The 115,343-nt window shown below is 69.3% G+C and carries 103 protein-coding genes, 3 tRNA genes, 1 other RNA gene and 2 pseudogenes (2 of these 109 running past the window's edge); 35 read left to right on the top strand and 74 right to left on the bottom strand.

The window, feature by feature from the left end; genetic code table 11:
* Positions 1–341 carry the 3' portion of a peptide deformylase gene (gene def, locus HBK84_RS07690; protein ID WP_035961308.1) on the top strand. 229 nt of this gene lie to the left of the window's left edge, so the window shows 341 of its 570 coding nt (coding positions 230–570); the start codon falls outside the window, past its left edge; its stop codon occupies positions 339–341.
* Positions 342–445: 104 nt separating this feature from the next.
* Here def and HBK84_RS07695 read toward each other — a convergent pair whose 3' ends face one another.
* From HBK84_RS07695 to HBK84_RS07710, 4 genes are all read right to left on the bottom strand, one after another.
* Positions 446–1,222: a YaaA family protein gene (locus HBK84_RS07695; protein WP_167318582.1), complete on the bottom strand. Its 777-nt coding sequence runs from the start codon at positions 1,220–1,222 to the stop codon at positions 446–448.
* Positions 1,223–1,236: 14 nt separating this feature from the next.
* Positions 1,237–1,615, bottom strand: an RNA gene (gene rnpB, locus HBK84_RS07700) — RNase P RNA component class A.
* Between the two features lie 140 nt (positions 1,616–1,755).
* Complete coding sequence (locus HBK84_RS07705) at positions 1,756–2,484, bottom strand: zinc ribbon domain-containing protein (RefSeq protein ID WP_167318583.1); 729 nt, start codon at positions 2,482–2,484, stop codon at positions 1,756–1,758.
* 53 nt (positions 2,485–2,537) lie between these two features.
* Positions 2,538–3,419 carry a Nif3-like dinuclear metal center hexameric protein gene (locus HBK84_RS07710; protein ID WP_144932382.1) on the bottom strand — a complete coding sequence of 294 codons (882 nt, stop codon included), beginning with the start codon at positions 3,417–3,419 and terminating at the stop codon, positions 2,538–2,540.
* Between the two features lie 70 nt (positions 3,420–3,489).
* Here HBK84_RS07710 and msrA point away from each other — a divergent pair, with 70 nt between their 5' ends.
* From msrA to epsC, 3 genes are all read left to right on the top strand, one after another.
* Positions 3,490–4,029 (top strand): peptide-methionine (S)-S-oxide reductase MsrA, encoded by a 540-nt coding sequence (msrA, locus tag HBK84_RS07715; RefSeq protein ID WP_085105929.1) that lies wholly within the window; start codon positions 3,490–3,492, stop codon positions 4,027–4,029.
* A 95-nt stretch (positions 4,030–4,124) separates the two neighbouring features.
* The gene (gene cysK, locus HBK84_RS07720) at positions 4,125–5,060 is read left to right on the top strand and encodes a cysteine synthase A (RefSeq protein ID WP_035961305.1); all 936 of its coding nucleotides are present in this window, start codon (positions 4,125–4,127) and stop codon (positions 5,058–5,060) included.
* 118 nt (positions 5,061–5,178) lie between these two features.
* Positions 5,179–5,763, top strand: a complete 585-nt coding sequence (gene epsC, locus HBK84_RS07725) for a serine O-acetyltransferase EpsC (protein WP_035961303.1) — start codon at positions 5,179–5,181, stop codon at positions 5,761–5,763.
* A gap of 108 nt (positions 5,764–5,871) precedes the next feature.
* Here epsC and gndA read toward each other — a convergent pair whose 3' ends face one another.
* Both gndA and HBK84_RS07735 read right to left on the bottom strand, forming a co-directional pair.
* Positions 5,872–7,329, bottom strand: coding sequence for an NADP-dependent phosphogluconate dehydrogenase (gene gndA, locus HBK84_RS07730; RefSeq protein ID WP_098054562.1), 1,458 nt, complete (start codon positions 7,327–7,329; stop codon positions 5,872–5,874).
* A 114-nt stretch (positions 7,330–7,443) separates the two neighbouring features.
* Positions 7,444–7,514 (bottom strand) — tRNA-OTHER (locus HBK84_RS07735).
* A 208-nt stretch (positions 7,515–7,722) separates the two neighbouring features.
* Between HBK84_RS07735 and HBK84_RS07740 the strand changes: the two genes are divergently transcribed.
* Positions 7,723–7,795: transfer RNA gene (locus HBK84_RS07740), tRNA-Val, on the top strand.
* A gap of 39 nt (positions 7,796–7,834) precedes the next feature.
* Here the strand turns inward: HBK84_RS07740 and HBK84_RS07745 are convergent.
* Both HBK84_RS07745 and HBK84_RS07750 read right to left on the bottom strand, forming a co-directional pair.
* On the bottom strand, positions 7,835–8,194 hold the full coding sequence (locus HBK84_RS07745; protein WP_167318584.1) for a hypothetical protein: 360 nt from the start codon (positions 8,192–8,194) through the stop codon (positions 7,835–7,837).
* Between the two features lie 144 nt (positions 8,195–8,338).
* Complete coding sequence (locus HBK84_RS07750; protein ID WP_167318585.1) at positions 8,339–9,064, bottom strand: IS3 family transposase; 726 nt, start codon at positions 9,062–9,064, stop codon at positions 8,339–8,341.
* A gap of 56 nt (positions 9,065–9,120) precedes the next feature.
* Here HBK84_RS07750 and HBK84_RS07755 point away from each other — a divergent pair.
* Positions 9,121–10,286 (top strand): IS3 family transposase gene (locus tag HBK84_RS07755; RefSeq protein ID WP_240918877.1). Its coding sequence is split into 2 segments (ribosomal slippage): positions 9,121–9,405 and positions 9,408–10,286, totalling 1,164 coding nucleotides; the frame shifts between segments, so codons are not numbered across the junction.
* 15 nt (positions 10,287–10,301) lie between these two features.
* Here the strand turns inward: HBK84_RS07755 and HBK84_RS07760 are convergent.
* The 28 genes from HBK84_RS07760 to dinB form a co-directional block, all read right to left on the bottom strand.
* Positions 10,302–12,356, bottom strand: a complete 2,055-nt coding sequence (locus HBK84_RS07760) for a DEAD/DEAH box helicase (protein WP_167318586.1) — start codon at positions 12,354–12,356, stop codon at positions 10,302–10,304.
* Positions 12,357–12,462: 106 nt separating this feature from the next.
* Positions 12,463–12,942 carry a helix-turn-helix domain-containing protein gene (locus tag HBK84_RS13135; protein WP_370520517.1) on the bottom strand — a complete coding sequence of 160 codons (480 nt, stop codon included), beginning with the start codon at positions 12,940–12,942 and terminating at the stop codon, positions 12,463–12,465.
* A 689-nt stretch (positions 12,943–13,631) separates the two neighbouring features.
* Positions 13,632–14,273, bottom strand: coding sequence for an N-acetyltransferase (locus HBK84_RS07770; protein ID WP_167318588.1), 642 nt, complete (start codon positions 14,271–14,273; stop codon positions 13,632–13,634).
* Between the two features lie 95 nt (positions 14,274–14,368).
* Entirely contained in the window at positions 14,369–15,043 is a 675-nt protein-coding gene (nrdR, locus tag HBK84_RS07775) for a transcriptional regulator NrdR (RefSeq protein ID WP_064845143.1), read from the bottom strand.
* Positions 15,044–15,046: 3 nt separating this feature from the next.
* Positions 15,047–16,432 (bottom strand): histidinol dehydrogenase, encoded by a 1,386-nt coding sequence (gene hisD / locus HBK84_RS07780; protein WP_167318589.1) that lies wholly within the window; start codon positions 16,430–16,432, stop codon positions 15,047–15,049.
* 217 nt (positions 16,433–16,649) lie between these two features.
* Positions 16,650–20,144: a DNA polymerase III subunit alpha gene (gene dnaE, locus HBK84_RS07785; protein ID WP_202931690.1), complete on the bottom strand. Its 3,495-nt coding sequence runs from the start codon at positions 20,142–20,144 to the stop codon at positions 16,650–16,652.
* A gap of 116 nt (positions 20,145–20,260) precedes the next feature.
* Complete coding sequence (locus tag HBK84_RS07790; RefSeq protein WP_085105923.1) at positions 20,261–21,238, bottom strand: RluA family pseudouridine synthase; 978 nt, start codon at positions 21,236–21,238, stop codon at positions 20,261–20,263.
* Positions 21,228–21,761, bottom strand: a complete 534-nt coding sequence (lspA, locus tag HBK84_RS07795; protein ID WP_167318590.1) for a signal peptidase II — start codon at positions 21,759–21,761, stop codon at positions 21,228–21,230. The genes HBK84_RS07790 and lspA overlap by 11 nt, the downstream gene beginning before the upstream one ends.
* 6 nt (positions 21,762–21,767) lie before the next feature.
* Positions 21,768–22,529, bottom strand: a complete 762-nt coding sequence (locus HBK84_RS07800) for a DivIVA domain-containing protein (protein WP_144996854.1) — start codon at positions 22,527–22,529, stop codon at positions 21,768–21,770.
* A 131-nt stretch (positions 22,530–22,660) separates the two neighbouring features.
* Entirely contained in the window at positions 22,661–22,957 is a 297-nt protein-coding gene (locus tag HBK84_RS07805; protein WP_167318591.1) for a YggT family protein, read from the bottom strand.
* Positions 22,958–22,959: 2 nt separating this feature from the next.
* Positions 22,960–23,484 carry a cell division protein SepF gene (locus tag HBK84_RS07810; RefSeq protein ID WP_085105919.1) on the bottom strand — a complete coding sequence of 175 codons (525 nt, stop codon included), beginning with the start codon at positions 23,482–23,484 and terminating at the stop codon, positions 22,960–22,962.
* 62 nt (positions 23,485–23,546) lie between these two features.
* On the bottom strand, positions 23,547–24,362 hold the full coding sequence (locus tag HBK84_RS07815) for a YggS family pyridoxal phosphate-dependent enzyme (RefSeq protein WP_167318592.1): 816 nt from the start codon (positions 24,360–24,362) through the stop codon (positions 23,547–23,549).
* The gene (locus HBK84_RS07820; RefSeq protein WP_167318593.1) at positions 24,359–25,093 is read right to left on the bottom strand and encodes a polyphenol oxidase family protein; all 735 of its coding nucleotides are present in this window, start codon (positions 25,091–25,093) and stop codon (positions 24,359–24,361) included. Before HBK84_RS07820 ends, HBK84_RS07815 begins: the two co-directional genes overlap by 4 nt.
* A gap of 227 nt (positions 25,094–25,320) precedes the next feature.
* On the bottom strand, positions 25,321–26,565 hold the full coding sequence (ftsZ, locus tag HBK84_RS07825) for a cell division protein FtsZ (RefSeq protein ID WP_085105916.1): 1,245 nt from the start codon (positions 26,563–26,565) through the stop codon (positions 25,321–25,323).
* Between the two features lie 244 nt (positions 26,566–26,809).
* Positions 26,810–28,024, bottom strand: a complete 1,215-nt coding sequence (locus HBK84_RS07830) for a cell division protein FtsQ/DivIB (RefSeq protein WP_240918879.1) — start codon at positions 28,022–28,024, stop codon at positions 26,810–26,812.
* The gene (gene murC / locus HBK84_RS07835; RefSeq protein WP_035961239.1) at positions 28,024–29,430 is read right to left on the bottom strand and encodes a UDP-N-acetylmuramate--L-alanine ligase; all 1,407 of its coding nucleotides are present in this window, start codon (positions 29,428–29,430) and stop codon (positions 28,024–28,026) included. Before murC ends, HBK84_RS07830 begins: the two co-directional genes overlap by 1 nt.
* A 34-nt stretch (positions 29,431–29,464) precedes the next feature.
* Complete coding sequence (gene murG / locus HBK84_RS07840) at positions 29,465–30,598, bottom strand: undecaprenyldiphospho-muramoylpentapeptide beta-N-acetylglucosaminyltransferase (protein WP_052160655.1); 1,134 nt, start codon at positions 30,596–30,598, stop codon at positions 29,465–29,467.
* Positions 30,595–31,953 carry a putative lipid II flippase FtsW gene (gene ftsW / locus HBK84_RS07845; protein ID WP_167318594.1) on the bottom strand — a complete coding sequence of 453 codons (1,359 nt, stop codon included), beginning with the start codon at positions 31,951–31,953 and terminating at the stop codon, positions 30,595–30,597. The genes murG and ftsW overlap by 4 nt, the downstream gene beginning before the upstream one ends.
* On the bottom strand, positions 31,953–33,503 hold the full coding sequence (murD, locus tag HBK84_RS07850) for a UDP-N-acetylmuramoyl-L-alanine--D-glutamate ligase (RefSeq protein WP_167318595.1): 1,551 nt from the start codon (positions 33,501–33,503) through the stop codon (positions 31,953–31,955). The genes ftsW and murD overlap by 1 nt, the downstream gene beginning before the upstream one ends.
* 94 nt (positions 33,504–33,597) lie before the next feature.
* Positions 33,598–34,731 (bottom strand): phospho-N-acetylmuramoyl-pentapeptide-transferase, encoded by a 1,134-nt coding sequence (mraY, locus tag HBK84_RS07855; protein WP_167318596.1) that lies wholly within the window; start codon positions 34,729–34,731, stop codon positions 33,598–33,600.
* A 4-nt stretch (positions 34,732–34,735) separates the two neighbouring features.
* Positions 34,736–36,214 (bottom strand): UDP-N-acetylmuramoyl-tripeptide--D-alanyl-D-alanine ligase, encoded by a 1,479-nt coding sequence (gene murF, locus HBK84_RS07860; RefSeq protein ID WP_167318597.1) that lies wholly within the window; start codon positions 36,212–36,214, stop codon positions 34,736–34,738.
* Complete coding sequence (locus HBK84_RS07865) at positions 36,211–37,899, bottom strand: UDP-N-acetylmuramoyl-L-alanyl-D-glutamate--2,6-diaminopimelate ligase (RefSeq protein WP_167318598.1); 1,689 nt, start codon at positions 37,897–37,899, stop codon at positions 36,211–36,213. Before HBK84_RS07865 ends, murF begins: the two co-directional genes overlap by 4 nt.
* Before the next feature lie 97 nt (positions 37,900–37,996).
* Positions 37,997–39,850, bottom strand: coding sequence for a penicillin-binding protein 2 (locus HBK84_RS07870; RefSeq protein WP_240918882.1), 1,854 nt, complete (start codon positions 39,848–39,850; stop codon positions 37,997–37,999).
* Between the two features lie 84 nt (positions 39,851–39,934).
* Entirely contained in the window at positions 39,935–40,555 is a 621-nt protein-coding gene (locus tag HBK84_RS07875) for a hypothetical protein (protein WP_167318599.1), read from the bottom strand.
* Entirely contained in the window at positions 40,552–41,535 is a 984-nt protein-coding gene (gene rsmH, locus HBK84_RS07880) for a 16S rRNA (cytosine(1402)-N(4))-methyltransferase RsmH (protein WP_085105908.1), read from the bottom strand. The genes HBK84_RS07875 and rsmH overlap by 4 nt, the downstream gene beginning before the upstream one ends.
* 244 nt (positions 41,536–41,779) lie before the next feature.
* Positions 41,780–42,211 (bottom strand): division/cell wall cluster transcriptional repressor MraZ, encoded by a 432-nt coding sequence (mraZ, locus tag HBK84_RS07885; protein WP_035961210.1) that lies wholly within the window; start codon positions 42,209–42,211, stop codon positions 41,780–41,782.
* A 265-nt stretch (positions 42,212–42,476) separates the two neighbouring features.
* Complete coding sequence (locus HBK84_RS07890; protein WP_144932352.1) at positions 42,477–42,878, bottom strand: DUF3040 domain-containing protein; 402 nt, start codon at positions 42,876–42,878, stop codon at positions 42,477–42,479.
* A gap of 53 nt (positions 42,879–42,931) precedes the next feature.
* A complete protein-coding gene (gene dinB, locus HBK84_RS07895) occupies positions 42,932–44,170 on the bottom strand; it encodes a DNA polymerase IV (RefSeq protein WP_167318600.1) in 1,239 nt (412 codons plus the stop codon).
* 352 nt (positions 44,171–44,522) lie between these two features.
* On the opposite strand from dinB, the gene HBK84_RS07900 reads away from it, so the two are divergent.
* Entirely contained in the window at positions 44,523–45,632 is a 1,110-nt protein-coding gene (locus HBK84_RS07900) for a polyprenyl synthetase family protein (protein WP_144996875.1), read from the top strand.
* 20 nt (positions 45,633–45,652) lie between these two features.
* Here HBK84_RS07900 and HBK84_RS07905 read toward each other — a convergent pair whose 3' ends face one another.
* Positions 45,653–46,039, bottom strand: a complete 387-nt coding sequence (locus tag HBK84_RS07905) for an Rv2175c family DNA-binding protein (protein ID WP_131333104.1) — start codon at positions 46,037–46,039, stop codon at positions 45,653–45,655.
* Positions 46,040–46,181: 142 nt separating this feature from the next.
* Here HBK84_RS07905 and HBK84_RS07910 point away from each other — a divergent pair, with 142 nt between their 5' ends.
* Complete coding sequence (locus HBK84_RS07910; protein ID WP_167318601.1) at positions 46,182–47,303, top strand: LysM peptidoglycan-binding domain-containing protein; 1,122 nt, start codon at positions 46,182–46,184, stop codon at positions 47,301–47,303.
* A gap of 4 nt (positions 47,304–47,307) precedes the next feature.
* Complete coding sequence (locus HBK84_RS07915; RefSeq protein ID WP_167318602.1) at positions 47,308–49,194, top strand: protein kinase; 1,887 nt, start codon at positions 47,308–47,310, stop codon at positions 49,192–49,194.
* Positions 49,195–49,345: 151 nt separating this feature from the next.
* On the opposite strand, the gene HBK84_RS07920 is transcribed toward HBK84_RS07915, so the two are convergent.
* A complete protein-coding gene (locus HBK84_RS07920) occupies positions 49,346–50,740 on the bottom strand; it encodes a class II 3-deoxy-7-phosphoheptulonate synthase (RefSeq protein ID WP_064845750.1) in 1,395 nt (464 codons plus the stop codon).
* A 9-nt stretch (positions 50,741–50,749) separates the two neighbouring features.
* Positions 50,750–51,595: a lysophospholipid acyltransferase family protein gene (locus HBK84_RS07925; protein WP_370520518.1), complete on the bottom strand. Its 846-nt coding sequence runs from the start codon at positions 51,593–51,595 to the stop codon at positions 50,750–50,752.
* Positions 51,596–51,745: 150 nt separating this feature from the next.
* Here HBK84_RS07925 and HBK84_RS07930 point away from each other — a divergent pair, with 150 nt between their 5' ends.
* The 3 genes from HBK84_RS07930 (at position 51,746) to HBK84_RS07940 (ending at position 54,923) form a co-directional block, all read left to right on the top strand.
* A complete protein-coding gene (locus tag HBK84_RS07930) occupies positions 51,746–52,537 on the top strand; it encodes a carboxylesterase (RefSeq protein WP_167318603.1) in 792 nt (263 codons plus the stop codon).
* Entirely contained in the window at positions 52,534–52,947 is a 414-nt protein-coding gene (locus HBK84_RS07935; protein ID WP_035961177.1) for a hypothetical protein, read from the top strand. Before HBK84_RS07930 ends, HBK84_RS07935 begins: the two co-directional genes overlap by 4 nt.
* Before the next feature lie 167 nt (positions 52,948–53,114).
* Positions 53,115–54,923, top strand: a complete 1,809-nt coding sequence (locus HBK84_RS07940; RefSeq protein ID WP_167318604.1) for a long-chain fatty acid--CoA ligase — start codon at positions 53,115–53,117, stop codon at positions 54,921–54,923.
* Positions 54,924–54,993: 70 nt separating this feature from the next.
* On the opposite strand, the gene HBK84_RS07945 is transcribed toward HBK84_RS07940, so the two are convergent.
* Together HBK84_RS07945 and HBK84_RS07950 are read right to left on the bottom strand one after the other, a co-directional pair.
* Positions 54,994–56,421 (bottom strand): mycothione reductase, encoded by a 1,428-nt coding sequence (locus tag HBK84_RS07945; protein ID WP_167318605.1) that lies wholly within the window; start codon positions 56,419–56,421, stop codon positions 54,994–54,996.
* A 59-nt stretch (positions 56,422–56,480) separates the two neighbouring features.
* On the bottom strand, positions 56,481–59,930 hold the full coding sequence (locus HBK84_RS07950; protein ID WP_167318606.1) for a pyruvate carboxylase: 3,450 nt from the start codon (positions 59,928–59,930) through the stop codon (positions 56,481–56,483).
* Positions 59,931–60,210: 280 nt separating this feature from the next.
* On the opposite strand from HBK84_RS07950, the gene HBK84_RS07955 reads away from it, so the two are divergent.
* A complete protein-coding gene (locus tag HBK84_RS07955; protein ID WP_167318607.1) occupies positions 60,211–61,050 on the top strand; it encodes a ParA family protein in 840 nt (279 codons plus the stop codon).
* Positions 61,051–61,085: 35 nt separating this feature from the next.
* On the opposite strand, the gene HBK84_RS07960 is transcribed toward HBK84_RS07955, so the two are convergent.
* From HBK84_RS07960 to gcvH, 5 genes are all read right to left on the bottom strand, one after another.
* Complete coding sequence (locus HBK84_RS07960) at positions 61,086–61,628, bottom strand: MerR family transcriptional regulator (RefSeq protein ID WP_064845778.1); 543 nt, start codon at positions 61,626–61,628, stop codon at positions 61,086–61,088.
* A gap of 237 nt (positions 61,629–61,865) precedes the next feature.
* Complete coding sequence (locus HBK84_RS07965; protein ID WP_144996895.1) at positions 61,866–62,378, bottom strand: bifunctional nuclease family protein; 513 nt, start codon at positions 62,376–62,378, stop codon at positions 61,866–61,868.
* Entirely contained in the window at positions 62,375–63,130 is a 756-nt protein-coding gene (locus HBK84_RS07970; protein WP_085105895.1) for a MerR family transcriptional regulator, read from the bottom strand. Before HBK84_RS07970 ends, HBK84_RS07965 begins: the two co-directional genes overlap by 4 nt.
* An 8-nt stretch (positions 63,131–63,138) precedes the next feature.
* Entirely contained in the window at positions 63,139–63,582 is a 444-nt protein-coding gene (locus tag HBK84_RS07975) for an FHA domain-containing protein (protein WP_064845760.1), read from the bottom strand.
* Positions 63,583–63,616: 34 nt separating this feature from the next.
* Complete coding sequence (gene gcvH, locus HBK84_RS07980) at positions 63,617–64,003, bottom strand: glycine cleavage system protein GcvH (protein ID WP_064845761.1); 387 nt, start codon at positions 64,001–64,003, stop codon at positions 63,617–63,619.
* Positions 64,004–64,152: 149 nt separating this feature from the next.
* Between gcvH and HBK84_RS07985 the strand changes: the two genes are divergently transcribed.
* A complete protein-coding gene (locus tag HBK84_RS07985; RefSeq protein WP_167318608.1) occupies positions 64,153–65,592 on the top strand; it encodes a TrkH family potassium uptake protein in 1,440 nt (479 codons plus the stop codon).
* A 67-nt stretch (positions 65,593–65,659) separates the two neighbouring features.
* Positions 65,660–66,349, top strand: a complete 690-nt coding sequence (locus HBK84_RS07990; RefSeq protein ID WP_167318609.1) for a TrkA family potassium uptake protein — start codon at positions 65,660–65,662, stop codon at positions 66,347–66,349.
* 8 nt (positions 66,350–66,357) lie between these two features.
* Here HBK84_RS07990 and HBK84_RS07995 read toward each other — a convergent pair whose 3' ends face one another.
* Both HBK84_RS07995 and HBK84_RS08000 read right to left on the bottom strand, forming a co-directional pair.
* Positions 66,358–67,377, bottom strand: a complete 1,020-nt coding sequence (locus HBK84_RS07995; RefSeq protein WP_167318610.1) for a GTP-binding protein — start codon at positions 67,375–67,377, stop codon at positions 66,358–66,360.
* A gap of 13 nt (positions 67,378–67,390) precedes the next feature.
* Complete coding sequence (locus tag HBK84_RS08000; protein ID WP_167318611.1) at positions 67,391–68,419, bottom strand: LLM class flavin-dependent oxidoreductase; 1,029 nt, start codon at positions 68,417–68,419, stop codon at positions 67,391–67,393.
* A gap of 102 nt (positions 68,420–68,521) precedes the next feature.
* Here HBK84_RS08000 and HBK84_RS08005 point away from each other — a divergent pair, with 102 nt between their 5' ends.
* The 7 genes from HBK84_RS08005 to HBK84_RS08035 all read left to right on the top strand — a co-directional run bounded on the left by HBK84_RS08005 (position 68,522) and on the right by HBK84_RS08035 (position 74,639).
* Positions 68,522–68,680, top strand: coding sequence for a hypothetical protein (locus HBK84_RS08005; protein ID WP_156523370.1), 159 nt, complete (start codon positions 68,522–68,524; stop codon positions 68,678–68,680).
* 87 nt (positions 68,681–68,767) lie between these two features.
* Entirely contained in the window at positions 68,768–71,719 is a 2,952-nt protein-coding gene (locus HBK84_RS08010; RefSeq protein ID WP_167318612.1) for a DUF4040 family protein, read from the top strand.
* Complete coding sequence (locus HBK84_RS08015) at positions 71,716–72,045, top strand: cation:proton antiporter subunit C (protein WP_098055225.1); 330 nt, start codon at positions 71,716–71,718, stop codon at positions 72,043–72,045. Before HBK84_RS08010 ends, HBK84_RS08015 begins: the two co-directional genes overlap by 4 nt.
* The gene (locus HBK84_RS08020) at positions 72,042–73,643 is read left to right on the top strand and encodes a monovalent cation/H+ antiporter subunit D family protein (protein ID WP_167318613.1); all 1,602 of its coding nucleotides are present in this window, start codon (positions 72,042–72,044) and stop codon (positions 73,641–73,643) included. Before HBK84_RS08015 ends, HBK84_RS08020 begins: the two co-directional genes overlap by 4 nt.
* The gene (locus HBK84_RS08025) at positions 73,640–74,026 is read left to right on the top strand and encodes a Na+/H+ antiporter subunit E (protein ID WP_144932325.1); all 387 of its coding nucleotides are present in this window, start codon (positions 73,640–73,642) and stop codon (positions 74,024–74,026) included. Before HBK84_RS08020 ends, HBK84_RS08025 begins: the two co-directional genes overlap by 4 nt.
* The gene (locus HBK84_RS08030) at positions 74,023–74,280 is read left to right on the top strand and encodes a monovalent cation/H+ antiporter complex subunit F (protein WP_167318614.1); all 258 of its coding nucleotides are present in this window, start codon (positions 74,023–74,025) and stop codon (positions 74,278–74,280) included. Before HBK84_RS08025 ends, HBK84_RS08030 begins: the two co-directional genes overlap by 4 nt.
* Positions 74,277–74,639 carry a monovalent cation/H(+) antiporter subunit G gene (locus HBK84_RS08035; protein ID WP_167318615.1) on the top strand — a complete coding sequence of 121 codons (363 nt, stop codon included), beginning with the start codon at positions 74,277–74,279 and terminating at the stop codon, positions 74,637–74,639. Before HBK84_RS08030 ends, HBK84_RS08035 begins: the two co-directional genes overlap by 4 nt.
* A 108-nt stretch (positions 74,640–74,747) precedes the next feature.
* Here the strand turns inward: HBK84_RS08035 and HBK84_RS08040 are convergent, their stop codons facing one another.
* Both HBK84_RS08040 and HBK84_RS08045 read right to left on the bottom strand, forming a co-directional pair.
* Entirely contained in the window at positions 74,748–75,893 is a 1,146-nt protein-coding gene (locus HBK84_RS08040; RefSeq protein ID WP_240918891.1) for a MalY/PatB family protein, read from the bottom strand.
* 27 nt (positions 75,894–75,920) lie between these two features.
* Positions 75,921–76,394 (bottom strand): hypothetical protein, encoded by a 474-nt coding sequence (locus HBK84_RS08045; protein ID WP_144996919.1) that lies wholly within the window; start codon positions 76,392–76,394, stop codon positions 75,921–75,923.
* 281 nt (positions 76,395–76,675) lie between these two features.
* Here HBK84_RS08045 and HBK84_RS08050 point away from each other — a divergent pair, with 281 nt between their 5' ends.
* The 4 genes and pseudogenes from HBK84_RS08050 (at position 76,676) to HBK84_RS08065 (ending at position 80,161) form a co-directional block, all read left to right on the top strand.
* Positions 76,676–77,443: a hypothetical protein gene (locus HBK84_RS08050; RefSeq protein ID WP_144932317.1), complete on the top strand. Its 768-nt coding sequence runs from the start codon at positions 76,676–76,678 to the stop codon at positions 77,441–77,443.
* Between the two features lie 595 nt (positions 77,444–78,038).
* Positions 78,039–78,590: pseudogene (locus HBK84_RS08055) on the top strand (type 1 glutamine amidotransferase domain-containing protein); the annotation flags it as partial.
* Positions 78,587–78,889, top strand: coding sequence for a putative quinol monooxygenase (locus HBK84_RS08060; RefSeq protein WP_012397129.1), 303 nt, complete (start codon positions 78,587–78,589; stop codon positions 78,887–78,889). The pseudogene HBK84_RS08055 and the gene HBK84_RS08060, both read left to right, overlap by 4 nt.
* 141 nt (positions 78,890–79,030) lie before the next feature.
* A complete protein-coding gene (locus HBK84_RS08065; RefSeq protein ID WP_193519378.1) occupies positions 79,031–80,161 on the top strand; it encodes an FAD-binding oxidoreductase in 1,131 nt (376 codons plus the stop codon).
* Between the two features lie 152 nt (positions 80,162–80,313).
* On the opposite strand, the pseudogene HBK84_RS08070 reads toward HBK84_RS08065, so the two are convergent.
* The 10 genes and pseudogenes from HBK84_RS08070 to HBK84_RS08115 all read right to left on the bottom strand — a co-directional run.
* Positions 80,314–80,964: pseudogene (locus tag HBK84_RS08070) on the bottom strand (transposase); the annotation flags it as partial.
* A gap of 176 nt (positions 80,965–81,140) precedes the next feature.
* Positions 81,141–81,214 (bottom strand) — tRNA-Pro (locus HBK84_RS08075).
* 135 nt (positions 81,215–81,349) lie between these two features.
* Entirely contained in the window at positions 81,350–82,894 is a 1,545-nt protein-coding gene (der, locus tag HBK84_RS08080; protein WP_098055213.1) for a ribosome biogenesis GTPase Der, read from the bottom strand.
* Positions 82,895–82,896: 2 nt separating this feature from the next.
* The gene (gene cmk, locus HBK84_RS08085; RefSeq protein ID WP_167318616.1) at positions 82,897–83,637 is read right to left on the bottom strand and encodes a (d)CMP kinase; all 741 of its coding nucleotides are present in this window, start codon (positions 83,635–83,637) and stop codon (positions 82,897–82,899) included.
* Complete coding sequence (locus HBK84_RS08090) at positions 83,637–84,746, bottom strand: prephenate dehydrogenase (protein WP_064847385.1); 1,110 nt, start codon at positions 84,744–84,746, stop codon at positions 83,637–83,639. The genes cmk and HBK84_RS08090 overlap by 1 nt, the downstream gene beginning before the upstream one ends.
* Positions 84,743–85,825 (bottom strand): pseudouridine synthase, encoded by a 1,083-nt coding sequence (locus HBK84_RS08095; protein ID WP_167318617.1) that lies wholly within the window; start codon positions 85,823–85,825, stop codon positions 84,743–84,745. The genes HBK84_RS08090 and HBK84_RS08095 overlap by 4 nt, the downstream gene beginning before the upstream one ends.
* Positions 85,826–85,832: 7 nt before the next feature.
* Positions 85,833–86,546 (bottom strand): SMC-Scp complex subunit ScpB, encoded by a 714-nt coding sequence (locus HBK84_RS08100; RefSeq protein WP_370520519.1) that lies wholly within the window; start codon positions 86,544–86,546, stop codon positions 85,833–85,835.
* A gap of 48 nt (positions 86,547–86,594) precedes the next feature.
* Entirely contained in the window at positions 86,595–87,419 is an 825-nt protein-coding gene (locus tag HBK84_RS08105; protein WP_370520636.1) for a ScpA family protein, read from the bottom strand.
* Positions 87,420–87,525: 106 nt separating this feature from the next.
* On the bottom strand, positions 87,526–88,413 hold the full coding sequence (locus tag HBK84_RS08110; protein ID WP_064847382.1) for a ParA family protein: 888 nt from the start codon (positions 88,411–88,413) through the stop codon (positions 87,526–87,528).
* 176 nt (positions 88,414–88,589) lie between these two features.
* Positions 88,590–90,020, bottom strand: a complete 1,431-nt coding sequence (locus HBK84_RS08115) for a cation:dicarboxylate symporter family transporter (protein WP_167318619.1) — start codon at positions 90,018–90,020, stop codon at positions 88,590–88,592.
* A 172-nt stretch (positions 90,021–90,192) separates the two neighbouring features.
* Between HBK84_RS08115 and HBK84_RS08120 the strand changes: the two genes are divergently transcribed.
* Together HBK84_RS08120 and HBK84_RS08125 are read left to right on the top strand one after the other, a co-directional pair.
* Entirely contained in the window at positions 90,193–91,911 is a 1,719-nt protein-coding gene (locus HBK84_RS08120; RefSeq protein WP_167318620.1) for an ATP-binding protein, read from the top strand.
* Positions 91,908–92,606: a response regulator gene (locus HBK84_RS08125; RefSeq protein WP_167318621.1), complete on the top strand. Its 699-nt coding sequence runs from the start codon at positions 91,908–91,910 to the stop codon at positions 92,604–92,606. Before HBK84_RS08120 ends, HBK84_RS08125 begins: the two co-directional genes overlap by 4 nt.
* A gap of 165 nt (positions 92,607–92,771) precedes the next feature.
* Here HBK84_RS08125 and HBK84_RS08130 read toward each other — a convergent pair whose 3' ends face one another.
* From HBK84_RS08130 to HBK84_RS08140, 3 genes are all read right to left on the bottom strand, one after another.
* Positions 92,772–93,149: a DUF418 domain-containing protein gene (locus tag HBK84_RS08130; protein WP_167318622.1), complete on the bottom strand. Its 378-nt coding sequence runs from the start codon at positions 93,147–93,149 to the stop codon at positions 92,772–92,774.
* Positions 93,150–93,188: 39 nt separating this feature from the next.
* Complete coding sequence (locus HBK84_RS08135) at positions 93,189–93,326, bottom strand: hypothetical protein (RefSeq protein ID WP_167317863.1); 138 nt, start codon at positions 93,324–93,326, stop codon at positions 93,189–93,191.
* A 188-nt stretch (positions 93,327–93,514) separates the two neighbouring features.
* Positions 93,515–95,437 (bottom strand): propionyl-CoA synthetase, encoded by a 1,923-nt coding sequence (locus HBK84_RS08140; protein ID WP_167318623.1) that lies wholly within the window; start codon positions 95,435–95,437, stop codon positions 93,515–93,517.
* 179 nt (positions 95,438–95,616) lie between these two features.
* Here HBK84_RS08140 and HBK84_RS08145 point away from each other — a divergent pair, with 179 nt between their 5' ends.
* The 4 genes from HBK84_RS08145 (at position 95,617) to HBK84_RS08160 (ending at position 100,023) form a co-directional block, all read left to right on the top strand.
* The gene (locus HBK84_RS08145; RefSeq protein ID WP_167318624.1) at positions 95,617–96,276 is read left to right on the top strand and encodes a GntR family transcriptional regulator; all 660 of its coding nucleotides are present in this window, start codon (positions 95,617–95,619) and stop codon (positions 96,274–96,276) included.
* Between the two features lie 77 nt (positions 96,277–96,353).
* A complete protein-coding gene (locus HBK84_RS08150; protein ID WP_098055189.1) occupies positions 96,354–97,886 on the top strand; it encodes an MmgE/PrpD family protein in 1,533 nt (510 codons plus the stop codon).
* A gap of 2 nt (positions 97,887–97,888) precedes the next feature.
* Positions 97,889–98,800 (top strand): methylisocitrate lyase, encoded by a 912-nt coding sequence (gene prpB, locus HBK84_RS08155; RefSeq protein WP_167318625.1) that lies wholly within the window; start codon positions 97,889–97,891, stop codon positions 98,798–98,800.
* Positions 98,801–98,883: 83 nt separating this feature from the next.
* Positions 98,884–100,023, top strand: a complete 1,140-nt coding sequence (locus HBK84_RS08160) for a bifunctional 2-methylcitrate synthase/citrate synthase (RefSeq protein WP_085105869.1) — start codon at positions 98,884–98,886, stop codon at positions 100,021–100,023.
* 58 nt (positions 100,024–100,081) lie between these two features.
* Here HBK84_RS08160 and HBK84_RS08165 read toward each other — a convergent pair whose 3' ends face one another.
* The 10 genes from HBK84_RS08165 to HBK84_RS12670 all read right to left on the bottom strand — a co-directional run bounded on the left by HBK84_RS08165 (position 100,082) and on the right by HBK84_RS12670 (position 111,270).
* Complete coding sequence (locus HBK84_RS08165) at positions 100,082–101,062, bottom strand: D-alanyl-D-alanine carboxypeptidase family protein (protein ID WP_167318626.1); 981 nt, start codon at positions 101,060–101,062, stop codon at positions 100,082–100,084.
* Between the two features lie 228 nt (positions 101,063–101,290).
* Positions 101,291–102,205: a site-specific tyrosine recombinase XerD gene (locus HBK84_RS08170; RefSeq protein ID WP_064845390.1), complete on the bottom strand. Its 915-nt coding sequence runs from the start codon at positions 102,203–102,205 to the stop codon at positions 101,291–101,293.
* 128 nt (positions 102,206–102,333) lie between these two features.
* Complete coding sequence (locus HBK84_RS08175; protein ID WP_167318627.1) at positions 102,334–102,990, bottom strand: NUDIX hydrolase; 657 nt, start codon at positions 102,988–102,990, stop codon at positions 102,334–102,336.
* A 3-nt stretch (positions 102,991–102,993) separates the two neighbouring features.
* A complete protein-coding gene (locus tag HBK84_RS08180; RefSeq protein WP_167319171.1) occupies positions 102,994–104,709 on the bottom strand; it encodes a CTP synthase in 1,716 nt (571 codons plus the stop codon).
* A gap of 32 nt (positions 104,710–104,741) precedes the next feature.
* Positions 104,742–106,454: a DNA repair protein RecN gene (gene recN, locus HBK84_RS08185; RefSeq protein ID WP_167318628.1), complete on the bottom strand. Its 1,713-nt coding sequence runs from the start codon at positions 106,452–106,454 to the stop codon at positions 104,742–104,744.
* Complete coding sequence (locus HBK84_RS08190; RefSeq protein WP_240918906.1) at positions 106,451–107,548, bottom strand: NAD kinase; 1,098 nt, start codon at positions 107,546–107,548, stop codon at positions 106,451–106,453. Before HBK84_RS08190 ends, recN begins: the two co-directional genes overlap by 4 nt.
* Before the next feature lie 78 nt (positions 107,549–107,626).
* Positions 107,627–108,370, bottom strand: a complete 744-nt coding sequence (locus tag HBK84_RS08195; protein WP_167318629.1) for a TlyA family RNA methyltransferase — start codon at positions 108,368–108,370, stop codon at positions 107,627–107,629.
* Positions 108,367–108,603 carry a hypothetical protein gene (locus HBK84_RS08200; protein ID WP_064845384.1) on the bottom strand — a complete coding sequence of 79 codons (237 nt, stop codon included), beginning with the start codon at positions 108,601–108,603 and terminating at the stop codon, positions 108,367–108,369. Before HBK84_RS08200 ends, HBK84_RS08195 begins: the two co-directional genes overlap by 4 nt.
* Positions 108,600–109,640, bottom strand: coding sequence for an HAD-IIA family hydrolase (locus HBK84_RS08205; protein ID WP_167318630.1), 1,041 nt, complete (start codon positions 109,638–109,640; stop codon positions 108,600–108,602). The genes HBK84_RS08200 and HBK84_RS08205 overlap by 4 nt, the downstream gene beginning before the upstream one ends.
* A complete protein-coding gene (locus HBK84_RS12670; protein WP_206069140.1) occupies positions 109,627–111,270 on the bottom strand; it encodes a hypothetical protein in 1,644 nt (547 codons plus the stop codon). The genes HBK84_RS08205 and HBK84_RS12670 overlap by 14 nt, the downstream gene beginning before the upstream one ends.
* 204 nt (positions 111,271–111,474) lie before the next feature.
* On the opposite strand from HBK84_RS12670, the gene HBK84_RS08215 reads away from it, so the two are divergent.
* Positions 111,475–112,686, top strand: a complete 1,212-nt coding sequence (locus HBK84_RS08215; RefSeq protein ID WP_167318631.1) for a dicarboxylate/amino acid:cation symporter — start codon at positions 111,475–111,477, stop codon at positions 112,684–112,686.
* A 129-nt stretch (positions 112,687–112,815) separates the two neighbouring features.
* Here HBK84_RS08215 and HBK84_RS08220 read toward each other — a convergent pair whose 3' ends face one another.
* Positions 112,816–113,298: a small multi-drug export protein gene (locus tag HBK84_RS08220; RefSeq protein ID WP_098055181.1), complete on the bottom strand. Its 483-nt coding sequence runs from the start codon at positions 113,296–113,298 to the stop codon at positions 112,816–112,818.
* A 199-nt stretch (positions 113,299–113,497) separates the two neighbouring features.
* On the opposite strand from HBK84_RS08220, the gene HBK84_RS08225 reads away from it, so the two are divergent.
* Together HBK84_RS08225 and HBK84_RS08230 are read left to right on the top strand one after the other, a co-directional pair.
* Positions 113,498–114,859 carry a histidine kinase gene (locus tag HBK84_RS08225; RefSeq protein ID WP_167318632.1) on the top strand — a complete coding sequence of 454 codons (1,362 nt, stop codon included), beginning with the start codon at positions 113,498–113,500 and terminating at the stop codon, positions 114,857–114,859.
* Positions 114,852–115,343, top strand: the 5' portion of a protein-coding gene (locus tag HBK84_RS08230) for a response regulator transcription factor (RefSeq protein WP_167318633.1). The gene runs 123 nt beyond the window's last position; the window shows 492 of its 615 coding nt (coding positions 1–492); its start codon is at positions 114,852–114,854; the stop codon falls past the right edge of the window. Before HBK84_RS08225 ends, HBK84_RS08230 begins: the two co-directional genes overlap by 8 nt.

Below are 115,343 nucleotides of genomic sequence, written 5' to 3' on the forward strand. Positions count from 1 at the left end.
ACCCCGTCCTGAGCACCGGGCGGATCTCCGAGACCGCCCCGGACCCGGACGACGAGGCCGAGGGATGCCTCTCGGTGCCCGGCCAGTCCTGGCCCCTCAAGCGGGCGGACTGGGTGCGGATCGCCGGGCAGGACGAGAACGGGGACCTCGTAGCGTTCGAGGCCAACGGCTGGTTCGCCCGGGTCATGCAGCACGAGTACGACCACCTGGACGGGAAGCTGTACGTGGACCGGCTCAACCGCAAGTGGTCCAAGAAGGCCCGCAAGGCCATCTCCGCGGAACAGTGGGGCACGGATTCGACGTGGCTGCCCGGTGTGGACGAGGACCCGTTCGGGCACTGACCCGCTGAGGGGATCCCGCATCACGGACGCGCCGTAGCGGCAGGCCCCGTCTCAGCGCCCTCGTCAGGCGAGCCGGTTGCTGCCCGTGGCTCAGCGCGGCTTGGTTACTGCGGATCCACCACGATCGTGAGCGTGCCCGCCTTGCGGATCGTGGGTTCGGTCAGTTCCACCGTGAACCTCTCGGCCAGCGCCGCGCTCACCTGCTCCACGGTGTCCAGCGGACGCCCCGCTCCCCCGATCTCGCACAGCGCACGGGCCACGAGTCCCCGCGTGTGTTTGGCGTGATGTGACACCACGGACCGGCTCCCGTCCGGCTTGAGCTGCTCGACCCGTACCGTAACGGTCCGCGCGGCGGGAGGTTTCCACGCCGCGGCGTAGGCCGCCGAGCGACAGTCCACGATCACGCCGTCGGCGGCGAGCGCGTTCAGCACCGGGGTCAATCGCGGTTTCCACCACGCACCGAGCTTGCCGGTGTCCGGCAGCGCGGTCCCCATACTCAGGCGGTAGGCGGGAAGGCGGTCGGTGGGTCGCACCGCGCCCCACAGTGCGGAGATCACGAGCAGCGACGCATCGGCGACCTCGCGGGCCTCGGGGGCGAGGGAGCTGACATCCAGCGCGTCGTAGAGCACCCCCGCATAGACGTCGGGGGCGGGCGCGGCAGGTGCGGTCGCGAGTTCACGGTTGCGGGCGACGTCGTCCGCGAGCGACGGCCCCACACCCAGGATCTCTAGGGCGTCCGGGCGTTCGCTGACCTCGGCGAGGTGCTCTGCCAACACTGCGCGATCACGTGAGAGCTCGGGGAAGCTGAGTTCGGCGGGCATGACGGGATTCCCGGTCGCGGGCGCGGTCTTGGACTCGGAGGGAGGCAGCAGAATCAGCACCCCACGAGTGTAGAGGGACAGGTGGGCCTGTGAGCCGGGTTCTGTGCCGCGGGCGGTTACCCGCACCGCGGTGACGACCATCCATCTAGACCGTGCGTTGCCACACGGCTCGAGCAGCCTACCCGGACGCTCGGGCGAGCAGCCCTCGAACGCGCCCTGCATGGCCTTGCTCCGGACGGGGTTTACCGAGCCGCGCCGGTCACCCGGCGCGCTGGTGGTCTCTTACACCACCTTTTCACCCTGACCCGCTCGCGGCGGGCGGTCTGTTTTCTGTGGCACTGTCCTGCGGGTTACCCCGAGTGGGTGTTACCCACCGTCCTGCTCTGCGGAGCCCGGACTTTCCTCGAGACGCCGTCGTTCACGACGACGCCGCGCGGTCGCCCGGCCCACCTGTCCGCCGTCGATCCTACCGCGCCGCCGGGCCACCCGACGCTCAGCGCCTGGCACCCTTGGCGCGGGGCACCCGAGTCAATGCGAGCGGCCGATGAGGAGCGGGCCGCGCAGTTCAGGACCGGACGCGTGCAAGCCCGGGCTCACACCAGGAGCAGCGCGGAACACTCGGGGCACTGGGGCACGGTCTGCGCCGGGGCATTCGTCAGCGCCGCGGCGTCGGCGGGGCTCAACCGGGTGCCGCACGCCCCGCACGTTCCGTTCTCGAAGCGTGCGACGGCGATCCGGCCTCCCCCGCGGGCGGTGCGCAGGCCGTCGTAGCGGTTCAGCAGGGCGGGATCAGTGAACTCCGATACACGCGTGGAGCGCTCCGCGGTCAGCCGCGCGTGCTCCTCTTTGAGCCGGGACAGCTCCGCGTCCCGCTCGGCCACCGCCGCGCGGGCCTCGGCGTCCGCGGCGCGCAGCAGGGGCAGCTTCCGGTCCCGGTCCGCGGTGACCTCCTCGGCGTGGTCCATGGCCTGCAACTGCGCGTCCTCGGCCCGTCCGCGCTGCGCGGTGAGGGTGTCGATCTCGTGCTGGATGCCCATGAGGTCCTTGGCGGAGCCGCCGTGGTTGAGCCGCTCGGTGTCCTTGTCGATCCGGTCCTGGATCCGGGTGACCTCCCGCTCCGCCTCGGCCACCGCCCGCTCGGCCTCCTGCTGGGCGGTCTCGAGGGCGCGGGCCGCCGCGATCGCTTGCGTCCGCCGGGCCATGAGGGAAGCCACCCGCTCGGAGGTCTGCAACTCCTTGGCCCGGGCCATCACGGTGAGCAACCGGGAGTCCACGGACTGGAGTTCCAACAGGGCGGGAAGGGCCGAGCGGGGCGAGGTCATGGCGTTCTCCTGGGGTGCGGCTGGTTGAGTGCGGTGGTAGGTCCGCGTGTGCTTCAGGTCCCGGGCGTGTCGATCCGGAAGTCCCACGGATCGGTGCGCAGCGAGCTGACGGAGGTCTCCACGGCGAATCCCCGCCGCTCGAGTTCGTGCCGCAGGTCCTCGGCGGCCCACGGCAACCACAGGGCCTCGCTCGCGGAGTGGGCGGCGTCGATCAGCGCAGGGGTGCCCGATCCCCCGGGGCCCAGGGCGGCTTCCCGCGCTTCGGAGGCCGGGTGGTGGCGCAGGTCCGCGGTCACGAACACATCCGCCCCGTGGGCCCGGACCTCGTCGAAGAGGGAGTCCCCGGAGCCCCCGCACACCGCCACGGTGCTCACGGGTCGCTCGGGATCGCCGGCCACGCGCAGGCCCTGCGCCGTGGGCGGGATCCGCTGCGCGAGTCGGTCCGCGAGTTCGCGCAGCGTCACCGGCGTGGTCAGGGTCCCCACCCGACCCAGCCCCACGCGGGGGTCCGTGTCGTGCGGGACGAGCGGAGCGGCGTCGTCGGGAGAGACACCGCACGCCGCGATCAGCGCGTCCGACACGCCCCGGCGCGCGGAGTCCGCGTTCGTGTGGCAACACAGCAGGGCGCAGCGGTTCTCGATGAGGTCGTGGATCGCGCGGCCCTTGAACATGTGCGCGGCCACCGACGTGACCCCGCGCAGCAACAGCGGGTGGTGGGTCAGCAACAGGTCCGCGCCCCTGGAGACGGCCTCGTCCACCACGGCGGCCACGGGATCCACCGCGAAGAGGATCCGCCGGATCGGCTGCTCCGCCCGCCCCGTGACGAGCCCGGACGCGTCCCAGTCCTCCTGCAACGGGAAGGGCCACAGAGTGTCCGCGGCGGCGAGCACGTCCTCAAGCGTGGGCGGGGCGTCGGACGGGCGTTCGGTGCTCATGGCCTCATCCTAGGAGTTCGCGCTGGGCGAGCGGCGGGAATCTTCTGGCGCGTCACGCGTTGTACTGGGCATGACTTCATCGACACCGCAGACGTTCGTGCTGGCCGGTGGCTGCTTCTGGTGCCTGGACGCCGTCTACCGCAGGGTGCGCGGCGTGCAGGGGGTGCGCAGTGTGTACACGGGAGGGCACACGGACCACCCCGACTACGAGTCCGTGTGCTCGGGCACCACGGGCCACGCCGAGGCCGTGGAGGTCACGTTCGATCCCTCCGTGGTTCCCGCCGACGTGATTCTGGACCTGTTCTTCACGGGCCACGACCCCACCACGCTCAACCGCCAGGGCTACGACGTGGGCACGCAGTACCGCTCCGCCATGTTCCCCGCCGACGACGAGCAACGGCACCTCTTCGAGGCCGCGATCTCCCGGGCGCAGACACTGTTCGACGATCCCGTGGTGACCACCATCGAGCCGCTCGGGCCCGTGTACGAGGCAGAGGACTTCCACCAGGACTTCTACGGGAACCAACCATTCAACGGCTACTGCCAGGTGATCATCAACCCCAAGCTCGCGAAGGTGCGCCAACATTACGCCGTGTGGCTGAACGACTGAGCCGCCACCCGGGCCACAGATACGCTGGGAAAGATTCTGTGCGGGGACCGGCACGTGTGCCATGCCCCGCGGACCGACTGAACAGGAGACATGTCATGGGCAAGATCTACAACGACGTCACCGAGGTCGTGGGAGGCACTCCCCTCGTCCGCCTGAACCACCTGGACAAGGACCTCCCCGGCAACGTGGCCGTGAAGCTCGAGTTCTACAACCCCGCTAACTCCGTGAAGGACCGGATCGGCAAGGCCATTGTGGATGCCGCCGAGGCCTCCGGCCAGCTCAAGCCCGGTGGGACGATTGTGGAGGGCACCTCCGGTAACACGGGCATCGCCCTGGCCATGGTGGGTGCGGCCCGCGGATACAAGGTCATCCTGACCATGCCCGAGACCATGTCCACCGAACGCCGGGTCATGCTGCGCGCCTACGGTGCGGAGATCGTGCTGACCCCGGGTGCCGACGGCATGCGCGGCGCCGTGGACAAGGCCCAGGAGATCGTGGACTCCTCGGACAACGCGATCCTCGCGAGCCAGTTCGCCAACCCGGCCAACCCCCAGGTGCATTACGAGACCACGGGCCCCGAGATCTGGAACGACTCCGACGGCGCCGTGGACGTCTTCGTGGCCGGTATCGGCACGGGCGGGACCATCTCCGGCGCCGGCAAGTACCTGCGCGAGCAGAAGCCGGACATCCGGCTCGTGGCCGTGGAGCCCTCCGACTCCCCGCTGCTGACCGAGGGCAAGGCCGGCCCCCACAAGATCCAGGGTCTCGGCGCGAACTTCGTCCCGGACGTGCTCGACCGTGAGATCTACGACGACGTCTACGACGTCACCGTGGAGAACTCCGTGAAGTACGCTCGCGAGCTCGGCACCCAGGAAGGCATCCTGGGCGGCATCTCCTCGGGCGCCATCGTGTGGGCCGCCCTGCAAGAGGCCGCCAAAGAGGAGAACCGGGACAAGCTCATCGTCGCCGTGGTGTGCGATTTCGGTGAGCGCTACATCTCCACGATCCTGTACGAAGACATCCGGGGCTGATCCACTCGGCCCGACCGTGCGGGTGTCCGGGATGCGCACCACAAGTGAGGCGCACCCCGGGCACCCGTTCTTCACGGCGGGCGGCCCACCCCGGCACACCACGGAAGAGGAAACACACGTGAGCTTCTGGCGCAGACTCAACGAGGACCTCGACACGGCTCGGACGCACGACCCCGCGGCGCGGTCCAACCTGGAGATCGCTCTGAACTACTCGGGGCTGCACGCCATCTGGGCCCACAGGTTGTCCCACCGGTTGTGGCGTAACCCGGACCGCCGGTTGCTGGCGCGCACCGTGTCCCAGCTCGCCCGCTGGGCCACGGGCGTGGAGATCCACCCGGGCGCCACGATCGGCCGGCGCTTCTTCATCGACCATGGCATGGGTGTGGTGATCGGCGAGACCGCGGAGATCGGTGACGACGTGATGATCTACCACGGCGTGACCCTCGGTGGTCGCTCCTTGGAACCCGTCAAGCGTCACCCCACGATCCAGGACCGCGTGACCATCGGTGCCGGTGCCAAGATCCTGGGTCCCCTGACCGTGGGCCATGATTCCTCTGTGGGCGCCAACGCCGTGGTGGTCAAGGACGTCCCCGAGGACTCGATCGTGACCGGCATCCCCGGCAAGGTGCGCCGGCGCACCCCGGAGAAGCAGGAACCGCTCGTGGACCCCGCAACCTACATCGATCCCGCGATGTGGATCTGAAGCTGACTACCTGACGGGTTCGACGAGAACGGGCCGGGTCCCCACGTGGGGGCCCGGCCCGTTCTCGCTACCACCCCCTGTCTCGGGAGCGGTCGACGGTTCACGTGCTCAGGACACGACCTCGGAGCGGTCCCCGCTCCACAGCACGTGGAAGCTGGAGTCCGGGTCGTCGATGCGCTTGTACGTGTGGGCACCGAAGTAGTCCCGCAGGCCCTGGGTCAGGGCGGCGTTCAGCCGCGGGCGGCGCAGAGCGTCGTAGTACGCGAGCGCGGAGGAGAACACCGGGGCGGGGATGCCACGTTCGACGGCGCGTGCCACCACGCGGCGCCACGACGGCAGTGCGTCCTCGATGGACGTGATGAATTCGGGCGCGAACAGCAGGTTCAACGGGGCCTTGTCCCCCTGGTAGGCGGCCATGATCACGTTGAGCAGTTCGGCGCGGATGATGCAGCCGTTGCGCCACAGGCTCGCGATGGTCGCGAGGTCCAGCTGCCAACCGTACTCCCGCCCGGCCATGGTGAGCATGTCCAGGCCCTGCGCGTAGGACACGAGCTTGGACGCGTACAGCGCCTTGCGCACGTCCTCCACGAACCCGGGGTCCTTCACGACGTCCTCGGTGGTGTCCCCGATGCCGGCTGGCAGCACCTCTTGGGCCTCCTTGCGCATCACGGGCTCGGAAGATGACAGGGCGCGGGCGAACACCGACTCGGCGATCGCGGTGACCGGTGAGCCCAGTTCCAGGGCTTCCTGCACGGTCCAGCGGCCGGTGCCCTTCTGACCCGCGGCGTCCGCGACGACGTCGATGAAGGGCTTGCCCGTCCGGGAGTCCACCTGACGCAGCACCTGCGCGGTGATCTCGATGAGGTAGGAGGACAGCTCGGTGGCGTTCCATTCCTCGAACACGTCCGCCTGCTCGGCGGGCTCCAGTCCGGCCACGGAACGCAGCAGCTCGTGCGCCTCACCGATGACCTGCATGTCCGCGTACTCGATGCCGTTGTGCACCATCTTCACGAAGTGACCCGCGCCGTCAGTGCCGATCCACGCGCAGCACGGAGCGCCGTCGTCCGCCTTGGCGGAGATGTCTTCGAGCATGGGGCCCAGGCTCTTGTAGGACTCCTCGGAACCACCCGGCATGATGGACGGGCCGTTGAGGGCGCCCTCCTCACCGCCGGAGACACCCACGCCCACGAAGTGCAGGCCCTTCTCTGCGCACTCGCGCTCACGACGCCGCGTGTCCTGGAAGTAGGAGTTGCCGCCGTCGATGATGATGTCGCCCTCGTCCAGCAGCGGGGTCAGCTGCTCGATCACGGAATCCACGGGCGCGCCCGCCTTGACCATGATCAGCACGCGGCGCGGCTTCTCGAGGGAATCGACGAGCTCCTCCATGGTCTCGGTGGGGATGAAGTCCCCCTCGGAACCGTGCTCCTCCATGAGGGCCGTGGTCTTGCCCTCGGAACGGTTGTGCAGGGCCACGGTGTACCCGTGGTGCGCGAAGTTGCGGGCCAGGTTGGCGCCCATCACGGCCAGGCCGGTGACGCCGATGTGAGCTTTCTTTTCTGCTGCCATGGTCCCTAGCCTACGCATCTGCCCTGTGGGGTTGCAGCGATTGCCGCCTGTTCCCCCGGACACGCTCGGACATGCAGAAATCCCCGGGACTTGAGTCCCGGGGATTTCTCGAAGTGGTGGAGACCGACGGAATCGAACCGCCGTATCTGTCACGCCCGAAAGCGATCTAGCGCACCAGCGTCCCCTCGAGCAAGACACGTCACCGAGTGCGTTTGCATCATCAGCTTAACGCATCGTGACCGCGCGGTGTCAAACGCGACGCCGAACGGGGAACCTCTGGTGGTCAACATCACACACGGACTCGTGCATCGTGTTGGGTCCCGCCGTGACCTGCGGGTAGGCTGATCCGCAATCGGGTGCTGGCAGCTGGTCCAGTCGTGCCCACCCGATCCCGGGCCTTTAGCTCAGCTGGTAGAGCGCCACGTTTACACCGTGGATGTCATCGGTTCGATCCCGGTAGGGCCCACCGTAGATTGGATGTTCAAACCCGCGACGTCAACGGGCTTTACGTCCTCTCCCGCACGCAGCCTGGCCTCGCCTGGCCTCGTAGGTCAGCGCTGCCGCGTGGAGCGGGGGGGTCGAGCAGCGTGTTGAAAGGCTCGCCTGGGTCCGCATCTACGACGTCGCCGCCGTCGTCCAGCTCGTAGACGTTGATGCGGTCGAAGAACGCCTGGTTGCAGATGCGTCGGAGCGAGTCGTCGATGCTCATGTAGATCGCGTGCATGTCCCTGGCGAGAGCCAGGCAGTCTTCCAGGTGTGCCTTGGCCTGGTCGTACTCGACCTGACCGGCGTCGATGCGCGAGTCGAGGAATGCGAGCCGGCGGGCGATTCGGTCCTGTTCCTCTTTGAGCAAATCGAGTGGCACGGCCCCGGCATGGTGAGCGTGCAGCAGGCTCCGCCGTTCGTCGCGGAGCTTGTCGCGTTCGACCGCTAGGGTGTGCCGTTCGGCCTCGCTCGCAGCGTGGAGGGGAGCCTGACCCGGTTTCTCGGACGGTTGGTGTTGGTTGAATCATGCCGCCGTGGTAGCGGTGGCGTGAAGAGTTTCGAACTCGTGGGGTGAGAGCATCCCGATCCCGCAGTGTCGCCGGCGGGGGTTGTACCAGCCCTCGATCCACTCGAACATCGCCGTCGCGAGGACCTGTTTCGACGGCCACGACCGCCGGTCCAACAGCTCGCACTGCATGGACGACCAGAACGACTCCATCGCCGCGTTGTCCTGGCTCGAGGCGACCCGGCCCATCGACCCGAGCAGCCCGGCCTCGCGGAGTCGGTGTCCGAACAGCCAGCTCGTGTACTGACTGCCCCAGTCCGCGTGAACGATCGTCCCGGGCGGTGGACGGCGCTGCCAACGGGCCATCTGCAACGCGTCGACGACGAGTTCGGTCCGGATGTGGTCCGCGATCGCCCATCCGACGATCCGCCTGCTCCAGGCATCCATCACCGAGCAGCAGTAGACCCAGCCGTCCGCGGCGCGGTGTTGCGTGATGTCTGTGAACCACAGCCGGTCCGGACCCTCGGCATGGAACTGGCGCTGCACCAGATCGTCATGCGTGGCCGGCAAGGGGATGTGACCGCCTTTGCGGCGATGGCACACGCCCTGCAGCCCGTCAGCACGCATCAACCGGGCCACGCGTTTGCGACCACACCGAACACCCAGTTCGACCCGCAGCTCGGGATGGACCCGCGGGGCTCGGTAGGTTCCACGCGAGTGGCGGTGGACCTGGGACTGCCGCATGGATAGGTGACATCTGATCTGGCTTGCCCACCGGGCGGCCTGGAAGGATGTGCACCATGCCCGCTCCCTATCCCCAGGAGTTCCGCGACGATGTCGTGCGGGTGGCCCGGACTCGTGAGAACGGCGTCACCATCGCGCAGATCGCGAAGGACTTCGGCGTCCACGAGATGACGCTCCACAAGTGGATCCGCCAAGCTGACATCGACGACGGCAGCCGCCCCGGCCGGAGCCGTGAGGAGTCGACGGAACTGCGCGATGCGAGGAAGCGGATCCGCCTGCTCGAGCAGGAGAACGAGGTCCTCCGCCGCGCAGCCGCCTATCTCTCCCAGGCGAATCTGCCGGGAAAAGGCTCTACCCGCTCGTGAGCGAGCTCGCCGACGATGGAATCCCCGTCGCGGTGTCCTTGCGGGTCCTGAAGCTCTCGCGCCAGCCCTACTACCGCTGGCGCAAACAGCAGGTCACCGAGGCCGAGCTCACCGAGGCCTACCGCGCCAACGCCCTGCTCGACGCCCACCGCGACGACCCTGCGTTCGGCTACCGATTCCTCGCAGATGAAGCCGCCATCGCTGGCGAGGTGATGAGCCAACGAACAGCGTGGAAGATCTGTCGTGACAACCAGTGGTGGTCAGCCTTCGGCAAGAAGCGCGGCAAGAACGGTAAGCGCCCCGGACCGCCGGTCCACGACGACCTGGTCCGGCGCGACTTTACTGCGGATGACGTCAACGAGCTCTGGCTCACCGACATCACTGAGCACTGGACCGACGAGGGCAAGCTCTACCTCTGCGCCATCAAGGACGCGTTCTCCGGTCGCATCGTCGGCTACTCCATAGACTCCCGGATGAAGGCTCGTCTCGCGGTGAACGCCCTGGACAGCGCAGTATCTCGGCGTGGAGACGCGGCCGGCTGCATAGTGCATTCGGACCGCGGATCCCAGTTCAGATCACGAAAATACGTCCACGCATTGAACGGTCACCACCTCATCGGATCGATGGGCCAGGTCGGTGCCGCCGGCGACAACGCCGCTATGGAATCCTTCTTCGCCCTGCTCCAGAAGAACGTCCTGGACCGAGGCCGCTGGAGGACCCGAGAAGAACTCCGAATCGCGATCGTCACCTGGATCGAACGGACCTATCATCGACGCCGCCGACAGGCTCGCCTGGGCCGATTGACCCCCATCGAATACGAGACCATCATGAACCCAGCCGTGAGCCTTGCGGCCTAACACCCCGACTGTCACCTAAACGTGCATCAGTCCCGGGCGCTCGCGGGCGGGCTCGGGAAGCAGGAACCCCGACATGACGGACTCCAGGGAGATGGACGTGTCCGTGATGGTCGGTCCGACCTGCGTCGCCCAGCGAACCCAGTCGTGGATGTCGCGAGCTTGTTCGTGGCTCCATACGCGCCCCTTGCGAGATGCTCCAAAGCTCACGGCGCGGCTTTCAGCAAAGCCGTGGGCGAAAATGTTGGTCTTCATCTTCGTGCCTCCCTCTCCGCGCCATGCATGAAGTACATCTTGGCCCACATGCATGGAAAAGCGCCGGTTGCGGCTCACTGAGTCGAGGAGGCCGACATTCGTAGGCACTCGGCGTTTGACCTTGGAGAGAATTCGGTACACCGTTTCACCTTTGACTAAGGTGACGTCGTCGCCGCCGACGGCTTTGGCGATGTCTTCATGCATCGAGTCGTTGTTCGTGCTGTTGATGTACAGGAACCCTGCGGCGTCGTCGACATGCACGACGTGAAGGTGGTGGACGAGCTCATTGAAGCTGGAGAAGTCACCCCATCTGACGGGTGTCGCCTCTCGCGAGACCCACCACGCGACCTTGTCCTTGTTGTTGATGCCGATGCGCGTTGTCAGCAATCGGTCCTCGAACAGGTCGTAGATGCTCTCAGGGTCCCAGCTCAGTGGCTTGGTGGACTGGTAGGTCACCGTGCTCATCTTCGGATGAATGCTGCGCATGGCGACTTCGCGGGGGACCGATCCGAACGAAAGCTCGAAGTCGGTTCTGTCCTTCTCCTGTCCGGCGCCGTGCTCGGTCAGATCGCGGATGACTTCGTTCCAATCGGCGTCCTCGCCGTAGAGCTTGCGGAGCCTCTCGTCGACGCCAGCAACTTGCAGGGGGACGAATGCCGAGGCCTCTCCAAGAGACTCGTTGCCCACACGGGTGAAGCGACCGACGAACTGCAGCGTGACGGCAAGGCTCTTCTGCGGGTCATGGATCGCAGCGATCTTCAGCGCCGAGAGATCGAAGCCTTCTCCAAGCATGTTGACGCACACCACGATCCGGCTCTCGCGGTTGAAGAGCCTGTTGCGGTGCTTGCTGCGGGTTGACTCGGCCATGCCGGTGTCGATGCGGATTGGAGCGAACTCTGAGCCGAGTTCCTCGTAGAGCTTGATGATCTCCTTGGCCCGTTCCACGGAGCGGACACGCGCCATCAGAAGGTGATCCAGGCCCGCTTCTACATCGGCCCGCAGTTGCTTGACAGCGGCGCTAGCTACGGCACGGTCGGGATCGGCGAGGTCGATCACTGAGTGGTAGTTGATCCTGGCAAAGTAGCCGTGTTCCTGGGCTAGACGGAGCGGGTAGGCGTAGGCGATGCGGCCGCCGAGGTGACGTCCGTCCTCGCGATACGGAGTCGCCGTGAACTGGACAACTTCCCTCCCATCGAACAGCTCGACGACTTGCCTCCACGTGCGCGCGCCCAAGTGATGCGCTTCGTCGACGAACAGACGTTGGCACGACTTCGCCAGGTACGAACGCGCCTCCTCCGAACACGCATCCAACACCTGTGCGGTCGCCACAACCACGTTGGATCGGGCCAGGACTTGCCGAACCTGGTCGATAGTTTGGAGTCCGCTCGTGAGCACGAGAACGGCGGGACACAAGAAATCTCCGACGACGGCCCGGACGCGAGGCAGCACCCCGAGGGTCACGAACTTCTCCGCGATCTGGGTGCGCAGTGCGTCCGACGGTACGACCACGAGAGTCTGGGCCGGCGAGTGACAGTACGCCGCAAGCATCGTTTCGGTCTTGCCAGTCCCTGTCGGCATCACCACTGTGATCGGTTCATGCTCTTCGGTGGAGCGGTAGGCCAAGATCGCGTGCAGGGCACCGAGTTGCGGCCGGCGGAGCCCGTCTTCTGTTTCGGTCTCTGCTGCGAACCGAAACCGCCCCCGGAGAGCGGTCTCCACGACTTTGCTGTCCTGCGGTTCGTCGGCGTGCGCGCCCGGACCTTCGCTGAGCCACCACAGCTCGTTACCGTCGATGTCGTAGTGCTCGATCGTCGCCACGCGGGTACTCCTTCGTCCCATTTTGCGAAGTACTCCGGTCCCGTGCCGACCTCGACTCCCTGGATCTCAGTATGGCCGCAAGAACAGGAACCGGCCCGCTATTCACTCAGCGCGTGGTCGCTCGCGGGCGACGCCCCCTAGGTCGAAGCTGACCGCCCTCACCCAGCACCGCCTGACGCACAGCATCGTCACCGATGCCCATCCGCCGGGCGACCTGCAAGAGCGTCATCCCGCTCTCGTAGAAGGCTGACACTTGTGCCCGTTCTTCGGCATCCAAGCCCGCGACCCGGACCTCGGCCCCTGCGCGCCGAATGAGTGCCGGGATCGTGCCGCGGTGGACGCCATACTTCGCGCTGATCGCCTTGACGGGCATCCCGGCCTCGTAGTCCGCGATCACCTCGGCTCGCCTTGCGGAGCGCAGGCGTGTTTGAGACTGCGCCCGGTTTTTCGTCACCGGACCGTGTACATCGTGCCTCTCAGACCCCCTCGCACGCGGGTGCCGCCCCTCGGATCCTCTGAGAACACGGCAAATCAACGTCTTGAGCGCCGGACTGGTATTTGAGAACTGTCCGGGAAGGCCCACCACACGTACGACGAACGGACGTCAAGTCCGCCGCGCTGGGGTCGCGGAATGGCCCCGACACCTGTGATCGGTTATCGACAGGTACTCATGCGGCCGTTCTACGGGGTCGTGCGCCCGCTTGGCCTCGGACGCATGACCCAGGTGTCCGATCCCCATAGCTAAAAGGGCGGCCCGGGTGGCGATCGCCCTTTCCTGCTCCCTCTGTGCAGCGCATCATGGCGTGGGTGGTGTGGGCGTGTGCCCTCGGAGTCCCCGTTCTCGGTCACTTATGGCCCAATGTCACGGGCGTGTACGGTTGGACTTCGATTCTCGTCCTCTTGGCCCTGCCCCTACTGTGCGCCTTCGGTGCGACAGTGACCCTACTGGTGACCATTCGTGCGGTTCTGCTCGTCCCCTTCGCGGCGGGTCCGTGGATCACTCACGTACGCTCTGTTGGTCCATTGGCTCATGCTGACCGTGACAATGGTGTGCTTCGGGGACTCCGGCCTATCTCCTAGGTCGAGCGATGCAGGTCTACTGAGACGGTGGGGACTCTCCGAGCACATCGTGGACGGCGTCGTCGACACGAGTATCAACGGCACGTTCCTGAGCCCCGTGGCCGCAGTGATCGCTGGCAGCATCGAACTCGCACAGGTGCGCAAGGCGCATCTCAGGGCGATCTTCGCGGGACCCGGAGGGAACCTTCCGGTCCCTCACGCCACGGGCGGGCGCCACATCCCGATCGCGGGGACCGTCCCGCGGGACGGCACCGGTCCCCGGGAGATGAACCCGAAACGCGAGTAGAAGGGCACGAGGTCCAGCGAGGAGGCCTCCAGGTACGCCCCAGTGTGCTCGCGGTCGATGTGGGCGAGCCGTTCGTTGAGCAGCATGCTCCCCACTCCCGTCCGCTGCAGATCGGGCAGGGTCCCCACGGCCTTGAGGTACCAGTGCGGGGTGGCTGGATGCTGGCGGTGGGCCAGGAACTCGGTCGCAAGGGCATCCGGGAGGCGATCACGGAACACCCGCGCGTAGGCCAGCAGACCCGGAAGCATCCGAGGGATCGAGACCTTGCTTCCGGGGGCCTCCCACAGGGCCACGCCCAACGGACACTCCTCACCCCGCCGCTCGGCGAGATACGCGTGGCCGCCCGCCTGCAGGGTCTCCCGCACGATGCGCTCCCACAGGACGGTCAGGGACCCGATCACGTCACCGGGCGGGAGCAGACCCCCCACGTGGGGGTCCACCGAGAACGCCCGGGCCAGGGTCGCGGCGGCGCGCTGCGTGTCCGCGGCGGCCGCGGGGAGGATGTCGATCTGCTGCGCGGCGTCGTGGTCGGCGCCCTGAGTCGTATGCACAACCAGAGAGTAACAGCACGCCCCTAAGAGCGGGCCGGGTGCCGAACCCGTCCATGACGAGCTCGTTCACCCGGCAGGCAAAGGACGTGCGACGCTCAGAGAAGTCGCGGCTGCGTGGGCGTCTCCGCCGGTTTCTTGGCCCGACGACGCCGCGTCGGAGCGGCCTTTTTCGGTGCCGTGTCGTCCTCGGGGGCCTCCGCGGCAGTGTCCTCCGACGCCGCGTCCGTGCCCTGCGCGGGGCGCCGGCCCGAGCGACGTCGTACGCCACCGTTGGTTCCCGGACCCGCAGCGGGAGGAACGAGGGTCTGCTGACCCGCGAGCTCCGCCTGCTGATCGCGCAGCACGTTGATCGCGCGCTCAAAGTCCTCGAGGTCGTCGAACGCCTGGTACACGGACGCGAACCGCAGGTAGGCCACGACGTCCAGGCGGCGCAGGGGCGGGAGGATGGACAGGCCCACGTCGTGCGCCTCGACCTCCGCACTGCCCGAGGCCCGGATGGATTCCTCGACCTCCTGGGCGAGCATCGCGAGGTCGTCCTCGCTGACGGGGCGACCCTGACATGCCTTGCGCACGCCGTTGACGATCTTCTGGCGGTCGAACGGTTCGGTCACCCCCGAGCGCTTGATCACCGAGATGGTCGTGGTCTCGAGCGTGGAGAAGCGTCGGCCGCACTCGGTGCACCGGCGGCGTCGGCGGATGGATGTGCCGTCGTCCGAGGTGCGCGAATCCACCACCTTGGAGTCGTTGTGCCGGCAGAACGGGCAGTGCACGACTCAGCCTTCCCGGCCCGGTGCGGCGGCCTCGGAGCGGATCGTGACGGCGCGACCGTGCGCGGGCAGATCCTCGGTGTCCGCGAGCGCCACGATGTCGTCCTCGAGCTGCGCGAGCGCCTTCTCGCTGTACTCGATGACCTGCACGGCCTTCATGAACGACGCCGCCTGCAGTCCCGAGTTGAACACCGCGGTCCCGCCCGTGGGCAGCACGTGGTTGGAACCGGCGGCGTAGTCCCCGAGGGGCACGGGACTGTACGGGCCCACGAAGATCGCGCCGGCGTTGCGCACCCGCGCGGCCACCGCGGCGGCGTCCCGCGTGTGGATTTCGAGGTGCTCGGCGGCGTACGCGTCCGCAACCGCCACGGACTGGTCGAGGTTGTTCGTGAGCACGACCCCGGACTGGGGTCCACCCAGTGCCGTGGCGATCCGCTCACGGTGTTTGGCGGCGGGCACCTGGACCGCGAGCTGCTCCTCGACCGCCCGGGCCAGGTCCTCGGAATCGGTGATCAGCACGGACCCCGCAGCGGGATCGTGTTCGGCCTGCGAGATGAGGTCCGCGGCCACGAACCTCGGATCCGCAGAGTCGTCGGCGAGCACCGCGATCTCGGTGGTGCCGGCCTCGGCGTCCACGCCCACCACGGAGCGCAACTGCCGCTTGGCCATGGCCACGAAGATGTTGCCCGGGCCGGTCACGGTGTTGACGGGTTCCAGGACGTCCTCACCATCGGTGATTCCGTAGGCCAAGGCGGCGAGCGACTGCGCGCCGCCTACGGCCCACACCTCGTCCACACCGAGCAGACCGGCCGCGGCCAGGATCACGGGGTGGGGCAGTCCGTCGAAGTCCTTCTGGGGCGGCGAACACAGCACCACGGATTCCACGCCCGCGGCCTGGGCCGGCACGACGTTCATGACGACCGAGGACGGGTACACGGCCAACCCACCGGGGATATAGAGCCCTGCGCGACGCACCGGGGTCCACCGGTGGCGCAGGACCGCACCGGGGGCGACCTCCACGCTCACGTCCTGCGGCCGCTGCGCCCGGGCGAAGGCGCGCGTGCGCTCGATCGCGGACTCCAGTCCGTGGCGCACCGCGGGGTCGAGTTCGGCCACCGCGCGCTCGATCTGCTCGGGCGCCACCCTGATCCGCTGCTGGTCCACGCCGTCGAACGTGAAGGCGAGATCCCGCAGCGCCTGCGCGCCACGGGAGCGGACGTCCTCAATGATCGAGCGGACGCTGTCCTCCGCCTCAGCGACCGACGACGCCGCTTGGCGCGGCACCGCCGCACGCAGCTCGTTCCAGTCCAGGTGCCGTCCCCGCAGGTCGATGACCCGCAGGTGGGAACCGATGGTCGCCGGGGATGCGGATTCAAGGCTGTACTCACTCACCCGCCCAGTCTACAATCGCGCCCCGCGCGGACCGCTCGGGCAACACCCGCACACGGCTAGAACCCACGCACCGTGCATTCCGAGGTCACGCAGCGTCAAGTCCGACGCCGCGCGGCGGCCCGGGCAGCGTCGCGCAACTACCCGTGCGGCGTCGAACCGCGGCCCGTTCGACGCCGCCCGTTCACGAGCGCCCGGTGACGCGCCCGGCGCCGCGTCGTCACGCCTCGAGGCAGGCCGGGCCCAGGAGGACCTTGAGGTCACCGAACAGGGCCGGCGACGGGTTGACCCGGTACTCGGGGCCCAGGCGCATGACCTGGACGCTGCGATGCGTGTCCAAGTGGATCCGCACTTCCGAGTCCCCCTTGTGATTGCGCAGCACCTCCCCGATCCGGCGGATCACGGCCTCCGTGGCCCGGTGCTCGGGCAGGGCCACGCACACGGGTCCCGAGGAACCATCCACGCTCAACTCGGGCACCGTGAGTTCCTGGGCGGAGATGGAGATGGAACCGTCGTCGCGGCGCTGCATACGGCCCTTGATCACGCAGATCAGGTCCTCGGCAAGGACCCCGGCGATGGGCGCATATGCCTTGCCGAAGAACATGATCTCGATGGATCCCGAGCGGTCCTCGAGCTCCACGCGCGCGTACGCGTTGCCGGACGACTTCGCGATCCTGCGGGACAGGGACGTGATCATCCCACCCACGGTAATCACCGCACCGTCGGGACGGGTGTTCTCCTCGGTGAGCAGCGAGGCGATCGCGGTGTCCGTGTACTGGCCCAGGGCGTCGTCGAGCCCGCGCAGGGGATGGTCGGAGACGTAGAGACCGAGCATCTCGCGCTCGAACGCCAGCAGGTCCTTGCGCTCCCACTCGGGGACCTCCGGGACCTCCACGGAGAACGTCTCCTGCTCGGCGTCGTCGGCGCCGCCCATCGCGAAGATGTCGAACGTGAACTCGCCGTTGTCCTCCTTCTTCTTCTGCGCGACGACGTCCTCCACGGCTTGCTCGTGGCACATCACCAGGCTGCGGCGCGTGTGACCCAGCTGGTCGAACGCACCGGCCTTGATCATGGACTCGATGGTGCGCTTGTTGCACACCACGGCCGGGACCTTGGCCAAGAAATCGGTGAAGGACGTGAACTTGCCCTGCTCGGTGCGCGCGTCCACCATGGCCTGCACCACGTTGGACCCCACGTTGCGCACCGCGCCCATGCCGAAGCGGATGTCGGTGCCCACCGGGGTGAAGTTCAGTTCGGACTCGTTGACGTCCGGGGGCAGCACCGTGATCCCCATGTGGCGGCACTCGGTCAGGTACATGGCGAGCTTGTCTTTGTCGTCACCGACCGAGGTGAGCAGCGCGGCCATGTACTCGGCCGGGTAGTGCGCCTTGAGGTACGCCGTCCAGTAGGACACGAGCCCGTAGGCCGCGGAGTGCGCCTTGTTGAACGCGTAGTCCGAGAACGGCAGCAGGATGTCCCACAGCGCCTTGATCGCGTCTTCGGAGTACCCGCGGTCGATCATCCCCTGGTGGAAGCCCTGGTACTGCTTGTCCAGCTCCGCCTTCTTCTTCTTGCCCATGGCGCGGCGTAGGATGTCCGCCTGACCCAGGGAGTAGCCGGCCACCTTCTGGGCGATCGCCATGACTTGCTCCTGGTACACGATCAACCCGTACGTGGTGCCCAGGATCTCCGACAGCGGTTCCGCGAGCTCCGGGTGGATCGGCGTGATCTCCTGCGCGCCGTTCTTGCGCAGCGCGTAGTTGGTGTGCGAGTTCGCACCCATGGGCCCGGGGCGGTACAGCGCGATGGTCGCGGAGATGTCTTCGAAGTTGTCAGGGCGCATCAGTTTGAGCAGCTGACGCATGGGCCCGCCGTCCAACTGGAACACCCCGAGGGTGTCACCGCGCGCGAGCAAGTCGTAGGAACCGGCGTCGTCGATCGGCAGGTGCTCGAGGTCCAGGACGAACCCGTCCCGGTTGAGCGTGATGTTCTCGAGGGCATCCGAGATGATCGTGAGGTTGCGCAACCCCAGGAAGTCCATCTTGATCAGCCCCAGCCCCTCGCACGTGGGGTAGTCGAACTGGGTGATGACCTGCCCGTCCTGCTCGCGGCGCATCAACGGGATGATGTCGATCAGCGGGTCCGAGGACATGATCACACCGGCCGCGTGCACACCCCACTGGCGCTTGAGCCCCTCGAGGCCCTGGGCGGTCTCGAAGACCTTCATGGACTCGGGGTCGTCCGCTAGGATCTCGCGCAGCTCCCCCGCCTCGTCGTAGCGCTTGGCGTCCTGGTCGTAGACGTCCTGCAGGGAAATGCCCTTGCCCATGACGTCCGGCGGCATGGCCTTGGTCAACCGCTCCCCCATGGAGAACGGGTAGCCCAGCACGCGGGAGGAGTCCTTGAGCGCCTGCTTGGCCTTGATGGTGCCGTACGTGACGATCATGGCCACGCGCTCGTCGCCGTACTTCTCGGTCACGTAGTGGATGACCTCGGAGCGGCGGCGATCATCGAAGTCGACGTCGAAGTCGGGCATGGACACGCGGTCCGGGTTGAGGAAGCGCTCGAAGATCAGCCCGTGCTGCAACGGGTTGAGCTCGGTGATGCGCATGGCGTACGCGACCATGGACCCCGCACCGGAACCACGGCCCGGACCCACGCGGATCCCGTTGTCCTTGGACCAGTTGATGAAGTCCGCGACCACCAGGAAGTAACCGGGAAAGCCCATCTGGATGATGATCTTCTTCTCGTACTCGGCCTGCTCGCGGACGTCGTCCGGGATGCCCCCGGGGAAGCGGTAATGCAGCCCTTTCTCGACCTCCTTGATGAACCACGAGGTCTCGTCCTCGCCCTCCGGGGTGGGGAAACGCGGCATGTAGTTCGCGGAGGTGTCGAAGTCCACCTCGCAGCGCTCGGCGATCTCCAGGGTGTTGTCGCACGCCTCCGGGAAGTCCCGGAAGAGCTCGCGCATCTGTTCCGGGGACTTGAGGTAGAACTCGTCAGCGTCGAACTTGAACCGCTTGGGGTCCTGCAACGTGGAACCGGACTGCACGCACAGCAACGCGGCATGGGATTTGGCGTCCTCCGCGTGCGTGTAGTGCAGGTCGTTGGTGGCCACGAGCGGCAGGTTGAGCTCTTTGGCGAGCTTGAGCAGGTCCTGCGTGACCCGCTTCTCGATCCCGAGCCCGTGGTCCATGAGTTCGCAGTAGAAGTTCTCTGCGCCGAAGATGTCCCGGAACTCGGCGGCCGCCTGCACGGCCTGGTCGTACTGACCCAACCGCAAGCGGGTCTGCACCTCACCGGACGGGCAGCCCGTGGTGGCGATCAGACCCTTGCCGTACTGGTTGAGCAGTTCACGGTCCATACGCGGCTTGTACAGCTGACCCTCGAGCGACGCCTTGGTGGACGCGCGGAACAGGTTCTGCATGCCCTCGCTCGTCTGCGCGAGCAGGGTCATGTGGGTGTAGGCACCGGCGCCCGAGACGTCGTCGCGCCCGCCGTCCGCGAACTTCACGCGGGAACGGTCCTGCCGCGCGGTGCCCGGGGTCAGATAGGCCTCCACACCGATGATCGGCTTAATCCCCGCGGCGCGCGCCTTGTTCCAGAAGTCGAACGCCCCGAAGACGAAGCCGTGGTCCGTGGTGGCCAGGGAGTCCATGCCCAACCGGTGGCATTCCTCGAAGAGGTCGGTCAGGCGCGCGGCACCGTCCAACATGGAGTACTCGGTGTGCACGTGGAGATGGGTGAAGCCTTTTTTGCCGGTCGCCGAAGTCACCGCCCCAGTCTAGGACCCCGCACCGACCCGCTGAGGGTGGACGCGGTGGAGATCCGTCACAGCTGCGGGCCGCCCTCCCGCAGCGTCTCCACGGCATAGGCGAGATCCGCGGGATAGGGGCTCGTGTACTCCACGTCCTCCCCCGTGTCGGGGCTCGTGAACCCGAGCCGCGTGGCGTGCAACCACTGCCGCGTGAGCCCCAGCCCCGCGGACAGCGCGGGATCCGCCCCGTACGTGAGATCCCCGCAGCACGGGTGCTGCAGGGCGTTGAAGTGCACGCGGATCTGGTGGGTGCGCCCGGTCTCCAGGTGCACCTCCACGAGGGACGCCCGCCCGAAGGCCTCGAGCACCTCGTAATGGGTCACGGAACGGCGACCGTCCTGCAGCACCGCGAAGCGCCACTCGTGTCCCGGGTGCCGCCCGATCGGGGCGTCGATGGTTCCCTTGAGCGGATCCGGGATGCCCTGGACCACCGTGTGGTAGACCTTGGTGACCGTGCGCTCCTTGAAGGCGCGCTTGAGCACCGTGTAGGCGTTCTCGTCGCGGGCGACGACCATGAGCCCGGAGGTCCCCACGTCCAGGCGGTGCACGATCCCCTGCCGCTCGGGAGCCCCCGAGGTCGCAATCGTGATCCCGGCTCCGGCCAGCGCCCCGGCCACGGTGGGTCCCTTCCACCCGGGCGAGGGGTGCGCGGCAACCCCTGCGGGTTTGTCGATCACCACGTAGCCCGGGTTCACGTGCACGAGGCGCAGATCCGGTACGTGCTGCGCGGCGATGCGGTGGGGGTCCTCGGGCACCGGGACCTGGACCGTGTAGGTCTCGGCCGCACCCACCCTGTGGGACTTGGGCGCGGGCCGCCCCCGGAAGCTCACCCGCTCCTCGGCGCACAACTGTGCCGCCGCCGAACGGGACAAACCCGTCCAGGCGGCCACGGCGGCGTCGAGCCGGGAACCTTCCTGCTCGGCCGTGGCCGTGAACCGCTCGCTTACGTACTCGGGTTCGGAACCGGTGGGGCGGGTGTGCTCAACGGCCACGGGGCACCTCCATCTGGCGATTGGTCATGATCAGCACGAGGATCAGCACCACGCCCACGACCACCCCGCAATCGGCCACGTTGAAGATCGCGAAGCGGGGCACCGCGATGAAGTCCACCACGTGTCCGTGCGCGAAGAAGGGCTCCCGGAACAACCGGTCGGTGAGATTGCCCGCGGCACCGCCCAGGACCAGTCCCAGGGCGAGCGCCCACAGCGGGTCCCGCACCCGGCGCAGGTTCCACAGGATCGCAACGATCACCACGGCCATCACGATCGTGAAGACCCACGTGACGTTGGAACCGAGGGAGAACGCCGCGCCGCTGTTGCGGATGTGTTCCCACCACAGCAGGCCGGGGATCACGGGGTACTGTCGGCCGATCGGGAGGTTCTCCACGACCCACAGCTTGCTGAGCTGGTCCGCCGCGTACCAGGCCGCGGCCACGAGCAGGGAGATGACGAGGCAGCGGCGGCCCACCCGGGAGGTCCCGGGGGCCGCCGCCGCGTCAGGGGTGTGTTCCGTCACCGGCGCTTACTTGGTGCCCGTGCGCTTGGTGGTCGCGGAGACGGGAGCGTCAGCAGGCTCGAGCGATCCGGTGTTGGCGAGATCGTTCAGCTGGGCGTTGAGGAAGCTCTTGAGGTTGCCGCGGTAGTCCTCCTCGAAGCTGCGCAGCTGCGCCACGGAGGCCTCGAGGTCCACCTTCTCGCGCTCGAGCGAGGACAGGGTCTCCTCCTTGGTGCGCTTGCCGTCCGCCACGAGCTGGTCCGCTTGGGTGCGGCCCTCGGTGATCAGGCGCTCACGCTCGGCCTGGCCCTGCGAGACGTAGTCGTCGTGCAGCTTCTGCGCCATGGCGAGCACCGCGGCCGCGGACTCGGCGGACTCGGTGGTCGGGACGTTCTGCGTCGCAGCAGGCTGGGCGGCGGCCGACGACGTCGTGCCCGCGCTCGGAGCGACCGTCGCGGCGGTGCTTGAGGACTGCTCGTCCGTCACGCGCACGGGCTCGGACACCGTGGTCGTCTCGGAGGTCTCGGTCACCGAGGCGGCCGGAGTCGCCGTGGTCTCCTGGACGTCCTCGGTGGACTGCGAGACCGCGGAGGTCTCCACGGCGGACTCCTCGGGGCGCCCACCCAGGGTCTCGACCTGCTTGCGCAGGGCGTCGTTCTCCTGGTTGAGGCGACGCAGCTCCACGACGATCTCGTCGAGGAAGTCGTCCACCTCGTCCTGGTCGTAGCCCTCACGGAACTTGGTGGGTTGGAAGCGCTTGTTGATGACGTCTTCGGGTGTCAAAGCCATGAGATGTCCTCACTCCTCTAGATGAATTGAACCGCTCGGATGGTGACCGTGCGCGGTGGTGACTGCCGCCGTTGCGCGGTGAATTCTGGCCCAGGATACAGCCGCGTGGCCGCGCCCGGGGCACGGACCGCTCAGCCGCGCAGCAGGAAACCGGCCAGGACGGTCCGCAGGATGCTGACGGCGAAGACCAGGATCAGGAACCCCAGGTCCAGCGCCACCCCGCCGAAGCGCAGCGGCGGCACGAGCCGGCGCAGCGCCTTCATGGGGGGATCGGTCAACGAGTAGATCGTGGACGCCGCCACGAGCGCCATGCCCTTGGGACGCCAGCCGCGCGCGAACATCTGTACCCAGTCCAGCACGAGACGGCCCAATAGGGCGATGTAGAGCACGTGGACCACGAGGTAGACGATCGACAGCACCAGGCCCATGCTCAGCCCTCGACCCGCTGGACCGAACCGGTATCCTCGTCGATCTCGTCCGAGTGGCCCTGGTCCAGGACCTCCACGAAGGACGGGGTCAGCAGGAACACCTTGGCGGTGACCCGTTCGATGGACCCGTGCAGGGCGAAGACCAGCCCCGCGGCGAAGTCCACGAGACGCTTGGCCTCGGCCTCACCCATGTCGGAGACGTTCATGATCACCGGTGTGCCGTCCCGGAACGCCTCACCGATGGATTTGGCGTCGTTGTACGACCGGGGGTGCACAGTGGTGATGGTGCGCAATTCGTTGTCGTCCTCTCGGGAACTGGGAGCCCGCTTGATGGGGGTCACGGGGGCTCGGTACTCGGGGGACCGGCGGGCCATGGAGGTGCTGCCGGTCTCGCTCACCGCAGTCGTGGAACCGCTCGAGGCGTGCTGGGGGGTGTCCCGAGGGCGGGGGGTTTCTTCGGAGTGGTACTCGTCGTCGCTCTCGGCCAGCCCGAGATAGACCATGGTGCGACGCAGCGCTCCGGCCATATTCTCTCCTCAATCACAGAACGGACCGACTCAGGTCGGCCCGCATGTCGTCCGTCCTTACGCTACCGCACGGCGGGCCGCGGCCCGAGAACATCCGAACCGATCCGCACGTGCGTGGCCCCCGCGGCCACGGCTGCTTCGAGGTCCGCGCTCATGCCCGCGGAGATCGCCCGCGCGTCCGGGAATTCCCGCTGCACATCCTGGGAAAGCTTCCATAGTGTCTCGAAGGCCTCACGGGGTTCGGCGCCCAACGGGGCCACCGCCATTACACCGCCCACGCGCAACCCCTCGGTCCCCTCGAGCGTCCGCGCGAGCTCCAGGACGGTGTCCGGGTGCGCTCCCCCGCGGTGGCCGTCCGGCTCGGCAACCGGGTCCAGGTTGACCTGCACGAGACACGGCAGATCGACGTCGTCGCACGGGGCGGGCCGCGCGTCCCCCGCGAGGGCCGCGTTGCGGTGCGAACGCACCGCCTTGCCGAGCGCGGTGACGAGCGAGGGTCGGTCCACGGAATGCACCCAGGACGCGTACTTGACCACGTGCTTGGCCTTGTTGGACTGCAACTGACCCACGAAGTGCCACGCGGGAGGACTCACGGGAGGCTCCTGCCGGGCGAGGGTCTCGGCGACCTCCGCGGCCTTGGGCCCGGCCTCCTGGTCCTTGTTCTCCCCCACCGCGCGCACGCCGAGTTCCCGCAGGCGCAGGACGTCCTGCGCGGGGAAGAACTTGGTCACGACCACGAGCGAGGGCAGCTCGCCCCCGTGGGCGCGCTCGGGTGCGCGGCCCTCGGCCGCGTGCAGGATCCGTTGGCGCACCGCGGACAACCGTTGTGCGAGTTCCGCGGTACGGCCCGCGTCCTGCGGATCCGTGGTGGTCGTCATTCGGTGTCCCTCCCGTTGCGGGCCCACACGAGCCCCGCCAATCGCTGCGGTGTGGTGTCCCGGCGGTACGAGTACAGCGCGCGGTGCTCGAGCGTGCACCAGGCCTTGCGATCCGTGCCTGCGGTCGCGACGCTCACGCCCCGCTCACGCAGCAGCGCGTCCGCGGCACTCGGCAGGTCCAGGCCGGGGGTGCCCCACGCCGTGGTGGTCGCGATTCCGGGCAGCGCGGCCTCGGCCGCCTCGGCCATCTCCGCGGGTACCTCGTAGCAGTCCCCGCACACCGCGGGGCCAATCCACGCGGTGATCCCGGTGGCACCGCGGTCCTCGAGCGCGCCGACGGTATGCTGCAGGACCCCGTCCAACAGACCCTTGCGGCCCGCGTGGGCCACCGCGAGGACCGGCGCCGCGGCGTCGCCGTCCGTGCGGCCCACGAAGACCACGGGAAGGCAGTCCGCCGTGAGGATCCCCAGGGGCGTGCCGTCCGTACTCACGGCCGCGTCCGCCTCGGGGGCCTGTTCGGGGGCGTCGGTGCCCGTGGCGTCGTGCACGGTGGTGCCGTGCACCTGGTGTACGAACCGCACGCCGCGCGCCCCGGTGCCCAGCTCGCACTCCACCGTACGACGCCGCTGCCGCACCACCGCGGGATCGTCGCCCGTGTGCGTGGCCAGGTTGCCCTCGGTCGCGTCCGTGAACGCGATGCCCACGCCGTGGTGTTCACTGCGGAACCACATGCCGTTCTCCTTCCACTGCCGTGCCCCGCGCGGGCGCGGGACGTCGACGGGGTGGTCACCTCAGTGGTGACCACCCCGTACTGCGCCCCGATCGGTGTTTGCGCTGCAGGGCGTTCACACTGCAGGGTGCTCGCGCGAACCCGTGCCGCCCGTGGGGGCACCGGCCCCGATATCAGTCCCCCGGAACGATGCACACCAGTGAACTCACCTGGTGCGCATCGCTGGACTCACTTCAGGAAGTCCGGGAAGTCCAGGGAGTCCTTGCGGCCCGAGGAGTTCGTGGAGGACGGCGCGTCCGACTCGGCGGGCAGGTCCACGTCGAAGCCCGCGTCATCGGGGATGTCGTCGTCCTGGTTCTGCCGGGACGCGAACCCCGCGGCGGGTGCGCCGTAGGAGGAACCGCCGCGCTGAGGAGAGCGGCCCAGACCCGAGGGCCGGGACGCGTCCCCGCCGAAGGTCGCGCGGGTGTTCTCCGCCTGGCGCTGCGCGGGCGAGGAGTTGTTGGCGTTGGTCTCCTGCGAGACCGAGTCGAACCCGGCGGCGATGACCGTCACGCGGGCCTGGTCCCCCAGGGCGTCGTCGATCACGGCACCGAAGATGATGTTGGCCTCCGGGTGGGCGACCTCCTGCACGAGGCGCGCGGCCTCGTTGATCTCGAACAGACCGAGGTCTGAACCACCCTGGATGGACAGCAGTACACCGTGGGCACCGTCAATCGAGGCCTCGAGCAGCGGGGACGCGATCGCGAGCTCCGCGGCCTTCACGGCACGGTCCTCGCCCTGGGCGGAGCCGATGCCCATGAGCGCCGAACCGGCACCCTGCATCACGGACTTGACGTCCGCGAAGTCCAGGTTGATCAGGCCCGGGGTGGTGATCAGGTCAGTGATGCCGGAGACACCGGACAGCAGTACCTGGTCCGCGGACTTGAAGGCGTCCAGCATGGACACGTTGCGGTCCGAGATGGACAGCAGGCGGTCGTTGGGGATCACGATGAGCGTGTCCACCTCGTCCCGCAGGGTCTCGATGCCGTTCTCGGCCTGGTTGGACCGGCGCCGACCCTCGAAGGTGAACGGGCGGGTGACCACACCGATGGTCAGCGCGCCGAGCGAACGGGCGATGCGGGCCACGACGGGCGCGCCACCGGTACCGGTTCCGCCACCCTCGCCGGCGGTCACGAAGACCATGTCCGCGCCCTTGAGGACCTCCTGGATCTCTTCCTCGTGGTCCTCGGCGGCCTGGCGTCCCACGTCCGGGTTGGCGCCGGCGCCGAGACCGCGGGTCAGTTCGCGGCCGACGTCCAGCTTGACGTCCGCGTCCGACATCAACAGCGCCTGGGCGTCCGTGTTGATGGCAATGAACTCGACGCCGCGCAGACCTTCTTCGATCATGCGGTTGACGGCGTTGACACCGCCGCCGCCGATGCCGACCACCTTGATGACGGCCAAGTAGTTCTGGGGGGTTGAGGAGTCCATATGCACCTAACTCGCGTGGGCTTGCGGAACAAGGGATGTTCGATTGGGGGTAAAGCTTCAACCTTGAGGTGAAACTCGTGAGGTATTGACACCCGCGGGTGCAATATTCCGATCAGGGCAAGGATAACAACCCCGCCCGGTTCTCCGTATCATGCTCCCACGTGTTACCGGAGTTTGCCATAAATCCCCTGGTCACGCCCAACTTTGAAGTTTCAGGAACTGGTTGAACGATTCCGACCCCTTCTCACCGGACCACGGGGTGCAGTGGTGCGGACACGTCGATGAGCGTGGCGTCCTTGGTGGCGTCCGAGTTCACGAGGGCGGCCACGACCTGGGATTTCAGTTCGCTCTCCCCCGCGTCCCCCCACAGGACCTTCTTGCCGCCCTTGAGGGTCAGCTCCACAGTTGAGCCGGACGGGGCGTCGGCCGCGTCCAAACGGGACAGCACATCCGCCGGCAGAGCGGCCAGGACCTCGGACACGTCGGTGAACTTCTGGGTGCTCAAGACACCCCGGCCACCCGCCACGAGGGGCACGTCCGGGCGCTGGGCGCGGGGCACCGTGCTGAGGGGTTTGCCCTCCGAATCAACGAGCACCAGGTTGGCTGCGTCCTCGACCACGGCCACCCCCACGCGTTCGTGCAGGTGCACCGTGATGGTGTGCGGGGGTCGCAACACCACGTCCACCGATTTCACTTGGGGGACGTCGCCGACCGAGTCCATGATCTCCTGCTTGGAGATCCGGGTCATGGGGACTCCCTCGTACCCGGCCAGGGCCTGCTCCACCGTGCGGGGGTCCGTGAGGGTCGCACCCTGCACGTCGATCGTGCGGGTCGCGAACAACGGCGAGAAGAAGACCACGAGCGCCAGCGCCGCGAGCACCACGAGGCTCAGCAGCAGTGCGAGCAGGCGGCGGCGCCGGGCGCGCCGATGCGGGCTCGGCGGGAACGGGACCACGGTCGTGGAGTCCTCGTCGGGCTCGACCGCGGTCTCCTCGGGTGCCTCCTCGGTGGCGCGAGCGGCCCGGCGCTGGGCCCGCCACGTCGAGAACCGTCCACCGGCACTCGGCACGGCCTCGAGTTCGTCCGTGGCCACACGCGTGACCTTGGCACCGCCGTGCACGCGGACGAGGGTCTGTTCGTCCGGGGCAACGCCCATCGCGTCCTCGGGCGCGCTGCCGCGGCCGCGCGCGGACCTCGACCCACCCGAGGACGCACCGGGCGTGCGTCCCCGCGATCCCCGGCCCACGGCCGACGACCCCATTCCGGTGGGGCTCGACGTCGGGAACGGGAGGTCCGCGTCCCACGGGGTCGAGGCGTCCGTCCCGGTCCCGGAGATGTCAGAGATGCCGGACGGGTCGGCGGTTCCGGACGGGTCGGCGGCGTCGCGCGCGGCGGCGTCGTCCGCGTCGAACGGAGCGCCGCCCACACGGGGCTGGTGCGGAGGGACGGAGCGTGCCATCAGCGCTGCGCCAACGCGGAGAGGATCCGCGGCCCGAGAGCGGTCACGTCACCGGCGCCGATCGTCATGATCACGTCCCCGGGACGCGCACGGGCCACCACGGTCTCGATCGCCTCCTCGGCGCTCGGGGTGGAGACCACCCGGTCGTCGGAGGCGTGTCCGGTGATCGCGGCGCCGGTGATCCCCGGCTGGGGTTCCTCGCGCGCGCCGAAGACGTCCGTGACGCACGCGAGGTCTGCGATCTCGAGGGCGCGGCAGAACGCCTCCGCGAACTCCCGGGTGCGCGAGTACAGGTGGGGTTGGAACACAGCGAGCACGCGGTGACCCTGGGCGACGTCGCGCGCGGCCGTGAGCGCGGCGGCGACCTCCGTGGGGTGGTGAGCGTAGTCGTCGAAGACCCGCACCCCGCCGTCCTCGCCCTTGGGGTCGAAGCGCCGTGACGAACCGTGGAACGAGCCCAGGCCCTCGGCGAGCAGGTCCGGGTCCGCGCCCGCGGCGAGGCCCGCGGTGAACGCCGCCGCGGCGTCGGCCACGTTGTGCGCTCCAGGAACGGCGAGCGTGAGCGCCACGGTGCGCCGGGCGCCGTCGCGGTCGAACGTGAGCGTGCAGGACGAGCCCGTGCCGTGCGGCGTGGCGTCCGAGACGACGACGTCCGCGGCCGGGTCCTGCCCGTACGTGAGCACGGCCTCCCCGCGGTCCCGACGACGCCGCGCGAGCCGGTCCGCGCCCGGATCGTCCGCGCACGCCACGAGGGCCCCACCGGGGCGGATGGTGTCGCAGAACGCCTCGAACGCGGCGTAGAACGCTTCCGCGCTGCCGTAGTGGTCCAGGTGGTCCGGTTCCACGTTGGTGATGATTGCGATCCGCGGGTGGTAGGTCAGGAAGGAGCCGTCCGACTCGTCGGCCTCAGCCACGAACCAGTCGCCGGAACCGAAGCCCGCATTGGCGCCGAGATCCGGGACGTGGGCGCCCACGGCCCAGGACGGGTCCATGCCCGCCGCCTGCAGGGCCACGGCGGCCATCGAACTCGTGGTCGTCTTCCCGTGCGTCCCCGCGACCGCGATCACGTTCCTGCCGTGCATCGCCGCAGCGAGTGCCTGCGAGCGGTGCAGGATCCGCGCACCCGCGGCACGTGCTGCGGCCAGTTCCAGGTTCGTCTCCTTGATTGCCGTGGAGACGACCACCGTCGCGGCGTCGGCCACGTGGGCCGCGGACTGCCCCACGAACACCGTGGCTCCCAGCGCCTCGAGCTGCCGCAACCCGGCCGAGTCCTTCGCGTCCGAACCGCTCACCGCCACACCGCGCGCGAGCAGCAACCGCGCGACCGCGGACATGCCCGCCCCGCCCATGCCGATGAAGTGCACGCGGCCCAGGCCGTGGGGATCGAGGGGTTGCTGGGTGTTCACTGGTTCTCCTGGGGACGTGGGGGGGGGAAGGTTTTCAGCGGCGGGCGTGGTCGAGGGTGAGCCGGGCCATCACCTGCGCGGCGTCGCGGACACCGTGGGCGGCAGAGGCCTGGGCCATGCGATCGAGCCGGGGAGCGTCGGTCACGAGCGGGACCACGGTCTCGCGGTAGAACGCGGCGGTGAACTCGGCGTCCCGCACGATCTCGGCACCACCCGCGGCTACGATGGAGCGGGCATTGAGTGCCTGCTCACCGTTACCGATGGGCAGGGGCACGAAAACGGCGGGCAGACCCACGGCGGCGACCTCGCACACCGTGGCCGCGCCTGCGCGGGCCACGAGCAGGTCCGCGGCCGCGTAGACCTTCTCCATCCCGTCCACGTACTCGGTCTGGACGTAGTTCGGCGCGCGCAGCAGCTCGCCGTCCGGGGTGCGCACTTCCTTGGCGCGCCCCGTCACGTGCAGCAGCTGGTACCCGTGCCGCGCGACCTCCCCCGCAATCGCGGCCACGGTCCGGTTCAGGGACTGGGCACCGGAGGAACCACCCGTGACCACCACGGTGGGCAGGTCCGGGTCCAGCCCAAGCGCCGCGCGGGCCTGCGCGCGTTCCGCGGTCCGGTCCAGCGTGGCGATCTCACGCCGCATGGGCATGCCCACGGTGCGCGCACCACGCAGCGGGGTGTCCGGGAAGGCGGTCGCCACGACGGACGCGAACCGGGCACCCACCCGGTTCGCCATCCCGGGCTTGGCGTTGGCCTCGTGGATCACCACGGGGATCCGACGCCTCGCGGCCGCGAGGTACACGGGCGTGCACACGTACCCGCCCACGCCCACGACCACCGTGGCCTGTTGCGCGTCCAAGATCCGGCCGGCCTGGCGCACCGCGGCGGACAGCCGACGCGGCAGGCGCGCGAGGTCCAGGGACGGCTTGCGGGGCAGGGGCACGCGGTCGATCAGTTCGAGGGGTACACCGGCCTGCGGGACGAGCCGCGTCTCCATGCCGGAGGCAGTGCCCACGGCGCACACCGTGGCGTCCGCGCGCAACTGCTGCACGGCGTCGGCGATGGCCAGCAGGGGGCTGATGTGCCCCGCGGTGCCGCCACCGGCGAGCACCACGCGGGCGGATCCGGCCCGCTTTTGCTGGTGGTCGATGTCGTGCGTGGTTGTCATTCTCGTCCCTTTCCGAACCGCTGGGTCACGCGCTGCGCCCACGGCGTCCGGGGGCGTTCCGGTTGCGTGGCCAGCCCGCGTTCGTAGGCCTCCTGGTCGTCCAGGATCTGGGTGCCCGATGCCGCCCCGGACCGTCCGGGACCCACACGCACCGAGCGCGGGACCCGGGCGAAGGACATGACCACGCCCACGGCCGCCATGGTCATCAGCAGCGCGGATCCACCGTAGCTGATGAAGGGCAGCGGGATACCGATCACCGGGAGCAGGCCAGTGACCATGCCCAGGTTCACGAAGGCCTGGCCCACGAGCCACGTGGCCACGCACGCGGTGGTGATCCGCACGAACGTGCTGCGGGTGCGCAACAGGATCCGGGCCATGGCCACGACCATCACGATGAACAGCGCCAGGATGATCACGGTACCCACGAGGCCGAGTTCCTCGCCGATGATCGAGAAGATGTAATCGTTGTGGGCCTCGGGCACGTAGTTGTATTTGAGCCGGGACTGGCCGAGCCCCACGCCCCACCAGCCGCCGGTGGCCAGGGCGTTGAGTCCTTGCTGTGCCTGCCAGCACGCGTCCGTGGCGCCGCACTCCCCGAACAGCCACCCGGTGATCCGGTCCAGACGGTGCGGCGCAGTGATCACGAGGAACAACCCGCCCAGGACGAGGCCGGCCGCGCCCACGAGGAAGATCTTCAGGGGTGCGCGCGCGAACCACAGTGCCGCGGCGTAGATGAGGCAGAACACGATGGCCGTACCGGCGTCCCCGCCGGCCAGCGTGAGGAGGGTGGGGACCAGGAATCCCACGACGGAGGGCCACAGGGCCGGCTTCCAGTGCTGCGCGACCGCATCTCCCTGGCGCGCGAACATCGCCGCGAGCCAGATACACAGCGCGAGCTTGGCGAACTCCGAGGGCTGGAACGACTGACCGCCCAGCACGAGCCAGTTGCGGTTGCCGTTGACCTCCCGACCCAGGGGTGTGAACACGAGCAGGGACACGAGCACGCTGAGACCCCACAGCACCCACGCGATCCGCGTGTAGAAGTGGGGTGGCACCATCGACAGCGCGAACATCGCGATCAACCCCACGACCCCGAACAGCGCCTGGCGCGCGAACAGGGCGTACGCCGAGCGACTGTCGGAGATCGATTCCACCGCGGACGCGGAGAGCACCATCATCACGCCGATGCCGGTGAGCAACACCACGCACCCGGCTAGGGCGTAGTAGGAGTGGAAGAGCGGGCCGTCGGTGAGCTGGTGCCACCAGCCGCGCATCCTGGTGCTCAGGGCGATCGATCGGGTGCCCAGCTGCGCGGGCTCGGCTGCCCGGGGACGTTCGGGGGTGCGGGTGGCCATCAGAACCCCAATTCTTCGTGCACGACGTGCATGAACGCGTTGCCGCGGTCCGCGTAGTCGGCGAACTGGTCCATGGACGCGGCCGCCGGTGCCATCAGCACGGTGTCCTTGGGCTCGGCGTGTTCACGGGCCAACCGCACGGCCCGGCGCATCACGGCGTGCCCGTCGGTCGGGTCGATGCCGGAGTCGTCCGGTGCGGTGCCGCCCTGGCCCGGGGTCGCCGCGAGGACGGGCACGTCCGGGGCCAGGCGGGAGAGCGCGTCCAACAGGGCGGCGTCGTCCGTGCCGATCACGACGACCGCGCGCAGCCGGCCCGCGTTGCGCTCCACGAGGGTGTCGTACGTGACGCCCTTGGAGAGCCCGCCGGCGATCCAGACCACGGAGTCGAACGCGGACAGGGACGCCTGCGCGGCGTGCGGGTTGGTGGCCTTGGAGTCATTAATCCAGCGCACCCCGTCCGATTCGGCCACGAGCTGGATCCTGTGTTCACCGGGGCGGTGGGCGCGCAGTCCGTCCCGCACGGCCTCGGGGCTCACCCCGGCGGCGCGCGCGAGCGCCGCGGCGGCGAGCGCGTTGGCCACGATGTGGCGCGTGGGGATGGAGCCGGTGTCCTCGATCGATCCGATCTCGGCGGCGGTCGTGGCGCGCTCTGCGACGAACGCGCGGTCCACGAGCAGGTCGTCCACCACGCCCACCATGGACAGCCCCGGGGTCTGCGTGGTGAAGCCCACCGCGCGGCAGCCCTCGAGCACGTCCGCTTCCTCCACGAGTTCCTCCGCGCCGTCCTGTTCGGCGTTGTACACGCACGCGACCCGCGTGTTCTCGTACACACGGGACTTGTCCGCGCGGTAGTTCTCGAAATTGCCGTGCCAGTCCACGTGGTCCTGGGCCACGTTGAGCACCACGGAGGCCAGGGGCGAGACGGAGTGCGTCCAGTGCAGTTGGAAGCTGGACAATTCCACAGCCAGGACGTCGTACTCCACGGGATCGCGCAGTGCGTCCAGGATGGGCGTGCCCACGTTGCCCACGGCCACGGCCTTGAGCCCGGCGGCCTGCAGGATGGAGGCGGTCATGCCCACGGTCGTCGTCTTGCCGTTCGTGCCCGTGATGCACACCCATTCGGGGGTCTTGCGCCCCGCGCGGCGGTTCACGCGCCACGCGAGCTCCACGTCACCCCAGATCTGGATGCCCTCCTCGCGCGCCGCGGCGAGCAGCGGGTGGGTGGGTGGGAAGCCCGGGGACGTGATCACGACGTCCGGGCGGGCCCCGGCCACGTCCGGGACGCTCGTCATGGCGTCCGGCCCCAGGACGACGTCGCTCGCGCCCACGATCTTCAGGGTGTCCGCGCTCTGCCGGTTGCGTTCGGTGTCCCGGGAGTCCAGGACGGTGACGAGCGCACCGAGTTCGATCAGGGTGTCCGCCGCGGCGAAACCCGAGACCCCGATCCCGGCGACCACGGCGCGCAGACCGGACCAGGGCGCGTCCCAGCTGGTCAGCTCCGCGAGGCGGGGGTTGTCCAGGACGGGGTTGTCGTTGCTCGCGTGCATCATGTCTGGTCTGTGCCTCATCCTCGTGTCGGTCGTGGGTGGTCTCGCGGGTGACCGGCGCGCTCCGCCGCCCGAGAGCGGGGTGCGCGCCGCGCGGTCAGTGCAGCGCTTCCGCGCCGGGGAACGCGCCGCCGTTGTGCAGCAACCAGTCACCGTAGAACACACCGAGCGCGGCGGCCACGAACAGACCGGCGATGATCCAGAATCGGACCACGATCGTGACCTCCTGCCAGCCCTTGAGCTCGAAGTGGTGTTGCAACGGGGCCATCTTGAAGATGCGTTTGCCGTGGGAGAGCTTGAAGTAGCCCACCTGCAGGATCACGGACAGGGTGATGATCACGAACAGGCCGGCGATCAGGATCAGCAGCAGTTCGGTGCGGGAGAGCACCGCGAACGCCGCGAGCGCGCCGCCCAGGCCGAGCGAGCCCGTGTCCCCCATGAAGATCTTCGCCGGGGACGTGTTCCACCACAGGAACCCGATGAGTGCACCCACCAGGGCCGCGGCCACGATCGAGAGGTCCATGGGATCCCGAACCTCGTAGCACGCCGCCTGTGCCACGTTCTCGCACAGGTGCCCGGCCTGCCACAGTGTGATGAGCATGTACCCGCTGAACACCAGGATGGACGCGCCCGTGGCGAGCCCGTCCAGACCGTCCGTGAGGTTCACGGCGTTGGTGGTTCCGGTGGCGATCAGATTCACCCAGATCACGAACAGGATGGCCCCCACGATCGGCCCGGCGAATGCGAGGTCCACGCCGGTGTCCCGGGTCCAGGAGATCGCCGTGGAGGCCGGGGTGTTGCCCGCCTCGTCCGGGAAGAACAACACGAGCAGGGCGAACGCGATGCCGATGGCCCCCTGCAGGGCCATCTTCCCGGCCGCGGTCAGCCCCAGGTTCTGTTTCTTGGAGATCTTCTTGAAGTCGTCCAGGAACCCCACCAGCCCCATGCCGAGCATCAGGCCGAGCGCCAGGACGCCCGAGAGGGTGATCCCACCGTTCTCAGGCCACGCGATCACGCTGATCAGGTGGGTCACCAGATAGGCGGCCACGACCGAGAGCAGGATGGCCACGCCACCCATGGTGGGGGTGCCGCGCTTGGTCTGGTGAGACGTGGGTCCGTCGTCCCGGATGTACTGGCCGTACCCGCGCCGGGCGAGCACCCGGATCAGGGCGGGCGTACCGAAGATCGAGAACACGAGGCCGAGCCCCGCTGCCACGAGCAATTGGATCACGGGCTCAACCCTCCTGGTGGTTCGTGTCGGTGGTGGCCTGGGCCACCCGGTCCCCCAGGTGCTGCAACCCCGCGGCGTTGGACGCCTTGAACAACACGATGTCCCCCGGGCGCAGCGTGTCACTCAGGTACTGCTCGGCGTGCTCGGTGTCCGGGACCCAGGCCGCTTCCTCACCCCACGAGCCCTCCAGGGTCGCAGCGGTGTAGACCGGCCGGGCGACCTCCCCCACGGCCACGACATGCGAGACGTTCAACCGCACGAGCAATTGCCCGAGGTCCGCGTGGGCGGTGATGGACTCGTCACCGAGTTCGAACATGCCACCCAGCACGGCGATCGTGCGCCGCGCGGGGTGCTCCTCGTCCCCGCGGCCCAATTGGGCGAGGGTCTGCAGGGCGGCCCGCATGGACTGCGGGTTAGCGTTGTAGGCGTCGTTGATCACGGTCACGCCGTCCGGGCGCTCCGTGCGTTCCATCCGCCACCGCGAGCGAGGGCCGCGGCCCGTCAGACCCGCTGCGATCTCGGCCGCGGGGACCCCGGCGCCGAAGGCCACGGCGGCCGCGGCCAGCAGGTTGGTCACATGGTGCGCACCGATCAGCTGCGAGTGCACCGGGTGGGCGGAGCCGTCCGGGAAGTGCAGCGTGAAGGCGGGGCACCCGTCGGTACCGACGGTCACGTCCTCGGCCCACACTCGTGGGTCCTCGTTGGCCGGGTCGTGGGCGTCGGGTCCCTGCCCGAAGGAGATGATGCGCGCGTCGGTGCGCTCGCGCATGGCACGCACGCGGGCGTCGTCGTCGTTGAGCACCGCGGTGCCGTGCGCGGAGAGGCCCTCGACCATCTCGCCCTTGGCGCGCGCGATGTTCTCCACGCCACCGAACTCGCCCGCGTGGGCCGAACCCACGCACAGTACGGCGCCCACGTCCGGGCGGACGGTGTCGCACAGGTAGCGGATGTTGCCGATGTGCGTGGCGCCCATCTCGATCATGAAGTACTCGGTGTCCTCGGTGGCCGTGAATACCGTGAGCGGGACACCCACCTCGCCGTTGTACGAGTTGCGCGGCGCGACCGTGGGGCCCTGCGCGGCGAAGATCCCGTGCAGCAGGTCCTTGGTGGTCGTCTTGCCCACCGAACCCGTCACGGCCACCACGGTGACCGGGTGCGCCGCACGCAATTGCTCGAGCACGTGGCTCGCGAGCGCGCCCATCGCGAGCACCACGTCCGCCACGACGACGCACGGGTACGGAGCCCCCGCGTCGTCGGTCACCGCGCGTTCGGTCAGGTGCAGCACCGCGCCGGAGTCCGCGGCGGCCGGCACGAAGCGGTGCCCGTCCGTGGTCTCGCCCGGCTTGGCGACGAACAACGCGCCGTCCGTGACTTCCCGGGAATCGGTCGTGACGGAGGTGACGGTCACGGACTCGGGGTCCGGGACCCCCGCGAGCTCACCGTTCACGGCCCGCGCGAGCTGCGCGGCGGACATGGCAATCATTGCTGCTCCTTCGTGTCCGCGTGCAACGCCGCCAGGGCGTCCCGCAGCTCTTCGCGGTCGTCCAGGTGCACGACCACGCCGTTGAAATCCATGGCGGTCTCGTGACCGCGGCCCGCCACGATGATGGCGTCGTCCGGGTGGGCCATGCGCACTGCGGTGCGGATCGCGGTCGCGCGCGGTTCGATGACCAGCACGTCCGTGGCGCGAGCATGGTTCGCGACGGCCTCACGAGCGCCCTGAGCGACCTGCTCCCGGATGGGCGCGGGTTCCTCGGCGTGGGGATCGTCGTCCGTGATGATCACGACGTCCGCCTCCTCCGCCGCGACCCGGCCCATGATGGGGCGCTTGGTGGTGTCGCGCTCGCCGGTGGCGCCGAAGACCACGATCACGCGACCGCGCCCGTCCTCGGGGGTCACGGCGCGCAGCGAGCGCGCGAGCGCGTCCGGGTTGTGCGCGAAGTCCACGAGGGACGTGGGCCGCGTGCCCACAAGTTCCATGCGTCCGGGCACGCCCGCGCTCAGGGGGTCGTGCTCGTCCAGGACGCGTTGCAGGGTGTCCAGTGCCACGCCGGAGTCCAGGACCATGAGCACGGCCAGCGCCGCGTTGGCCACGTTGAACTCACCGGGCAGTCCTGTGTGCATGTCCAGCGCGCGCCCGTCCGTGTGCTGCAGCGTGAACGCGTGACCGATGCCCCGGCGGGTCAGCGAGCGCAGGGTCCAGTCCGCGGCGTCCGCCCCGCCGGTCCCGACGGGGGCGGTGCCTTCCGCATCGCTCGCGTCCTGACGCGTTCCGTCCGAGCCGCGCAGGGCAACGGTCGTGACGTTCTCCACACCCAGGTTCTCGCGGGCCCGCTGCGCCATCGCGGCGCTCCACGGGTCCCCGTCCCCCAGCACGACGACGCCGCGGCTCGTGCGCTCGCGCGTGAACAACTGCGCCTTGGCCTCGAAATACTCGGCCATGGACCCGTGCAGGTCCAGGTGGTCCTGGGTGAGATTGGTGAACCCAGCGACGTCGTAGTGCACCCCGTCCACCCGGTGGAACTCGAGGGCGTGGGACGAGACCTCCATGACGGTGGCGGTGATCCCGCGTTCACGGGTCAGGGCCAGCAGGGAATGCACGTGCGGAGCCTCTGGCGTGGTCATGTGTGACGGGATGGGTGTGTCCCCCGCGAGGATCTCGATGGTGCCGATCAACCCGGTCATGTGGCCCAGGGCGCGCAGGATCGAGGTGATGAAGTAGGTCGTGGTGGTCTTGCCGTTGGTGCCGGTCACCGCGAAGAGCTCCTGGCCGGTGCCGTCCGCCGGTTGGGAATCGTAGACCGCGCGGGCCACCGGACCCACCCATGAACGGGGTTCGGGGCTCACGAGCACCGGCAGGCCCACGCCCGCCTCGACCACGGACCGCGCGCCGTCCGGATCGGTGAGGATCGCCACGGCACCGGACGCGGCGGCGTCGGCGGCGAATCGCGCCCCGTGGTCCTTGGCGCCGGGCAGCGCGGCGTAGAGATCACCCGGCTGCACCTCCCGCGAGTTCAGGACCACTCCCGTGACGGGAGCGGTGGTCCCCGTGGGGGCGGGGACCACCCGCGCGCCCGTGAGCCGCGCGAGCTCCTCGAGCGAGTGGGCCACGGGCCGGGACGGACGCAGACTCTGCGCGTCGGTCCCTTCTTGGGCAGATGCCACCATAGAAATCCTCTTCGAACCTGTCTGTGGACGTACCCCGTCCACCCGGGCCGGTGTCTCACCGGTCGTTGCTGCCGCCATGTGCTTCTGTGTGGGAAGTTTAGTCCTGGGACTCGTCCCTCCCCGGCTGCGGCCACGTTTGCTCGAGCGCGTTCGTGGGTGTCACGTCCCGGTCCACGTTCTGCGGCACCTGCATGTCGAACGTGGGCCCCGTGGTGGTGGAGGGCGCCACGTTGAAGTGGTGCAGCACCTGGGACATGATCGTGGAGAACGTGCTCGTCACGCCCAGGGTGCGCACGTCCCCCTGGGGGCGCTGCATGGTGATCGCCACGAGGTACTGAGGATCCTCCATGGGGGCCACACCCACGAAGGACGTGGTGTAGCCCTCGTACCCGCCGCTCTCGCTCGGCGCCTCGGCCGTACCCGTCTTACCACCCACGCGGTATCCCGGCACGGCCGCTTCCTTGGCGCCGCCCTGCGTGACCACGTTCTCCATGATGTCCAGCGTCTGCTGCGCGGCGGACTCGGAGAGCACCTGTTTGGGTTCAGGACGTTCGGGGTGCGTGACCGTCCCGTCCGGCGCGGTCACGGAGTCCACGAGGCGCGGTTCGATCTGACGGCCCTTGTTCGCGACCGCCTGGAAGATCGACGCCGTGCGCAACGGGGTCTGGGACACGCCCTGACCGAACAACACGGTGTACTCCTGACGCGGGTCCCACTGATCCGCGGGCGCCAGGATGCCCGTGGACTCCCCCGGCAGTTCGATGCCCGTGGCGGAACCCACCCCGAAGTTCGCGAGGTTGTCGTGGCGGGCCTGCTTGTCCATCTTGGAACCCATGATCACGGTGCCCGTGTTCATGGAGTCCGCGATGATCCCCGCGACCGTGCGGTTCTGGGTGCCGTGGTCGAACGCGTCGGTGATCTTCTCGGAACCGATCTGCAGGTACGGCGGGACCGTGATCTCCGTGGTGGGGGACACGATCCCCCGGTCCAGGGCACCGGCCACCGTGGCGATCTTCTCCGTGGAACCGGGCTCCACGGCCTGGGACACGGCGCGCGAACCGAGGTCGGCGGCGTCGGCCTTGCCCGGGACGTTGGGGTCCACCGAGGAGGTGTCCGCGAGCGCCAGGACCTTGCCGGTCTTGACGTCCATGACCACGGCCGTGCCCCATTCGGCCTTGAGCTGCTTGGCCCGTTCGCGCACGGCCTGCTCCGCGAAGAACTGGACGTCGCTGTCGAGTGAGAGCTTGACGTTCGAGCCGTTCTCGGCGGCCTTCTGTTCCTGCGGGGCCACGGGGATGCGCACGCCGTCGCCGGAGATCTCGAAGCGGCGCTCGCCGTCGGTGCCGCGTAACAGGGAGTCCTGGGTCTGTTCGATCCCGCCGAGGGCCTGGTTGTCCCCGCCCAGGAACCCGACCACGGAACCGCCCAGGGAACCGTCCGGATAGCTGCGCTGGAACGTGGGCTGGCCGTAGATGTACGGCAGGTTCAACTCCCGCAGGGCGTTGTACTGCTCGGGGGTTACGCCCCGCGCTACGTAGTTGAAGCTCTTGTCCCCGTCCAGCGCGGCCTTCACGTCCGTGTCCTTCATGCCCAGGGCGTCCGCGATCTTGTACACGGCCTGCGTGGGGGTCACGGTCTCGGTGGAACCGTCCTTGTGGGGCACGGTCACGGCGGCGACGGCGCTCTGGTCCACGGTGATGTCGTAGCGCTGCAGTGTGCGGGCCAGCACCGTGCCACGGCTGTCGGTGATCTCCCCGCGCACCGCGGGGATGGACTCCACGAGCGTGCGCTGGGCGGCCGCGGCCTCGGCCCGGCCCCCGGGGTCCAGCCCCTGGACCCAGAACAGGCGGCCCACCACGAGAAGCAACAGGACCAGCAGGAAGGCGATGCCCACGTGCATGCGCGAATAGGGCCGGAACACTCGGTTCTTGCGCGCTGACGATGCTGACACGGTCTTCCTCGATTCCTGGACTTCAGCGTGGTGGGGCCACCTCCGACGGGTTCTGCTCCCGGTCCGCGGCGCGGACCGGCGCGTTCACTGGCCAGGCGCGCGCTGCGACGGCGCGGGGATGGAGCCCCCGTTGAGATCCCGGGACTCGTCGGCCTTCTGGGCCGCTTTACGCTGGGCGGTCTTCTTGTCCGCTTCTTCCTTGGCGCGCTTCTCCGCGCGTTCCTCGGCGGCGATCCGGTTCGCCTCCGCGGCGTCGGAACCCTTCATCTGCGCGGGCGGCACGAGGATGTTCTGCGCGTCCGTCTTCTCCGCGGGGGCGCTCGGGGCCGTGACGGCACCCGTGCCGAGCTGGATGCTCCCCACGTCCTTGGCCGGGACCATGCCCAGGTCGTTGGCGCGGGCGGCCAGGTTCTGCGGCGCGGAATTGGCCTCGATGTCCTGCGTGAGCGCCTCGTTCTCCTGGGAGAGAGCGCGCTGCTGACCCGTGAGCTCGGTCAACTGGTACTGCCCCTGGGTGATCTGGATGTTGAGCAACAGGATGCCCACGAGAGCTGCGGCCAGGGCGAGGGTGCACATGACCACGGTGGAGACCCGGCTGCGGCGGGCCGTGCGGCGCGGCACCACGGAGAGCGGCCTACGCCCGTCCGCCCCCCGGCCCGAGGGGTCACCCGACGACGGGTGCGAGGCCGACGTCGCACTGCTCATCGCTCACTCCCTGGTCTCGTGGTCTCCCGGAGCCGCTCGACGGCACGCAACCTGGCCGAGGCGGCCCGGGGGTTGTCCCGGACCTCCTGCTCGCCGGCGCGTTCCGCACCGCGGGTGAGAACCTTCAGCGTGGGCTGGTGTTCCGGCAGTTCCACGGGAAAACCTCTGGGGGCCGTGGAACGTGCACCGCGAGTGAACTCCTGCTTGACAATTCTGTCCTCCAGGGAGTGGTAACTCATGGCGAGGACACGCCCTCCCACCCTGACAGTTTCCACGGCGGCGGGCACGGCACGCTCCAGGACGTCGAGTTCCTCGTTGACCTCGATCCGCAACGCCTGGAAGGTCTGCTTGGCCGGGTGGCCCTTCTTGTGCTGGGCCGCGGCGGGGACCGCGGAGCGGACCACGTCCACGAGCTGGGCGGTCGTGCGCAGCGGGGCCTCGGTACGGGCGGCGACGATGGCGCGCGCGATCCGCGGCGCGAAGCGGTCTTCACCCCAGCGGTAGATGATGTCCTTGAGCTGGGCCTCCGAGTACTCGTTGACCACGGTGTACGCGGACAGTTCCGCCCGGGAGTTCATGCGCATGTCCAGGGGGGCGTCGAACGAGTACGCGAAGCCGCGCTCGCGTTCGTCCAGCTGCAGTGAGGACACCCCGAGGTCGAACAGGATGCCGTCCACCCGGTCCACGCCGGCGGTTGCGGCGGCCTGATCGATGTGGTCGTACGTGGTGTGGATGCCCGTGAACCGCTCCCCGAAGTGCGCAAGGCGTTCCCCGGCGAGGTCGAGGGCCTGGGGGTCCCGGTCGATCCCGACCACGCGCAACCCCGGGAAGCGTTCGAGCATGGCGTGGGTGTGCCCGCCCATGCCCAGGGTCGCGTCCACGACCACGGGGTGTTCGGTGTCCAACGCCGGCGCGAGCAGGTCCAGACAGCGCTCCAGCATCACGGGGATGTGTCGTTGCTCGGCGGGGGCGTGGTCCATGCCGGGCTCCTGGTCTGTCGCGGATCGTGCGGGTACTACGGGTCGCAGGTCTCGGTGCGCACGGCACCGATGTCCTCCGGGGGCATCCTACGGTGCGCCCGGACACCAGATCCCCATCCGCCGCTCGCCCCTCGAATCCGGCCTGACTCGGGGGAAGTCGAGTCAGGACGGTGACGTGGGCGGCTGGAGATCTCATGTCCGGGGACGGCACCGGCGGGGGTCCCGCGCGGTGGTCCTCGGGTGATCAGAACAGCCCGGGTATGACCTCGTCCTCCGTGGCGGAGAAAGCCGCTTCCTTCTCCGCCAGGTACTGCTGCCACGAGGCCGCATCCCAGATCTCGGCGCGGCTGCCCGCCCCGATCACCGCCAGTTCCCGGTCCAGGCCCGCGTACGAGCGCAGGGACGCCGGAATGGTGATGCGACCTTGCTTGTCCGGGACCTCGTCCGATGCCCCGGAGAGAAAAACGCGGATGTAATCCCTGGCCTGCTTGGACGACAACGGGGCCGCCCGCATCTGTTCGTGGACCCTGGCGAACTCCTGCGCGCTGAACACGTACAGGCAGCGTTCCTGCCCTCGGGTCAGCACGAGTCCGTCCGCCAGTTCGGCCCGGAACTTGGCCGGGAGAATCAGCCTGGCCTTGTCGTCCAAACGCGGTTCGTATGTTCCGAGAAACACAGCCACCGCCTTCGAATCAGGGTCAGCCCAACCCTCGCTTCTCTACCACCCTCCACTTTACTCCACTGCCCTCCCCCGTCAACGCGCATCCCCTCCACGGCACGCCACGACGGCGCTGCCCCGGGGCGTCGTCGACACACCTTTCCCGGCGTGGTCTGCGGGCACGCCGGAGACGATGGGTCCGCACATGAAAGAACTCCCCGGCGCGGTGCCGGGGAGTTCTCAGAAGTTTTACGGGCTGGACAGCCTGCGGGGAGGCTCAGCGCTAACCCTGATTGCGTTTGTCCCACTTCTCCTCGAGGTTCTGGAGGAAAGTGGAGGACTTGCGTGGACCGGAGGGACCGCGGCCGGACGGCCCGTTCCCGGGGTTTCCGGGATTGGCGGCACCCTTGCCCGGGGTGGCCCGGCCCCGCACGGTGGCCACGTACGCGCCGGCGGCCATCACGATGAAGCCCAACACGCCCACGATGATCAGTTGCAGGGCGACCCCGGCGAGCAGGACGCCCAGGCCAACCACTGCGATCACGACCCCCAGTACGACGTTGCGCATGGACCCGCGCCCCCGAACCGCTTCGGTGTGCATGGTCGACGCGAAGCGGGGGTCGTCGTCGTGCAACTGCTTCTCGAGCTGGGCGAGAAGCTGTTGTTCGTGCTCGGAGAGAGGCACGATTCCTCCTGTGGTGTTGAGGGAGCGAGGCGGGGGCGGTACGGCTGCCTTCCTCACGTACCGTCCAGAATATCCCGTGCGGGACGGATTGGCATCGTCGTTTCCATGAGTTTGGCTGGGCGCACAATTCCGGGGCCGAATCGGTGGTGCACGCGGTCCATGGCTTCCTCCGCGGCACCCCATTCCTCCTCCCGTCCGTCCAGGCTCAACTGGAACGCGTGATCGGCCCCGGTGAGCTTCTCCGCCCTGATGCCCACGAGCCGCACGGCCTGCGCTCGCGGGCCCAGACCGTCCAGTAGCGCGCACGCTTCGGTGTAGAGATCGTGGGCCGCGGTGACGGGGTGACTCAGCGTCCTGGAGCGGGTGATGGTCGAAAAATCGGCGTAGCGCAGCTTGAGTCCCACGCGCCCGGCGCGCAGTCCGTGCCTGCGCAACCGGACCGCGGTGTCGTGGGCCAGGCCCAGCAGCACACGTTTCAGAGCCGCACTGTCGGCGACGTCGCGCTGGAACGTCCGTTCGGCCCCGATGCTCTTCTCCTCGCGCGCGGGCGTCACGGGACGGGGGTCGTGGCCGGTGGCCAATTGTTTCAAATGTGTCCCGGAAGCGGTGCCCACGAGCGCGTGCAACCGGGGCAACGGCGTGGCGGCGATGTCCCCGACCGTGGACAGCCCGGCGGACTGCAGGATCTCGGAGGTGCGCTTGCCCACCCCCCACAACTTGCCCACCGGCAGCTGTGCCAGGAACGCGAGGGTGTGCTCGGGCGTCACCACGAGCAGCCCGTCCGGCTTGCAGTACGCGGAGGCGATCTTGGCGACCGTCTTGTTCTCCGCGACCCCCACGGAGGCGGTGAGTCCCGTGCGTTCGTGGATCACGCGCCGCAGGGTCCGGGCGATCTCGACGGGCGGTCCGCTGCGCCGGATCGCCCCGGACACGTCCACGAACGCCTCGTCCACGCTCAGCTGCTCCACGCGGTCCGTGACCGAGCGGAAGATGTCCATCACGATCCGTGAGTAATGGGTGTACGCCTCGCGATGCGGTTCGAGCACCACCGCGGAGGGGCAGCGAGCGCGGGCCTGGGACACGGGCATCGCGGAGTTCACGCCGTACCGGCGGGCCTCGTAGGACGCGGAGAGCACCACCGAGCGCGGACCGGAACCGGCCACGATCACGGGGCGGCCGCGGTACTGGGGGGCGTTGAGCAGTTCCACGCCCACGTAGAACATGTCCATGTCCACGTGCAGGATGGCGCAGCGCCGGTACTCGGCCAGTTGCTGCGGACTCGGCCCGCCCATGGCGCCTCCTTCCACGACCCTCCGGCATCGGGAACCCATCGCCACGCGGGACCCGTCCGGATCGAGACCCGTTGATGACGGACATGCCACCCGCGCGGGATCTGGTTCGTCTTTCATAAGCCTAGGAAGGGGCTCCGACACGAACACGGGCCACGGCACCACGAACTTGTCCGACCCCGGGCCGCTCGACGGGGCGGCACCGCTACGCATCCGCGGCGCCGCGTCCGGTTAGGCTGGTCGGGCGCCCGCGGGGCGGCCCGGCGTCGTGGAGCCCGTGCCCGTGACGCCCGCCGCGACCCGCGGTACCGCGCAGCGCGGCCGACAGCATCCCCTCGATCAAAGGTGCCCTGGCATGACCCCTCCCGACGCGTCCGTCACCGCGACGCAACAGGACCGTGACTTCTCCGCGCTCCTGGACGAGCGGATCACCGAGTTCTTCGCGCGGGAACGCGAACGGGTCACCGGGATCTCCCCGCACGCGACCGTGCTCGTGGACGCGATCGAGGACCTCACGCGCGGCGGCAAGCGCCTGCGCGCACGGCTGTGCTACTGGGGCTGGCGCGCGGCTGGCGGGGCCGTGGCGGACGACGTCGCCGTGGCCGCCGCGGCGTCCCTCGAACTTTTCCAGACCGCGGCGCTGATCCACGACGACATCCTGGACCGCTCGGACACGCGCCGCGGCAAGCCCAGTGTGCACCGCGTTTTCGAGGCCCTGCACCGCGACGCCGGGTGGTCCGCGGACGCCGCCCACTTCGGGGTCAGCGCGGCCGTCCTCACCGGGGACATGAGCCTGTCCTTCGCGGAACAACTCTTCGCCGACGCCACCGCGCGGGTCGCCGCGGACGCGGCCGCGACCGCACGGGAGATCTTCTCCACGATGCGCACCGAGGTCATGGCCGGGCAGTACCTGGACATCCATGCGGAGGTCGCTCCCGCCGTGGGCGACCCCGAGGAACAACTCGAGCGTGCCATGACCGTGCTGCGCTACAAGTCCGCCAAGTACTCGGTAGAGCACCCCGTGGAGATCGGCGCGGCACTCGCCGGCGCGGACCGCGCGTTCCTCGCGGACTGCTCCGCGTTCGCGCTGCCGGTCGGCGAGGCTTTCCAATTGCGCGATGACGTCCTGGGGGTCTTCGGCGACCCGGAGACCACGGGCAAGCCCGCCGGGGACGACATCCGCGAGGGCAAGCGCACCGCGCTGATCGCACTGTGCGCGGCATCGAGTTCGGCCGAGGACATCGCGTGGCTCGAATCGGTGCTCGGCCGCGCGGAACTCACCGAGCAGGAGGTGCACCGCGCGCGGGACCTCATGCGGGACAGCGGCGCCCACGCGCGCTCGGAGGACCTCATCGCGTCCCTCGTGCGCACCGCGGACACGCAGCTGGCGCGCTTGCGCACCGACGACATCGCCCGGGCCGGACTGCAGGCGCTCGCCGACGCCGCCGTGCGCCGCGCCAAGTAGGCCGCCTCAGCGGGCGGGTGTCACCAGCCCAGGGCCTGGGCCCTGCGGCGCACCTCGGTCTTCTGGCCACGGCGCAGCGCGTCGATGGGCCGCCCGGGCAGGGACTCGTCCTCGGTGAACAGCCAGCGGATCGCCTGGGCGTCCGTGTAGGCGGCATCCCGCAGGACGGCCACGGTCCCCTTGAGGGAGTCCACGGGGCGGTCGCCGTCCATGAATTCGGCGGGGACCACACGCACGCGGTCTTCGGGTCGGCGCACCTCGAGCAGGGCGCCGTCGTCCACGAGCCGGTGCACCCGGGTGATCTGGATGTCCATGGCCTCGGCGATGTCGGGAAGGTAGGTCCACTCGCCCACCAACGAGTCGAGTTCGGCGAATTCCTGGGCGGAGAGATCGGTTGAGTAGTTCACGAACCCTACTGTGCCACGGCGCACCGACCGGCTCACACACCGGTCGCGACCAGGGGTCGGGTAATCTGGGGGCACCGTGCTGTACCGGAGGGTGCCGCCGGATCTTCCCCCGTTCCCCCGTCCAGAGGTAGGAATCGCGAACATGCCGGTTGACCCGCCCCACGACCGCCGGTCCCCCCGTTCCACATGGTCCCGCCGCGCCGCGCAGGGCTCCGCCGCCGCGCTGGCCGCCCTCACCGCCCTGGGCACCGTGGGTTCCGCGCACGCCGCGCCGGCGCCCGCCCCGAACGTCCACGTGGCGCAGCATGCCCAGTCCACGCACGCGACCGTGGCCCCCGGGGACTCCCTGTGGTCCCTGGCGACCGCCCACGGGGTGCGAGTCCAGGACCTGATGAGCGTCAACAAGCTCCCGGCCCACGGCATGATCCGCCCCGGCCAGCGGCTCGTGATCCCGGGATCGGACCGCGCTCCCGCCTCCTCCTCCGCGGCCGCATCGCGCGCCGACGACGCAGACCCGGCCGGCTCCGACCGCGGCGGCTCCCGGCGCCACACCGTGGCCGCCGGTGACACCCTGTGGGACCTCGCGCAGCGCTACGGCGTGAGCGTGGCCGAGCTCATGCGGGCCAACGGGGTCTCCGCTGCCTCCGTGTTGCGCCCGGGCCAGGGACTCACGATCCCGGGCGGGGCGGCGGGACCCGCCCGAGCGGCGTCGTCGTCCGAACCCGCCGCGACGGTGCGTGACGCTGGCACGGCCGCGGCCCCGAAGCACAAGGCCGCCGTGGGTGACACGTTCGCGGGCCGCACGTACCCCCGCGAGGTCGTGGAGTCCGCGAACCGACACCACGCCCAGTTGCAGCAGCGCCAACTGCCGGCCCCGGAGCAGATCCGCGAGATGGTGCGAGCGACCGCCCAGGAGTTGGGGGTGGACCCGGCGCTCGCGCTCGCCCACGCCTCGCAGGAATCCGGGTTCCGCCACGGGGTGGTCTCCCCCGCGGACGCCGTGGGCACCATGCAGGTGATCCCGTCCGCCGGTGAGTGGGCGTCCGCGATGGTGGGTCGGGACCTGGACCTGCTGGACCCCCAGGACAACATCACCGCGGGGGTCGCGCTGATCCGGGAGCTGCAGGCCAAGGCCCCCAACAGGGCCGCGGGGATCGGCGCCTACTATCAGGGACTGCACGGCGTGAAGACGCACGGTATGTACCCCGACACCAAGGCGTACGTGAAAGCCGTGAGCGCACAGGAACGAGAATTTGCCCAGTAGCAGCATGAACGACCACCGCGTGGGATCCCTGCTGGAGGGCCGGTACCAGGTCCGCCGCCTGATCGCCCGCGGTGGTACGGCCACGGTCTACGAGGGGCTCGACGAACGGCTCGAACGTCCCGTGGCCCTGAAGATCATGCACCCCCACGTCGCGGACGACCCGTCCTTCGTGGCCAGGGCACGGCGTGAGGCCAAGTCCGCCGCGCGCCTGCACCACCCCAACGTGGTGGCCGTCCTGGACCAGGGTCACACCGCGGATGGCGTGCTCTACCTGGTCCTGGAATACGTGGACGGGCCCACTCTGCGCGACGTCGTGGCCCATGAGGCGCCCATGACACCGCGCCGCACGCTCGACCTGCTGATCCCCGTGCTGCGCGGCCTCACCCAGGCGCACCGGATCGGCCTGGTCCACCGGGACGTGAAGCCCGAGAACGTCCTGCTGACCCGGGGCGGGCAGGTCAAGGTGGCCGACTTCGGACTGACCCGCGCCGTGGACGAGCACACCACGAGCACCACGGTCATGGGCACGGTGGGCTACGCCGCCCCCGAACTCGTGGGGGACGGCCCCGTGGACCAGCGCAGCGACGTCTACGCCGTGGGGATCATGGCGTACGAGATGCTCACGGGCTCACGCCCGTACACCGGTACCGCCCTGCAGGTCGCGACCGCCCACGTGAGCCGGGACGTCCCCGCCCCCGGTGGGCTCGCGCAGGGCGTCCCCGCTGCGCTCGACGAGTTCGTGCTGCGCGCGACGTCCCGCGACGCTGCCCAGCGCCCCGCCGACGCCGCGGCGCTGCTGGACCTCGCGCTGGCCATCCGACGCTCGCTGCCCGGGCAGATCGACCCGCCCTCACTGCGGGACACGGACACGGTCGTCCTGGGAGGCGGGTCCCACGCCTCGACGGCTGCGGCGGCGGTCGCCGGAGGGGCACTGGCCAGCGCTGCGGGAGGCGACGCCGCCGAGGCGCCGACGCAGGCACTCGGCGGAGTACCCACGGAGGCCCTCGGCGATACGGGAGCGGATCCCACCGGGGAGAACGCCACCACCCCGCTCGGTACTCAGCACACGCATGGAATGGGCCGTCCCGGCGAGCGCGGGGCCGGTGCGCCGATCCTGCCCGCCTTCGAGACCGACGCGACCGGGACCATCGCCATGACCCAGGTGGGCTCCACCGCCCACCGCTCCCGCGACACACCCCGGGTCCGGCTGAACCCCCAGCCCCCTGCCCTGCATCTGGCCGTGGGCGCCGTGGTCTTCGCGCTGCTGCTCTCGGTGGCCGGATTCCTGGGCTGGTGGCTCGGCTCGGCCCCCGGGACGGCGTCCGCGACCGTCCCTGCCGTCGCGGGTCAGGACACCGCAACCGCGGAACGCGCCCTCAACAGCGCGGGCATCTCCAACGTGGGCGTGCGCTCGACCACGAGCCCCGAGGTCCCGCAGGGCATCGTGATCGCCACGGATCCCGGGGCCTCCACCACCGTGCGCGGTATCGAGCAGGTCAACCTGGTGGTCTCCGAGGGTCCCGCCCGCGTGAGCGTTCCCACCGTGGTCGGTTCAGCGGGCGACGACGCCCGGGCCGCGATCACCGGCGCCGGGCTGCGCGTGGGCGAGATCTCGCGGGAGTACTCCGCGCAGGCCGTGGACACCGTGCTCGGGCAGTCCCCCGCTGCGGGGACGAGCGTGGACGAGGGCACGACCGTGGCCCTGACCCTCGCCGCGGACACCCCGCAGGGTGCACCGCCCAACGTGGTGGGCCAGGACGCGGACTCCGCCCGGCAGAGCCTCGAGGAGCAGGGGTACACGGTGGAGATCAACTCACCCGTTGGTTCCCACCTCAACCGGGTCGTGCGCCAGCGTGAGGACGGGAACACGGTGATCCTCACCGTGTTGTGACGGTCGTGCGGACACGACCGCATGAGTGGCGACCGTGCTGTCACGACCACGCCGTGACACCCGCGCCCCGAAGGCGATGACGACACGGACGCCTTACACACGAAAGATGACCCCGGCACCAACGGTGCCGGGGTCATCGCATGTCAATGGATCAGTTCTGCTGGGAGAGGTACTCCGCGACCAGGAACGCGATCTCCAGGGACTGCATGTGGTTCAACCGGGGGTCGCACAGCGTCTCGTAACGTTCGGCGAACGAGGACTCGTTGACCGGGTCGGACCCGCCCAGGCACTCCGCGACGTCGTCACCGGTCATCTCCACGTGGATGCCGCCCGGGAACGTACCCAGCGCGCGGTGCACCTCGAAGAACCCGCGAACCTCATCCACGACGTCGTCGAAGTTGCGGGTCTTGTACCCCGAGGGCAGCGAGACCGTGTTGCCGTGCATGGGGTCCGTGACCCACACGGGCTTGGCACCCGACGCCTCCACGGCCTGGATCACCGGGGGCAGCTTCTCGCGGATGTTCTTGGCACCCATGCGGGTGATGAACGTCAGGCGACCCGGCTCGCGCTCGGGGTCCAGGGCATCGATGAGCCGCAGGGCGTCGTCGCCCGTGGTGGACGGGCCGAGCTTGACGCCGATGGGATTGCGCAACCGGGAGAGTAGGTCCACGTGCGCGCCGTCGAGTTCGCGCGTGCGCTCCCCGATCCACAGGAAGTGCGCGGATGTGCCGTACGGCAGGTTCGTGCGGGAGTCGATGCGGGTCAGTGCACGCTCGTAGTCAAGCAGCAGCGCCTCGTGACCCGCGAAGAACTCGGTGGTCTTGAGAGCGTCGAAGTCGGAGCCGCACGCGGCCATGAACTTCACCGCGTGGTCGATCTCGCGCGCCATGGACTCGTAGCGGGCGTATGCCGGGTTGGCCGCGAAGCCCATGTTCCACGCGTGCACGCGGCGCAGGTCCGCGAACCCGCCCTGGGTGAAGGCGCGAATCAGGTTCAGCGTGGACGCGGACGTGTGGTAGCCGCGCACCATCCGCTTGGGATCGTGGACGCGGGACTCCTCGGTGAAGTCGAAACCGTTGACCATCTCCCCACGGAACGAGGGCAGGGTCACGCCGTCGCGGGTCTCGTCGTTGGACGAACGCGGCTTGGAGAACTGCCCCGCCATGCGCCCCATCTTGACCACGGGCAGCGACGCGCCGTACGTGAGCACCACGGCCATCTGCAGCAGCGTGCGTACCCGGGCCGAGATCTTGTCCGCGGTGGCACCGGCGAACGTCTCGGCGCAGTCGCCGCCCTGCAGGAAGAACGCCTCACCGTTGGCCACCTGGGCCAGGCGCGCGCGCAGCCGGTCGACCTCCCCCGCGAACACGAGGGGCGGGACGGCGTTGAGCTCCTGCATGCTGCTCGCGAAGTCGGGGTGCTGCGCCCACTGGGGGTGCTGACCGATTGTCTTGTCCCGCCACTCGTCCAGGCCGGGATAGTTCGCCGCGCTCGGGGAGGGGGACGACACGGTTCGGATCTGTTCAGGCAGGGTTATGGAACTCATTCGGACAGTCTAGGCGGATTCCTTGGGACCGCGCTCGTCCGTTCCGTCATGTGAACGTCCCTGCAGTTTGGCGCCCAGGTTGCTCGCCTGCTGGGACACGGCGTCCGTGACCGCGCGTCCCTTGTCCCGGGTGGCCTCGACGACGTCGCGGGCCTGGTTCTTGAGCGCTGCGGTCTTCTCCTCGGCGAGCGCGCGCTTGTGATCGGCAGCGTAGACGTCTGCCATTTCCTGGCCAGAGATCTTCTGGATCGCGGCCATGATCTCGTCCGTCACGCGGCGCATGGTCGCGTGGTCCCCGCGCCGGGACATCAGGTCCGAGAAGTCCATGGGCTCACCGAAGACCGTGGTGACCTTGGCACGGCGCGGATCCGGGAACCGTGAGCCCAGGGGCTGCATCTTGTCCGTGCCGAACATCGCCACGGGGATCACGGGGGCCCCGGTCTCCAGCGCGAGGCGGGCCACACCGATCTTCCCCTTGTAGAGCCGACCGTCCGGGGAGCGCGTGCCCTCCGGGTAGATCCCGATCAGCTTGCCCTCGGCGAGTGCCTGGCCACCGGCACTGAGCGATTTGGCGCTGGCCTTGCCACCCCTGCGGTCCATGGGGATCTGGTTGATGGCTTTGAAGAACGCGCCGATCACGCGGCCCTTGAGCCCGGGGGTCGTGAAGTACTCGGACTTAGCCAGGAAATACACCTGGCGCGGCACGGCCACGGGCATAAAGACGGCGTCCGGGACGGACAGGTGGTTGCTCGCGAGGATCGCGGGGCCGTGCTCGGGGACGTTCTCCAGACCCGCCACGGTGGGTCGGCACACCAGATTGACCACGGGGCCCACCACGTAGGTCTTCAAGAACATGTACACCATGAGCGGGAGCCCTTTCGTCATCGCGGGAGTCACCGGATGCCCGCGGTGACCCGGCCGTGCACCGGTGCGCACACGCGGCACCGTGCCTTTGTTCCGCCACATTCTCTCACGAGTTCTCGCGGCGGCTGGCACAATGGCGCCATGTTCTCCGATCAGCAACTCCACGGCCCCCTGCACCTTCCCGGCTCCTCCTCCGTGGGGGTCCTCCTACTGCACGGCTTCACGGCCACCACGGCCTCCGTGCGGGATTGGGCGCACGCCGTCCACGAGGCCACCGACGACGCCGGAGCCCACCCGGGCGTGCGCGTCCCCCTGCTGCCCGGGCACGGGACGCAGTGGGAGGAACTGGCCGAACAACCATGGCAGGCCTGGCGGGACGCCGTGGACGAACAGTACTGGGCGTTGCGCCGCGAGCACGACCGCGTGGTCGTGGGCGGGCTGTCCATGGGCGGCGCGCTGGCCCTGCACACCGCGGTCCGGCGGGAGGTCACCGGGGTGCTGCTCGTGAACCCCGCGCTGTCCCTCGTGAACCGGATGGCGCGGTTCAGTCACCTGCTGAGTCCCGTGGTCGCGTCCCTGCCCGGGATCGGTGGCGACGTCAAGAAGGAGGACGTCCTGGAGTCCACCTACGACCGCACGCCCCTCGCCGCCGTCGCGCAGCTGAACGTGCTGATGCACCGGACCGTGCGCATGCTCCCGGCGATCACCGCGCCCACCGTGGTGTTCCGTTCCGAGGTGGACCACATCGTCTCCGGGGACTCCGCGGACCTGGTGGCCGAGCACAGTTCCGGGGACGTCCGCGTGGTCGATCTGCAGAACAGCTACCACGTGGCCACCCTGGATCACGATGCCCCACTGCTCGAACGGATCTCCCGGGACGCGGTCCAGCGGTTGTCCCGGGGCGAGCAGTTCCTCCCCGAGGACCCCTCGTGAGTTCACGCCAACCACCGGAGGACCCGTTCGAGCGGATCATCCGCGGCAACTCGTGGGACGACGTCCCCCGCGACGACGAGGACCTCGAACCGTGGGCCGAGGACTTCCCGTGGGAGCCCCGCGAGCAACCGGCCGAGGAGATCCCCGTCGAACTGCGGGACACCCGGGAGGACGAACGCTACGAGCCCGATCCCGGGCCCGTTACGAGCGGGATCTCCCCCGCCATGCTGCGCGCCCTGAGCACCGTGCTCGCAGTCATCGTGATCATGGTCGGACTCGCCCTGTTGCCCGGTCCCCTGCCCCCGGTTATGTGGCTGCTGGGCCTCGTGGGTCTGGTCACGGGTCTGTACCTGGTCTTCCGCGCGCTGCCGCAGGACTCCCCCGAGGACGACGACGGCGCCGTCGTCTGACGCGTCCGCGCGGCGCGTTCCAGCGGGTCCGGCTCCCCGGACGCGGGTGTCTCCGCCACAATCCTGCCGGGGTCGCCGTCATGTGGTGGACACGTCCAGTATATGCCGGGAGTGAGGCGCGACACACAGTAGGCTGAGAGCCGTTCCCATCAGGAAGGTGCCCCTCCATGCGACGCGTCAGCGCCCCGGCCATCGTCGATCCCCTGCCGTACCCCGGCATCGCCCACATCCTTGCCGAACGCGCCGAGCAGAAGCCCGACACGGTGCTGTACACCGTGCTCGCAGAAGGGCGCGAGCGGGACGTCACGGCGCGACAGTTCCGTGACGAGGTCGTGGCCCTGGCCCGCGGGATCGCCGCGAAGGGCATCCGCCCCGGCGAGCGCGTGGGCCTGCTGAGCCGCACGCGCTATGAGTGGACGCTCGTGGACTTCGCCCTGTGGTGGGTCGGCGCAGTGCCGGTGCCCGTCTACGACACGTCCTCCCCCGATCAGATCGCCCACATCATGTCTGATTCGCAGGCCGTGGCGATCTTCGTGGAGACCGACGAACTGGCCGAACGCGTGCAGCGGGCCACCGGGATCACGGAGTTCGCGGCCGCACGGCGGATCTGCGTCTTCGACACCGCCTCCAGCGAAAACTCCCTGGAGGCCATGATCGCGGGCGGCGCGGACCGCACGGATCTGCAGACGCCCTACGACGGCGTGACCCTGGACGACGTCGCGACCCTCATCTACACCTCGGGGACCACGGGTGCGCCCAAGGGCTGCGAACTGACCCACCGCAATTTCGTGTCGTGCTCGCAGAACACCATCCCGGTGGCCGGTGCCGTCATGGCCGGGGGGTCCCGCACCCTCATGTTCCTGCCGCTCGCGCACGTGTTCGCCCGGTTCGTGGAGGTCACGTCCCTGGACGCCGGGATCACCCTGGCCCACACGCCGGATGTCTCCCACCTCATGGAGGACCTCGCCCGGTTCAAGCCCACGTTCATCCTGGCCGTGCCCCGCGTGTTCGAGAAGATTCTGGTGGGCGCGCGGTTCAAGGCCCAGGCCGGTTCGCCCGTGAAGAAGCTGATCTTCGAACGGGCCGTCGCGACCGCCGTCGCGTGGTCACGCGCCACCGTGAAGGGCCCCGTGCCGCCGCTGCTCGAAGCCCGCCACCGCCTCTACGACAAGCTCGTGTACTCCACGCTGCGCCAGGCCATGGGCGGGGACGTGCGCTATGCCGTCTCCGGGGGTGCAAGTCTGGGCGACTACCTCGCGCACTTCTTCAACGGGATCGGTGTGTACGTGGTCGAGGGCTACGGGCTCACCGAGACGACCGCCCCCATCGCGGCGAACTTCCCGAGCCTCAACCGGCTCGGCACGGTGGGCCACCCGATCCCCGGCAACGACGTCGCGATCGCCGCGGACGGGGAAATCCTCGTGCGCGGCGCCAACGTGTTCAAGGGCTACCACGGGCTGCCCGATAAGACCGCCGAGGCGTTCTTCGACGGTTGGTTCGCCACCGGGGACCTGGGCCACCTGGACGACGAGGGGCTGCTCACGGTCACGGGGCGCAAGAAGGAGATCATCGTCACCGCGGGCGGCAAGAACGTGATCCCCAACCAACTCGAGGACCCCATCCGCGCCTCCGCGACCGTGGGGCAGATCATGGTCGTCGGGGACGACCGCCCCTTCGTGGCCGCCCTGATCACCCTGGACCCCGAGACGCTGCCCAAGGTGCTGCCCGGACTCGGGCTGGATCCGCACATGAGCGTCGACCGGGCCGCACGCGAGGAGGCCGTCATCGACCACGTCCAGAAGATCGTGGACCACGCCAACGCCAAGGTCTCCCGCGCGGAGGGCATCAAGGCCTTCCGCATCCTGGACCGTGACCTCACGATCGAGGACGGCCACCTCACTCCGTCCATGAAGCTCAAGCGGGCCAAGGTCGCCCAGGACTTCGCGCGCGAGATCGAGGACATCTACGCGCGCTGACAGCCCGCCGACGCCGTGGGGTGCCCGGGCCAGGAACTGCGCTTCGCATACCGGGCTCCGGGGGCCCGGTTTAGTCCTCCGTGCGCTGCCCGGGGACGTCCAGACCCAGTAGCGCGTTCTCCACCACCTCCGCGAGCGCGGGGTGGATCCAGTACTGGCCGCGTGCCATTTCGTGGGCCCGCAGCCCGAAGGACATGCCCTGGACGAGCGGCTGGATCAGGTTGGAGGAATCGCGGCCGATGAGGTGTGCCCCCAGCAGCTCGCCGGTGCGGGCGTTCGCGATGAGTTTGCAGATCCCGTCGTGGTCCTCCATGGCCCAGCCGTAGGCCACGTCCCCGAAGTCCTGTTCCTTGATCGTGATCCGCTCGTCGTTCCGGGCGGCCCACTCGCGGGCCTGGACCTCGGTCATGCCCACGGACGCGATCTGCGGTTCAGTGAACACCGCGGACGGCACGTAGCGGTGATCGGTCGCGCGCAGATCCTGCGGGTGCACCACGTTGTGGGAGACCGTGCGGGCCTCGGCGTTGGCCACGTGCTTGAGCTGGTACGGGGAGCACACGTCCCCGAGGGCCCACACGCCGGTCACGGGTTCCCCGTCCGAGAGCACACGCTGGTACTCGTCCACGGCGAGCAGACCGCCGCCGGTGACGTCCAGGTGGGCGGCTTCCGGGCGCAGCGTGTCCGCATTGGGGACGCGCCCCGTGGCCAGCAGGACGACGTCGGCGGTGCCGTCCCAGTGCTGCCCGGAACCGTCGGAGGCCTGCGCCGACACCGTCAGGCGGCCGTCCTCGGCACGCTCGATCCCGGACAGCGTCCACCCGAGTTGCAGGTCCCACTGTTCGGCGGCCTCGCGCGTGAAGCGTTCGGCGATCGTGTCGTCGTGTTCGCGCAACAAGCGCTGCGAACGGTTGAGCTGGGTCACGGAGGCGCCCAGTCCGCGGAAAACGTGGCAGAACTCGGCGGCCACGTACCCGCCGCCCACCACGATGACGTCTCGGGGGAACTCGTCCAGGCGCATCACGGTGTCCGAGGTGTGCACCCCGGGCAGGTCGGTACCCAGCACGTCCGGGATGCTGACCCGCGAACCGTTGGCCAGCACGATCTCATCGGCGGTGATCCGCTGCCCGGACTCGGTCTCGAGGACCTTGGGTTCCACGAAGTGCACGTACTCCTGGATCACGGTGACGTTGTCGAGCGACTCGCGGTACTGCAGCCCGTTCTTGGAGATCGCGTCGATCCGGGCGAAGATGCGATCCCGCATGCCGGGCCAGTCCACACCCTCGATCACGGCATCCAGGCCCAGCCGTATGGCGTCCCGCGCTTGGTCCCCCACGGTGGCCGGGTACGCGTACATCTTGGTGGGGATGCACCCCACGTTGAGGCACGTGCCGCCGAACCGGCCGGGTTCCACTATGGCGACGTCGAGGTCCGCGTACTCGTCTGTGAGGATGGAGTTGCCGGAGCCGGAGCCCACGATGATCAGGTCGAAAGAACGCATGTGCCCCATCCTAGGCCGCCGCCCCGCGCGTCCGAGGACAGGCGGGGCGGCGGGATCCGTCACTCGGGGTCGATCACCAGCACCAGGTCCCCGCCGCTGACGTGCGCGGTGTCCGCAAGTGTCACGCGGGAGACCGTGCCCGAGACCGGCGCAGTGATGGACGCCTCCATCTTCATGGCCTCGATCGTGGCCACTGAGTCCCCCGCGGCGACCTTTGCCCCCTCGGAGACCGTGACCGTGACCGCACCTGCGAAGGGTGCCGCCACGTGCCCGGGCTTGGAGGTGTCCGCCTTCTCGGTCTCCACGGCCTGGGACTTCACCGACTCGTCGCGGATCTCGAGCAGGCGCAGCTGACCATTGAGGGTCACCATGACCGTGCGCATCCCCTTCTCGTCCGGTTCGGAGATCGCCTGCAGGGTGACCAGCAGCCGCACCCCCTTGCCGAGCGAGATGACGTGCTCGTGGTCCTGTTTCAGCCCGTACAGGAAGTCGCGGGTGTGCAGGAGGGAGATGTCCCCGTACTTGGTGCGCGAGTTCTGGTAGTCGCGCGTGGGGCCGGGGAAAAGCAGCCGGTTCAGGGCCGCGCGGCGCACCTCGCCCGGCTGGGCGAGCTCCTCGACATCCTGCTCCGAGAGCTCCTCGTCCGCCAGGTGCATGGTGCGTCCCTCCAGCGCTTTGCTGCGGAACGGTTCCGGCCAACCCGCGGGCGGGGTGCCGAGCTCGCCGGCGAGGAAGTTGATCACGGAGTCCGGGATGTCGAACTTGCGGGGATCGGCCTCGAACTCGGCGGGGTCCACGTCCATGCCCACGAGCTGCAGGGCGAGGTCGCCCACCACCTTGGACGACGGCGTGACCTTGACCAGGTGCCCCAGCATCCGGTCCGCGGCGTGGTACATGTCCTCGATCGCCTCGAACTTCTCCCCGAGCCCCAGCGCGATGGCCTGCTGGCGCAGGTTTGAGAGCTGCCCGCCCGGGATCTCGTGGCGGTACACGCGGCCGGTGGGCCCGGTCAGCCCGGACTCGAAGGGCTTGTAGATGGAGCGCACCACTTCCCAGTAGGGCTCCATGTCGCTCACGGTGTCCAGATCAAGTCCGGTGTCCCGGTCCGTGTTCTCGAGCGCGGCCACGAGCGCGGAGCCCGAGACCTGGGACGTGGTGCCGGCCATGGACGCGGATGCGGCGTCGACGGCGTCGACCCCGGCCTCCGCAGCGGCGAGCAGCGTGGCGAGCTGCCCGCCCGCGGTGTCGTGGGTGTGCAGGTGCACCGGCAGGTCGAAGCGCTCGCGCAGGGCCGCCACGAGACGCCGCGCGGCCTCCGGGCGCAGCAACCCCGCCATGTCCTTGATCGCCAGGATGTGCGCGCCGGCGTCCACGCACTGCTGAGCGAGGTCCAGGTAGTAGTCGAGCGTGTAGACGTTCTCCTGCGGGTCGAGCAGGTTGCCCGTGTAACACAGGGTCACCTCGGCCACCGCGGTGCCCGTGGCCCGCACCGCCTCGATGGCCGGGCGCATCTGCTCGACGTCGTTGAGCGCGTCGAAGATCCGGAAGATGTCGACGCCGGTCTCGGCCGCCTCCGCGACGAACGCGTTGGTCACCTCCACCGGGTACGGCGTGTACCCCACGGTGTTGCGCCCGCGCAGCAGCATCTGGATGGGGATGTTCGGCATCGCCTCGCGCAGCAGCCGCAGCCGCTCCCACGGGTCCTCCCCCAGGAAGCGCAGCGCAACGTCGTACGTGGCACCGCCCCAGGCCTCGACCGAGAGCAGCCCCGGCAGCAGGTGCGCGTACGCGGGTGCCGCCGCGAGCAGGTCGCGGGTGCGCACACGGGTGGCCAGCAGGGACTGGTGGGCGTCACGGAACGTGGTGGACGTCACTGCGAGCGGTTCGTAGTTCCGCAGGGTGCGCGCGAAGCCCTCGGGCCCCTGCTCCTGGAGCACCTGGCGCCAGCCGGAGGGCACCTCGTGGGAGGACGGACCGTCGAACGGGCTGCGGAAGGGTTCGTCCCGCTTGTCCCCCGGGTAGTGCGGGAGCTTGTTGCGCGGGTCCATGCCGTCGATGCGCTCGCCGTGGGGCTTGTTGACCGTCACCTCCGCGAGGTAGTTCAGCGCGCGGGTGCCGCGGTCCGCCGAGCCCTTGCCCTTGAGCAGGTCCGGGTGGTTCTCGATGAAGTCCGTGGCCACGTCCCCGGCCAGGAAGTCCGGATTGTGCAGCACGGCCCGCAGGAACTGGATGTTGGTGGCGATCCCGCGGATGCGAAACTCGGCGAGCGCGCGGCGGGCGCGGTGCACCGCGGTGGTGTAGTCGCGTCCGCGGCACGTGAGCTTCACGAGCATCGAGTCGAAGTGCGGGGAGATCTCCGCGCCCGCGTAGAGCGTGCCGCCGTCCAGGCGCACACCGGCGCCACCGGCGGAACGGTAGGCCGAGACCTTCCCCACGTCCGGGCGGAAGTCGTTGGCGGGATCCTCCGTGGTGATCCGGCACTGCAGGGCGGCCCCGCGCACGCGCAGCGCGTCCTGCGAGATGCCCAGGTCGTCCAGGCTCTCACCGGCGGCGATGCGCAACTGGGACTGGACCAGGTCCACGTCCGTGATCTCCTCGGTCACGGTGTGCTCCACCTGGATCCGGGGGTTCATCTCGATGAACACGTGCTGCCCCGCGCGTTCCCCCGCGGTGTCCACGAGGAACTCCACGGTGCCCGCGTTGACGTAGCCGAGCTCCCGGGCGAACTTCACCGCGTCCCGGTGCAGGGCGTCACGGATCTCCTCGTCCAGGTGCGGTGCCGGGGCGATCTCGATGACCTTCTGGTGCCGGCGCTGCAATGAGCAGTCCCGTTCGAACAGGTGCACGATGTTGCCCTCATTGTCCGCGAGGATCTGCACCTCGATGTGCCGCGGACGTAACACGGCCTGCTCGATGAACACGGTGGGGTCACCGAACGCGGTGTCCGCCTCGCGCATCGCGGCGTCGAGCGCTTCCGCCAACTGTTCGGGCTTCTCCACGCGCCGCATCCCGCGGCCACCGCCACCGGCGACCGCCTTGACGAACACCGGGAAGCCGATCTTCTCCGCGGCCTCGATCAACGTCTCCTTGTCCGAGGAGGGGTCCGAGGACTCGAGCGTGGGGATGCCCGCGCGCCGCGCGGCCCGCAACGCCTCGACCTTGTTCCCGGCGAGTTCCAGGATCTCGGCGCGCGGACCCACGAACGTGATGCCCTCCGCCTCGGCCGCGCGCGCCAGGTCCGGGTTCTCGGACAGGAAACCGTAGCCCGGGTAGATGGCGTCCGCCCCGGACTCCTTGGCCACGCGCACGATCTCGGCCACGTCCAGGTACGCGCGGACCGGGTGGCCCTCCTCCCCGATGTGGTAGGCCTCGTCCGACTTCTGGCGGTGGATCGAATTGCGGTCCTCGTACGGGAAGACGGCAACGGTCTTGGCGCCGAGTTCGTACGCCGCTCGGAACGCGCGAATGGCAATCTCGCCGCGGTTGGCCACCAGGATCTTGGAGAACATGACTACCGTTTCCGCACGCGGCGCCCTGTGGGGCCCGCGCACTGGGTGAGGAGACGACTACCGGGACAGCTTACGTGAGCCGCGCCTCGGCAGGGTAGCCCGGATGTCGTGTCCCCTGTGCCGGTCCAGACAACATCCGCCGCTCGTGGTGACATCTACAGCTCATGACGACGACGCCGCGCGGCACCGCCCTACCCGGCTCGCGACGTGCGGTGATCCACCCACTAGCATGGAACAGGCTGGTGGGCAGCCCCCATTTCAGGTGACAGAAGGGTGATCCGTGCAGATCGTCAGCATCAGCAGCCTCAAGGGCGGGGTGGGCAAGTCCTCCGTGGTCCTGGGGTTGGCCTCCGCCGCTCTCGAAGCACACGTCCCCACGCTCGTGGTGGACCTGGACCCCCACGGCGACGCCTCCACGGCGCTCGGCGTCCACGCCCGCCCGGGGCACGAGGTGGGCACCGTGCTGCGCCGCCCCCGCAAGGGTGCACTGGCCTCCGTGGCCACGGCATCTTCGTGGACCAAACATCCCATCACCCCGCACACCGTGCCCGCGGGCCCGGGCGCCCCTGCCGACGGGTCATCGACCGGGGGCGGCGCACGAGCCGTGCTGGACGTGGCACCGGGCTCCGCGGCGTCGTCGCACCTTGACCACGCCGCGTTCCGGACCAAGGACCTCAAGCGTCTCGAGACCGCGCTGCGGGGACTGGCCCGCTACGAGCTCGTGCTGATCGACTGCCCGCCCACCCTGAGCGCGCTGACCCGCATGGCGTGGGCCGCGTCCCACAAGGTGCTCTCCGTGGCCGAGCCGTCCCTGTTCTCCGTGGCGGGCACCAAGCGCACCATGACGGCGCTCGCGCAGTTCGAAACTTCCCGGATCTGGGCCGTCCCGGAGGCCGGGGTGGTGATCAACCGCGTGCGCGACGACTCGGTCGAACAGCGTCACCGCATGCGGGAACTGCAGGAGTTGTTCGGACCGCTCGTGGTGGATCCCGTGCTGCCGGACCTGTCCGTGATGCAGCAGATCCAGGGGGCCGCGTGGCCCGTCCACCGCTGGCCGGGTGCCCCGGCTCAGGATCTCGCGCAGCGCTTCGGCACCATTCTGGCGGGCCTCACGCGCTGATCCCGCAACCCGCGGCGGCGGGGTGCGGTGGCGGGTCAGCCCGCGTTCTTCTTGCGACGGCGCGCGCGCCGGGCGGACAGCTCGTCCTCCGGGAACGGATCCGCGGCGGGGGCCCCGTCCAGGCTCGTGTGTTCGCCCGGCATGGAGGCCAGCGTGCCCTCGACCTCGCGCCACACCCGGCCCACCGCGATCCCGAACACGCCCTGACCGCCCTGGACCAGGTCGATGACCTCGTGGGGGGACGTGCATTCGTAGACGCTCGCGCCATCGGACATGAGCGTCAACCGCGTGAGGTCCTCGATGTTGCGCAGCCGCAGCGCGCCCACCGCCGAGCGGATCTGCTGCAGGGAAACACCGGTGTCGAGCAGGCGCTTGACGACCTTGAGCACCAGGATGTCCCGGAAGCTGTAGAGCCGCTGCGACCCGGAGCCCTTGGCGCCGCGCACGGTGGGTTCCACGAGATCGGTCCGCGCCCAGTAGTCGAGCTGGCGGTACGTGATCCCCGCGGCCTTGCATGCGGTGGGACCGCGGAAGCCCACGGTCTCGTCGTAGCCGCCCAGGTTGTCAGTGAACAACATCTCCTGGGTGCCGCCGGCGAGGGAAGATGCGCGCAGCCGTGCCGCGTCCAGCGGCAGCTCCGGATTGCTCAAGCGTCCTCCTCGTGCGTGGGTGGGGGTGTCCGATCCCCCGGACACGGGCACCAGCGCGCTGATGCCTCCTCGACGGTAAACCCACGGGTGGAGCGGGTCAAAGACATTGCCCACGGGCGGGCCCGTGTCGTCAGCCTACCCGCACGGGGCCCTGACGGGGTGGAATCAGGACTGGAAATCGTCCGGATCCACGTGGTCCAGGAAATCCCGGAATTCCCGGACCTGGGCCTCGGCCTCCTGCGGCTGGTCCCCCGTCTGTTCCCGCAGCTCCCCGTCCGGGCTGAGCACCAGACCGGCCTCGTCCAGCACGGCCGCGGCGCACAAGATGGGGCATGACGTGCGCGCGGCGATCGCGAGGGCGTCCGAAGCGCGGGCGTCCACCACGGTGCCGTCGTCGAAGGAGATGGCCGCGTGGAACACCGTGTTTTCCACCGTGTGCACCACGACGTCCCGCACGCTGCGCCCGAGCTGGTCCACCACGGACAACAGGAGGTCGTGTGTAAGGGGGCGCGGGGGCTCGATGCCCTGCAGCGCGAACACGATGGACGTGGCCTCGTTGGTCCCCATCCAGATGGGTAGACGCCGGGCGCCCTGGAGTTCGCGCAGCACGACCACGGGCTGGCCCGTGGGCACGTCCATGCGCACCCCGGCGATCTCCATGCGCACGTTCGGGCTCATTGCGCGCTCCCGTCCGTGTCCGGCGAGGCGAACGGTTGCACCGTCTCCTCCACCTGCGAGGTCACAAGCGCGGTCATCACGGTGAGGCACAGCGAGGCGATCTCTCGAGCCCGCTGCACGGCCCTCCGCCGCGTCTCGGGGTCCCTGCGGTTGCGCAACGGTGAGATGCTGCCCTCGACCAGGGCGATCACGCGCTCCGAGGCGCCCCGCAACACCCGCAGGTGCCGCGGTTCGATCCCGTACCCGTTGAGCTTGCCCGCAGCCACGGCCACGGTAAGTGCGTGGCCGTCGAACGCGCCGACCCGTTCCACGAGCAGGCCGTGGTTGAGCAGTTCCCGCAGCAGCGGCACGTCCGTGCCCGACCGCGCCGCGAGCTCGCGCAGGGTGTACCGCCGACCGCCGTCCGGAACCGGTGAAGTGGGTTCGGGGTCGACGCCGTCCCTGGAGCGTCCGGTCCCCGGTTCCTGCCGCTCGGTGTCCTGCGCGGGATCCTCGCCCCGGTCCAAGCGGTCACGGATGACCCGCAACGGGAGGTAGCGCTCACGCTGCAGCGTCAACACGGTCTCCAACCGGGCGACGTCCTCGTGCGAGTACTTGCGGTACCCCGAGGCGCTCCGCAACGGGTGCACGAGTCCCTGGTCCTCGAGGAAGCGCACCTTGGACGCGGTCAGTTCAGGGAACTGCGGCTGCAATCGGCGCAGTAACGCCCCGATACCCACCCGCGGGATCTGCGGTCGTTCGGAATCAGGCATGGAGCGCGTCAGGAACCGTTCTGCACGGAGTGGTAGTACGTAAACCGGAATTTGCCGATCTGGACCTGGTCGCCGTTCTCCAACACCTTGGTGGCGACCCGGTCACCGTTGACGTAGGTGCCGTTGAGGGAGGACTGGTCCACTGCCTCGAACGTACCGCTGCGTCGGATGAACTCCACATGACGGCGGGACACCGTGACGTCGTCCAGGAACACCGAGCACGCCGGGTGACGACCCGCGACGATCTCGTCCCGGTCCAGCAGGAACCGGGCACCGGTCAGCCCGCCGTTCGTCTCCAGCAGCAGCGCGGAGCCCGGGGGCAGGGAGGCCACCGCGTTCTGCTCGCTCTCGGAGAGTTTGTGGTGAGCGGCATGGGCCAGCACATCCCCCACGATCTGGATGGATGTGGTCTCCGGACCCGCCTGGGTACCGGATTTCTCATGGTTCGACATCAGGGTTCCCTCACCTCACGTGAAGTTGGCGTATTCAGTCCAGCAACTGCTGGTAAGCATCGGCGTCCAATAGCTGCCCGGTGGCATCCGAGGAGTCCACGCGCACGGTGAACAGCCAGCCGGATCCGTACGGGGACTCGTTGAGCGCGCCGGGGTTGTCCACGAGGTCGTCGTTGACGCTCACGATCTCGCCGCTGACGGGCGCGAAGAGATCGCTCACGGACTTGGTGGACTCGACCTCCCCCACCACGTCCCCGGCGGAGACGGTGTCCCCGACCTCCGGTAGTTGGACGAACACGACCTCGCCCAGTTCGTTCTGTGCGTGGTCCGTGATGCCCACACGGAAAGTGTTGTCCTCGTGGAGGTCCTCGACCCACTCGTGTTCTTCGGTGTACGCGAGTTCCGCGGGAATGTTGGTCATGTCGGTCAGTTTAGGGCACGACTCACGCAGTCGGGTTCATCACACGTGCGCGTGTGCAGCGCGCCGGTGTTAGCTGAACGGCCTACGAGGTTCAGGCGCGCTCACGCGGCGCTCAGCCGATACCGCCCCGGCGGGTGTATTTTGACCCCGTGCCCATCACCGAGGCCCTCCGCCAGGCCGCGATCCGCGCGCGCACGCACGGGTCCAGGATCCCCCGCGCCGTCCCCCTGAGCCGACGACGCCGCGATCCGCTGCACCTGCACGAGCTCACCCCCGCCCGGTCCGCACGGATCATCGTCACGGCCTTCCTGATGGCGGTGCTCACGGGCACCGCGCTACTCATGCTGCCCCCAGCCACCACGGCTCCCGGGGGCACGGACGTGCTCACGGCGGCGTTCACCGCGACTTCCGCGTTGTGCGTGACCGGCCTGGTCACGGTGGACACCGCGACCTACTGGACGCCATTCGGTCAGGTGGTCATCATCTGTCTGATCCAGGTGGGTGGCCTGGGTGTCATGACGTTCACGACCATGCTGGGGATCCTGCTGGCCCGTAAATTCGGCCTGTCCTCCCGGTTGCTCGCCAACGCGGAGACGAAATCCCGCGGCGGAGCGCGCAAGGTGGTCGCACGCATCGTGGCGACCACCGCCGTGATCGAGAGCATCGCGGCGCTCATCCTGTTCCTGCGGTTCTGGGGCCACTACCACTACCCGCCGGGCACCGCCCTAGCCCACGCGGGGTTCCACGCCGTGTCCGCGTTCAACAACGCGGGATTCGCGCTGTACACGCTCAACGTCATGGACTTCGCGGGCGACGCCTGGATCCTGCTCACGCTCGCGGCGTGCGTGATCCTGGGCGGGCTAGGCTTCCCGGTGCTCTACGAACTGCGCCGCCACATCCGGGTGCCCCGGCGCTGGAGCATGAACACCCGGCTCGTGCTGCTCGCGACCCCCGTGCTGCTCGCGGGAGGCACGCTGTTCCTGCTGATGCTCGAGTGGAACAACCCGGGCACCCTGGGCGGCCAACCGCCCGCGGTCAAGCTGCTCAACGCGTTCTTCCAGTCCACGATCTCCCGCACCGCGGGCTTCAACAGCATCGACATCGGTCACATGCACCCGGTGTCGTGGCTCGGGATGGACATCCTGATGTTCATCGGCGGCGGCCCCGCGGGCACGGCCGGCGGTCTCAAGGTCACGACGTTCGGGGTGCTGTTCTTCGTGGCCCTCACCGAAATCCGGGGTGGCGCCGCGGTACCCGTGCTCGGCAAGCAGCTCTCCCGCTCCGTCCAGCGCGAGGCCATCACGGTCGTGGTGCTCGCGACCGTGGCGGTGATCGGTGGCACGATGCTCATCATGCTCACGGACACCGGCCTGGGCCTGGACCGTGTCCTGTTCGAGTCCGTCTCCGCGTTCGCGACCGTGGGACTGAGCACGGGGATCACCCCCACGCTCGCCCCGTTCGCGCAGTGGGTGTTGATCGCCCTGATGTTCACGGGCAGACTCGGCCCGGTCACCGTGGCCGCGGCCATCGCATTCGGCCGCCGCCCACCCCGTTACGAACTACCCAAGGAACGACCGCTCATCGGATGAGCCCGGGCCCCGCCCGCGCCACCCGTGGACCCGGTGCTCGACGACCACGACCCACGAAGGAAGCCCCATGTTCGGACCCCACCCCGCCGCGTCTTCTCGCAACGCCATGGCCAACGCCGTGGTCGTGATCGGGCTGGGCCGCTTCGGCGGTGCCCTGGCCACGGAACTGATGCGCAACGGCACGGACGTGCTGGGCGTGGACATGGACGAGACGGTGGTCCAGCGCTTCAACGGCAAGCTCACGTCCGTGGTGCGCGCGGACGCCACGGACGAGGACGTGCTGCGGGAGCTGTCCGTGGACGAGTTCGACCGCGCGGTCGTGGGCATCGGTTCGGACATCCAGGCGAGCATTCTCGCGGCGTCCCGGCTCGTGAAGTTCGGGTGCCCCGCGATCTGGGCCAAGGCCATCACGGAGCCCCACGCGGAGATCCTGACCCAGATCGGCGTGCAGCACGTGGTCAATCCCGAGAGCGACATGGGCACGCGTGCCGCGCACCTGATCCAGCACCGGATCCTGGACTTCGTGCCCATCGACGCAAACTACGCCCTGGTGCGGTGCACCCCGCCGGAACCCATCCAGCAACGACCCATGGACCTGCTCAACGTGCGGCGTCGGTTGGGGGTCTCGGTGGTGGCCGTGTGCCGCCCGGGCGGTCAGTGGGAGCCCATCGAACCCGGCACCATGCTCTACGACGACGACCAGATCCTCGTGACCGGGCCCACCGCCAAGGTAGAGCACTTCTCGAACCTGACCTGAGGGTGTTCCTATAGGAACCGAGTCAGTCGGCGCAACTCACGGGCCGTGGCCGCGGGAGCGCCGTCGGGGCGCACGAGGGCGTCGAGGCGGCAGCGCAGTGCGGCGTCGTCGCACTCCAGGCCGATGGCCACGACCCGGGACCGCGCGGGCTCGTCGGAGGGCCGTGACACCCGGTCCACCGAGACGTATCCCGCCACGGAGTGCGCCACGAACCGGCGGATCCCCCGGCCCGCGGCGACGTCCACGATCGCCTTGATCCGGTGGACGGACGCGGGCGGGTCCTCGAGCAGCTCGGCGAGCGCCGCGGGGTCCACGACCGAGGGCGCGTCCAGGGCCGTGGCGCGGTGGTGGACGTGGTGGTCGTGATCATGGTGGTCGTGGTCGGGGGCCCGGCCGAACTCCCACAGCGCGAGCTGGCCGCCCTCGGGTACGGGGTGCTCGGCGGCGTCGAAAAACAACCGGGGATCGGCCGCCCCGTGGGGCGCGTCGATGACGAGCGCGTGCGGATTGGCGTGCGCGATCCGTTCGCGCACCGCGGCGGTCTCCCGGGGATCGGCGAGGTCGGTCGTGGTCAGCAGCACGACCGCCGCGGCCTTGACGTGCTGCGCGAGGTCCCAGCCGCTGGCCTCCGCGAGCGCCACGCGGGCCACGGCGATCACCTCGACGAGCCCGCCGAAGCGTACGTCGCGCACCTCGCTGCCCAGGACCATGTGGATGAGCCCGGGGGGCTCGGCGATCCCGGAGCCCTCGATCACGACCGCGTCGAGCTCAAGGGAGGGCCGGGACAGCGCACGCAGGGCGTCGTCAAGCTGGCGGGGGTCTTCGATGCAGCACAGGCACCCGCCCGGGATCGACACGGGTTCGGCAACGTGCCCCGCCACGAGCGCGGCATCGACATTCACGTCCCCGAAGTCGTTGATGATCACACCGATTCGCGCGCCGCCGGTCGCGAGGAAGTGGTTGAGCACCGTGGTCTTGCCGGAACCCAGGTAGCCGGTGAGGATCAGGACGGGAAGCGAGCTCGGCATGGGTCCATGCTTATCAGTCCGCGAGCATGTCCCGCACGAGGGGCGCAACACGCGTGCCGTAGAGCTCGATGCTACGCATGAGCTTTCCGTGGGACAGCGGGCCCGTGGAGATCTTCAGGTCGAAGCGCGAGGCACCCAGGGCCCGCACGCCCGCGGCGATCTTACGGGCCACGGTCTCGGGAGATCCCACGGCCATGGACCCGCGCTCCATCTCCTCCAGGAAGGACTCCTCGGTGGGTGCGGGCCACCCGCGCTCGGCTCCGATGCGCTCGGTGGAGATCGTGTAGGGGCGGAAGATCTCCTCGCGGGCCTGCTCGTCGGTGTCGGCGACGTACCCGTAGGAGTGGTAGGCCACGGGGTTGTCGGAATGGCCGAACTCGGCGAGCGCGCGGCGGTAGAGGTCGCTGAACGGCGAGAACCGCTCCACGGGCCCGCCGATGATCGCGAGCATGAGCGGGAGGTCGTAGTGCGCGGCCCGCACAACCGATTGCGGGGAACCACCCACCGCGATCCACGTGGGCAGCGGTCCGTTCTCGAGCGGCGGGTAGAGGCTCACGTCCCGCAGGTCCTGGGTCAGCGTGCCCTTCCAGGTCACCGGCTGACTCGTGCGCAGCGCCGCGAACAGCGCGAGCTTCTCCTCGAACAGTGCCTCGTAGTCCTGCAGGTCGTATCCGAACAGCGGAAAGGACTCGGTGAACGAGCCGCGGCCCAGCACGACCTCAGCCCGCCCGTGGGACAGCGCGTCCAGCGTGGCGAAGCGTTCGTACACACGCACCGGGTCGTCCGAGCTGAGCACCGTCACGGCCGTGCCCAGGCGCAACCGCTCGGTGCGCGTGGCGATCCCGGCGAGCACGACGTCCGGGGCGGAGATCGCGAAGTCGTCCCGGTGGTGCTCCCCGATCCCGATCGAGTGCAGCCCCACCTGATCCGCGAGCACCGCTTGCTCCACCACGTTGCGGACGGTCTGCGCGTGCGAGACGGGGCGGTCGTCGTCGTCCCACGTGACGTCCCCGAAGGTGTCGATTCCCAGTTCAACGGCCATGCCACGCACAACATTGTGGACACGTCAGCTATTCCGGTGGCGGCCCTATGCGGGTGGCCGGTCGCTTCCCCACCCCGCGGGCTCTTGCTAGGCTCGATCGCGATGCCCACGTTCCCGATCGCCACTGCCGCGCGCCCGCACGCCGTCCCTCGCGGCAGCGTGTCTCCGGGTCTGCTCGTCCGATCCGTGGGTACGAACGGCCAGGTGTCCTCGTGGGGCGCCAACCAGGCCGGCGCGCCGCCGTCGGCCTCCGTCCACTGACCCCGGAGCCGTTGCCGGCGCTCGTGAGCGCCCACGCCGTCCTCCGGCCCGCTCTGACCTCATGTCACCCCGGACCTAGGTGGACCATTGCTACTTGCCTGCCTCGCGGGCGCACTCCTCACGTGCGCGCTCGCCCCCCTGTTGACCCGCGCGATCGGCCGCAACGTCGGATGGCTGCTCGCGGTGCCCCTGCTCGGCGCCGCGGCGTTGGTCGCCCTCGGGTACGACGACGCCGCGCACTCCCCCGCCGAGCCCACCCCCGCGGTGGTCGAGTCGCTGCCGTGGATCCCGTCCCTGGACGTGGGGCTCGACCTGCGCCTGGACGGGCTCTCGCTGGTCTTCTCCCTCCTGGTCCTGGTGATCGGGGCCGCGGTGCTGTGTTACGCCACGCGCTACCTCGAGCGCACGGACCGGGCCGATCGCGGGAAGCACGCGGGGTTCTATGCGCTCATGACGGGCTTCGCGGCGGCCATGCTGGCCCTCGTGCTCGCGGACGACCTCGTGGCGTTCTACGTCGCGTGGGAGGCCACCACGCTGTGTTCGTTCCTGCTCATCGCACGCTCGGGGGACGGCGCACGGGAACCCGCGATCCGCACATTGCTCGTGACCGTGGCCGGCGGGCTCGTGCTGCTCGCGGCCGTCACCGTCATGATCGTGGCCACCGGCACGACCCGGATCAGCGCCGTCCTGACGCACGACGTGTGGGGTGCGCAGTCCGGGCTGACCACGCTCGTGGCCGTCCTCGTGGCGGTCGCCGCGTTCACCAAGTCCGCCCAGTTCCCGTTCCAGGCGTGGCTGCCGGACTCTATGGTCGCGATCACCCCGGTCTCCGCGTACCTGCACGCCGCGGCCATGGTCAAAGCCGGCATCTACCTTCTCTTGCGCTTCTCCCCCGTCTTCTCCGGAGTTCCCGCGTGGACCGTCCTGCTCGTCACGGCAGGACTCGTCACCGCGATGTTCGGTGCCGTGGCCGCGCTGCGCCGCTACGACCTCAAGGAACTGCTGGCCTACTCGACCATGAGCCAGCTGGGTCTGTTAACCGCGATGATCGGGGTGGGCACCACGGCCGCACTGTCCGCCGCGGTGGTGCACACGATCGCGCACGCACTGTTCAAGTCCGCCCTGTTCATGGGCGTGGGCGTGATCGATCACAGCGCCCACACCCGGGATCTGCGCGAGCTGGCCCGGATGAACCCGCGGATGCCCGTGACCGCCACCCTCATGGTGCTGGCCGCCGCCTCCATGGCGGGGATCCCGCTGTTGCTCGGTTTCGTGAGCAAAGAGTCCATGCTCGCGGCCTTCCTTGAGGCTCCCGGTCCCGCGTGGGCCCCGTGGTTGCTCACCGCCACGGCCGCCCTCGCCTCGGTCTTCACGGTCGCCTACGCTGCGCGCCTCGTGCTGAGCGCGCTCGGTGGCCGCAACGGCACCGTGGTGCGCGAGGCCCCGGTGTCCTTCTGGGCCGCGCCCGCCTCGAGTGCCCTCGCGGGGCTCGTCCTGGGTCTCGTGCCGTTCCTGCTGGACGGGCTCGTCTCCGCGGGTGCGAGTGCGGCCGCCGGGTCCACCGTGGAGAAGAACCTCGCGGTGTGGCACGGCCCGGTCCCCGAACTGTTCGTCTCCCTCGCCGTGCTCGCCTCGGGTGCCGCACTCGTCCTCGCCCGACGCCGCGTGCACGCCGTCCTGGCCCCGCGCGCCTTCCCATTCTCCGCCCTGGACGGCGTGGACCGGGCGCGCGAGGGGACCATCCGGCTCGGCGGCGTCGTGGGCTCGTGGACGAACAGCCCCGCCCCCGCGCGGCACCTGTCGATCCCCGCGGTGTGCCTAAGCGTCGTCGCGCTGCTCGCCGTGTGGAGCACGACCGAGTTGCCGCCGGTGCGGATCGCGGCGAGCGAGCCCTTCGACTGGCTGCTCGCGCTGCTGATCGCGTGCGGTGTGATGGCCATGATGAACGCGCGCAGCCTGATCTCCGCGATCGTGGTGACCGGGGTGGTGGGCTTCTCGATCACCGTGTGGTTCTTCGACCTGGGCGCCACGGACGTGGCCATGACCCAACTGCTCGTGGAGATTCTCACGGTGTGCGTCATGGTCCTGTTGCTGCGCCGCCTGCCCGCGCGCTTCTCCTCCCCCGGCGCACGACGCCGCGTGGTCGCGCTGCTCGTGGCGGGCGCCGCGGGGCTGGCGACCACCGCGGGCGTGTGGATGCTGACCGGACGGCGCGAGGCCTCACCCGCGTCCGAGTACTACCTGACCCACGGCTACAACGAGACCGGCGGGTCCAACCTGGTCAACACGATCCTCGTGGACTTCCGCGCCCTGGACACCCTGGGCGAACTGACGGTGCTGGGTGTCGCCGGGCTCACGATCGCCGCCCTGTTGCACGGGCGCCGCCCCGCCGCGGACGACCCCGCCCCGATCGACGAGCAATCGCCCGTGAGCGACCCGGAGGCCAACACCGTGTTCGTGCGCACCGCCGCGCGCCTGCTCGGGCCCGTGATCGTGGCGATGTCCGTGATCCTGCTGCTGCGCGGACACCACGAACCCGGCGGCGGCTTCATCTCCGCGCTCGTGGGCGGGGCCGGCTTCACCCTGAGCTACCTGGCCGCCCCGTCCGACGAACGCGCCCGCGTGCGCCTGCCGTACCTGTGGTTGATCGGGGCCGGCGTGGCCGTAGGAACGGTCACGGGCCTGCTGGGGTACCTGGACGGGTCCTTCCTGCGGCCCCTGCACCCGCGCATCCTCGGATTCGAGATCACCACCGCGCTCGTGTTCGACGTGGGCGTATATCTCGCGGTGATCGGCGTGATCCTGGCCGCGTTCAACCTGCTGGGGCGGCCGCCGTCGGACACCACCAAGGTGCTGCCCCACGAACCCGAACCCGGTGCCGCGGGACCGGACGACCAGCCCGGTTCCGGCGCGTCCCCGGGCGCGCGCGCCGGGGCCGGCGAGCGCCGTCGTGCCGCCCGGAGCGGTACCGCCGCGAGTCCCGCGACGACCCGTTCGTCACACACGACCCACGAGACCGGAGAGGTGACCCCCCGATGAGCGCAGCCGTGATCGCCGGACTCCTCGTGTTCGGTGCCGTGTACCTGCTCATGCAGCGCGAGATGCTGCGCGTGATCCTGGGCTTCGTGCTCCTGGGCCACGCGGGCAACGTGGTGCTCATGGCCGCGGGCGGCAGCGCGCGGCGCCACGAGCCCTTCGGTGCCCCCGAGGACCTGTCCACCGTGGCGGATCCCCTGCCCCAGGCGTTCGTGCTCACCGCGATCGTGATTGCGTTCTCGATCACGATCGTGATGCTCGTGCTGGCCGTGACCGGCCGGGACGATGACGACGACACCGAGGCGAAACCCGAGGAGGTGCGCTCATGAGCGGCGCCCTCCTCCCACTGTTCGTCGCACTTCCCCTGCTCGTGTCCGCGGTGTTGTTGATCGTGGGCGACCGCCGCGTGCTGCACGCCGTGGGTCTCCTCGGGACCCTGCTGCTCGCGATCGCCGGAGGCGTGTGGCTCGTGACCGATTTCGCCGGCAGCGGCGGGGCCGTGGCCCACGGTGTGGCGCAGTGGCCCGTGGGGATCTCCATCCCGTTCGTTGCGGACATGTTCGCCGCGCTCATGCTCACGGTCACCGGGGTGCTGACTCTGGTGTGCTCGTGGTTCGCTTACGCCTCCGGCCGGGCGGCCACCGTGTACTTCGCCCCGCTCGTGCTCGTGCTCACGGCGGGGGTGAACGGCGCGCTGCTGACCGTGGACCTGTTCAACCTGTTCGTGTTCGTCGAGGTCATGCTGCTGCCGTCCTACGGGCTGTTCGTCCTCGCGGCGCGGCACCGGGGCACCGAGCGGCAGGTCATGGGTGCGCGGTTGTACGTGACCCTGAACCTGCTCACCTCCACGATCTTCCTCATGGGCGTGGGCTTCATCTATGGCACCGCGGGCACCGTGAACATGGCCGAACTGGCCGGCCGCGCCGCGACCGACGGCACCGTGGCGATCTCGACCGCCGTGTGCTTGTTCGCCCTGGCGATCAAGGCCGCGGTGGTCCCCATCCACGGGTGGCTCGCGGTCGCCTATCCAGCCACCTCCCCCGCGATCACCGCACTGTTCTCCGGGCTGCACACCAAGGTGGCCAGCTACGCGATCTACCGGATCTACGCCGTGGTCTTCGACGGCGACGCCCATTGGCTGTGGATCGGCGTGGCACTGTGCTGCCTCACGATGGTCGCAGGCGTGCTGGGCGCCGTGGGTGAGAAGACCACACGCTCGATCCTGGCGTTCCACATGATCAGCCAGATCGGGTACATCCTGCTGGGGGTCGCACTGTTCACCCTGGCCGGGCTCGCGGCGGGCATCTTCTACCTGCTTCACCATATGATCGTGAAGGCCTCCCTGTTCCTGTCCACCGGCGCGATCGAGGTGCGCTACATGACCGGGAGGATCGGCGCGCTGTCCGGGATGGCGACGCGCGAACCGGTCATCGCGGTCGCGTTCTTCGTGGCCGCGCTGTCCCTGGCCGGGCTACCGCCGTTCTCCGGGTTCGTGGCCAAGTTCTCGCTCATCCTCGCGGCGGTCGACACCGGTCACGTGATCGCGGTGATCGTGATGCTCGCGGTCAGTCTCATCACGCTGCTGTCGATGCTCAAGATCTTGAACGGCGTGTTCTGGGGCTCCGCGCGCGAGTCGTCGCTCGAGAACGGGGGCGGTTCCGGGGCCGGTGGTGGTCCCGCCGCCCGCACTGCCGGTTCCGGTGCGGGGACCGTGCCGGAACCTGCCCCGGCCGCCCGTGACGACGGCGCCGTGGCCACCGCAAGCGGGCGACGCATCTCCGCGGTCCTGGCGGGGCCCGCCGTCGTCACCGCGTGTCTGACGCTCGCGCTGGGCCTCGGCGCGGAAGTGCTCATGGGCGTATCCACGACCGCCGCGGAGGGCCTGCTGGACACCTCGACCTACGTGAAAGCTGTGATGGACTCATGAGTTGGCTCACCTGGCCCTTTCGGGTCCTCGGATTTCTGATCTGGTACGCCGGGCAGATCATCTCCTCGAGCACCGCAGTGCTGCGGGACAACCTGACCCCGGGGCAGAACTCGACCCCCGGTGTGGCCCGCGTGCGGACGCGCTGCCGCTCGGACCTGGAGGTGACCCTGCTGGCCGCCCTCATCACGCTCACCCCCGGCACGCTCACGCTGGGGATGCACGACGCGCCCGTGGCGGCGCAGCGCCGTCGTGATGCGGAGGACATCCGCACGCTGTACGTCCACTCGCTGTACTCGGGTAACGCCGACAGCGTGCGGGTTGAGGTCCGGGAACTTGAGACACGACTGCTGCGCGCGGTGCGCCGCACGGGAGGGACGTCATGATCGGTGTGACCGTGGGGATCGTGATCCTCGCCGTGGCCTGCCTCGCGGCGGCCTTCCGGATCCTGCGCGGACCCACGGAAGCGGACCGCGCGGTCGCGGGTGACCTGTTGCTGTTCGGGTTCGTCGGTCTGATCGCGTTGTTCGGTGCGCGCGTGGCCAACGAGTACACCTTCGACATCGTGCTCGTGGCCGCGCTCGTGGGATTCCTCAGCGCGCTGTCCCTGGCACGGGCTCTGACCAGGGGGAAGCGATGACCGAAATCCTGACCGTCCTGGGCAACGTCCTGATCGTGGCCGGGGCCCTCGTGTTCGCGACCGCCGCCCTGGGGGTGGCCCGTTTCCGGGACGCGTACATGCGGGTCTCGGCCGTGGGGACCGCGGGCGGGCTCGGCATCGTGTTCGTGGTGACGGGGGCATTGCTGCTGCAGCCGTCCGTGTCCAACGTGGTCAAGGTCGTGCTCATCATCACGATCCACCTGATCACGTCTGCGGTGGGGACCATGGCGATCGCGCGATCGGCATATCTCACGGGGACTCCCCTGGAGCGGTACGCGTTCGACGAGCTGGCCGCGGATTCGCCCGGCACGGAGCGGGACCCGGAACCCGCACGGTAGCCTGCCGTGGACTGAGGACCGCCCGCCCCGCCCCCGGCACCGGGTGTGGATCGCGGTCCCTTCGTGGCGTACGGCTGGCGCTTCAGCGCCCGGAACGGCCACCCGGGGTCAGTGTGCGGCCCGGCTGAGCCGGTCCACGGCCTCCACGATGGTCTCGGGTGCGCACGCGAGGTTGATCCGGGCGAAGCCCTTGCCCGCGTCGCCGAACCTGGGCCCGTTGGACAGTGCCACCTTGGCATGCTCGAGCGCGTACGCCGCGGGATCGTCGCCCCAGCCCAGGGCGCGCATGTCGAGCCACGCGAGGTAGGTCGCGTGTCCCCGGCGGACGACGACGCTCGGTAGCTTCTCCGCCATCTCCCGCTCGAGCAGCTCGGTATTGTCCTGGATCGCGGTGATGGTCTCGTCCAGCCAGTCGGTGCTGTTGCGGAAACCCTCCCGCGTGGCGAGCAGACCGAAGCTTCCGGTGCGGTTCGCCACCTCTTCCGGCAGGTGCTCGAGCCACCGCGCCATGGGCTCGGAATCCACCACGAACAGCGCGGTTTTCAGACCGGCCAGGTTGAACGCCTTGCTCCCCGACTCCGCGGCCACACCGTGTTGGCGCGCGGCGTCGGACACCGAGAGGTACGGGGTGAACTCGGTCCCGTGATGTGTGAGCGGGGCGTGGATCTCGTCGCTGACCACGAATCCGTCGTGCTCGGCCACGATCTCGGAGAGCCTTTCGAGCTCCTCGCGGGAATGCACGAGCCCCACGGGGTTGTGGGGATTGCACAGCAGTACGCCGCGGGCGCCCGCGCGCAGGGCGGCGTCGATGCCGGGCAGATCAAGACGGTAGCTCGCGGCGTCGTCGAGCAGCGGGACCTCCACGACCCGCCCGCCGGTCTCGACCACGAGGTCGAAGAACGGCGGGTAGACGGGCGGGGTGATGATCACGCCGTCGCCTGGCGCCATGAGACGGCGCAGCGACTCCACGATCACCACGCTCACGTCCGTGGTGTACGAGATCCGCGCCGGGTCCGGGCGCCACCCCCACCGCTGCGCGGCGAAGTCCGCGAACGCCTCCGCAGCGCCTCGATCGGTCGAGGTGGCGTACCCGGTGTCGCTGTTCTCGATCGCATTCTGAAGCGCCGCCTTGATGGCCGGCGGCGTGGGGAAGTCCATTTCCGCGACGAACACGGGCAACACGTCCCGCGGGTACGTGCGCCACTTGGCGCTCGTACGACGCCGCAGGGCGGGCATGTCATCGGCGGTCGTCACGGTCTAGCTCCCGGTAGCGAACGGCACTCAGGACTCTGTGAGCTTCTTGGCCTGGCCCAGGCGCAGCGACTCCAGGGTCTTCTCCTGATCCTGGGCGCGCTCGTAGAGGTTCTGCAACAGATCCTTGTCCAGCCGCTCGTCCGGGACTTCCAGGAGCAACCGCCACCCGAGGCCTTTGGCGTGCACGGCGGCCACGAGGCCCTCGAGTTCCTCGATGTCCGACAGCGGCGAACGTTCCTTGATCCGCTCGTTCGGCTTGAGGCGTGCGAGCTTCTCGCCCGCCTTCGCGGGAAGATCCTTGTACAGGGCCGGCTTGGCCCCGACCATGGCCATGATGTCCTCCAGGGACGTCTGATCGCGGGCGATCTCCGGGACCAGCCGCTCAACCTGTTCCCGCACCTCCGGGTCCCCGTGACCCTCGGCCACACGGCGGAACACATCCACCCCCGCGGCCGATCCGGCGTGATGGTCCTGCAGGTAAGTAGTGATGACGTTGGTCATGGGATACCCCTTTCGTCGTGTCCTCCCACCTAAGCATGCTGAGCTCCGCACGGTCACACCCGAGTGGGTACATGACGTGCATATTTACCCGATGACCTGCGCCGCCCCGCCTGCCACCCCCATGTTCTAGTGCAGCAAAAGCAGCTTTGGTGCACCGAATCACGCTTTAGCTCAGTAAAAACAGAGGGGTGCGGCGTCGTCGTCCGCCGTGCGTGCGCGGCATACTGGACGGGTACGCGCCGTGCCGGGGGGAATCGGGGCGGATCATCTCAGGGGGGACAGTGGCACCGGAAACTTTCGTGGACTTCACCGCGCCAAACGGACTGAGCTCGTGGTACCACGTGTGGGACTCGGGCACCGCGGGGATCATGTACTACTTCGACGGGGACTACTGGGACCTGGACGACACGTCCATCAACTGGCCGGACGAGGGCGATCTGGCCCGGCTCGCGGTGGCAGCACGGGCCCGGGACCTCATGTTCGTAGCGGTGAACACGCCGGACGAGGACGGCTCCGGCGACGGCTACACGTGGTGGGAGGACTGCAAGGCGAACGGCAAGTACTTCCGGGCGCTGCACGAGCACATCGTCGAGCGGAACCCGCAGGTGGACGCGAGCAACATCTGGCTCGTGGGGTACAGCGGCGGCGCCGAGTTCATCACCTACGAACTGCTGGACCGGGGTATTCCCGGGATGACGCACGGCGGCGCGGTGATCATCGGCGGCGGCGGAGCGAATGCGCCGGTGGCCACCAAGAAGAAGGCCCGGCCGTGCATCGGCAACACGGCCATGCACTGGTGGGTGGGCGATCAGGACGTGGACGGTGCCACGAACCCGCCCGAGTGGAGCGCGCTGGGCGCCGCCGAGGAGGGCGTCGCCGCGTTCCAGGCCGCGGGTTTCGACACGAACCTGCACGTCCTGCCGGGCGTGGACCATTCCGGGTACGACGCCGTGGCATGCCTTTCGCACGCACTGCCCGCGGTTTCGCGCAAGGCGGGCCTGCGCGCTGCGCTGTCCGACGGGTGGGTGCGGCTCACGCGGGACACCTGAGGAGTGACGAGGAACGGCCGAGCGGCGGGTCATGATTTCTAGTGGAGTTAGAGCAGCTTCCGGGCACGGAAACGTGCGTCAACTCCGTTAGGAATTCGGGTGGTAGCCATGAGCGGGAGTGTGCACCAAAAAACCGGCTCCGGCCAAGCATTTCTGCCTGGCCGGAGCCGGTTCACTCGGTCGGGATGACAGGATTTGAACCTGCGACCCCTTGACCCCCAGACGTCCAGACTGCTCCGGCCAGACCGGATTCTGCGTGATTCCGGGCGTCAGATCATGCAGAACACGTCACGAGATGCATGGAGCGCATGATTCTGGTCCCCTTCTGGTCCCCCTCGTGGGCAAGCTCAGTTCGCGGCCAGAGCCGTGAGAGGCGCTACGGCGGCGTGGAACCTGTTGCCCACGAGCAGCACGACGATCTTGTGGCTGGCGCTGCCTTGCTGCGGTTCTCCGGGTGGTGATGTCGGGGGCGGACGGGCCAGCTCAGGCCGGTTGCGGGATGGCGGCGATGTTCGCGAAGACCGCGACGATCGCGGCTGCCCAGGGCCACGACTCCGGGATCTTAAGGCGAGTTGATATGTCCGCGACGCTATAGGGCAGGAGAGTCGCCTTCCTCGCCGCCGACGGGGTCGAGCGAGTCGAGCTCGAACAGCCCCGCGAGGCACTGGAGCGGGCTGGCGCGCAGACCGAGGTGCTGTCGATCCATGACGGTGAGATTCAGGCGCGTGAGAACGATCTGGAGGCAGCAGGCACGTTCACCGTTGACAGGTTGGTCGCGGACGCCTCTGTCACCCACTATGACGCCCTGCTTCTCCCGGGCGGCACAGTGAATCCCGACCAACTCCGGGTTGACCCCGACGCGATCTCCTTCGTCCGCGAGTTCGTCGAAAGCGGCAAGCCCTTTGCGGCGATCTGTCACGGGCCGTGGACGCTGATCGAGGCCGGTGTGGTCGAAGGCCGCACCTTGACGTTCTTCCCGAGCATCCGCACGGACCTGCGCAACGCCGGTGCTGACGTCGTCGACCAAGACGTCGTGGTGGACGGGAACCTGATCACCACCCGCTCGCCCGATGACATGCCTGCGTTCTGCGATACGATGGGGGCGAAATTTGCGAGCAATTCGACCCGGGAAGAGGTGATGTCATGAGCGTGACTAAGGGACTGCTTGTCAGGCTGGAGGCCCTGCCCGGCAAGGAAGACGAGGTCCAGGAATTCCTCGGCATTGGGCGAGGGCTCGTCGAGGAGGAACCGGCCACCGTCGCATGGTTCGCGATCCGTCTCGGCCCGTCCTCCTTCGGGATCTTCGACGTGTTCCCCGATGACGCTGGCCGCGACGCGCACCTGTCCGGCGCAGTTGCCACCGCTCTCGGCGAGCAGACCGGCAAACTGTTCAGCGAGCCCACGATCGAGAAGTTGGACGTCCTGGGCTCCAAACTCCCCGCCTGACACCACAGACCGGGAGTACTGGCCCAGAGAGGAGGGGTCGTTGCGCGCGGTGACTTCGGGCTTACACAGCCCGCTGACGTCGTGGCAGCGGCCCCTTCTCTTGCGGCCTATCGCTCATCACCAACGGATCGAGGAACCGCGATGACAGGAACTGACGACGGCGTTGCCACGACGCGTTCACCCGAGGTAGCAGTGATCGGGGGCGGGATCGTCGGTCTGTCCACGGCGTACGCGCTGCGGGAGCAGGGCGTGCCGGTGCGCTTGTACGAGGCTGGTCTGCCCGGGACGGGTCAGTCCGCAGGCGAGTCGCGGATCTTCCGGCATGCCCATGACGACCCGCGACTCGTCGCTTTCGCGCGCGAAAGCCGCGGCGTATGGGATGAGTGGGCCGAACACTTCGACGTCGAGCTGGTCTCATCAGACGGTGTCCTGGCGATCGGAGACAGCGCCCTGGCGCGGCTGCGGGTGCTCGACCAGGTCGGCGGCGTGGAAGCGCACGAGATCGACGCGGCCGAGGTCGCCCAGCGGATGCCGCTGCTCGCTGGGTACTCGGGGCCAGCGGTGCTCGACGAGTCGGGCGGCGCGATCCGCACCCGCGCCGCGATCACGGCACTCACGGGTGCCCTCGCAGATGCGATCACCACCGGTGAGGTCATCTCCATCGATCCCCGCGCCGACGGGACGGTCGAGGTGCGCAGCGTCACCGACCGGGCTGTCTACTCCAAGGTGGTCGTGTGCGCCGGCCGCGAAACCGCCCGCCTGGCACGCAGCGTCGGCCTGTCGCTGCCGGTTCGCCTCGCCGCACACGTACGGCTGACCTTCGACGTGAAAGCCGCCGCCCCGGCACGAGTCGCGTGCCTGCAGGACAGCAGCGGCGTCTTCGGCGAAGTCGGCGTCTACGCGACGCCGCTACCGGGCAACAGCAGCTATTCGGTCGGACTCAGCGACACCGTCGGCGTCCGCGACGACGGTACTTTCATCGACCCGGCGGCGATTCGATCGCTGGACGAACGCGCACGCGAATACGTGACACGGGCGCTGCCCGGTCTCCACCCAGAGCCGCGCGACTTCCTCCACTGCTGGGTGACCGACCTCCCGTGGAGTGAGGACGGCGTGGCCGTGTGGGAGGCAGGCTCTGTCTTCTTCGTGGCCGGTCACAATTTGTTCAAGCAGGCACCTGCGCTGGGTCGCGCTCTTGCCCGGGCTGCGACCGGCGGCGGTCTCCGCGCCGAGCTCACGCCCGAAGCGCGCCTCGGCGAGGCCCAGGGCTAGCCCCGGTCTTTCATGACGGCGGTCGGGATCGTGTCGGAGCCGTGTGGTCGAGTACGCCCGTGCGCGGAGTGACTGCGGGTACGACGACGGGCTCGCTGGCGCTGCCTTGCTGCGGTTCTCCGGGTGGTGATGTCGGGGGCGCACGGGCCAGCTCAGGCCGGTTGCGGGATAGCGGCGATGTGCGCGAAGACCGCGACGATCGCGGCTGCCCAGGGCCACGACTCCGGGATCTTGAGGCGACGTCGGCGTGCGCTGTGAGCGAGTCGGGCGGGCACGTGGAGGAATCGGTAGCGCAGCGCCTTCGGCTCGCAGGTTGCCAACATGGCGGCGGAGCCCATGCAGCCGAGCAGGCGGGTCCACGCGGTTAGGTCGGCCGCGATCTCGGTGATCATCAGCCAGGTCTGGTTGATGTTAAACTCCCGCGACGGAAACCGTCCCAGGCCGCTGTCCTTGGCGTGGCGGATGCGGTCCTCGACCCGTGCATGGGCCCGGTGCCGGGCCTCGAGAAAGGCGAGCCGGCCGGCCGTGGTGTTGGTGACGAAGGCTTCGTAGCGCCAGCCGTCGCGTTCCTCGAACAGAGTTAGTTGCGCGCGGGGGTGGGGGCGTTCGCGACGCACGATCACCCGCATCCCGGCTGGCCACTTGGCGAGAACCTTCGGGTCGATGAGGCCGGTCAGCTCGGCGACGCCGCCGCCCTCACGAACGCCGCCGTCGGCATCGAGTGCTGGGGTCCAGACCTTCCTCGGGACCAGATCGATGGCATCGCGGAGCTTTCCGGTGATCGCGAATCCCACGCTGTACTCGACGCTGCGGCCGCGGACCGTGCCCCGTCCGGTGAAGGAAGGGGTTCAAGGCGCTCCGTTCGGCCACAGGTGACCGCCGGCGAGAGCGCCGGGGGGACCAGAAGGGGACCACGAAAAACGACCGCCGGACATGATGAAGCCCAGGTGAGAAACCTGCTCTCACCTGGGCTTTTCTGTCGGGATGACAGGATTTGAACCTGCGACCCCTTGACCCCCAGTCAAGTGCGCTACCAAGCTGCGCCACATCCCGCGACCGTGTTCGACACCGTTTCCGGCCCCGAACACCCGAGTTACATTACCCCAACCCTGCCCGAATTTCACATCGGCGCGAGCGACTCGCGAGCCGCCCGCGCCGAATGGAAACCGAGCCAGTAGGGGCAACCACTCAGCGCTTGCGCTGGCGCTTCTCCCGCACCCGCATGGTGACCTCCAGCGGGGTGCCCTCGAACCCGAAGGTCTCACGGATCCGACGCTGGATGAACCGGCGGTAACCGGGGTCCAGGAACCCGGTGGTGAACAGCACGAACTTGGGCGGCCGGGAGGCCACCTGCGTCCCGAAGAGGATCCGGGGCTGCTTGCCACCGCGCACGGGGTGCGGGTGGGCCGCCACGATCTCGCCCAGGAACGCGTTGAGCCGCCCGGTGGGGATGCGGCGGTCCCAGGAGTCCAGGGAGGTGTGCAGTGCCGGGACCAGCTTGTCCTTGTGCCACCCGGTCTTGGCCGAGAGGTTCACCCGGGGAGCCCAGGACACGTGGGCCAGATCCCGTTCGATCTCGCGTTCCAGGTAGAACCGGCGCTCGTCGTCCAGGGTGTCCCACTTGTTGAACGCGAGCACCAGCGCGCGGCCCGAGTCCACGGCCATTTGCAGAATGCGCACGTCCTGTTCGGAGAGCACCTCGTCCACGGCGAGCAGCACCACGGCCACCTCGGCGCGTTCTAGAGCGGTTTGGGTGCGCAGCGACGCGTAGAAGTCCGCCCCCTGCTGCAGGTGCACGCGGCGGCGGATGCCGGCGGTGTCGATGAAACGCCACGGTTCCCCGCCGAGCATCACGATCTCGTCCACGGGGTCACGCGTGGTGCCGGCGGTCTCGTCCACGACCACGCGCTCGGAACCGGCGAGCTTGTTCAGCAGGGAGGACTTGCCCACGTTGGGCCGCCCGATCAGGGCCACGCGGCGCGGTCCACCCTCGAGCTCGGCCTCGGCCACCTCCGAGTACTCGGGCAGCGCCGCCACGAGGGCGTCCAGCGCGTCGCCAGAGCCCTTGCCGTGCAGCGCGGAGACCGGGAACGGCTCCCCCATGCCCAGGGACCACAGCGCGGTGGCCTCGATCTCGAGCTGCGGGGAATCCGCCTTGTTGGCCACCACGATGATCGGCTTGGTCACGCGCCGCAGCATGGACACCACGGCCTCGTCGGTCGCGGTGACCCCCACGGTCACGTCCAGCACGAGCAGCACGGCGTCCGCGTTCTCCACGGCCAGCTCCGCCTGATCGGCCACGCGCTTGTGGATGCCCTTGGCGTCCTGCTCCCACCCGCCGGTGTCCACCAGGGTGAAGTTCTTCCCGTTCCACTCCGCCTTGTAGGACACACGGTCGCGCGTGACGCCCGGGGTGTCCTCGACCACGGCCTCGCGGCGCCCGATCACGCGGTTGACCAGTGTGGACTTGCCCACGTTGGGCCGGCCGACCACGGCCACCACGGGGTCGGGGCGGCGGGCGTCCCGCTCGTCGTCTCCGTCGACCCAGTCCGCGAGCAGCGCGGCGTCCTCGTCGTCCAGCTCGTAGTCGGCCAGCCCTTCGCGCAGGGCCTGCGCACGGGCCTCGGCCTCGGCGTCGTCGATCGCGGCCAGGCGCTGGGAGATGTCCTCGTTGCCCCCGCCCAGGACGGACTGTTCGTAGGAGTCCACCGTGGGCTCGTCCGATGCGCTCATGGTTACCTCGCTTCCTCGGGGGCGTTGGCGCCCGTGTCGTGAGGCGCGGCGAGCGCCCCGTCGTGTGTGGTGGCGCGGATGATCAGGTCGATCACGCCCTGCACCGTTTGTTCCATGGTCAGTTCGGAGGAGTCGAGCAGGTGCACACCGTCCTGCGCCGTAGTGAAGTTCACCACGGTGGAGTCCTTGGCGTCCCTGCCCACCACACGGGCCTCCAGGTCCGACGACGCCGCTGCGCCCACCTGTTTGCCCCGCCGCGCCATCCGCGCGGCCTCCGAGGCGGTCAGCAGGATCCGCACCTGGGCGTCCGGGGCCACGACCGTGGTGATGTCCCGGCCCTCGGCCACGATCCGGTACCCGCTGTCCCGGATGATGTCTTGCTGCATGCGCACCAGGACCTCGCGGGCGGGGATGGTCGTAGAGACCGCAGAGACGTGGTCCGTGACCCGGTTACCGCGGATCGCCGTGCGCACGTTCTGCCCGGCCACCGTGATCCGCTCCTCGTGGGGATCGGTGCCCATCTCCAGGGGGACGGTCTCGGTTGCGGCCATGACGGCCTGCGGATCGGTGAGATCCACCCCGGATTCGAGGCACCACCAGGTCACCGCGCGGTACATGGCTCCCGTGTCCAGGTAGGCCAGGTCGAAGCGGCGGGCCACCTCCTTGGACACCGAGGACTTCCCGGAGCCCGAGGGCCCATCGATCGCGACCACGAGTCGCGCGTTCGTGTCCCATGCGTTCATCACTGCACCACCTTCCAGCCGCGTTCCTGCAGCTCGTCCACGAGGCCTTCCCGGCGGTTGGGGTCCACCGAGGCCACGACCAGGCCCACCGGTTGCCCGGGTGAGTGTTCCAGGCGCAGGTCCTCCAGATTGACCCCGATCTCCCCGATCTCCGTGAGCAACTTGGCAATGGTCCCGGGGGTGTCGTCCACGGCCACGGTGAAGGTCGCGAAGGCCCGCGGTGCCCCGCCGTGCTTGCCGGGGATCCGCGCCTGGCCCGCATTGCCCTCGGCCATGAGTTGGGCGATGTCCAATCGCGCACCGTCCGCCGCCGGGTCCTCCAGCGTGGCGATGAGCCGTTCGATGTCCTCGCGCACCTCGTACAGCGAGCGCACCACGGGCCGGGCGTTCGCGGAGAGGATCTGCACCCACAGACCGGGGTCCGAGCCCGCGATCCGGGTGGTGTCCCGCAACCCCTGCCCCGCGAGGGACAGGTGGTGCAGCGGGGTGTCCTGCAACCGGGAGGCCAGCAGGGAGGACATCACCTGCGGTACGTGGGAGATCAGCGCGACGGTCTCGTCGTGTTCGGTGGGGTCCAACACCGTGATCGTGGCGCCGAGGTCCACCGCGAGGTTCTTCGCCGCCGTGATGGCGCCCGCACCGGTCTCAGGACCGGGGCAGATCACCCACGGCATGGACGTGAACAACTCCCCGCGCGCGGCCACGGGCCCGGACTTCTCCCGCCCGGTCATGGGGTGGGTCCCCACGTACCGTGTGAGGTCCGCACCGGAGGCCGTGACGGCGGCCAGGATGGGGGCCTTGACGGAGGCGATGTCCAGCACCGTGGCACCCGGGTGATCGGTCAGTGCCTGCACCACGAGCTCGGCCACGACGTCCGGAGGGGCCGCGACCACCACGAGCACGGGCTCGGGCACGTCCCCGTCCGCGGCGCGCACGCTGCGCCCCGCGCCGATGTCCTGGGCCACGGCCTCCGTGGTGGGCGAGGAGTCCCGCAAGTACACGCTCACACCCAGGTGTCGCAGGCCCAGGCCGATGCTCGCCCCGAGCAGACCGGAACCGATGACCAGCACCGGTCCGGTCGTGGATGCTGTCACGGGAACCACGATCACATCCCCACGGACGCGAGGAGGTTGCCCACCTCGGTGTGCGAGAGCTTGCGCACGGTGCCCTGGCGCTGGTCCCCGATCGCAATGGGGCCCACGTGGGTGCGCGCGAGCTTCTCCACGGGGTGGTTCACGGCGTCGAACATGCGGCGCACGATCCGGTTGCGCCCGGAGTGCAGCACCACCTCGATGAGCACGTGCCCGGGGGTGGAGTCCACAAGGCGGAAGTCGTCCACCTTCGCATCGCCGTCCTCGAGCCGGATGCCCTGCTTCATCTGATTGCCCACGCCCTTCTCCACGGGCCCGTGCACCTGGACCAGGTACGTCTTGGGGACCTCGTAGGAGGGGTGGGTCAGGCGGTTGGTGAGCTCGCCGTCGTTGGTGAGCAGCAGCAGACCCTCGGTCTCCACGTCCAAGCGGCCCACGTGGAACACGCGTTCGTGCTTGCGAGGGTCCAGGAAGTCGCTCACGCAGCGCCGGCCGTCCGGGTCCTCCATGGTGGAGACCACACCGGTGGGCTTGTTGAACGCGTAGTAGACGAGCTTCTCGTCGGTCTGGATGCGCATCCCGTCCACGTGCACGGCCTGCAGCACAGGATCCACGCGCACGCCCAGCTCGGTGACGATCTCACCGTCCACGGACACGCGCCCGTCCTGGATCATCTCCTCGCACACGCGCCGGCTCGCCACGCCCGCCTGGGCCATGAGCTTCTGCAGCCGCACGCCGTTCTCGTCATGCACCTCCAGCCGGTCCACGGGCGGGTTCTTGGGACGACGACGCCGGTGCGGGCCGTGCTCCTTGATTGCCGCCGCGCGGCGCTCGTACTTGTCCACGCCCGCGAACGCGCGGGGCTTCTGGGGTCCCTTGCGGGACGCCGCGGCCTTGGGCTTGCCCGCCGCCTTGCCGCGCCCGGCACCCGGGCCCTTGGAGTAGCCGCGCCCGGCTGCGTCGCCCGAACGGGATCCGGAGGCCTTACCGGGACCCGAGCGGAAGCCGGCCTTGGACCCGGATTTGGAGCCCTTGCCGCGACCCTGGGGGCCGCGGGCTCCCCCGCCGCGGGATGGGTTGTTGCGTGATTGTGCCATGCGTCGATCAGTCCTCTATGTCGTCAAGTTGGTCGGTTCCCGGCAGCAGGGGTGCGATGTCCGGGAGCTCGTCCAGCGAGCCGAGACCGAGTTTTTCCAGGAAGAGCGGGGTGGTGGAGTACAGGACGGAGCCCGTGGCCTCCTCGCGCTCGTGGGCCGTAAGCAGCCCGCGCTGCACCAGGGTGCGTACCACGCCGTCCACGTTCACGCCGCGGATCGCCGAGACGCGGGAACGGGAGACCGGTTGCAGGTAGGCCACCACGGCCAGGGTCTCCAGGGCGGCCTGCGACAACCGCGAGCTGCTGCCCTCCACCACGAAGTCCGTGACGAGCTGCGCATGCTCGCTGCGGGAGTAGATTCGCCACCCGCCGGCCACTTCGCGCAGTTCGAAACCACGCACGCGGGCGGCGGGCACCGCGTCGTCACGGGAGGCCGACCGTCCATCATATCCGGCGGCGCCGTCCCGTGGTGAGTGCGCCGGGGTGTTTCCGATCACGCCGTCGTAGTCGGCCTTGAGGTGTTCCAAGGCGCTGCGTACCCGGTGCACGGGCTCGCCCGTGACGCGCGCGAACTCCTCGAGCTGCACGGGGGCCGCGGCCACCATGAGCACGGCCTCCAGGGCCGAATACAACTGCGCGTCGTCGAGCCCTGTGGGCTGTTCCGAGTCGTGGGTGTCGACGATGTCGACATTGGGGGGTCGTGCGGGGCTGGGTTCCGCCACGCGCTCATCATCTCCTTCGGTACGGTTCACACCGATCCTGTGCGGGAATCATTCTCCCAGGTTTTGCTCCCCGGCGCTCGCCGCCGGATCCGCCTCCGCGCCCGTGTACTCGCTGCTCAGGGACTCGGCGGTCCAGTCGTCGGAGCCGTCCCAGCGCACGAGCAGGGGTCCGAGCACCTCGTCCTGGCGCACGCGCACCACCCGGTCTCGGTACATCTCGAGCAGGGCCAGGAACCTCACGACGATGACGAGCGTGGACGTCGCGTCCGCGATCAGCGACCGGAACGTATGTTCCTCGCCGTCCCGCAGCGCCTCGGCGATCGTCTCGGCTTCGTCTGCGACCCGCACCCGCGCGCCGTGGAGGTGAGCGACGTCGACCTCTTCCGGGACGTGCCGCTCGGGGTCCAGCGCCACGACGGCCAGGTGCGCGAGCTGATCGGGTGTGAGCGTCCACATGAGCGGCGGCAGGGCCGTGGCGACCGCGGGGTCCAGGTCCACGTGGCGCGGGATCCGCACGGACTCCGCGGCGAAGCGCGCGTTGAGCTGCCCCGCGACCTCCTTGAACGCCTTGTACTGCAGCAGGCGTGCGAACAGCAGGTCGCGCGCTTCGAGCACTTCGACGTCGTACTCGTCCTCGACCTCGCCGCGCGGCAACAAGCGCGCCGCCTTGAGATCCAACAGGGTGGCCGCGACCACGAGGAACTCGCTCGCCTCGTCGAGCGCCTTGGGCGAGGCGATCTCCTGCAACTCTCGCACGTACTGGATGAACTCGTCCGTGACCGCGGACAGGGACACCTGGGTGATGTCCATCTCGTGCTTGGCGATCAGGGACAGCAGGACGTCGAACGGACCCTGGAAGTTCTCGAGCGCCACGGTGAAGCCCGCGGCCGCCCCGGACGGCGCGTCCGACGGCTCGCCGGAGGACCCACCCGACGCCGCGTTCGCCTCGAGCTCGACGGTGCTCACGAGTGCGTGGGGATCACGGCGCCCCGCCGCGCGAGATCAGCTCGCGCGCGAGCTGACGGTAGGACTCGGCACCGGGGTGGTTGCTCGCGAAGTTGAGGATCGGCTCCGCGGCCACGGTGGCGTCCGGGAACTTCACGGTGCGCTTGATGACGGTGTCGAAGACCTTGTCCCCGAACGCGTCCACGATGCGCGCGATGACCTCGCGCGAGTGCAGGGTGCGGGAGTCGAACATGGTGGCCAGCACGCCGTCGATCTGCAGCTTGGGGTTGATCCGCTCCTGGACCTTGGAGATCGAATCCACGAGCAGTGCGACCGCGCGCAGCGCGAAGAACTCGCAGATCAGCGGGATGATCACGCCGTGGGAGGCCGTGAGCGCGTTGACCGTGAGCAGCCCCAGGGACGGCTGGCAGTCGATCAGGATGACGTCGTAGTAGTCCTCGACCTTGCGCAGCGCGGACGCGAGCACCTGCTCGCGGGCCACCTCGGTCACGAGCTGGACCTCCGCGGCGGAGAGGTCGATGTTGGCGGGCAACAGGTCCACGTTCTCCACATGGGTCTGCTGCACCACGTCCCACACGTCCACGGAACGGTCCATCATGACGTTGTAGATGGTCAGGTCCAGCTCGTGGGGGTTGGACCCGAAGCCCGCGGACAGCGCGCCCTGCGGGTCGAAGTCCACGAGCAGCACCTTGCGCCCCAGCTCGGCGAGCGCGGCCCCCAGGTTGATCGTGGACGTGGTCTTACCCACCCCGCCCTTCTGGTTGACCATCGCGATGATGCGGGCGGGGCCGTGTTCCGTGAGCTCAGGCGGGTCCGGGAAGGTCCGCACGGGGCGGCCGGTGGGGCCTACGGCGTCCGACGCCGGGTTCTGCTGGGGCGTCTCATCACTGGCGTTGCTCACGGGCGACAGCCTTCCTTCCTGGGCGTCCGTTCAAGTCTCAACGCCCTACCCTACCGCCCGGGGGTGCACCCGACCGGTACCAGCTGCGCTCCCCCGCACGAACGTGGACATGCACCGGGCCCCACCGCGGTGACGGCGGGGCCCGGTACGGGGTCTCGGCGGCGTGACCTGGGGAGTCAGTGCTCCCGCGGGGTCACGGGCCGGGATTCCGGATGTCCCTCGAGGGCCTGCTCCGGGGCGGTCGGGGAGCCGTGCGGGTCCACCGTGAGGGATTCCTCGTCGAAGGGCTCGGCACCCGAGAGCACCCGGCGCACCCGGTCCTTGTCCACCTGCTTGACCCACGTGCCCAGCACCAGGGTGGCCACCGCGTTACCGGAGAAGTTGGTCAGGGCGCGGGCCTCGGACATGAAGCGGTCGATCCCCACGATCAACCCCACGCCGTCCACGAGGTCCGGGCGGTGGGACTGCAGGCCGGCGGCCAGTGTGGCGATGCCCGCGCCGGAGACACCGGCCGCACCCTTGGACGCGATGATCATGAACAGCAGCAGCGTGATCTGCTCCCCCAGCGCCAGCGGCTTGCCCATGGCGTCCGCGACGAACAGCGCACCCATGGTCAGGTAGATCGCGGTGCCGTCCAGGTTGAACGAGTAACCCGTGGGCACCACCACACCCACGACCGGCTTGGACACACCCAGGTGCTCCATCTTGGCGATCAACCGCGGCAGGGCCGCCTCGGAGGAGGACGTGGAGAAGATCAGCAGGTACTCGCGGGCCAGGTACCTCATGAGCGAGAAGATGTTGACCCCGGAGACGAGCTTGAGGATCAACCCCAGGACCACCACGATGAACAGGATGCACGTGACGTAGAACGCGAGCATGAGCCCAATCATGGACACGATGGCTTTCATGCCGGTGGCACCGACCACCGCGGCGATCGCCCCGAGCGCACCGATGGGTGCGAGCCACATGACCATCATGAGCAGCCGGAACACGACCGCCTGGATGTAGGTTACGGCCTTGAGCACGGGCTTGCCGGACTCCCCCATGGCCTGCAGTGCGAAGCCCACGAGCAGCGCGACCAGCAGGGTCTGCAGGATGTTCCCGGAGGTCAGGGCGGAGAACAGCGTGGTGGGGACGATGCCCAGCACGAAGCCCACGGCACCGCCCTCGGCCGAGTGGTCTCCCCCGGAGGCCAGCCCCGAGGAGTCGTAGTGCGCGTTGGCCAGGTCCAGTCCGGATCCGGGCTGGACGATGTTGCCGACCACCAGACCGATCGCGAGCGCGAACGTGGACATCACGATGAAGTAGGTCAGCGCGAGCCCACCCACCTTGCCCACCGTGGCGGCATGGGCGATGGACCCCACCCCGAGCACGATCGTGCAGAAGATCACCGGCGCGATCATCATCTTAATCAGGGCGATGAACCCCGTGCCGAGCGGCTTCAGCGCCACACCGACGTCCGGGAACAACAACCCAATCAGCGCGCCGAGCACCACGCCGGCGATCACGAAGATGTAGAGGTAGTGGGTACGGTCCTTCTTCCGCGGACCGCCGCCCGCGGCGCGGGCTCCCCCGGGGACGCTGCCCCGGACGCGCGTGTCTGACATGGTGTCTCCTGACGGGTCGGAGGTGGTTCGGTGGTGGAATGGTGACCAGCCTCACGCACCATCCGCGCCCGCGTCGCGTTGTGGTCATATCGTTCATGACCGGGATCACAGTGCCCGCCGCGGACCTCCCGCTGCCCGCCCGTACGACCCGCACCATTCGCTCGGAGCCGCCATGTCCCTCGCCCGCCGTTTCCTCGCCCTGCAGTTGGGGCTCGTGGTGGTCATCTCGCTCGTGGTAGCCGGTGTGATGGTGTGGCAGACCCACACCCGGGTCACGGAGCAGGCCCAGGCGGTCACGCGGGTGGCCACGGGAACACTCGTGGACGATCCGTTCGTGCGGGACACACTGCTCTCCTCCGACCCCCACCCGAGGTTGCAGGAGCTGACGAGCACTCTCGAACGGGACACCGCGGTGGACTTCATCACGATCATGACCCCGGACGGCACCCGGATCACCCACCACGACGAGGGCCTCGTGGGTCAGCAGTACCTGGGCGACCGTTCGCAGGCGCTGCACAGCGAGGTGCACACCGCGACCGAGGTGGGTCGGCTGGGTCCCTCCGTGCGCACGATCGCGCCCGTGCGAGACCGGGATGGAACCATCATCGGACTCGTGTCCTCGGGGGTGCTCGTGAACCGGATCGCCGCGGAGAGCCGCCACGAGCTGCCAGGACTCGCCCTGATCGTGGGTGCGCTGCTCGCGGCGGCCTCGGTGGTCTGCGTCCTGGTGGCGCGCTACCTCAACCGCGTCACGGACGGGCGCTCCCCCGAATCTCTCGTGCGCGGTCTCGCGCTCAATCGCGCGGTGCTGTCCCGCGCACGGGAAGGGCTCGTGCTGCTGGACCCCGCCGACCGCCCGGTGCTGAGCAACACGCGCGCCGGTGAGCTGCTCGGCGTCACCCCCGGCGAGCAGCGCGGCTCCTCGCCGGAGGACACCCGCTTCGAGCCGTACGACAACGCCCGCTCCGGCCCCGGGAGCCCACGACGCGGTCGCGGTCTCTCGGGTCCACGCGGGATCGCCCGACGACGACGCCGCCCCGCCGCCGAGCCCGTGCCCCCGGCCGTAGCCGAGCTGCTCGCCCGGGCGGACACGTTCACGGACGAACGCTGCACCGTGGCGGGACGCACCCTGGTGGCCTCGTGCACCCGGGTCTCGGAGGACTCCGGGCTGCGTGTGCTGATGGTCCAGGACCAGACGGAGCTGAGCAGGATGTCCGGCGAGCTGGACACCGTGCGCACGATGGCCGCCGGGCTGCGCGCCCAGACCCACGAGCACGCCAACCGGATGCACACCGTGGTCTCGCTGCTCGAACTCGAGCGCTACCCCCAGGCCCGGGACTTCGCGGCTTCGACCCTCGAGGGGTCAGTGCGATTGGGTGTGACCGCCCGAGAGATCGAGGACCCGTACGTCGCGGCATTGCTCGCGGGTAAGACCGCCACGGCCCACGAACGCGGCGTGGAACTCGTGGTCGTGACCCACGAGCGGGTGCCACCGCTCGCCGTGGACCCGTCCGAGCTCGTGAGCGTCCTCGGCAACCTCGTCGACAATGCCGTGGATGCGGTCAGCGATGTCGAACGGGATGAACGTCCGGACGACGAACCGCCCACCGTGGAGGTGGAACTCGTCCCGTCCCGAGACGGGCGGTTCGTGCACCTCACGGTCGCTGACAACGGGCCCGGCATCCGACCGGACGTGCGGGAGCGGCTCTTCGACCCCGGGGTCACCACCAAGCCCGCCACGGACGCACCCCGCGGGGTGGGCCTGGACGTCGTGCGCCGGGCGGTGGAGGGCTGGGGTACCGAACTCACGGTGTCCCACGAGGCGGGCGCCGTGTTCTCGGTGGACATCCCCGCGCAGCACCCCGCCCTCGATCGAAAGGAGAACCGATGATCCGCGTGCTCGTGGTGGACGACGAAGCCCTGACGGCGTCCGCGCATGCCGAGTACGTGGCCCGCTGCGCGGGATTCGAGGTGGCAGGGGTCGCGCGCAACGGCACGGCGGCCGTGCGCGCGGTGCGGGAGCGGGCGGCGTCGTCGACCCCGGTGGACCTCGTACTGCTGGACCTCACGCTCCCGGACATCTCCGGGCTCGAGGTGGCCCGGGCCCTGCGAGCACAGCGCGCGGCCGTGGACCTGCTGATCGTCACCGCACACCGGGACGTGGCCACGGTGCGGGACGCCACCGCGGTGGGGGTGGTGGGCTACCTCGTGAAACCGTTCACGTTCGACGAGCTGCGGCGCAAGCTCGAGGCCTACGCCGCCTACCACCGGGTGCTCGCGGCGGCCACGCCGGACGACGCCGCGATCGAGCAAGCGGAGCTCGACCGGATCTTCGCTGCCCTGGTTGCTCGCCCCGCTCCCGCGCCGCCCAAGGGTCTCGCTCCCGACACCCTTGAAGCGGTCGCCGGCTTCCTGCGGGAGGCCCCCGACTACCACTCCGCGGGTGAGCTTGCCCGTGAACTGGGGCTGGCCCGCGTGACCGCGCGGCGTTACCTCGAGCACCTGTGCGCGGCGGGTTCCGTGGACCGGCGGGCGCGCCACGGCACACCCGGGCGCCCCGAACTGGAATACGGGTGGCGCCGCTGAACTCAGCGGCGCCACCCGTACGGTGATCGATCGATCGTGGGGGGGACTACTCGGAGGTCACGGCGCTGCTTTCCGCGCGGGCACGACGGCGCTCGCGGCGTCGTCGTGCGAGCGGGACGTGGACCCTGGCCACGAGCCCGCGGTGCGCGCGGTGCATCAGCATCTTCAGGGGCCCCGCGAGAAACGGCGCAGCCTCAGGCCGGAGCCGAACACCAGGAACAAGGCGACACCCACGTACACCGCGAGCGTGCCCCACGCGTTCCATTCCGCGGGCAGCTTGCCGACCAGTCCCAGACCGAAGTCGTAGAAGATCACCGAGAAGATCAGGTTCTGCAGCACGTAACACGTCATGGCCATCCGACCCACCCAGCTCAGCCCGGTGCGCACGGCCACGAAGGTCTCCAGGCCTTCCGCGACCATCCCCCGTACGACTCGGTGTTGCGCAGCCCACCGCCGCCGTTGCCGACGGCGCCCAGGATCGCCGGCGCCGATGGACGAACGGCTCGAGGACTGGCCCGGCAGCAGGGTGAGCACCGTGATCATCACGGCGTGCAGCGCCAGGCCGATCCAGAGCCAGATCTTCTAGGCCTGGGGAGTCGTGGCCAGCACCGCCGCGACCACCAGGGCCGCGAGACTGCTTACGGACGAGCTCGAGAAGAGCCAGATGTTGGTCAACAGGGTGCCCAGGAGCGCCAGGCCGCGCAGGACTTCCAGAGCCACGAGCCGTCTGCTCGTACTCAGGGCGAGGGCCTGGGCCCCGTCCACCGCACCTGCCGAGTCACCGGACGGCGGGTGGCAACACCCCGCGAGTGATCCTTGACCGCACGGACGGGGAGTGTTTGTGAGGAGTCAGAGTGTCTACGCGACTGCGGAGTGCCCGCGCGGATCCTGTCGGTCCGCGCGAGCCGCTACCCCTGCTCGCGCGGTGCCAGCACGGCGTGCAGCGCCTCAAGTACGGAATCGTCCTCGATGGTCGAGGGCACCGTGTACTTCTCCCCGTCCGCCATCTGACGCATGGTCTTGCGCAGGATCTTCCCCGAGCGGGTCTTGGGCAGGGCGTCCACCACGGCCACGTCCTTGAAGTCCGCCACGGGCCCTATCTGCGAACGCACCATGCCCACGAGGTCCTCGCGCAGCTTCTGGGGTTCGATGTCCGATCCGGTCTTGAGCACCACATACCCGCTGGGGCGCTGACCCTTGAGGGGATCGTTCACACCGATCACCGCGCACTCGGCCACGTCCGGGTGGGTTGCCACGACCTGCTCCATGTGCCCCGTGGACAACCGGTGCCCGGAGACGTTGATGACGTCGTCGGTGCGGCCCATCACGAACACGTACCCGTTCTCATCGATGTAGCCCGAGTCCCCCGTGGCGTAGTAGCCCGGGAACGCCGAGAGGTAGGAGGACACGAACCGCTCGTCGTTGCGCCACAGGGTCACCAGGGTGCCCGGCGGCAGGGGCAGCCGCACTGCGATGTTGCCCTCTTCCCCCGGGCCCAACGGCTCACCCACGGGGTCGAGGATCTCCACGTTGAACCCGGGCACGGGGACCGTGGGCGAGCCCGACACTATTGGCAGCTTCTCGATCCCGAAGGGGTTGGCGCAGATGGCCCACCCGGTCTCGGTCTGCCACCAGTGGTCCACCACGGGCACCCCGAGCACGTCCGAGGCCCAGCGGTGGGTCTCCGGGTCCAGTCGCTCACCGGCCACGAACAGCGTCTGCAGCGAGGAGATGTCGTAGTCGCGCACGAGGTCCCCCTGCGGATCGGCCTTGCGGATCGCGCGCAGCGCCGTGGGGGCGGTGAACAGCACCTTGACCCCGTGCTCGGCCACGCGCTTCCAGAAGGCCCCGGCGTCCGGGGTGCCCACGGGCTTGCCCTCGTAGACCACGGTGGTCGCGCCGGCCAACAGGGGCCCGTAGACGATGTAGGAGTGGCCCACGACCCATCCCACGTCCGAGGCGGTCCACATCACGTCCCCGGCGCCGATGTCGTAGATGTTGCGCATGGACCAGCTCAGGGCCACCGCGTGCCCGCCGTTGTCCCGCACCACGCCCTTGGGGGTGCCCGTGGTGCCGGAGGTGTAGAGGATGTAGAGCGGGTCGGTGGCCTTGACCGTCACGGGCTCCGCGGGCGTCACGCCGTCCTGCGCCTCGGTCCACGACAGCCACGCGGGCCCGCCGTCGCCGGCCCGCTCGCGCGCCTGGGCCACGGTCGTGACGAAACCGTCCCGTTCGTGCACGAGCACCGCCGACGGCGCGTGGTCGCTCAACTGCAGAGCCTCCTCGATCGCGGGCAGGTACTCGATCCGGCGCTTGGGCTCCACGCCACCGGACGCGGTGACGACGACCACCGGGGCGGAGTCGTCGATCCGGCTCGCCAGTTCCTTGGGGGCGAAACCCCCGAACACGACGGAGTGCACCGCACCCAGTCGCGCGCACGCGAGCATCGCGATCAGGGACTCCGCGATCATGGGCATGTAGAGCAGCACCCGGTCCCCCTTGGTCACACCCTGGGCGGCGAGCGCGCCGGCGAAGCGGGCCACGCGCTCCTGCAACTGCGCGTACGTGATGTGTTCCTGGGTGTCCAGCACGGCAGAGTCGTAGATCAATGCCGTGCGTTCCCCGTGCCCCGCGGCCACGTGACGGTCCACGGCGTTGACGCACGTGTTGAGCTCCCCGTCCGGGAACCACCGGTAGAGGGGTGCGGCGGAGTCGTCGAGTGCGCGGGTGGGTGGGCTCACCCAGTCCACGGCGTCGGCGGCGTCGAGCCAGAACCGCTCGGGGTCCCCCACGCTGGAACGGTAGACGGATGCGTACGTGGCCTCGGACATGGCTTCCTCCGCGGGTGGTCGTGGTGAGGATCGGTGCCACCAGGATAGTGTCCCTGATCACACAAAACAAGAGTTTTGTATACACACGCCGCGTAACTTCCTCTTCAGTCCCGGAAAACTCTTGGCGCATGACGGGCTCGTGTATACACTGAAAGAACTTTCGATCTTCAGGAGGAGCCATGCGAGCGGGTGAGCGTGCCTACCGCGAACTGCGCGCGGACATCGTGTCGTGGCGCCTGGTCCCCGGGCAGGTCCTGGGCGAAGTGGACCTCTCCGAACGGCTCGGCATCTCCCGCACCCCCGTGCGCGAAGCGCTGTCCCGGCTCACCGCGGACGGGCTCACCGAGCCGCACAACGGCCGCGGCGTCGTCGTCAGCGCCCTGTCCGCGGACGACGTGCGCGCCCTCTACGAATTGCGCGACACGCTCGACTGCCGGGCCGCCGAACTCGCTGCCCAGCGCGGCGACCCAGAGACGTTCCGAGCGCTCGCGGACGAACTGTCCCACGCGGCGGAGCGGCTCTCGGACGACCCCGACCACCCCGCGTACTACGATCTCGTGGACCGCATGGACGAACAGATCGACGCCGCCGCGGGCAACCCCTACCTGCAACAGGCCCTCGAGAACGTGCGTCTGCACCTTGCCCGCGTGCGCCGGCTCGCCACCTCCGATCCGCAGCGGCTGGCCGCCGCGGCCGCCGAACACGAGGCGATCGCCCGCGCGATCGCGCACGGGGACGCACCCCTGGCCGTCGCGACCACGCGCGTGCACCTGAAGAACGCCCTGAGCAAGGCCCTCGGCTCCCCCGCGCTCGCGCGGGCCCGCCCGGAGGCCTCCTGACCGGGGCGTACGCCCCACGAACCATCCGCAAGCCCGCGGAGACATCCCAGAGACACCTCGCAGCGAAAGGAACGCCCGTGACCGTCGAACACACCGTGCGCACATACTCGTCCAAGGAGGAACTGCCCCGCGAGGAGCAGCTCGCCCACAAGCTCGCGAGCGTCGCGACCGACCCGGTGGCCGTGGAGCCCGAGGTCGTGGACATGGTCATCAACCGGATCATCGACAACGCGTCCGTGGCCGTGGCCTCCCTCAACCGCGGGCCCATCGTCTCCGCGCGCTCGCAGGCCCTGTGCCACCGGGTCGTCGACGGCGGCGGTTTCTCGGGCACCGGCGCGCTGCTCTACGGCGCCCCGGACGACGACGCCGCGGTCTCCCCAGAGTGGGCCGCGTGGGCCAACGGCGTGGCCGTGCGCGAGCTGGACTACCACGACACGTTCCTGGCCGCGGAGTACTCCCACCCCGGGGACAACATCCCGCCCATCCTGGCGGTGGCCCAGCACGTGGGCAGCTCGGGCGAGGACCTCGTGCGCGCGATCGCCACCGGGTACGAGATCCAGGTGGACCTGGTCAAGGGCATGTGCCTGCACGAGCACAAGATCGACCACATTGCGCACATCGGTCCGTCCGCCGCCGCGGGCATCGGCACGCTGCTCGGCCTGGACACCGAGACCATCTTCCAGGCGATCGGTCAGGCACTGCACACGACCACCCAGACCCGGCAGTCCCGCAAGGGCGAGATCTCCACGTGGAAGGCCCACGCGCCCGCGTTCGCCGGGAAGATGGCGGTCGAGGCCGTGGACCGCGCGATGCGCGGGCAGACCTCCCCGACCCCCATCTACGAGGGCGAGGACGGCGTGATCGCGTGGCTGCTCTCGGGCCCGGAGGCCCGCTACACGGTGCCCCTGCCGGCCCCGGGTGAGCCCAAGCGCGCGATCCTGGACACGTACACCAAGGAGCACTCGGCGGAGTACCAGGCCCAGGCGTGGATCGACCTGGCGCGCAAGCTGCACCGCGAGCACCCGGAGGTCACCGACCCCGCCAACGTGGCCTCGGTGCTCATCAAGTCCTCCCACCACACCCACTACGTGATCGGTTCCGGGGCCAACGACCCCCAGAAGTACGATCCCACGGCGTCGCGTGAGACCCTTGACCACTCGATCCCGTACATCTTCACCGTGGCCCTGCAGGACGGCGCGTGGCACCACGTGGACTCCTACGCCCCCGAGCGTGCGGGCCGCCAGGACACCGTGGAGCTGTGGCACAAGGTCACCACGCAGGAGGACCCGGAGTGGACCCGCCGATACCACTCCCTGGACATCTCCGAGAAGGCGTTCGGCGGTTCCGTGGAGATCACCCTCACGGACGGCACCGTGATCACGGACCAGATCGCCGTGGCGGACGCCCACCCGCTCGGTGCCCGCCCGTTCGCGCGGGAGCAGTACATCACCAAGTTCCGTACCCTGGCCGAGGGCATCGTGGCCCCGGAGGAGATCGAGCGGTTCCTGGACGCGGTCCAGCGCGTCCCCGAACTGGGTGCCGGGGAGCTCGGGCAGCTGAACATCACGGCCGCCGTGGAGCTGGAGACCTCAGCGAAGGGAATCTTCTGATCATGCTGTACACCACCGTGACCCCCGCCGAGAAGCGCGAACGGTTCCGCGAACTGCTCGCGGCCCCGGAGATCGCCCGTTTCCCCGGAGCGTTCACGCCCCTGTCCACCAAGCTCATCCAAGAGCAGGGCTTCGAGGGCGTCTACATCTCCGGCGGCGTGCTCGCCAACGAACTGGGCCTGCCGGACATCGGTCTCACGACCCTGACCGAGGTGGCCACGCGCGCCGGTCAGATCGCGCGCAGCACGGACCTGCCGTGCCTCGTGGACGCGGACACCGGATTCGGTGAGCCCATGAACGTTGCCCGCACCGTCCAGGAACTCGAGGACGCCGGCCTGGCCGGTTGCCACATCGAGGACCAGTTCAATCCCAAGCGCTGCGGCCACCTGGACGGGAAGAACGTGGTGGACACCGCCACGGCCACCAAGCGGATCAAGGCCGCCGTGGAAGCCCGCCGGGACCCGAACTTCGTGGTCATGGCCCGCACGGACCTGCGCGGTGTGGACGGACTGGATGCCGCGATCGACCGGGCCAAGGCCCTCGCCGACGCCGGCGCGGACGTGATCTTCCCCGAGGCCATGGCGGACCTCTCGGAGTTCGAGCGCATGGCTGAGGCCCTGGACGTGCCGATCCTGGCCAACATGACCGAATTCGGCAAGTCCCAGCTGTTCACCACGCAGCAACTGCACGGTGCAGGGGTGTCCATGATCATCTACCCCGTGTCCCTGCAGCGCCAGGCCCTCGGCGCCATGGAACGCCTGCTCACCACCATCCGGGAGGACGGCACCCAGCAGGCGCAGGTAGAGAACATGCTCACCCGTAAGCGGCTGTACGAACTCGTGGACTACAACGGGTACAACCAGTTCGATTCCGGGGTGTTCAATTTCGAGGTCCCCGGGACCCCGGACGCCTGAACCCCTCTGTTCCCACCACGCCAAGTGTGGTGTGGTGGGAACACTCAGTCCGTGCACGAGCCCGATCGTCGAAGGAGATCACCGTGGCCGATACCGAGATCCACAAAGGACTCGCCGGGGTGGTGGCTGACACCACCGCCGTGTCCAAGGTCAATGCAGAGACCAACTCGCTGCTCTACCGGGGCTACCCGGTGCAGGAACTCGCGCAGAACTGTTCCGCGGAACAGGTGGCGCTGCTGTTGTGGAACGGCGAGCTGCCGTCCGAGGACGAGCTCACCGCGTTCCACAAGCTGGAGCGTTCCCACCGCGCGCTGACGCCCGAGCTCAAGCGCGTCATCGACGAGCTGCCCACCACGTGCCACCCCATGGACGTGTGCCGCACCGCCGCCTCGGTGATCGGCGCGCAGCACCCGCACGCAGAGGACAACTCCCCCGAGGCGGAGCTGCGCAAGGCCCAGGAACTGTTCGCCGTCATGCCCGCCGTGGTGTGCTACGACCAGCGCCGCCGTCACGGCCAGGACCTCGTGGACCCCCGCGAGGACCTCGATTACTCCCAGAACTTCCTCTGGATGGCCTTCGGCGAGGAACCCGCCCCGGAGGTCGTGGACGCGTTCCGGGTGTCGATCATCCTGTACGCGGAACACTCGTTCAACGCTTCCACCTTCACGGCGCGCGTGATCACCTCCACGCTCGCGGACCTGCACTCGGCAGTGACCGGGGCCATCGGCGCCCTCAAGGGCCCCCTGCACGGCGGTGCCAACGAGGCCGTGATGCACACGTTCGAGGAGCTCGGGATCCGCAAGGACGAATCCGCCGAGGAAGCGGAGAAGCGCGCCAAGGAGTGGATGGACCAGGCGCTCGCGGAGAAGAAGAAGGTCATGGGCTTCGGCCACCGCGTGTACAAGCACGGTGACTCGCGCGTGCCCACCATGCAGGACGCCCTGTTCCGCATGCTCGAGCACTACGACCGGCCCGAGGTCCTTGGGCTCTACAACGGTCTGGCCAAGTCCATGGACGAGGCCAAGTCCATCAAGCCCAACCTGGACTACCCCGCGGGCCCCACGTACTGGCTCATGGGGTTCGACATCCCCGCGTTCACGCCCATCTTCGTGGCCGCGCGGATCGTGGGCTGGACCGCGCACATCATGGAGCAGCGCGCAAACAACTCGCTGATCCGCCCGCTCTCGGACTACAGCGGCCCGGACGAGCGTCACCTGTCCTGAGCTTGGGACACCACGACGGCCCGCCGCCCCTTCACACGTGAGAGGTGGCGGGCCGTCGTCAGTACTTCGGGGCCCGCGGCAGACCCATGTAGGACTCCACCGTCGCGGACCTGCTGTTCTTCAAACTCGTGGCCGTGGCGGTGCCCACGTAGCGCAGGTGCCACGGTTCGTAGGCGTACCCGGTGGTTGCGGTGTGCCCGTTGGGGTAGCGCACCACGAACCCGTAGGTGTGCCCATTCGCGGCGATCCACTTCCCCTGTGGGGTGTTGCCGAAGCACGGGAGCAGACCGCAGGTGGCCCCGGGGGCGCCCACGTCGATCGCGAGGCCGGTCTGATGTTCGGAGTGACCGGCCCGCGCGGAAATGGTGTCGGCGGTGGCCTGTCCGTACAGGGCCGTGTACTCGCGGTAGAGGCGCGCTTGGGTGTCGTAGTCGCGGTACCCGCTCACCGGGACCAGCGTGACCCCCTGTGCGGCCGCGGCACGGCTCATGCGCTGGTAGGCCGCTGCAGCGTCGTCCCGTAGCAGGACTCCCCCGCCCACCGAACGTAACGGAGCCGGGGCGTAGGTGCGCGGGGACAGCGGGCGTTTCTTGTTCACGACCACGGACACGCTGCGGGCATCGTCGATGTCCCGGTGCACCCGCGCTCCTCCCTGGGCGGTCCAGGTGATGCGGCCGCGCTGGTAGCGGACCTCGCACGTGCCACCCGTGCAGGTCTCACGCGTCACGGGGTACCCCAGGGCCCCGTGCTCGGAACCCTCCGCGCGCCACTTCGCCAGGATCCCGCCGCGCTGGGCCCGCGCACCGGTCGTGGACGTCCAGTGGATCGTGCCCTTCTGGTACTGCCGATAGCAGCCGCGGTCCCGCAGGCCACAGCGTTCGGCGGACGTGGGCTTGCCCAACCATGCGCCGGGATTCGGCAGGGCGCGGTACTCGTTGTCGATCCCCGCCCCGGCGTGGGCCGGTGCCATGCCGCCCACGAGCAGCAGCGCGGCCAACAGGGCGGTGAGCAGGGCCGGACGACGCATGACGGTTCGCATGAGGCCACAATAGGTGTTGCGCGTGACGCGCGGTCGGCCTATGGGCGAACAGCCGACGACGCCGCTCCCCGCCCCTTGCGGGCCCGGCGCCCACGCACGGGAGGTCCCGGGCTCCGGGCGGTGCGGCGGGCGACGTCGCCGGCTCGGTGTGCGGGCGGAACGTCACCCACTCCGTGTGCTGCGGCTCCCGACGTGGTCGGCTCAGTGCGCTGCCCCGACGCTGCCGGCTCAGCGCGCTCGCGGGTGGGACGTCGCGTAGACCTCGCGCAGGGACTCCACGGACACGCGCGTGTAGATCTGGGTCGTGGCCAGGGAGGCATGTCCCAGCAGTTCCTGCACAACCCGCAGGTCCGCGCCGCCCTCTAGCAGGTGCGTGGCGAACGAGTGGCGCAGCGTGTGCGGCGTGATCCGCTCCTCCTGGTGGATCGTGCGCGCGGCGTCCTTGACCATGTTCCACGCCGTCTGCCGCGAGATCCGCGTGCCGCGAGCATTGAGGAACACCGCCGGGCTCCCCCGACCGTGCCGCGCCAACTCGGGGCGGGCCCGGACAAGGTAGCGGTCCAGGGCCGCCACGGCGAACGATCCCACGGGCACGAGCCGTTGCTTGGCGCCCTTGCCCGTCACACGGATCAGGGCGAGGTCCTCGTCGTGCAGACCGGCGAGGTCGTCCACATCCAGCGCGACGGCCTCGGAGATACGCGCACCCGTGGCGTACAGCAGTTCGAGGAACGCCCGGGCCCGCAGTCCCGCGGGTGTGTCCGGGTCCGGGGCGGCCAGGAGGTTCTCGACCTCCGTGACGCCGATGGCCTTGGGCAGCCGCTGCGGCGGCATGGGCGGGCTCACGCGGGACGCGACGTCCGTGTCCACGCTCGACTCCGTGACCCAGAACGCGTGGGCCCCCCGCACCGCCGCGAGCACCCGCGCACTGCTGCGCGCGGACAGCGCCGGGTGGCCGGCGTCGCCCTCGCGGATGCTCCGCACGAACGCCCGCACGTGATCGGCCGTGATGTCCCTGGGCACGCGCACGTGCGCGGCGGTCGCCGTGAGGTGCTGCAGGTAGCGCGCGAGGTCCCGGCGGTACGCACTCACGGTGTTCGCTGCGAGTCCGCGCTCGACCACGAGGTGGTCCAGGTAACGCGCCACGGCCCGCCGCAGTTCCGGTGCGGCCTCCGCCTCGGTCGTCGAGTCCGACGGCGCCGCACCCGCCCTCGGTCCCCCGTCCACGATCGGCAGTGGTTCGGTGATGGGACCGTGCGGCTCGAGGGAGTCGTTCACCCCTCGTGCCGCGGCCGCGAGGTCCATTCGGCGTCCGGTGCGCGCAGCGTGGCCCAGTCCCGGGACCGCGCGATGTGCGTGGCGAGGATGCCGAGCGTGGCCGTAGGGGACGTGATCCGCCCGGCCATGACCGCGGCCACGGCGTCGTCGAGGTCCGCGAAACCAGCCACGATCTCCGCCTCCTCGCCCTCGCGTTCGAACCGCTCGGACTCGGGGACCTCGCTCAGGTCACGGGCCAAGAAGATCCGGTTGGCCTCCGCCGAGGAGCCCGGCGAGTTGTCGAAGTCCACGAGCGTGTGCCAGGTCCGGGCCGTGAGATCCGCTTCCTCGCCCAGCTCGCGCTGGGCCGCCTGCAGCGCGGGTTCCCCGGACACGTCGAGCAGCCCCGCTGGGATCTCCCACATCCGCTTGCGCACGGGGTGGCGGTACTGGTTGATGAGCAGGATTCGTTCCTTCTCGTCCAGCACGACCACGGACACCGCCCCCGGGTGCGTGATGAACTCCCGGGTCAGCGGTTCCTCCTGGCCCGCCATGCGGAAGGACTCACTGCACACGTCCCAGATGGCGCCGTCGTAGACGGTCCGCGAATCCGTGACGGTGTGCGGATCCGGGCGATCCGTCAGCTGCTCGGCGGTGATGCTCGTGTACTCCACGGCTCAGCCCTTGGCCTGGACGCCCCGGCGCTCGAGAGCGGCCTTGACGAGGCCGTCGAACAGCGGGTGCGGACGGGTCGGGCGGGAGGCCAGCTCGGGGTGTGCCTGCGTGGCCACGTAGTAGGGGTGCTCCTCACGGGGCAGCTCCACGAATTCCACGAGCGTGCCTTCCGGGGACGTGCCCGAGATCCGCAGCCCGGCCTCCGAGAGGGCGTCGCGGTACGCGTTGTTGACCTCGTAGCGGTGGCGGTGACGCTCGGAGACCTCCGTGGCACCGTAGGCCTCGGCCACCACGGAACCCTCGGCCAGCGCGGCGGGGTACAGGCCCAGACGCATGGTGCCGCCCAGGTCACCGGCGCCCTCCACGAACTGCTTCTGCTCCTCCATGGTCGCGATCACGGGAGTGTCCGTGTCCGGGTCGAACTCGGTGGAGGAGGCGTTGGGCAGGCCCACGACGTCGCGCGCGTACTCGATGACCATGCACTGCAGCCCGAGGCACAGCCCCAGGGTGGGCACCTTGTGCTCACGGGACCAGCGCAGGGCGCCGAGCTTGCCCTCGAGCCCACGGATGCCGAAGCCCCCGGGGATCAGGACGGCGTCCACGTCACCGAGTTCGCGCTGGGCGCCCTCTGGGGTGTCGCACAGGTCGGAGGCGACCCACTTGATGTGCACGCGGGCGTTGTTCGCGAATCCACCGGCCCGTAGCGCCTCGGACACGGACAGGTACGCGTCCGGGAGGTCGATGTACTTGCCCACGAGCGCGACCGTCACGTGGTGCTCGGGCTCGTGCACCGCGGTGAGCAGGCGGGACCACTGTCGTAGATCGGCGTCCTGGTAGTCCAGACCCAGGTAGTCCAGGATGTAGGTGTCCAGACCCTGGCTGTGCAGGGTGTTGGGAATGTCGTAGATGCTGGGGGCGTCCGCGCACGAGATCACGGCGTCCAGGTCCACGTCGCACGCGGCACCGATCTTGCGCAGCATCGCGTCCGGGACGTCCCGGTCGCAGCGCAGCACGAGGGCGTCGGGCTGGATGCCCAGACCGCGCAGCGAGGCCACGGAGTGCTGGGTGGGCTTGGTCTTGAGCTCACCGGACGGGCCGATGAACGGGATCAGGGACACGTGCAGGTAGAACACATTGCGCCGACCCACGTCCTGGCGCACCTGGCGCGCGGCCTCGATGAAGGGCTGGGACTCGATGTCACCGACCGTGCCGCCGATCTCGGTGATGATGATGTCCGGGGCGTTCTCGTCATCGGCGCGGCGGCGCATCCGGCGCTTGAGCTCGTCCGTGATGTGCGGGATGACCTGCACGGTGTCACCCAGGTACTCGCCGCGGCGTTCCTTGGCGATCACCGTGGAGTACACCTGACCGGTGGTCACGTTCGCGGAGGCGTCCAGGTTCTCGTCCAGGAAGCGCTCGTAGTGACCGATGTCCAGGTCCGTCTCGGCGCCGTCGTCCGTGACGAAGACCTCACCGTGCTGGAAGGGGTTCATGGTTCCGGGATCCACGTTGAGGTACGGATCCAATTTCTGCATGGTCACGGACAGGCCGCGCGAACGCAGAAGCATCCCGAGTGAGGACGCGGTGAGCCCCTTGCCGAGGGACGAGGCCACACCTCCCGTGACGAAGATCTGTCGGGTCACCTTACCGTCGTTCTTTTCTGTGCCTGCCTCGTGGGCGGCGTCCTGAGCATTCACCACGGGATTCGAGCCTACCATTCGTGTCTCGTCGGGGCGTTGGGGGTCGTCGGTCATGCGGTGGCGTCCCGCACGAGTTCTCGCGCGTGTTCGCGGGCCGCACGGGAGTCCTCGTGGCCCGCGAGCATGCGGGCCAGCTCCACCACGCGTTCCTCGTCCGTGAGCACTTTCACGTCCGAGACGCTCGAGTCCGAGGACTTGGTCACCAGGATGTGCTGATCCGCGAACGCAGCGACCTGGGGAAGGTGGGTCACCACGAGCACCTGTACGTTCTTGGCGAGCATCTTCAGCCGCCGGCCGATCTCTACGGCAGCCTTGCCGCCCACACCGGAATCGACTTCATCGAACACGAACGTAGGCACGGGGTCCACCTCGGAGAGCACCACCTCGAGCGCGAGCATGATGCGCGAGAGCTCACCACCGGAGGCACCCTTGCCCAGCGGGCGGGGTGTGGCCTGCGGGTGGGGCGCGAGCATGAACTCGATCGTGTCCCTACCGTCGTCCGTGAAACGCTCGGAGGGTTCCACCGCCACCACGAGGGACGCGTTGGGCATGGCCAGCGCGCTCAGTTCCTCGCTCACGGCGCCCGCGAGTTTTTTGGCGGCCACCCGTCGCAGCTCCAACAGCCTGGTCGCGTGCTTCACGAGGGCCGCATGCAGGCTCTCGCCCTCCGCGCGCAGCTGTTCCTCGCGTTGGGGGTCCACCACGAGCCCCTCGAGCCGGGTCCGGGCCTCGTCCGCCCAGGACAGCACTTCGTCGATGCTCGCACCGTACTTCTTGGTCAGCGCGCGCAGGGCACTGCGGCGGGCCTCGACCTCGGCGAGCCGCGCGGGACCGTCCTCGTCCAGACCGCTCGCGTATCCCGAGAGGTCCGCGGCGACGTCGGCGGCGACCACGGTCAGCTCCCGCACCCGGGTGGCCAGGGCCACGAGTTCGGGGTCGGACTCCGCCACGAGGTCGAGCGCCTGTTGCGCGTGGGACAGCAGGGCGACGGCGTTGAGGTCCGGTTCGTCGTCCGCGTCGGATCCGCTCAGGGCCCCGTGGGCGGACAATGCCGCACCGCGCAGGGCCTCGAGGTTAGTGAGCTTCTCGCTCTCCGCGTCCAACTGGGCGTCCTCGCCCGGAACGGGCTCCACGGCGTCGATCTCCTCGAGCGCGGTGGTCAACGCCTGGGCCTGCAGCGCTCGTTCGCGGGAGTTTTCCTTGGCCGCGCGCAACGTGGCCACGACCTCCCGGTAGCGCGCGAGTTTGCCGCGGTAGGTGGCGAGCTCCTCGGCAACGTCCACGCCGGCGTACTCGTCGAGCGCCGTGCGCTGGGCCGCCGGGGACTTCAGGCGTAGCTGGTCGGACTGCCCGTGGACGGCTACGAGGGTCTCACCGACGGCGCCGAGCGTGCCCACCGGTGCGGAACGGCCGCCCACATGGGCGCGACTGCGCCCCTCGGCCGAGACGGTGCGGGAGAGCAGGACCAGGGACTCCTCGGTGCCATTGACCCTCTCGCTGTCCACCGCACCACCGGATTCCTCCACGAGCGCCACAGCGGCGTGGTCCGACGGCACCCGCACGGTGGCTTCCGCTAGCGCCTTGGTGCTGCCCGAGCGCACGGACCCGGCGTCCGCGCGGTTGCCGAGCAGCATGCCGAGCGCGGTGACCACCATGGTCTTCCCCGCGCCGGTCTCACCCGAGAGGATCGACAACCCGGGGCCCAGGGGCAGGACGGCGTCCGTGATGACGCCGAGGTCGTGGATGTGGATCTCCTCGATCATGACCGGGAGGTCCCGTCCGGCCGGTCGCCGGTCCGCTCACCGGTCGAGGGGCCGCCATCGAGCCAGGGCGCGTCGTTGTGGTGCGGGATCTCCCGGCCCACGCTGAGCTTGAGTTGTTCCTCGTCCTGAGCGACCACCTTGGTGGTGGGCTGCACGACAGACAGGGCCGAGGTGAGGGCCTCGAGCTGTTCCTTGGGCATGGGGCCACGCCATCCGGCGATCGGCAGTTCGAACTTCTTGACGAGGCGTTCGGAGAACGGGGTCGCGTGCATGCGGGCCAGGTTCACGGACTTCTCGGACCGGCGCACCTCGATGCGCGATCCCGGGGGCAGGTCCACGGTTCGCCGTCCGTCGCACCACAGGACACCGCGGGCATCCGTGCGGGTGAGCACCTCCACGGCCATCATGGAGCGCGGGGAGATCACGAGGGGGCGGGAGAACAGGGCATGGGCGGACAGCGGGACCATGAGCAGGGCCTCGACCTCCGGCCAGACCACGGGACCACCCGCGGAGAACGCGTAGGCCGTGGAGCCGGTGGGGGTGGCCATGACCACGCCGTCACACCCGAACGTGGACAGCGGCCTGCGGTCCACCTCCGTGACGACCTCGATCATCTTCTCCCGGTTGCCCTTCTCCACGGAGGCCTCGTTGAGCGCCCACGTGTGCAGGACTTTTCGGCGCTGCTCCCACACGGTGATGTCCAGGGCCATGCGCCGCTCCACCGTGTAGCGACCGTCGACGATGGCCTCCACGGTCTCGCTCAGCCCGGAACGCTCGGACTCGGCGAGGAAGCCCACGTGACCCAGATTGACGCCCAGCAGAGGGGTGTCCACTCCGCGCACCAGTTCCGCCGCGCGCAGGATGGAGCCGTCACCGCCGAGCACCATGACGATCTCGATCTCGCGCAGCGCCACGTCCTCCTCGAGGATCTCCACGGGTGCCATGTCCGACCCGTCCGCACGCAGGGCCTCGAGGTCCGGGCGGCAGAGGACGGGTACGAGCCCGGCGTCGTGCAGTTGTTCGCAGGACTGGCGGGCCGCTTCCTTGGCCTCGTGCCGCCCCGTGTGGGTCATCACCAAGATTTTCCGGCTCACGAGCTGAAGACCATCCTCCTGCGATCGACTCCCACGGTGGGCTGACTCAGCCAACACTACGCGAGAGCCCCGACGCGGTCAGTGCTTCGGGCTGCGGCACCACACGAAGAACTCCACGTTGCCGTCCTGGCCCGGCAGCGGACTGGGCGCCGTGCCGAGGACCTCGAGCCCGGCGTCGCGCGCGCACGCCCGTACGCGCTCCACCGCCGCTTCCCGCGCGGCGTCGGACGTCACGACGCCGGTGCGGGACAGCGCGTGCGCCCCCACCTCGAACTGGGGTTTGACCATGAGCAACAGGTCCCCTCCACGCTCCGTGGCCGCCGCGAGCGCAGGGACCACGAGGGTCAGGGAGATGAAGGAGAGGTCGCACACCGTGAGTTGGGCGGGGCCGCCGATCTCGGCGGAATCCAGGTAGCGCACGTTGAGCCCCTCGTGGACCCGGACGCGGGGGTCCGCGCGCAGTTCGGGGACCAATTGGTCGTGCCCCACGTCCACCGCCACGACCTCGCGCGCACCACGGCGCAACAGGACGTCCGTGAACCCTCCGGTGGACGCCCCCGCATCCAGACAGCGCTTGCCCGCAGGGTACACGTCCGGGAACCGTTCGAGCGCGCCGGCCAGTTTGTGCCCGGCGCGGCTCACGTACTCCTCGCCCTCGGCTGCCGCGACCTCGAGCGTGGCCTCCGAGGTGACCACGGCGGAGGGTTTCGTGGCCGCGGACCCGTTCACACTCACGCGCCCGGCCTTGATCAGAGCGGCGGCCACGGTGCGGGACCGGGCGAGACCGCGCGCGGTCAGCGCCCGGTCGAGCCGATCGTTCACGGGTGCTCCCGCTCCCCCGCGGCGTCCGACCCAGGCTCCGTCACGGAGTCGATGAGCCCGGCGGGCAACGAACCCGGAGACGCGTTGAGGATCCGCTCCAGTTCCTCGTGCAGGACCTCGTACGCCGCCGCCTGTTCCGTGACGGGGAGCGCGGCGATGTTTGCTTCACGCGCGAGCACGCGGTCCACGGGGTCCAGGCCGGTGTGCGGGGGCTCGGGGTGTTCCTCGTTCACGCGGGGTCCTGCCACGTCAGCGACGGTTCGTGAGCGACGTCGACGTCGGGATGGGCGGCCCACCACGCGGCGCATGCAGCGCGCCAACCGTCCAGGCTGTCGCGAGGCGCGGTGACCGTCACGGCGGTGCTGTCGGTCTCCGCGACGGCCTCGCGGCACCGCGCGCGGAACCGGTCGCCGTCGTGCGTGACGTCCACCCGGGGATACGGTTCGAACAGCTCACGCAGGTTCCCCAGGAAGTAGGTGGGGCGCTGGGACGTGCACGCGGCGAGCACCGAACGCGGCGAGTCCACCCCGGTGAACACCTCGATCCCGGGCATGCCCGCGTTGTTGGCCCCGAGGATGTCGGTGTCCAGCCGGTCCCCCACGACTGCGGGGTTGCGGGCGCCGACGCGCTCGGCCGCCTCGCGGAAGATGGGGGCCTCGGGTTTGCCCGCGACCACGGGTTCCCGGCCCGACGCCGCGGCAACAGCGGCCACGAGCGTCCCGTTGCCGGGGGCGATCCCCCGTTCCTTGGGGATGGTGCGGTCGGTGTTGGTCGCGCACCACAGCACGGCGTCGTCCGCAAGGGTGAAGGCGGCCTCGGCGAGGTGCTCCCATCCGATGTGCGGGTCGAAGCCCTGCACCACGGCCTCCGGTTGCTCGTCCTGGGAGATCACGGGGGTCAGTCCCACGGCGCGGATCTCGTCCGCGAGCGCCTGTGCCCCCGTGATCAACACTTTCGCCGACCGCGGGAGTCGCTCCGCCAGCAAAGCCGCGGCTGCCTGGGCGGAACTCACCACGTCCTGCGTCCGAGCGGGAGCGCCGAGGGACGAGATGTGCTCGGCCACCGCTTCGGGGGATCGGGATGCGTTGTTGGTCACGTACATCACCGCGCGCCCCGAGTCCTTCACTCGCTTGAGGCTCTCCGGGGCGCCGTCGATCGCGTGCGGTCCCGCGTAGACCACACCGTCCAGATCGCACAGCAAGGCGTCGAACCGTTCGATGAGCGTCGCGTCCTCGCTCCCCTCCTCGCGGGCGGGATCAGTTGCGGTCATGACCGGTGTCCGTCCCGTGCTCGCCGTCGGCGCTCTCGGCGGGTGCGTGGTTGTCGGCTGACGCGTCACCCGGAGCGGCCGCGTCGTCCGACGGCGCTGTCTCCACCCGCGCAGGGGCCGCCTCCTCGTCGGAGTCCGTGCTCACTTCGGGGGCGTCATCACTGGGGCGGTCCGCGCTGTGTCGCTTCTGGGCCTCCCGGACGGTGCGCCGAGCGTCGTCCTCGTCCAGGTCGTCACCCAGGTCCACGATCTCGGGCTCGGAGAACTGGCCCATGCCCAGCGCCGCCTCCGCGACGATGGCCTGGCGATCCCACGACATGGCCTCGCTGTCGCGACCCACCGCGCGCAGGGCGTCCGCGTACGCGCGGAAGAGTTTGGGGCTGTAGGAGAACCCGCGGTTCTTGTCGAGCTGGGGGATCTCGAGCGCCGCGAGCGCGGCCTGTTCGTCACCGGCGTCGGCGTGGATCCCGGACACGACCATGGCGAGCTCGGCCTTGCCCTCGGCGTCCAGCGCATCAGCGGCATCCGAGATGGCCTCTTCCATGGCCTTGTCCACGCGGCCCAGGGCACGCTGGGCGTCCACCATGAGCGGCAGGTGTGCCTGCGAACCGGAGATCCGCCGGTGGGTGCGCAACTCCTTCAGGGCGAGCGCGTAGTCACCGGCCGCATACGCCGCGATCCCGGCAACCTCGCGCACAGCGCCGATCCGCCCCGCCTTACGCACGGCGGCGTTCGCGTGTTCAAGGGCGAATTCGGGATCGTCGTCGAGATAGCGCGCCGCCATCACGAGGTGTTTGGACACCCGCTCGGCATTGCTCGCCTCGAGGGCCTGCAGTTCCCGGCGCACGGTCCGGTCGATTTCCCGACCCGTGACGTCCGCGTCGATGTCCGGGGCCACGAACCGCGGCTGGGCATCTCGGCGGTCATCGCGCTCGGGGCCACGTGCGTCACCGCGCCGGTCGTCACGGTAGTCGCGGCGCTCGTCGCGCGCTCCGAAGCCGCGCCCGCCGCCCTGACGAGCCCGGTCACCGCCCCGGCCCGCGAAGCCCCCGTCCCGGCGATCCCGGTCCCCGCGATCATCACGTCGCCCGTAGCCGCCCTCACGCCTGTCGTTCCGACGTCCATAGCCGCCCTCACGACGGTCCCGGTCACCACGCTCGTCCCGACGCCCGTAGCCGCCCTCACGCCTGTCGTCCCGACGCCCGTAGCCGCCCCGTTCCTCACCACGAGCGCCGTCGCGCGGACCGCGTCGATCGTCGTCACGGCGGTAGCCGCCTCGCCGGTCATCATTCCTGCGCTCGTCACCGCGCCCGCCGTAACTCCCCGCCCGCTCGTCCCGGCCCCGGTATCCGCTGCGAGCGTCGTCGCCGGATGAACGGCGTCCGCTGCCGCCTCGGCCGCCGAAACCGTCCCGATCTCCGGGACGGCCCCCCGAGCCCCCGCGGTACGAGGAGCGATCGGAGCCACGGCGATCCGTGCCCCGACGATCGTCGTCGCCCCGGGAGAACCGGCGGTCTCCCCCACCGCGGGATGAACCGCGCTCGTCACGGCCCCACCGGCCGCCGCGGTCACCCCCGCCGCGTCGACGATCGGAACGATCGTGGGAACCGTGCTGTTCAGATTCGCTCAAGGGGTGTCTCCTACTGCGGCCTGCGGCCATGGTGCGGGGGCGGGATCTGGCACCGCCGGATGTTCTCGAAGAGCATTCTACAAACGGTGCGCGGAGCACTCCCAACGCCATGGACGGGCCGGTCGCGGCACTCGAACGGGCCGCGGCGGGATGATCCGCGCGCGGAGTGAACCGCAGGAGGGTGGGCGCCGTACATAATGAAGCATGCGTTTGAGATCCCTCTCCAAAAACCTGCTTCTGCGGGTCCTCGTGGCCATCGTCCTGGGCGTCGTCTTCGGCCTCTTCTTCCCGGAATGGCTCGCACGGGTGTTCATAACCTTCAACGGCATCTTCAGCCAGTTCCTGGGGTTTCTGATCCCCCTGATCATCGTGGGCCTCGTGACACCGGCCATTGCGGATCTGGGGCGGGGCGCGGGCAAGTGGTTGGCCGTGACGGCGGCCATCGCGTACGGGTCCACCATTTTCGCCGGTCTCCTGGCGTTCCTCGTGGCCAAAGCGAGCTACCCGTGGCTGCTGGGCGGTGACAGGTCCGTCAACGGGCTGGAGAACCCGGAGGACCACGCCCTGAGCGGGTTCTTCGACATCACCATGCCACCCGTGTTCGACGTGATGACAGCTCTCATCCTGGCCTTCTGCATCGGCGTGGGGATCACGTTCGTCAAGGGCAACTCCCTGCACCGCGGGTTCGGGGAGCTGCGCACGATCGTGATGCGGATCGTGGAGAAGATCATCATCCCGCTATTGCCCGTCTACATCTTCGGCATGTTCCTGAGCCTCACCATGAACGGGCAGATCGTCCTGGTGATCTCCACCTTCCTGCGCGTGGTGATCCTGGCGTTCATCATGACCGTGGTGATCCTGATCATCCAGTACTGCCTGGCGGGCCTCGTGGCCAAGCGCAACCCGTTCGTGATGCTCAAGAACATGCTCCCGGCGTACGCCACGGCGCTGGGCACGTCATCGTCCGCGGCGACCATCCCCGTGACCTTGGAATGTACCAAGCGCAACGGCGTGGACGAGCGCGTCGCCGGGTTCACCATTCCCCTGTGCGCCACGATCCACCTCTCCGGGTCCACCATGAAGATCGTGCTGTTCTCCCTGGCGATCATGACCATCTCGGGGATGCCCATCAACACGTGGCAGTACATCGGGTTCATCCTGCTGCTGGGCGTGACCATGGTCGCCGCGCCCGGTGTCCCCGGCGGCGCGATCATGGCCGCGGTCGGCATCCTGCAGTCCACCCTGGGCTTCGACGAGACCGCCGTGGGGCTCATGATCGCCACCTACGTGGCCATCGACTCGTTCGGCACCGCATGTAATGTCACCGGCGACGGCGCCATCGCCGCCGTCATGGACCGCATGCTCAAGGACAAGAACGGGCGCCTGCGTGACGCCCCCGCGGAGTCGACCGTCTGACCATCTCGTGCGGGCCTCGCAGCCCGCACCTGCGATCCATAACGACGGCGCGTCGCACTGTGCGACGCGCCGTCGTCGTCATCTCGTGGCCGGGTGCCGGTACGGGTGGCCCGCTCAGGGAACACCCGCTCAGGAGACCCCGGTGATCACGGAGAGTCCCGCCGAAGCGAGGCCGGCGAACAGGACACCCCACAGCACGATCGAGATGCACTGCCAGAAGATGATCTTCCCCTTGGCCACGCCAGCCCCGGCCATCATGGACGAGGTGATCTGACTGGGCAGCACGGCCTGACCCAGGATTGACACCCCGGCCACCCCGTACTTCTCGAACATCCTCACGAAACGCTGCTGACGTTTGCTCGGCTCCTTGCGCTCGTCCCGATTGCGCGTGAAGAACTTCCGGACCCGCTCCGCGAACAGGACCAACAGGGTCATGGAGACGATGTTGCCGATCACGGCGAAGAGCACCGCCATCACGGGATGGATCCCCGCGATGACCCCCACCGCCGAGGCCCCGTAGGACTCGATGAACGGGATCGCCCCGCCCAGCATCAGGAACAGGGCCTGAACGGTCTGCCCCGCGGCCTCCACATTCTCCTGCAACCACTGCATGGCGTTCTTCCTCTCCTCCGGCGGGTGCTTGAGCGCCGCGCTGTGGACGTGTGTTCGGGCTGTCGTGCCCTTCTGCCCACCACTCTTCCGCGCGGGGACCGTTCGCGGCAGTGAGCCCGCGTCACCACCATGGCCACGGATGTCATCAGCCCACATGACACGTGTCATATCCGGATCACCCGGCCCCTAGGGTGGAGGCATGTCGGCGATCCCTACGTCCGCGCCGGTCCACGGCGCAGAACAGCACGAGCTCGACCTCGCGCGGCAACGCCGGAACATGAGCCTGGTGTGGTGGAGCACCTACCTCACGCTGGTGGGCATCCTGCTCTACGTGTTCTTCCTGAACTTCGCGGCCATCGCGTTCAGGCCATCGGCGGCCGCGTACGTCACGACGGGGATCATCGGCGTGACGAGCCTGCTGTGCTGGGCCGCAGGGCTGTTGCGGATTCGTCGGGGTGTGAGTCGGGCGGCCGTGTTGACTCCTTTCATGGGTGTGGCTGCGATCCTGGGGATTGTGTGCGCCGTTCTCGCGGCGAGCGTCGGCCCCCGAGGGGTTTACGCCGCACTCCCCCTGGCCGTCGTGGTCATGACGGCCGGCCTGCAGCCCGAGCACCGCTGGCGCTGGTTGTTCCTCGTGGCCGCTGCGATCCCGCCCGTGTACCTCTTGGTCTGTTGGGCCATGGGGGTGATGGACCCGACCGCGATGGACGTCGCCATGACCATCCAGTACGCGGGGATCGTCCTGCTCGCCATCCCCTCCTCGTTGTGGGTCTGGGGCGTCATGCTACAGCTGGAGGCCGCTCAGCGCCGTGCCGCGGACCTGGCCATCGCGAACGAGCGGCTGCGCTTCGCGGCGGACCTGCACGACGTCCAGGGACATCACCTGCAGGTCATCAGCCTCACCACGGATCTCGCGGCCCGCCTGCTCGGCAAACAGCAGTACGACGCCGCCCGCGAGCAGGTCCTCGCGGCTCACGCAGGCGCGCAGGAAGCCTTGCGTGACACACGCTCCCTGGTCCAGGGTTATCGCTCCACCACTCTCGTGGACGAGCTCGAGAACGCGTCCTCCGTTCTCGACGCGGCCGGGATCTACACGGACGTGGACCTGCCCCCGATGCTGCGGACCTGGGCCGGTCGCTCACGACCCTTCCCCGACTGCATCGAGGACGGCCGCGGTGACACCGTCACGAGCAATGTGCTGGGCCTCGTTGTGCGGGAGGGCACGACCAACATCCTGCGGCACTCCCACGCCTCCTCCGCGCGGATCTCGCTGCGTTTGATCTCGTCCACGGGTCGTGATGACGACGCCGCACCCACCGGTCGTGCCGCACGGCGGCGACGCCTGCCGGGCGGGGGCGCTCATCTCGAACTCGTTATCCACAACGACGGCGCGTCCCCGTCCTCGGAATCCACGCCGGACGCCTCCACCGGGAACGGATTGGCGGGGCTGCGTGAACGACTGTCGGCGCTGGGAGGCACGCTCACGTACACCTTCGATCCCGCGCACGCCGGTTTTACCCTGACCGCGCGCGTGCCCATGACAGGAGACGACCATGAATGACGAGCGGATCACGATCCTTCTCGCGGACGACGAGCACCTGATCCGCGGGGCCCTTGCTGCCCTGCTGCGCCTCGAGGACGACTTCGACGTGGTGGCCGATGTCGCAGACGGGGCCGAGGCTCTACGGGCGGCTCAGCAGCACTCCCCCACTGTGTGCATCCTGGACCTGGAGATGCCGCCCACGGATGGCGTGGACACGGCGCAGCGCATCGAGAGCTCGGTGGACACCCGCATCCTCATGGTCACGCGCCACGCCCGTCCCGGAGTACTGCGCCGCACCCTGTCTGCGGGCGTGTCCGGGTTCCTACCCAAGTCCACGCCCTCCGAGAAGCTGGCCCAGGTGGTGCGGGACATCGCGGCCGGCAAGCGGTACGTGGATCCGGAAATCGCCGCCAGCGCGCTATCGGGTTCCGCATGTCCCCTGAGTGACCGGGAACTGGACGTGCTGCGTGAATCCGCGCAGCAGACCACTCTCGCGGACGCG

This window comes from Kocuria sp. KD4 (assembly GCF_011769905.1).
Lineage (GTDB): Bacteria > Actinomycetota > Actinomycetes > Actinomycetales > Micrococcaceae > Kocuria > Kocuria marina.

What these genes read in the sequence shown, in the direction of transcription:
- HBK84_RS07705 (WP_167318583.1), bottom strand. Translation starts at nt 2,484, where the DNA reads ATGACCTCGCCCCGCTCGGCCCTTCCCGCCCTGTTGGAACTCCAGTCC.
- HBK84_RS07710 (WP_144932382.1), bottom strand. Translation starts at nt 3,419, where the DNA reads ATGAGCACCGAACGCCCGTCCGACGCCCCGCCCACGCTTGAGGACGTG.
- msrA (WP_085105929.1), top strand. Translation starts at nt 3,490, where the DNA reads ATGACTTCATCGACACCGCAGACGTTCGTGCTGGCCGGTGGCTGCTTC.
- cysK (WP_035961305.1), top strand. Translation starts at nt 4,125, where the DNA reads ATGGGCAAGATCTACAACGACGTCACCGAGGTCGTGGGAGGCACTCCC.
- gndA (WP_098054562.1), bottom strand. Translation starts at nt 7,329, where the DNA reads ATGGCAGCAGAAAAGAAAGCTCACATCGGCGTCACCGGCCTGGCCGTG.
- HBK84_RS07750 (WP_167318585.1), bottom strand. Translation starts at nt 9,064, where the DNA reads ATGCGGCAGTCCCAGGTCCACCGCCACTCGCGTGGAACCTACCGAGCC.
- dnaE (WP_202931690.1), bottom strand. Translation starts at nt 20,144, where the DNA reads ATGTTGGACGGTGCCGCGCGCCTGACCGACCTCTTCGAGGAATGCCAC.
- HBK84_RS07800 (WP_144996854.1), bottom strand. Translation starts at nt 22,529, where the DNA reads ATGGCTTTGACACCCGAAGACGTCATCAACAAGCGCTTCCAACCCACC.
- HBK84_RS07805 (WP_167318591.1), bottom strand. Translation starts at nt 22,957, where the DNA reads ATGGGCCTGGTGCTGTCGATCGTCTACCTCGTGGTCCACGTGCTCTAC.
- HBK84_RS07810 (WP_085105919.1), bottom strand. Translation starts at nt 23,484, where the DNA reads ATGGCCGGAGCGCTGCGTCGCACCATGGTCTATCTCGGGCTGGCCGAG.
- HBK84_RS07815 (WP_167318592.1), bottom strand. Translation starts at nt 24,362, where the DNA reads ATGACGACCACCACGGATCCGCAGGACGCGGGCCGTACCGCGGAACTC.
- HBK84_RS07820 (WP_167318593.1), bottom strand. Translation starts at nt 25,093, where the DNA reads ATGTGGTTCCGCAGTGAACACCACGGCGTGGGCATCGCGTTCACGGAC.
- ftsZ (WP_085105916.1), bottom strand. Translation starts at nt 26,565, where the DNA reads ATGGACTCCTCAACCCCCCAGAACTACTTGGCCGTCATCAAGGTGGTC.
- HBK84_RS07830 (WP_240918879.1), bottom strand. Translation starts at nt 28,024, where the DNA reads ATGGCACGCTCCGTCCCTCCGCACCAGCCCCGTGTGGGCGGCGCTCCG.
- murG (WP_052160655.1), bottom strand. Translation starts at nt 30,598, where the DNA reads ATGACAACCACGCACGACATCGACCACCAGCAAAAGCGGGCCGGATCC.
- ftsW (WP_167318594.1), bottom strand. Translation starts at nt 31,953, where the DNA reads ATGGCCACCCGCACCCCCGAACGTCCCCGGGCAGCCGAGCCCGCGCAG.
- murD (WP_167318595.1), bottom strand. Translation starts at nt 33,503, where the DNA reads ATGATGCACGCGAGCAACGACAACCCCGTCCTGGACAACCCCCGCCTC.
- murF (WP_167318597.1), bottom strand. Translation starts at nt 36,214, where the DNA reads ATGATTGCCATGTCCGCCGCGCAGCTCGCGCGGGCCGTGAACGGTGAG.
- HBK84_RS07865 (WP_167318598.1), bottom strand. Translation starts at nt 37,899, where the DNA reads ATGGTGGCATCTGCCCAAGAAGGGACCGACGCGCAGAGTCTGCGTCCG.
- HBK84_RS07875 (WP_167318599.1), bottom strand. Translation starts at nt 40,555, where the DNA reads ATGAGCAGTGCGACGTCGGCCTCGCACCCGTCGTCGGGTGACCCCTCG.
- rsmH (WP_085105908.1), bottom strand. Translation starts at nt 41,535, where the DNA reads ATGGACCACGCCCCCGCCGAGCAACGACACATCCCCGTGATGCTGGAG.
- dinB (WP_167318600.1), bottom strand. Translation starts at nt 44,170, where the DNA reads ATGGGCGGGCCGAGTCCGCAGCAACTGGCCGAGTACCGGCGCTGCGCC.
- HBK84_RS07900 (WP_144996875.1), top strand. Translation starts at nt 44,523, where the DNA reads ATGACCCCTCCCGACGCGTCCGTCACCGCGACGCAACAGGACCGTGAC.
- HBK84_RS07910 (WP_167318601.1), top strand. Translation starts at nt 46,182, where the DNA reads ATGCCGGTTGACCCGCCCCACGACCGCCGGTCCCCCCGTTCCACATGG.
- HBK84_RS07915 (WP_167318602.1), top strand. Translation starts at nt 47,308, where the DNA reads ATGAACGACCACCGCGTGGGATCCCTGCTGGAGGGCCGGTACCAGGTC.
- HBK84_RS07920 (WP_064845750.1), bottom strand. Translation starts at nt 50,740, where the DNA reads ATGAGTTCCATAACCCTGCCTGAACAGATCCGAACCGTGTCGTCCCCC.
- HBK84_RS07925 (WP_370520518.1), bottom strand. Translation starts at nt 51,595, where the DNA reads ATGTTCTTGAAGACCTACGTGGTGGGCCCCGTGGTCAATCTGGTGTGC.
- HBK84_RS07930 (WP_167318603.1), top strand. Translation starts at nt 51,746, where the DNA reads ATGTTCTCCGATCAGCAACTCCACGGCCCCCTGCACCTTCCCGGCTCC.
- HBK84_RS07940 (WP_167318604.1), top strand. Translation starts at nt 53,115, where the DNA reads ATGCGACGCGTCAGCGCCCCGGCCATCGTCGATCCCCTGCCGTACCCC.
- HBK84_RS07945 (WP_167318605.1), bottom strand. Translation starts at nt 56,421, where the DNA reads ATGCGTTCTTTCGACCTGATCATCGTGGGCTCCGGCTCCGGCAACTCC.
- HBK84_RS07950 (WP_167318606.1), bottom strand. Translation starts at nt 59,930, where the DNA reads ATGTTCTCCAAGATCCTGGTGGCCAACCGCGGCGAGATTGCCATTCGC.
- HBK84_RS07960 (WP_064845778.1), bottom strand. Translation starts at nt 61,628, where the DNA reads ATGTTGTTCACTGACAACCTGGGCGGCTACGACGAGACCGTGGGCTTC.
- HBK84_RS07965 (WP_144996895.1), bottom strand. Translation starts at nt 62,378, where the DNA reads ATGAGCCCGAACGTGCGCATGGAGATCGCCGGGGTGCGCATGGACGTG.
- HBK84_RS07970 (WP_085105895.1), bottom strand. Translation starts at nt 63,130, where the DNA reads ATGCCTGATTCCGAACGACCGCAGATCCCGCGGGTGGGTATCGGGGCG.
- HBK84_RS07975 (WP_064845760.1), bottom strand. Translation starts at nt 63,582, where the DNA reads ATGTCGAACCATGAGAAATCCGGTACCCAGGCGGGTCCGGAGACCACA.
- gcvH (WP_064845761.1), bottom strand. Translation starts at nt 64,003, where the DNA reads ATGACCAACATTCCCGCGGAACTCGCGTACACCGAAGAACACGAGTGG.
- HBK84_RS07990 (WP_167318609.1), top strand. Translation starts at nt 65,660, where the DNA reads ATGTTCGGACCCCACCCCGCCGCGTCTTCTCGCAACGCCATGGCCAAC.
- HBK84_RS07995 (WP_167318610.1), bottom strand. Translation starts at nt 67,377, where the DNA reads ATGCCGAGCTCGCTTCCCGTCCTGATCCTCACCGGCTACCTGGGTTCC.
- HBK84_RS08000 (WP_167318611.1), bottom strand. Translation starts at nt 68,419, where the DNA reads ATGGCCGTTGAACTGGGAATCGACACCTTCGGGGACGTCACGTGGGAC.
- HBK84_RS08005 (WP_156523370.1), top strand. Translation starts at nt 68,522, where the DNA reads ATGCCCACGTTCCCGATCGCCACTGCCGCGCGCCCGCACGCCGTCCCT.
- HBK84_RS08015 (WP_098055225.1), top strand. Translation starts at nt 71,716, where the DNA reads ATGAGCGCAGCCGTGATCGCCGGACTCCTCGTGTTCGGTGCCGTGTAC.
- HBK84_RS08020 (WP_167318613.1), top strand. Translation starts at nt 72,042, where the DNA reads ATGAGCGGCGCCCTCCTCCCACTGTTCGTCGCACTTCCCCTGCTCGTG.
- HBK84_RS08025 (WP_144932325.1), top strand. Translation starts at nt 73,640, where the DNA reads ATGAGTTGGCTCACCTGGCCCTTTCGGGTCCTCGGATTTCTGATCTGG.
- HBK84_RS08030 (WP_167318614.1), top strand. Translation starts at nt 74,023, where the DNA reads ATGATCGGTGTGACCGTGGGGATCGTGATCCTCGCCGTGGCCTGCCTC.
- HBK84_RS08035 (WP_167318615.1), top strand. Translation starts at nt 74,277, where the DNA reads ATGACCGAAATCCTGACCGTCCTGGGCAACGTCCTGATCGTGGCCGGG.
- HBK84_RS08045 (WP_144996919.1), bottom strand. Translation starts at nt 76,394, where the DNA reads ATGACCAACGTCATCACTACTTACCTGCAGGACCATCACGCCGGATCG.
- HBK84_RS08060 (WP_012397129.1), top strand. Translation starts at nt 78,587, where the DNA reads ATGAGCGTGACTAAGGGACTGCTTGTCAGGCTGGAGGCCCTGCCCGGC.
- HBK84_RS08065 (WP_193519378.1), top strand. Translation starts at nt 79,031, where the DNA reads ATGACAGGAACTGACGACGGCGTTGCCACGACGCGTTCACCCGAGGTA.
- der (WP_098055213.1), bottom strand. Translation starts at nt 82,894, where the DNA reads ATGAGCGCATCGGACGAGCCCACGGTGGACTCCTACGAACAGTCCGTC.
- cmk (WP_167318616.1), bottom strand. Translation starts at nt 83,637, where the DNA reads ATGAACGCATGGGACACGAACGCGCGACTCGTGGTCGCGATCGATGGG.
- HBK84_RS08095 (WP_167318617.1), bottom strand. Translation starts at nt 85,825, where the DNA reads ATGGCACAATCACGCAACAACCCATCCCGCGGCGGGGGAGCCCGCGGC.
- HBK84_RS08115 (WP_167318619.1), bottom strand. Translation starts at nt 90,020, where the DNA reads ATGTCAGACACGCGCGTCCGGGGCAGCGTCCCCGGGGGAGCCCGCGCC.
- HBK84_RS08120 (WP_167318620.1), top strand. Translation starts at nt 90,193, where the DNA reads ATGTCCCTCGCCCGCCGTTTCCTCGCCCTGCAGTTGGGGCTCGTGGTG.
- HBK84_RS08125 (WP_167318621.1), top strand. Translation starts at nt 91,908, where the DNA reads ATGATCCGCGTGCTCGTGGTGGACGACGAAGCCCTGACGGCGTCCGCG.
- HBK84_RS08130 (WP_167318622.1), bottom strand. Translation starts at nt 93,149, where the DNA reads ATGATCACGGTGCTCACCCTGCTGCCGGGCCAGTCCTCGAGCCGTTCG.
- HBK84_RS08140 (WP_167318623.1), bottom strand. Translation starts at nt 95,437, where the DNA reads ATGTCCGAGGCCACGTACGCATCCGTCTACCGTTCCAGCGTGGGGGAC.
- HBK84_RS08145 (WP_167318624.1), top strand. Translation starts at nt 95,617, where the DNA reads ATGCGAGCGGGTGAGCGTGCCTACCGCGAACTGCGCGCGGACATCGTG.
- prpB (WP_167318625.1), top strand. Translation starts at nt 97,889, where the DNA reads ATGCTGTACACCACCGTGACCCCCGCCGAGAAGCGCGAACGGTTCCGC.
- HBK84_RS08165 (WP_167318626.1), bottom strand. Translation starts at nt 101,062, where the DNA reads ATGCGAACCGTCATGCGTCGTCCGGCCCTGCTCACCGCCCTGTTGGCC.
- HBK84_RS08180 (WP_167319171.1), bottom strand. Translation starts at nt 104,709, where the DNA reads ATGGTAGGCTCGAATCCCGTGGTGAATGCTCAGGACGCCGCCCACGAG.
- recN (WP_167318628.1), bottom strand. Translation starts at nt 106,454, where the DNA reads ATGATCGAGGAGATCCACATCCACGACCTCGGCGTCATCACGGACGCC.
- HBK84_RS08205 (WP_167318630.1), bottom strand. Translation starts at nt 109,640, where the DNA reads ATGACCGCAACTGATCCCGCCCGCGAGGAGGGGAGCGAGGACGCGACG.
- HBK84_RS08215 (WP_167318631.1), top strand. Translation starts at nt 111,475, where the DNA reads ATGCGTTTGAGATCCCTCTCCAAAAACCTGCTTCTGCGGGTCCTCGTG.
- HBK84_RS08220 (WP_098055181.1), bottom strand. Translation starts at nt 113,298, where the DNA reads ATGCAGTGGTTGCAGGAGAATGTGGAGGCCGCGGGGCAGACCGTTCAG.
- HBK84_RS08225 (WP_167318632.1), top strand. Translation starts at nt 113,498, where the DNA reads ATGTCGGCGATCCCTACGTCCGCGCCGGTCCACGGCGCAGAACAGCAC.